This is a genomic window from Dinoroseobacter sp. S124A (genome assembly GCF_049801015.1).
Classification (GTDB): domain Bacteria; phylum Pseudomonadota; class Alphaproteobacteria; order Rhodobacterales; family Rhodobacteraceae; genus Dinoroseobacter.
Window position 1 is genome coordinate 1 of sequence record NZ_JBNAGD010000004.1, and the last position, 109,544, is coordinate 109,544.

Consider the following 109,544-nt stretch of genomic DNA (forward strand, 5'->3'; position numbering starts at 1 on the left):
CGCCCCCGTGCTCCGTGCCCGGGCGGTCGGTTCAGGATGTGCAGACGGGACAGGCGCGTGGCCCATGGGCACGAAAAAGCGCGCGTCCCGGAGGACGCGCGCCATGATCGGTCTGTCGCGTGGTTTACTTGGACGCGTACTGCTTGGGCAGACGGAATGTCCAGACCATGCCACCCTGGTTCAGGTAGTTGACCTTCTTGGCCACTTCACCACCCCAGAGCGGAACCGCGCCACCCCAGCCGGAGACCACGGAGACGAACTGCTCGCCGTCCTGCTCCCAGGTGACGGGCTGGCCGACAATGCCGGACCCGGTCTGGAAGGACCAGAGCGTCTCTCCGGTCTCGTCATCCAGCGCGATGAACTCGCCTTCCGGGGTGCCGAAGAACACCAGGCCGCCGGCCGTGGTCATCACACCGCCCCAGAGCGGCGCGTCGTTCTTGTAGTTCCACTTGATCTCGCCGGTATCCGGGTCGATCGCCTTCAGAGAGCCAATATGGTCCTCGAAGAGCGGCTTGATGGTGAAGCCGGAGCCGAGATAGGCCGCGCCCTTCTTGTAGGTGATCGGCTCGTTCCAGATATCCATGCCCCATTCGTTGGAGGGCACATAGAAGTTGCCGGTGTTCTGGCTGAAGGACATCGGCATCCAGTTCTTGCCGCCGAGGAAGCCCGGAACCGCGAAGACGGTTTCGCCCTTCTTGCCATCGGCTGCCGCCGCCGGATCGCCCGGACGGTTTTCTTCAACGAAGATCGGACGGCCCGTATCGTCGATGCCGGAGGCCCAGCTGATCTGCTCGACAAAGGGAACCGCCGAGACATAGCCGCCATCGGCCGCGTCGAGCACGTAGAAGAACCCGTTCCGGTCGGCGGTCGCCAGACGCTCGTTTCCGTCGCGGTCGTTATAGGCGACCACTTCGTTCACACCGTCGAAATCCCAGCCTTCGCGCGGCGTGGTCTGAAAGTGCCACTTGATCTCGCCGGTGGCGGGATCGATGCCCAGACGGGAAGCTGCATAGAGGTTGTCGCCGGTATTGCCCTCGGTGGGCTCGCCCGCGCCACGCAGGTGGCTGTTCCAGGGGGCCGGGTTGCCCGTGCCGAAGATCAGCGTGTCGGTGCGTGCGTCATAGGACCCGCCGAGCCAGGTCGCCCCGCCGCCGGTCTTCCACATGTCGCCGGGCCAGGTGGCGTTCAGCGTGCCGGTCATGGTCGACGGCTCGCCGTTCAGCTCGCCCATGTGGCCTTCGATGACCGGACGCTTCCAGACCAGATCGCCGGTCTCTGCATCGCGGGCCTCGACGGCACCGACGATCCCGAACTCACCACCGGAATTGCCGGTGATCACCAGGCCGTTCACGATGAGTGGGGCCGCGGTGTAGGAGTAGCCCGCCTTGTAATCGGCGATCTTCTTGCGCCAGACCACATCACCGGTCTTCAGGTCGAGTGCCACGATGCGCGCGTCGAGTGTGCCGAAGAAGAACTTGTCGCCATGGATCGCGCCACCGCGGTTGATCACGTCGCAACAGGGCAGGATGCCTTCGGGCAGACGGGCATCATACTGCCACAGTTCCTTGCCGGTCTTGACGTCGATCGCGTAGACCCGGCTGTAGGAGCCGGTGATATACATCACGCCATCATAGATCAGCGGCTGGGTTTCCTGACCGCGCTGCTTTTCGCCGCCGAGGCTGAAGGCCCAGGCCGGAACCAGGTTCTCGACATTCTCCTTGTTCAAGGTGTCGAGCGGAGAGTACCGCTGCAGGTCGCGCCCCATCCCATTCGTCAGGATGCGACTGGTATCTGCCTGATCGTTGGCCAGGTCTTGTTCCGTGACGCCTTCTGCATAGGCCGCGCTGGTGGCGACGACTGCAGCTGTCACGGCGGCGATAAACCGGTTCATGCGGTTTTCCTCCATGGTGTTGCTGTCCCTAAGACTCCCGTTTTGCGGGAGCTCCTCTGGCATATGTGTCCCTCAGAATCCGGCGGCGGACCTATTGCACAATAGTCGTAAGCTGACTCAAAGACTTGTATTTATGGCCAAATCCCCTTTATTTGCGCGGTTCACAGGGGCGTGAGCGCGGCACGAAAGTCGCAGATATCCGACCGCGCGGGCGACGTATTCTGGGCCCAAGGAGGAGAGTTCATGCCGTTCAAGACCCCAGTCCCGATCCTGTTGACGCGCATTTGCCGGGCCGTTCTGGCCTGTGCGGGGGCCTGTTGCCTCGGGGGGATCATGGCGACCTCGGCCTCGGCCGACGTCGCGACCCGCGCCGTTTACCTCGAAGCGCAGGATGGCACGCGGTTCGCAATAGCCGATCTGCAAATCGAGGACGGCGCCTATGACTTGTCCCTGCGGGACGCGCCCTTCTCGGACCACTTCCTGTCCATGCGCCCGTTCAAATGCCTTGCCGGGGCAGAGAAGCACTGGTGCTATGTCCCCTATCCCTACGAGAACGCCCGCAACATCAGTACCGAGTTCACGGATCTGGAATACGACCTGCTGTTTTTGTGGAAAGGGGCAGGCGAGTATGGGATCAACATGTGGAACGGCGTCTACTACAAACTGGAGGCCGAGGGCGACCGGCTGGTGGGCGTCATGCATGAGATGGATATGGATATCCTCTCGGCCCCGCCCGAAGATGGCGATCTGCGCCCGGTGCGCGCTGCCGATCTGGAACCCGCAGAGCCGGACAGCCATTGGCTGCCGCGGCTGGTCATTGAATAGGCGCGGAGGGCAGGGGCAAGCTTTGCGATCACCCCGGCCGCTTTTGATCCGGCGCGGTTACTCGTCCAGCGCCTTGTTCATCTCTACATCCGAGATGCTTTCGAGATAGGCGAGGATGAAATCCTGCACCGTGCGATCCGTGATCCCCACATGGCGCATCTTAGTGCCCGGCATGAAGCCCTGGTTGTCTTCCATCCAGGCGCGCAGGGCAGCCGGGGTCCAGACGATGCCCGAGGCCTCGAGCGCGATGGAATAGTCGTAATCCTCGACCATGCCCGCAGCGCGGCCCACAATGTTCTGCAGCGTGGGGCCATAGCTTTCATGGTCGGAATCAGGCGCGTGGCAGCGGCGGCATTCGGAGTTGTACAGGGTCTCGCCCGCGGTCACCTTCACCGCGTCAAAGGTTTCGGCCGTGGCGGTCGGAGCATACAGGCTCAGACCAAGGGCTGCGGCGATCAGAATTCGGGTCATGTCGTCCTCCATTGAGTGCCTGCACGCTAGGCCAAGCGGGCGCTCGGGGACTTGAGCTAGGTCAACAGAGGCGCCCGCTTGCATGACGCTTTAGTCGTATTTGACGCGGCTCGCCCATAGGTAGAATATGCGACCATTGGGAGGGTTTCATGACCTGTATGTCACGTATTTTGACCGGCGCTGCGGCGCTGGTGATCTCGACCGTTACCGCCTTCGCCGACACGCCGGTGCTGCGCGCGCAAGTGCTGAAATTCGGCACGGTGAACTGGGAACTCGACACGATCAAGCATCACGGGCTGGACACCGCGAACGGGTTCGACCTGCAGGTGACGGGCGTGGCCGGGGGCGCGGCGGCCAAGGTCGCCTTCCAGGGCGGGGCGACGGATGTGATCGTGTCCGACTGGCTCTGGGTCGCGCGGCAGCGGGCGGCGGGCAAGGATTACGTGTTCATCCCCTATTCCAAGGCCGTGGGCGGCGTCATGGTGCCCGAGGGCAGCCCGGCCCAATCCCTCGCGGATCTCAAGGGTGACAAGATCGGGATCGCGGGCGGGCCGCTCGACAAGAGCTGGCTGATCCTGCAGGCCTATGCCCAGCAGCAATACGGGTTCGACCTTGCCGCCGAGACCGAGCAGGTTTTTGGCGCGCCGCCGCTGATCTTCAAGACCGCCCTGCAGGGCGATCTCGGCGGGGCGATCAATTTCTGGCATTTCATGGCCAAGATGGGTGCCTCGGGAATGCGCCAGCTGGTCTCGGTGGGCGATGCCGCCGAGGCGCTGGGGCTGGACAGTGAAACGCCGCTTCTGGGCTACGTGGTCACGGGCGAGATGCTGTCGGAGCATCCCGAGCTTGTGGCGGGCCTGTCGGCGGCCTCGCGCAGCGCCAAGGACATGCTGGCCGGGAATGACGCGGAATGGGACCGTCTGCGCGGGCGCATGAATGCCAAGACCGACGCGCAATTCGAGGCGCTCAAGGCCGGGTTCCGGGCGGGCATCCCCGCCGAAGGGCCCGTGGATGAAGAGGCCGCGGCCCGCATGCTCGCCCTGATGGTCGAGCTGGGCGGAGAGGATCTGCTGGGGGCGGCGACGGAGCTGCCCGAGGGTGTCTTTGTCAAGCCGGGAAGCTGAGCTGGTCCGGCTGCCCGTGGCGCGCGAGACCCAGGACCCCACGGGCGCGCCTCCTGCGCCCGGGACGGGCAAGCCGCTTGTTGCGCTGACCCTTGCGGAGATGCGCTATGATGATGGCACGCTGGTGCTGGGCGGGTTCGACCTGACCCTGCGCGCGGGCGAGACGCTGGCCATCACCGGGCCCTCCGGGGTCGGGAAATCCACCCTGCTACGCATTCTGGCCGGGCTCGAGACCCGCTATACCGGCACGCTGCAGATGCCCGATCGGGTGGCCATGGTGTTTCAGGAGCCGACCCTGCTGCCCTGGCGCTCGGCCCGGGACAACATCCGGCTGGCCACAGGGCTCTCGAGCGCGGGCGCGCTGGACGCCCTGGCCGAGGTCGGTCTCGCCGATCACGCCAGCCAGTACCCGACCCAGATGTCCCTCGGCCAGCAGCGGCGTCTGTCCCTCGCTCGGGCCTTTGGCAGCGCGCCGGATGTGCTCCTGCTTGATGAGCCTTTCGTCTCACTCGATCCCGAGTTGGCGGAGGAGATGATGGTGCTCTTTGCGCGTCTCCGCGCCGCCCGGGGGCTGGCCACGGTGCTCGTCACCCATGTGGAGGCGGAGGCCAAGATGCTGGCCTCGCGGATCGTCACCTTGTCGGGGAGCCCGGCCCGCCTCGGCGAGGAGCGTCAGAACAAGGGCGCGTATTTCCAGTTATCCGCATCCGGGGTGACCTCGTCCAAGTCATAGCCCGCGCCCTGCAGGCGGCGCGCGGCCTCGACGCCTTCGGCAGCGGCGGCATCGACCATCTGTCGCCCCTTGATCGGGTCCTTCGCGATCCCGCGTCCGCGCAGCAGGTCGATCCCGTGGTTGAACTTGCCCACCGCATCCCCGGCCTCCGCCGCGCGGCGGTTCCATTCGGCGGCGGCATCGGGATTCTCATCGGCACCTAGGCCATTATCGTCGAGCTGGCTCATCCAGGTCATCGCGCCGGTATAGCCCGCCTCGGCACAGGTCTCGAAGATCTGCCGCGCAGTGGCGTGATCGCCCGATTTCGTCAGCATGTAGCCCGAGGCGCACATCACCATGCCGGTCTCGCCCCGGTTGGCCTTGTCGAGCATGGAGCCCCAGGTCATCTCCTCGGGGTTCAGCGTGCCGCCCGGATCGTCCTCCGCCTCGTCCGCGAAGACCGGCAGGGCGAGCGCGGCGAGCAGGGCCGCAAGGGGGGCGCGCCAGCTCATCCCTTGCGCTTGATCATGCCGCGCGCCGGGTCATAACCCCAGAGCGCCAAGGCCATGAAGGCCACGGTCGCCAGCAGGGTCCAGCCCAGGGCGGCGAGGTTCAGACTGCCATAGAGTGCGAAGCGGATGAGCTCGACCCCATGGGTGAAGGGATTCACCGCGCATATGTCATGGAGGAGTTCCGAGCTCTCGGCCATTTTCCACAAGGGGTAGAGCGCGGAAGAGAGAAAGAACATCGGGAAGATCACGAAGTTCATGACCCCGGCGAAATTCTCCAGCTGCTTGATGAAACTGGACAGGGCCAGCCCCAGCGCGCCGAGCATGAGCCCCGCGATCAACAGGGCCGGAAAGGCCAGCAGATAGCCATGCCAGGGCATGTAGATGCCGAAGGCCGCCGCGATGGCGAGAAAGGCATAGGCCTGCGCGATCGAGATCAGGGTGCCCCCGGTCAGCTTGCAAAACAGCAGCCACCAGCGCGGCAGGGGCGAGGTCAGCAGGAGCCGCATGGACCCCATCTCGCGGTCATAGACGAGGCTGAGCGAGGATTGCATGCCGTTGAAGAGCAGGATCATCCCGCAGAGCCCCGGGACGATATAGACCTCGTAGGTGATATAGGTCTGGTAGGGCGGGATGATCGACAGGCCAAGGGCCGCGCGGAAGCCAGCGGCGAAAACCAGGAGCCAGACCAGGGGCCGGACCAGGGCCGCGATGAAGCGCTCGCGCTGCTGGATGAAGCGAAAGGCCTCGCGGGAGATGATGGCGCGCAGGGCGATGAGATAGGCATTCATGGCGCGGGCTCGGCCTGCGGGACCGCCTCCGGCGGGAGTATTTGGGGAACAATGAGGGGGGCGGTCATGCCTCGGCTCCGGTCAGGGCGAGGAAGTGGTCGGTCAGGCTGGTCGTGCCGCGGATGCGGGCCGTGGGGCCGTCGGCGCGGATCTTGCCCCGGTGCAGGATCAGGAGCTGGTCCGTATCGCGGATCTCGTCGGTCAGGTGGGTCGCCCAGAGCACCGTCAGGTTGCGCGCCGCGCAGAGGTCGTGGACATGGGCGGTGATCGCCGCGCGCGAGGCGGCGTCGAGCCCCACGGTCGGCTCATCGAGCAGAAGGACCGACGGGTCATGGATCAGGGCGCGGGCGATCTCGGTCCGGCGGCGGTGCCCGCCATTGAGGTTGCGCACGGTCTCGCGCCGCCGCTCGGTCATGTCCAGAAGGTCCAGAGCGGCATCGATCCGCCGCGCAGCCTCGGCCCCGGCGAGCCCGTGCAGGGCCGCGAAATAGCTCAGGTTGCGGTCCACGGATAGCGACATGTCCAGCGTGGTCTGCTGGAACACCACGCCGATCTCGGCGAGCGCCGCACGCGGGGTCTCGCGCAGAGCGTGCCCGGCCACGGTGATCGCGCCCTCGGCACTGGTGAAGAGCCGTGTCAGCAGGCCGAACAGTGTGGATTTCCCCGCGCCATTCGGCCCAAGCAAAGCGCAGAACGCGCCCTGGGGGATGTCAAAGCTGACCTCCGCAAGGGCGCGTTTGGAGCCGTAGGAAAAGCTCAGATCGCGGACGCTGAGGCCCGTCACGCGGTGTTACTCAATGGTGATGTCAATGCGCTGGGTCTCTCCTGTGGAGCCTGGGATGCGCAGGAAGTAATTGCCTGGCTTGATTGCCACGAAGCCTATTTCCATTTCGCCTGCGTCGTCAAACTCGATGGAGTTCACGCCGAGGGGGCGGATCTCCAGATCATTGACCACGATCTCGTCGATCCAGATGGCGCGGAAGAATTCCGAGCCTTCGAGGGCCAGCTCGGCAGAACCGTCGCCTTCGATCTCGAACTCGTAGTAGGTGCCCGAGGTCAGCACCCAGGGCGCCTCGGAGAGCGGGACGCCGGAGCTGAGCGTGATGGGGGGCAGATCGGCCTTGTTGGCCGAAGACAGGATGCCGGCGCGGCCCCATTCGTCACGCGGTGCGCCATCAGCGGCGGCAAGCCCGGGCAGGGCGAGCGCAAGGGCGGTGGCGGCGAGGGTCAGGGTTTTCATGGGTTCGGTCCTTTGGTGGAGGTCGTGGTCGCAACAGGTATGGAGGGCAGGGTTATTCCGTGGGGCGCAGGGCCGCGCCCCAAGGGAAGCGGCCCACCTTGATGGATTTGATCGCTTCGCGCTTGGCCACATCGATCACGGTGACATCGCCGGAGACGCCATTGGTGGTGAAGAGCAGGGATTTGTCCGGTGAGAAATCCATGTGCCAGACCCGGCGGCCCACAAGGATGTAATCCTCGACCTCGTAGGTTTCGGCATTGACCACGGCCACATGATTCGACGGCCCCAGCGCCACGAAGGCATGGGTGTCGCCCTCGGTGAATTCAAAGCCCACGGGCTGTACCCGGTCGGGGTGAATGCCGTCCACCTCGAAGCTGATCTTGGCGATCTCTGTCTGGTCGGCCACGTTGAAGATCGAGATGGTGCCGCCGATCTCGGCGCTCACCCAGAGCTGTTCACCATCCTTGATGAACTCCGCATGGCGCGGGCGGCTGTCCACGAGGGTATTGGCAAAGAGCTCCTGGGTCTCGGTATCGATCCAATGGGCCATGTTGGTGGTCTCGGATGTGGTGATGGCGATCTTGCCATCGGGGGAGACGGCCATGCCCTCGGGCTCGATCCCCACATCGATCTGGGCGATCACGGTGCGGGTTTCGGTATCGACCACCGTGGTGATCGCGTCATCCTCGTTGGCGATATAGAGGTGCCGGTCATTGGGGTGCAGCACGAACTGCTCGGGATCCTCGCCCGAGGGCAGATCATGGAGGATCTCGCCCGTGACCGGGTCCATCACCTGCACCGTGTCGCTGTCGGAGGCGCAGATATAGACGCGGGAATAATCCTTGGAAAAGGTGATGCCGCGCGGGCGCTCGCCAGTCTCGAGTGTGCGGACAACCTCGAGCGTGGCGATGTCGATCACGCTGATCGTGTCATCCTTCTCGTTGGTCACCCAAATCTCGCCCGAGGCATGGGCGGTGGTGGAGGCGAGAAGGAAGGCGAGGGTGGTCAGGGTCGGTTTCATGGTCAGGCTCCGGCTCTGGTGGAGGGGGCAGAGGATGTCTTCGCCCCCCTGTATCTGGGTGTGTCGTGGCCTGGGTCGGCCTCAGTTGAAGGCGGTGCAGGCGCTCTCGGGGGCGTCGAGACCGAGCGTGTCGAGCTCGGTCCGCGGATGCAGGAACCCCTCAAGCGGGGCCTGCGCCACCAGCGCCCGGGGATGCACGATGGGGATCGGCTGGCGCAACTGCCCGTTCCACTGGCGGAAGGTCAGGGGGCGGCCCTTGAACCCGGCAAGCTCGAACGTGTCGCCGAGGATATAGGCGCGCAAGGTCGGCAGATCGGCGGCAGAGGTGCGCACCACCGCCTCGCCAAGGGACCGCATGGCGGCCCAGGCGGCGTAATCCACGGGGGCCATGTCGCGCTCGGCAGCCTCGGTGAAGCGCGATTGCAGCTGGGCCGCGCCCCATTGCTCGACAACCGGGGACCAGGTGCGGGGGCTGAGCCCCTCGGATCCCGCGACCGGGCGCGGCTCCCACGTGTTGTAAAGGATGTAGCGCCCGAAATCATTGACCTCGTCAGCGATCAACAGCGCGTCGTAATCGCCGAATTCCTGCGTGAAGAGCGGGACTTCCTGCGCGGCGTTGCGGCGCATATCCGCGTCAAAGGCCCAGGTCTTCTCCGCTTCGAGGTCCAGCCCGAATTTCGTCAGCGAGGTCCGCAGCGCCTCGGCATAGGCGACGTCCACAGGATAGGTGCCCGAGATCATCACCAGATCGGTCCAGCGCTTTTTGACCAGCAGTTGGGCCAGCGCATCCGTGCGCATCGCGTCCGATGGCATCGTATGCAGCAGGTTGCCCCGGCATTCGGCATCGCGCAAAGCCATGTCCCCGGAGGCGACGTTGAAGATCAGTGCCTCGGCCGCCTCGGGCATATCGGCGATCGCCAGAAGATCCTCGGGAGCCGCATCCACCAGCAGATAAGGGGTCTCGGCAAGGGCCGCCCGCGCCGCCGAGAGCAGGTCGTCATCTTCGGCCACCTCGGTCACAGTCAGCATGTATTTATGCCCGAGAAACCGCCCGGTGGTGGTGTTGTCCTCCAGCCCGAGCGCGGCGCCGGCCAGCCCGAGATCCTCGGGCACAGGGTCCAGATTGGACAATGTGGGCGGCGGCGGGATGTCCTGACGCAGGTAGTGCACAGACAGCTCCACGGCACTCGCGGCGGTTGTCAGAATAGCAGTCGCACAAACGCTCAAGGCGAGTTGGTGCATGTGATCCTCCCGTTTGGAACCACGGTAGGCGGAGCGTCACCGGGTGTAAAATGCGACCAATGTCCAAGGCGTTCGGGGCCTATTTCCCGCCTTTGAGGGGGGCTGGCTGCGACCTCTTAAACCAAAGTCCAATTCTGCGGGCGCATCCTGTCGACTACAACGGCCTCGACATGAGAACACTGATGCGGGAGCCGAGGACCATGGACCTGACCAAGACCGCCCACCTTGTGGGGATCGCCCTTTTCACTGCCACGATGGCCGTTGCCCACGGCGATGTCGCCCCGCAGCCGGTCGATACCGATGCGCTGCCCGAAGTGGGCGAGGAGTGGCTGATCGAGAATCCCTACCGGGAGCTTGACCCGGCGCTTTGGAAAGCCGCGATCGACATCGGATCGTCCGGCTACAACCAGAACTGTGCGCGCTGCCACGGGCTGGGCGCGGTGTCGGGCGGGCTGGCGCCGGATCTGCGCTATCTCGAGGCCGAGGAATATGGCGACGAGTGGTATGTCGAGCGGTTCCAGTACGGCTACACCCAGAACGGCATCACCAAGATGCCCGCTTTCGGGGAGCTGCTGGGCCAGAAAGCCGCCTGGGCGATCCGTCTCTATATCGAGACCCGTCCCGGCGAGGGCGCGCTCGACGATCATCAGGCGCGGCTGAAAGAGATCCGCGACGAGTTGATGAGCGGCAGCGTGGCGGATGAAGCGGCCATGAAGGCCGAACTCGAGGCGATTGCCGCTGAGGTCTATACCGAGAGCGGCGCACCCCTCGCCGACAGCATCGCCTGGCGCGCGGCGGCCCAGCTGGCCGGTTCACCCCAAAGCTACAAGACGGCGGCGGAAACCTTGACGGTGGGTCTGTCTGCTGCGCAATAATCAAGGCTCGTGATCTCCGGCGCGCGCAAAAGATCAAAAAAAGCGCGCCGGACCAACAGCATGGGAGGAAGAATGGTCCGCGTTTCCAACTGGATTTCGGCTGCCATCTTGTCAATGATCACCTTGAGCGCTCCGGCCCATGCGGACAGGTGCGCCGATTGGGTCCCACAGCCCAAGCCCCAGAATGCCAGCCGGGATATCGTCGGCCAGGATCTCGACACGATCCAGGAGCGTGGCTTCATCACCATCGCGGTCTATGACGACTTCCCGCCCTATTCCTGGAAAGACGGCGCGACCCCGCGCGGCATCGATGTGGAGATCGGCAAGCTGATCGCCGCGGATATCGGCGTCGATGCGCGGTTCAATTTCGTCACCGCGGGCGAGACCCTGGATGCGGATCTGCGCAACAATGTCTGGAAAGGGCCGATCGTCGGTGGGGCCGTGTCGAACATCATGATGCGGGTGCCCTATGACAGTGCCTATACCTGCCGCGTCGAGCAGGTCGTGTTCACCGGGCAGTATTACAAGGAAAGCATCGCCATCGCCTATGACGCGGCGAGCTATCCCGAGGAAAAGCCGGTTCCGGCCTATTTCCGTTTCGACACGGTCGCGGTCGAGAACGACTCGATTGCGGATTTCTACCTGTCGAGCCTCGCGGGCGGGCAGCTTTTGAACAATATCCGTCGCTTCCCCACCATGGAGGAGGCGATGGCCGCCCTCGCGGCGGGCGAGGTGAAGGCGGCCATGGGCCCCTTGGCCCAGCTCGAACATGGCCAGACCGAGTCCATCGGTGTGCATCAGCCGCCCTTGCCCGGCTTCTCCCGCGGGAGCTGGACCATCGGTCTGGGCGTGCATTTCGCCTATCGCCCGCTCGCCTATTGGGTGGATGATGCCATTCGCTATGCGCTCGATGACGGCCGGATCGAGACGATCTTTGCGGATTATGGATTGAATTTCAGCGCTCCGGAGCGCTGAGCCTACAACTTTGGTACGAGTAGTCGCATGCGAACGGCGTGTTAGGCTCCCGTAGAACGTGAAAGGACGACCCCGATGCACCTCACTGACTCGCGCGATATCGCTGCGGACCCGCAGACGGTCTGGACCTCGCTGCTCGATGCGGAGGTCCTCAAGGCCTGCGTGCCCGGCTGCCAAGAGATGCATGGCTCCCCCGAAGAAGGCTTCGAGGCCGTTGTCGTCCAGAAGGTCGGGCCGGTGAAGGCCACCTTCAAGGGCGCGGTAGAGCTGCAGGACATGGTCGCCCCCGAAAGCGTCAAGATCGTCGGCGAAGGCAAGGGCGGCGCGGCTGGTTTTGCCAAGGGCGGGGCCAGTGTCCGGCTCGAGCCGATCGAGACCGGCACACGCTTGCATTACGATGTGGAGGCCAAGGTCGGCGGCAAGCTCGCCCAGCTCGGCAGCCGGATCATCGACGGGTTTGCCAAGAAAATGGCGGATCAGTTCTTTGCCAAGTTCCAGGAAACCGTCGAGGGGCCCGCCCCCGAGGGTGAGGATCCGTCGCCCGAGGGTGGCGAAGGCGAAAAGAAGAAAGGGTGGCTCAAGAAGCTCGTCAGCTGAGCACTTGAACCGCTGTCAGACATCAGGATTCAGGGAGGATCTGTATGACATCTGTGACTATGACCGTGAACGGCAAGGCCCGCTCCGGTGACGTGGAGGGCCGCACGCTTCTGTCGTCGTTCCTGCGCGATGAGTTGAACCTCACGGGGACCCATGTGGGCTGCGACACCAGCCAGTGCGGGGCCTGCGTGGTTCATGTGAACGGCGAGGCGGTCAAGGCCTGCTCGATGCTGGCGGCCGAGGCCGATGGCGCCGAGGTCAAGACGATCGAGGGCATGGCCAATCCGGACGGCTCGCTCTCGGTGATCCAGGCAGCCTTCCAGGAACACCATGGTCTGCAATGCGGGTTCTGCACGCCGGGCATGGTGATGTCGGCGGCCGCACTGCTCAAGGACAACCCCAAGCCCTCCGAGGCCGAGATCCGCGAATATCTCGAAGGCAATATCTGCCGCTGCACCGGGTACCACAACATCGTCAAAGCGATCATGGCCGCCTCCGGTCAGGACGTCGCGCCGCCGATGGCTGCGGAATAAGGCCAGCACGCGATTGCTTGGGCGCGACCCCGCGCCCCGGATCCATAGACCAAGGTTTTTCCCAGGGAGGAATGCATGCCCAAAGACGGTGGCATTGGCGCCAGCTCAAAGCGCCGCGAAGACGTCCGGTTTCTGACCGGCCGTGGACGCTACACGGACGACATCAACCTGCACAACCAGACCTACGCTTATTTCCTGCGGTCGGAAGTGGCCCATGGCACGATCAACGGGATCGACACCTCTGCCGCTGAAGGCATGGACGGTGTGGTCAAGATCTTCACGGCCAAGGATTTCGAAGGCGTGGGCGGTGTGCCCTGCGGCTGGCAGGTCACCGACCTGCATGGCAACCCGATGAAAGAGCCCAAGCACCCGGTGCTGGCCGAAGGCAAGGTGCGCCATGTGGGCGATCCGATTGCCGTGGTCGTCGCCGAAAGCCTTGAAGAGGCCCGCGACGCCGCCGAGGCGATCGAGGTCGATATCGACGAGCTGCCGGCGGTCATGGACATGCCCTCGGCCATCGCCGAAGGCGCAACCAAGGTGCATGACGATCTCGATGACAACCTCTGCTACGAATGGGGCTTTGTTGAAGAGAACCGCGCTGCGGTCGATGAGGCGATCAAGAACGCCCATCACGTCACCACGCTTGAGCTGACCAACAACCGTCTGGTCGCCAACCCGATGGAGCCCCGCGTCGCCGTGGGGGATTTCAACCCCGGGACCGAGGACTACACCCTCTACACCACCTCCCAGAACCCCCATGTGATCCGTCTTCTGATGGGCGCCTTCGTGCTGGGCATCCCCGAGCACAAGCTGCGCGTGGTGGCCCCGGATGTGGGCGGCGGGTTCGGCTCCAAGATCTATCACTACGCCGAAGAGGCTTTCGTGACCTTCGCGTCGGCGCAGATCCGGCGCCCGGTGAAGTGGACCTCCTCGCGCTCCGAGGCTTTTGTGTCCGATGCCCATGGCCGCGATCACGTGACCAAGATCGAGCTGGCGCTGGACGAGAACAACAAGTTCACCGCCCTGCGCTGCGATACCTACGCCAATATGGGGGCGTATCTGTCGACCTTCGCGCCGTCCATCCCGACATGGCTGCACGGCACGCTGCTGGCAGGCAACTACACGACGCCGCTGATCTACACCAACGTCAAGGCCGTCTTCACGACCACGACGCCGGTGGATGCCTATCGCGGGGCCGGTCGCCCCGAGGCCACGTTCCAGCTGGAGCGTGTGGTGGACAAGGCCGCGCGGGAGCTGGGCGTCGACCCGGCCGAGCTGCGCCGGATCAACTTCATCAAGCCCGATCAGTTCCCCTATGACACGCCCGTGGCGGTCACCTATGACACCGGGAACTACCACGCGACCCTTGAAAAGGGGCTCGAGATGGCCGGCGTCGATACGTTCGAGGCGCGTCGCGAAGAGAGCGCCAAGAACGGCAAGCTGCGCGGTCTGGGCATCGCCCACTTCATCGAGGCTTGCGGGATCGCACCGTCGAACCTTGTGGGTCAGCTCGGCGCGCGCGCCGGTCTTTACGAGAGCGCGACGGTCCGGGTGAATGCCACCGGGTCCATCAGCGTGATGACCGGTTCGCACAGCCACGGGCAGGGGCATGAAACCGCCTTCCCGCAGGTCGTGGCCGAGATGCTCGGTATCGATGAGAACATGATCGAGATCGTCCATGGCGACACCGCCAACACGCCGATGGGCATGGGCACTTACGGCTCACGCTCCATCGCGGTGGGTGGCTCGGCCATGGTGCGGGCGACCGAGAAGATCATCAACAAGGCCAAGAAGATCGCGGCCCATCTGCTCGAGGCCGCCGAAGGCGATATCGAGCTGAAGGACGGCGCCTTCTCGGTTGCGGGCACGGATAAATCCGTGGCCTGGGGCGATGTGACCCTCGCGGCCTATGTGCCGCATAACTATCCGCTCGAGGATATCGAACCCGGATTGGAGGAGACGGCGTTCTACGATCCGTCGAACTTCACCTACCCGTCGGGCGCCTATATCTGCGAGGTCGAGGTGGATGCAGAGACCGGCAAGGTCGAAGTGCTCGGCTTCACGGCAGCGGATGATTTCGGCAACGTCATCAACCCGATGATCGTCGAGGGTCAGGTCCATGGCGGCGTGGCGCAGGGGATCGGGCAGGCACTGCTCGAGAACTGCTCCTACGACGATGACGGGCAGCTCCTGTCGGGGTCCTACATGGATTACACTATGCCCCGCGCGGATGATGTCCCGATGTTCGAGGTCGACCATTCCTGCGTCACGCCCTGCACCCATAACCCGCTCGGGGTGAAGGGCTGCGGCGAGGCCGGGGCCATCGGCTCCCCGCCGGCGGTGGTGAACGCGGTGATCGATGCCCTGCACCGGGCGGGCCACACCCATGTGACCCATATCGACATGCCGCTGACACCGAGCCGTGTCTGGGCCGCGATCCACGACAAGTAAGCGACGGGTTCCGCCTCCGGGCGGAGCTCCCACAACTGGGAGAAAGAAATGCACAATTTCGACTTTGTGAAACCAAGCACTGTCGCGGATGCTGTCTCGGCCCTGTCCGGAGAAGAGGCACAGGCCCTGGGCGGTGGACAGACCTTGCTGCCGACGATGAAACAGCGGCTCGCAGCGCCCGAGACCCTCGTCAGCCTGTCCGGCATCGACGAGATGAAGGGTGTGTGCAGCAATGATGCAGGCGAAATCTGCGTCGGCGGCGGCACGGTCCATGCGGTAGTCTCGAAGGAGACCGCGTCGAGCTATCCGGGCCTCTCGGCCCTGGCGGGCAAGATCGGCGATCCGGCGGTCCGCAATCGCGGCACCATCGGGGGCAGCCTGGCCAATAACGACCCGGCGGCCTGCTATCCGGCAGCCGCACTTGGCTCGGGTGCGACCATCGTCACCAATGCGCGCGAGATCGCGGCGGATGACTTTTTTCAGGGGATGTTCACCACAGCCCTGGAGGAAGGTGAGATCATCACCGAGGTCCGCTTCCCCGTGCCGGAAAAGGCCGCCTGGCAGAAGTTCGTCCAGCCCGCCTCGCGCTTCAGCCTTGTGGGCGTCTATGTGGCGAAGTTCGCCGATGGCGTCCGCGTTGCCGTGACCGGAGCGTCCGAGGAAGGTGTCTTCCGTTGGAGCGAAGCCGAAGCTGCCCTGAGCAGCAACTTCTCGGCGGATGCCCTCGCGGATCTGTCCGTTTCCGCGGATGGCATGATCAATGACCTCCATGGTACGGGGGCCTATCGCGCCCATTTGGTCAAGGTTCTGACAGGACGCGCTGTCGCCGCCGCCTGAGCCTGAGCGCAAGAGACTGTAAAGCCCCGTCCGGTCCCCCGGGCGGGGCTTTTGTGTTCTGGCCCTTGTGACATGGGGTCTGTCCCGCGCCTGAGGGCTAGCCCAGGCCACGGGTCTTTCCTATGACAATGGGCAAATATGATTCGCGCGGCGGTTCGGGGCCGCGCCATGTGCGGGGGACGATGATGGGGCAAGTGCGAGGATGGGCCGGCGCGGTATGCGCAGCGGCGCTCTGTGTGGGGCCGGGCGTGGCCTCCGGGTTCGAGCTGGACCCCGCCTGGGAGCGGCATGTGACGGTGTTCGGCGCGTCGATGACCGAGAACACCTCCTTCGAGATCCTGCGCTTCGAGGTGGATTGGGCCGACAGCTATCTGGTCGGTCTGGCCTTCGGTGCCGAGCGGCAGATCGGCGCGAGCCGGTTCAGCTGGGGGGTTGAGGGACAGATCGTGCGCCATTTCGGGCAGATGGACCATTGGGAGGTCAACCTGCCCGTGGTTCTGCGCTATACCCCGCCGAACCCCTGGATCGACAGTTTCGAGAGCTTTGCCTATGGTCTCGGGTTGTCCCACGCGACCGAAGTGCCCAGCGTCGAGGTTGAACGCACGGGCGAGTCCCAGCGGAACTTCTTCTATTGGAAGGCGGAGCTGGAGTTCAATTTGCCGAGCCCGGACACCGCGCTTTTATTGGGGATGCACCATCGTTCGGACGGTTATGGCGTGTTTGATGCCGATAGCGGCTCGACGGCGTTGTCGGTCGGTTTCAAGCGGAGCTTCTGAGCGGCGCCACGCCACTGGCGTGACGACCGCTCATGCCTGCCGGACACCACGCGCCCCTCAGGCCTGTGGCCTGCCATGGTGCTGGCCCCCCCTCTCCATTGGAGCGGGAGCCCCTGCAAGGCCGTCAGCCCTGGATAGTGATCCGGGCCAATTCCAGTTTCTAGGTGCGTGCGGAGCCGCGGCCTTGCCGCCTCTGTCTTGGCTTCGCGGGGTTGGGACCGGTCGGAGCATCGTCGCGATGCCCGACCTGCCGTCCTAGTCTCGCGGGCTCAGGCTGCCATATCGTCCCGGATCTTGTCGCCGATGATCTCGGCGGTGGCTGCCGAGAGGGTCCAGCCCAGATGCCCGTGACCGGTGTTGTAATAGACGCCCGGGCGTTTGCCCGCATCCACCAGCGGCACCATGTTCGGCATCATCGGGCGTAGCCCGGCCCAGGGCACCGCATGTTCGGTCTCCACATCCGGGAAGTTCCGCTCGACCCATTTGACCAGCGGGCGGACCCGGTCATCCCGGATATCCCAGTTATAGCCGTTGAACTCGGCCGTGCCCGCGATCCGAAAGCGTGTCTTGCCCAGACGGCTGGTCACGACCTTGGCCTCATCATCCAGAAGGCTGATCCAGGGGGCTGCGGCCTGGCTGGTGTCGTCATCAAGGCTGACGGTGATCGAGTAGCCCTTGACCGGGTAGACATTGACCCGGTCGCCCAGCATCTGGCCGAACTTGCGGCTCGACACGCCCGCGCAGACCACAATCCCGTCGAAGCGGTCCTCGGTCTGGGTGCCGTCATCGTCGGACCAATGCACGATATGACCGCCTTCGACCATCCGGATGCCGGTGACGTCGGCGCGGAAGTGGAAATTCACCCCCTTCTTGCGGCAGGCGTCTGACAGGCCCCGGCTGTAGCGATGGATGTCCCCGGTCATGTCCGACGCGGTGTAATAGCCGCCGTAATAGTCCCCGACGATCGCAGGCTCGAGTGCCTTGATCTCGGACGGCGAGACGGCTTCGCGCACCAGCCCGCCTTCTTCCAGAAGGGCGTTGACCGCAGTGGCGTGGTCATACTCGTATTTGGTGTTGTAGATATGGAGGATGCCGCGCTCTTCAGCGTCAAAGGTAAAGCCCTCGGCCTTGGCCGTCTCCTTGAGATGCTCGCGCGCGGCGATGGCCATCCGCACGGTGTCGATGGTGTTCTGCCGGTAGCCCGGGATGTTGGCCACGAACTCGGCCATCCAGGAATACTTGTGCCAGCTCGGCTTGGGGTTCACCAGCAGCGGCGCGCCCCGCTTGAACATCCATTTCATGCCCTTGAACACCGTGGACCAGCGGTTCCAGACCTCGGCATTGGAGGCAGACAGCTGCCCGCCATTGGCAAAGGACGTGTCCATGGCCGCGTAGCGGTTCTGGTCGAACACGGTCACCTCGAAGCCCCGGTTCATGAGCGCATAGGCGGTGGTGACACCGGTCACACCGGCTCCGATAACAGCGATTTTCTTCAACGGGATTCCCCCCAGACAGATCAAGACCCAGCGCGGATCCCCGCGCCACTCATCCCCTCTGTCCACGAACCTGAGAGCTACGCGGTCCCCCGAGGGCGGCCCGCTTTCTCCGTCGGTGGGACCGGATCAGACCGGCCCGCTTTCCAGATTGTCGGCTTTTGTGCAGTCCATTTGCCTGAGAGTTTCCGGGGGGTTGCTCCTTCGGCGCCAGCGCGAGGCTGATCTCTCCAACACAAAGCCATGTGCGACATGGGTCGATTAGGACGGCGCTTGATTCGGAGCAAGGGGAAGTTGCGCCTGCCGCCAAGGTTACGGATTTGTAAGACGGGCTGCAGCGCGCTGTGAGGCAGCTTGCCTAGATCGGAGGCACCACAAAAGCGGAGTGCCCCCATGCCCAGAAAAACCCTCTTGCGCGTTGCCGGCCTGATCGCCGTCCATATCGCCCTCGTGGCCCCCTTCGTGCCCCTGTCCAGCATCCTGCCCGCCGGGCTCGGGGCGTTGTCCATGACCGCCATGGCCGCAAGCCTTGTTCTGGCGGCGCGCTGGCGTCTGGTGGATCGGCTGACGGGGGGGCCGGACAAGTCCTATGGCGCCCATCGCTGGCTGGGGATCTGCGCGCTGGGCGGCGCGCTGGGCCATTGGGCCTTGGCGGATTTCTCGGGGCCCGGGCTCGTGCCGTTTCTCGCCGATGGGGCCGAAGGGGCGGGAACGATTGCGGCGACGGGGCTGATCGTCATGACGGCCGCCGCCATGGTGCGGGCGATCCCCTATCATCTGTGGAAAGCGAGCCACATGGTGATGGGGCCGATCTTCGTGCTGGGGGCGTTCCATACGCTCTTTGTGGCGAGCCCACTGTCGCTTGGCACGCTGCCCTGGGCGGTGATGGCGCTGGCTTCGGTGCTGGGCTGCCTGGCCTGGGCACAGACCCTGTGGCGCAAGGCCACGCCGTCCCGTCTGGTGCGGGTCGCGTCGGTTGCGCGTTTCGAAGGCGGGGTCGATGTGACCCTGAGGGCCGAGGCACCGCTGCCGCGATTTCGGCCGGGTCAATTCTCGACCTTGGCCTGGAACGAGGCGCGGGCCGAGGCGCATCCCTTCACCATCGCCGGCGGTACCGAGACCGAGCGGCGGTTTGTGATCCGGGCCGCGGGGGACTGGACCGACGCCTTCATGCGCGACGTGACCGAGGGAGATCAGCTGCGCCTCGGGCGCGGGGTGGGGCGCTTCCTGCCGCAAACCGGGCGCGCGCGGTCCGAGCAGGTCTGGGTTGCGGGCGGTGTGGGCATCACGCCCTTCCTCGCCGCGCTGGAAAAGATGGAGCCCGATCAGGGCCCGCGCGTGACCCTGCTCTACTACATCCGGTCCCGGGAGAGCGCGGGGGTGTTGTGTGATGTGGAACGTCGGGTCCTGCAATTGCCTCAGGTCCACCTGCATGTGATCTGTGATGCGGATGTCGCCGGGCTGAACCCGGACCGTCTCGCCGATATTCTGCGCAAGACCGGGGATGGGACGCAGGTCTATCTCTGCGGGCCAGAGGGGCTCAAGAACATGATCGTGGCCACATGGGCGGCCGTCGGGAAGTCCGGGCGGATCCATAGCGAGCGCTTCGATTTCCGCGGGGCCTATGGGCTGTCCGAGCTGATCTATCTCGGCAAGCCCATGGTCACTGCGGCGAGCGACCTGATCGCGCGACAACGCACGCGTCTCGCCGGATCCTGACAGGGCTGGGCATGTCCCGGGGCGGTGGAGGCTACGCGGCGCCCAATGCGCGGATATCCTCCAGATCCACATCGCGCCCGAGAAGCCGCTTATAGGCGATGAGCTGTGCTGCGGGCATGACCGCGACCTCGCAGCCCAGCACGCAACGGATCACTGACCGGTCGAACGCGATTACCTGCCGCACCCAGGTTCCAGTGGCGTGGTCCAGGATCCGGGTGCGCTCCGCCGCGCCGATCTCGATCTTCTGGCGGCCATGGAGAAGCTTGAGATAGCTCAGATCCCATGGCCCCTCGACCACCTTCTCGGGGCCCCATGTCACATGCGGCCGGATCGCAGCCAGAAATCCGGGCCAGCGCGGGTGGTCGAAGGGCATGTAGAGGTCGATGTCATGGAGCGGGCGCGTACCCCCATGGGCAATCGCCGCAAGGCCGCCCACGATCTGATAGGGCAGGGCGTGATGCTGCGCCGTCCCTGTGATCTATCGGAGTGCGGCGCTCTGCTCGTCCGGGCTGGGCATGGCCAAAACTCCTGCGCGGGGGGGCGTCGGGTCAGCCTCTTTCCCGCGCCGGGGCATGTCAATGCAGCCAGCCGGGCGCAAATGAAAACCGCCCCGCCAGAGCACTGGCAGGGCGGGGGTCTTCCTGTGACGGGCGCTGGGCCCGAGGGGCCGGGTCAGGCGGCGACGAGGCCCATGGACTCGAGCTTCAACAGCACCTGCTGGGCGCAGTAATCGACCTCGGTGCCTTCGGTGTCGAGCACCAGCTCGGCGGATGTGGGCGCCTCATAGGGGTCGGAGATCCCGGTGAATTCCTTGATCTTGCCTTCGCGCGCGAGCTTGTAGAGGCCCTTGCGGTCCCGGCGCTCGCATTCCTCGAGGCTGGTGGCCACGTGGACTTCGACGAAGGCGCCGTAAGCTTCGATCATCTCGCGCACGGCCCGGCGGGTCGCGGTATAGGGCGCGATGGGCGCACAGATCGCGATGCCGCCATTCTTGGTGATCTCGGAAGCCACATAGCCGATCCGGCGGATGTTGATGTCGCGATGCTCTTTCGAGAAGCCCAGCTCGGACGAGAGGTGTTTGCGCACCACGTCCCCGTCGAGCAGGGTGACCGGACGGCCGCCCATCTCCATCAGCTTGACCATCAGGGCGTTGGCCACGGTGGATTTGCCCGAACCCGACAGGCCGGTCAGGAAGACGGTGAAACCCTGCTGGGCGCGCGGCGGCTTGGTCTTGCGCAGCTCTGCGACCACTTCGGGGAAGGAGAACCATTCGGGGATCTCGAGCCCTTCGGCAAGACGACGGCGCAGCTCGGTGCCCGAGATGTTCAGGATGGTGACGTCATCCTTGTCCTTGATTTCGTCCATGGGCTCGTATTGGGCGCGTTCCTGCACCCAGACCATGTGTTTGAAATCGACCATCTCGATGCCCATTTCCTCCTGATGCTCGCGGAAGAGGTCCTGCGCATCATAGGGGCCGTAGAAGTCGTCACCGGCGGAGTTCTTGCCGGGGCCGGCGTGGTCACGCCCGACGATGAAGTGGGTGCAGCCGTGATTGGCGCGGATCAGACCGTGCCAGACGGCTTCACGCGGGCCCGCCATGCGCATGGCGAGGTTCAGCAGGCTCATGGACGTGGTGGAGGCCGGGTATTTGTCGAGCACCGCCTCGTAGCAGCGGACGCGGGTGAAGTGGTCCACATCGCCCGGCTTGGTCATCCCCACGATCGGGTGGATCAGCAGGTTGGCTTGGGATTCCTTGGCGGCGCGGAAGGTCAGTTCCTGGTGCGCGCGGTGCAGCGGGTTGCGGGTCTGGAAGGCGACAACCTTGCGCCAGCCGAGCTTGCGGAAATAGGCGCGCAGCTCGTTCGGCGTGTCGCGGCGGGCGCGGAAATCGTAGTGGATCGGCTGCTGGATGCCGGTGATGGCGCCGCCCAGATAGACCGGACCGGCCACATGGTGCAGGTAGTTCACCGCCGGGTGCGCCAGATCATCGGCCCCGAAGACCATCTCGGCTTCGCGGGTCTTGTTGGGGATGTACTTGTCAGACACCGACAGGATGGCGAGGATCACGCCTTCCTGGTCGCGCAGGGCGATGTCCTGGCCCTCTTCGATGCTGTCGGCAAAATCCTGGCTGATATCCAGGGTGATCGGCATGGGCCAGAGGGCGCCATCGGCCAGGCGCATGTTCTCGACCACGCCTTCGTAATCGGCTTTGCCCATGAAGCCCTTGAGCGGGTTGAACCCGCCATTCATCAGCAGCTCGAGGTCGCAGATCTGGCGCGGGGTCAGGTCCCAGGAGGGAAGCGATGCGGCCTCGACCTTGAGCTTCTGGGCGCTGTCGGCGGAGACATAAAGCTCCGGAATGGGGGCAAGGTTGTTTTGCATCAGAGTGCTCCTGACATTTTGGGGAATGGGGTAGGCGGCCGAACCGGTCAGTTCGGCATGAAGGGCGGCGTATTCCGAAAACTTACGCGCGAGGAAACGGTCGGTGAGGCGGGCCTTTTCGGCTGCGCCCCGGGCGGTGAGCCCATAGGCAAAGCGTTTGCGCCGGTCGCTGTCATTGCGGTCGCTGACCTCGATCAGCCCGGCCTCGGTGGCTGCGCGCAGCTGGGCGTTGAGCCGACCCAGCGAGACCCCGATGGCCGCGGCTATAGCGCGCTGGGATGCGTCCGGCGCCAGATCGAGCTGGCGCAGCAGACGAAAGCGCAGGTCTTCGTCATTGTCAGCCGAGATCGGGGCAGGGTGGAGGGACATGGGGCGGCGCGACTCAATGTTTGTTCACGCGTGAACGCTTCGCACGATTTTGCACGCGCAGCAAATCCCATAAATGTCGCAGAGTTTAAGTATCGGGATCTGGGTCCGTGTGGCCACACCTCTGTGACCCTTGGTCCAGGACCGCGCCCAAGGGCGCGGTGGGCTGGGCGCAAGGGCGCGCCCGAACAGGTTTGGCGGATCGCTTGCCGTCTCGCGGGTCCGCCCCGTGCGTGTCGCACGGGGCCACGGTGTTCGGTGGCGCGGATCAATAGATCCGCGTCTGGCGCGCCGCTCTACTCGGCGGCGACCGAGTCCGCGCCTTCCTGCGCGGCGAGGAAGCGCTCGGCCTCCAGGGCGGCCATGCACCCCATCCCGGCGCTGGTCACGGCCTGGCGATACTCGTGATCCGTCAGGTCCCCGGCCGCGAACACCCCCGGGATCGAAGTTTCCGTGCTGTCAGGCTTGGTGACCACATAGCCGCCCATATGGGTGTCGAGCTGATCGATCACCAGCTCGGACGCTGGCGCATGGCCGATCGCCACGAAGAACCCGGCGCAGGGCACGGTGCGGCTCTCGCCGCTGGTCGCATGCTTGATCACCACGCCCTCGACGCCGCGCGGGTTGTCGGCCCCGACGACTTCTTCGACCGTATGGTCCCAAATCACCTCGATCTTGGGATTCTTGAACAGCCGGTCCTGCAGGATCTTTTCGGCGCGCAGGCTGTCCCGGCGATGCACCAGCGTAACCTTCGAGGCGAAATTCGTCAGGAACAGGGCTTCTTCCACGGCGGTGTTGCCGCCACCGATCACCACGACCTCCTTGCCGCGATAGAAGAACCCGTCGCAGGTCGCGCAGGCCGAGACCCCGAAGCCCTTGAAATGCTCTTCCGACGGCAGCCCAAGCCACTTGGCCTGCGCCCCGGTTGCCAGGATCAGGGCGTCCGCCTTGAACACCGTGCCGCTATCGGCATAGGCGGTGAAAGGGCGCGCGGACAGATCAAGCCGGTTGATATGGTCCGAGACGATCTCGGTCCCCATGGCGCGGGCATGCTCTTCCATCCGCACCATCAGGTCGGGACCCATCACCATGCTGTCGCCGGGCCAGTTCTCGACCTCGGTGGTGATGGTCAGCTGACCGCCCGGCTGGATCCCCTGAACCAGCACGGGGTCCAGCATCGCGCGGCTGGCATAAACGGCGGCGGTATACCCGGCAGGTCCGGACCCGATGATGAGGACCTTCAGGTTGCGGATGTTCTCGGTCGACATGGGGCAGCTTCCTCGGCAAATGATCCATGGCATATAAAACCCCGACGCCGCGAGGGGAAGGGGGCCGATACAGACCGGACCGGACATAAATTTATTGCTCAACGGTGAAATATTATTGCGCAGCCAGAGCGTGTCACGTAAGAAACCCCTATGGGAAGGGGCTGCTATGCATGCATCTAAATTAGATCCGATTGATCGCAAGATCCTGGCGGAGCTTCAGGCCGATGGTCGCATGACCAATGTGGAGCTGGCCAAGCGGGTCGGCATCTCGGCACCACCCTGTCTGCGCAGGGTCCGCGCGCTGGAGGATGCGGGCTTTATCCGTGGCTACCATGCGGATGTGGACAGTCGCGCGCTGGGCTTTGAAGTGCAGGTCTTTGCCATGGTCGGGCTGAACAGCCAGGCCGAATCGGATCTGAGCGCCTTCGAGGCGCGCTGCCGCGAATGGCCGCTGGTCCGGGAATGCCACATGCTCAATGGCGAGATCGATTTCATCCTGAAATGCGTGGCGCCGGACCTGTCCTCGTTCCAGAGCTTCCTCACCGGGCAACTCACCGCTGCCGAGAACGTGGCAAGCGTCAAAACCTCGCTGGTGATCCGCGGGGCGAAGGACGAGCCGGGTGTCCCCTTCGATGTCATGGAAGAGCGTCTGAGCCGCACCGCCTGAGCGGACGCCGCAGCGCCCGCCCGACGTCTTTAATTCCCGAGCCGCGCCTTGCGGAAAGGCGACGAGGTCACGAACCGCTCTCCCGGTGCGGCCGTGAGCCCACCCGGCATCAGCTTGGAAAATGCCGTCGTCACCAGCCCGCTTTGCCGCGAGAGAAAAGCGTCAGTGTCCAGTGTCCGCACGGGCAGGCCGTTGGCCGAGACCCAGCCCGGCGTCTCGCAGGCGATCTGGAACAGGCGCACCGGGGTCGGCGGCACGAGCGCCGTGATCATGTCATCATTCGGATAGCTGTCCAGTGGGCGCGAGCTCTCGGTGAAGGGGTCGAGCAGGATCTCGGCCCCGGCCCCCAGGATCACATCGCTGAGCGGGCGGGCAAAGCCGAACCGCTCGGGCTGCACCCGGCGCAGCCAGGGCGCGTCCAGGGCATCCGGGCGCAGGGTCACCTCGCCAATCCATGTGATGGTCATCGGGTTGCCATCGGCCCCTGTCACCTCGTCCTCAAGCGCAAGATCCTCGATAGAGACTGTGCCATCTGGCACGCGGATCTGTGCGCCCTGGGCAAAGATCCCGAAGGCCGGCAGAAGGCGCAGGGTGATCTCGGCATTGCGTGCGCAGAGGCTCCGCTCCCCCATATGGATGCAGCGGCTGGAAAACTTTGCCAGAATTGGCAATTGGGTGGTCGACGACGTTGGCGTGTCCGACCCAACATGGGCGGACGGAAAACGAACAGGAGCCATACTCGTTACTCTCGGGTTGCTGTACGGCCCCCACCGCTATCAGCCCCTCGACGCTCGTTCGTTTGAGTAAAATTGTCAAAGAATTTAAGTCGTAAACCTTAACATCCCGCCCGCATCGGGGCGGGAGCCAGGGTCATCCGACCCGGCGCACAAGCTCCTCAACCGGCTCGTTGGGCATCGCACGCAGGGACGCCGGGCGGCGGGTGCCGCGGGCATAGGGCATAGGCGGGATTTCGTCCTCCGTGGCGCGGATCATCGCGGTCAGCCAGCGTGGTGTCTTGGTCATCATGGGTGTCCCTCCGGACTTGTCACTCGTTTCCCAGCCAATACCCCGCATTGCGGCTGATTGTTCACACGGTCGCCGGGGAATGAGGCGCTTTCTAGGCCGATTTCAGACATTTTGAGTCAAATTGTTCGGATGGGGCCGTGCAGATTCTCGGCGGAAACACCTGATTTTTCGAGGGAAATCGCGAAAACCGCGGCGGATTTGCAACGCTGCGCCCGGCGGATGGGGCAGAAATGTGGCGGCAATGTGGTCTAGAGCCGGATGGTCGCGATCAGGCGGCCGTAATCGGCTTCGGACTGGTGCACGCTACGCCGATAGGAAAAGAACCGGCCCGGATCCGAATAGGTGCAATGACCGGTCCATTCCGCGTGGGCGATTCCGGCGGCCCGCAGGCGGGTCAGCCCGTAGGAGATCAGGTCGAACTGATACTTGTTGCCGAAGCCATTGATAAAGAAGCGGCCATTCTCCGGGTCGTCCTCCAGAAACCGTTCCAGAAATTCCGGGCCGACCTCATAGGCGGTCTGCGAGATCGAGGGGCCGATCACGGCAGCAATCCTGTCGCGCGTTGCCCCGGCCACCACCATCTCGTCAATCGTCGCCTCGAGCACCCCGTCCAGTGCCCCGCGCCAGCCTGCATGGGCGGCGGCAATCACACCGGCCTCGGCATCGGCAAAGAGGACCGGCTGGCAATCGGCGGTCAGGATCCCGAGGGCAAGCCCCGGCACCGTCGTGACCATGGCATCGGCCTTGGGTTTGGCCCCGTCGCCCATGGGCCCGTCCAGACGGACCACATCCGGGGAATGGACCTGATGCACCGTGGCGAGTTGCGGCAGGGCCACCTCCATCGCCGCGGCGACGCGGGCGCGGTTCATCTCCACCGCCTCGGACTGGTCCGACGAGCCCGGTCCGCAATTGAGCCCTTCGAACACCCCGGACGAGGCTCCGCCCTTGCGGGTGAAGAAGCCGTGGGTCACCGACAGGGCCGGCGAGGTCAGGATGTCGAGCGTCATGGATCGGCTCCGGTCGAGAGATCAGGGGCGCATCCCGGCGAGGGGCGGCGCGTCCTTGGGACTCACGCCGAGCACTTTGAACAGGGTTCCCATTTCATCCGGGTGGGTCAAGCGCCGATGTGCGGCGATGTGGCTGTCCAGAGCCGCACCGCTCAGGCGCGTGGCCAAAGCCTGTGCCCGTGCCGTGATGCCGAGCTGTTCGAGAAAGACCCCCTGTGGTGTCAGGGGGGCGGGATGCGCACCCGCCTCGGCGGCGGCCTGTGCCAGCGGCTCGAAATCCACATGGGCAGTCAGGTCCGCCTCACCCGGATGGGCGAGCACCGGGTCAGGCGCATGCGCGCGCACTGCCTGCAATGTGTCGCCCAGACTGTGCCAGCCGCCGTAATCGATGAGGTAGGCTGCACCGCCATGGGTGGCGATGCGCCGGGCTATCTCGGTCATGATCGGGCGCGCCGGGGCGCAGGTCTCAACGAGATCGCCCGGGGTCGTGTCGCCACGCCGATGATCCAGCTCGGGGCGCGGGTCCGACGGGCCAAGCCCGAGGGACAGCGCGCCGTCGCTCACCCCGACCATGCGTTCGGCCCAGCCCTCCTCCGTGCGCTGGAACTGGCGGATCGGGAGCGCATCGAAGAACTCGTTTCCCACCAAAAACAGTGGCGCTTCGGGCAGGTCGGCCACCGTGTCATGCCACTGGGCACCGGGCACGGCCTCGGCCTGCACGCGGCGCAGGGCCGGGCTGGCCTCCACCAGATGCGGGTGCAGACGCGGGCCACCGGGGATCTGACCAAAGACCCGCAGGATATCGGCCATCAGCGTGCCCCGCCCCGGACCGATCTCGGCAAGGCAGGCCTCGGCGGGGGCTCCCTGATCCATCCAGGCCTGTGCGAGGGCAAGGCCCAGCATCTCGCCGAACATCTGGCTGATCTCCGGGGCCGTGGTGAAATCGCCCTCCCGCCCGAACGGGGGCCGGGTGGTGTAATAACCATGCGCGGGATGGAGCAGGCACTCCGCCATGTACTCGGCCACGGTAATCGGGCCGGTCGCCGCGATCCGCGCGATCAGAAGCTCGGCCAGGGGCGTCATGCAGGGGCCGCCGGGCGCAGGTGCGCGCGCGCAATCAGCGCAATCCCCAGCGCGATCATCGGCAGGCTGAGGATCTGTCCCATGGTCAGCCCCCACTCGCCCAGTTGCAGGGCATAGCCCACCGGGTTGCCTGCGCTGACAAACTGCGCGTCGGGCTGGCGCACCAGCTCGACTATGAACCGGGCCGCGCCATAGCCAGCAAGGAATGTGCCAAAGATCGTGCCGGTGCGGGCCAGCGCCCCGCGCCGCAGCAGAACCCAGAGGACGAGCCCCAGCAGCAGCCCTTCGAGCCCGGCCTCGTAAAGCTGGGACGGGTGGCGGGCGCAGAGCTCGCCCACGGGCTGGCCGCAATCCTGGGCACTCAGCCCGGGAAAGATCACGCCCCAGGGCGCGTCGGTCGGGCGGCCCCAGAGCTCGGCATTCACGAAATTCGACATCCGCCCGAGGAACAGCCCCGGGGGCGTGGCCAGCGCCAGCGCGTCCGCCGTGCGCAGGGGCGGCACCCCTTCGCGCCAGCAAAACAGCGCGACGGCCAGAACCACCCCGACCAGACCGCCATGGAAGGCCATGCCGCCCTGCCAAACCATCAGGATCTCGACCGGGTTTCGCAGGTAGTAATCGGGCTGATAGAACAGGACAAAGCCGAGCCGCCCCCCAAGGATCACCCCCAGCACCACCCAGGTCAGCAATGCCTCGACCTGGGGCGGGGTCATGGGGGCGGGCTTGGCACCCCACAGGGCGGGCCGCTGCACAAGCCGCGTGACGATCCACCATCCCAGCCCGAGCCCCACGATATAGGCCAGTGCATACCAGCGCAGGGCAAAGGTGAAGGTCCCGATCTCGATGCTGAAGAGTTCAGGCGACAGGGGCGGGAAGGGAATGGCGAAGGGCATGGCGGGCTCCGGCGTCTGGGGCGATCTGTCCGGGCTGACCGCGCGGATGTCAACCTTGAGCTTTGGCAGGGGCGGGGCCATATACATCCCAACACGGTAGATCACGGAGCGCCCCATGCAGACGCGAAACAAACTGTTCGACGATATCGGCCAACTGATGACCAACGCCATGGGCGTGGCCCAGGGCGCCAAGGACGAGGCCGAAACCGCGATGAAGGGCGTGATGGACCGCTGGCTCGCGGATCGCGACTTTGTCACCCGCGAGGAATTCGACGCGGTGCGCACCATGGCCCAGAAGGCCCGCGAGGAGAACGAAGCGCTCAAGGCCCGGATCGAGGCGCTTGAAGCCAAGGGCTGAGGCCTGAACGACCGCTCGGGCCGGGAGATCTCCGGCCTGCGCGCCCGCTGCCTGAAATTTGGGCATTAACCTCTGAGTCGCTCAGATGGGTCCAATTCAGGGGCTGAGGCTGCAAAATCAGGGGGCTGCGCGGGTGCCTTTGGCGCGGCAGGCCCCGGGTTTCTTAAGACTTTCCCGAATTCTGTGGATAACTCCGGCGCAAACCGCCGCGCGACGCCGCGCTGTGAAAATACGTCTTTACAGGACGCCCCAAAGCCGGACACCATATCTTGTAAGACGCGGGCCGCCGCGGTCCGGGTCTTGTAATGACACCCAGCCTATAGTGGGGGTTCCCCTCGCGACCGGCAAACAAACGGGGCCGCGCATGTCACTCATCGAGCAGCATTACGAAACCGACGATCTGCATCCGATCGACATTGTCGAGACGATTGCCGAGCATAATGACTGGGATTTCGACCGGATCGCCGAGGATCAGATCGCCATGGCCGTCGAGGGCCAGTGGCGGACCTATTCGGCGACCCTGGCCTGGTCGGCCTATGACGAGACGCTGCGGCTGGTGATGACCTTTGACATGGAACCGCCCGAGCACCGGGTGGCCGCGCTCCATGAAGTGTTGAACGCCGTGAATGACCAATGCTGGACCGGCGCCTTCACCCATTGGGCCAAGCAGCAGCTCATGGTCTATCGCTACGGCCTCGTGTTGAGCGGCGGCGCGATTGCGGGGCCGGAACAGATCGACCGGATGATGACCACGGCCTTCCTGAACTGCGAGCGGTTCTACCCGGCGTTTCAGTTGGCGACATGGGGCGAGCAGGACCCGCAGGCGGCGATCGACGTGGCCATTGCAGAGGCGTACGGGCGCGCCTAACCTGCCCCCGTTGGACGCGGGGAGAACACATGAGTTTGGACGATGTAGGCCGCCGGGGGTTGTTCCTTCTGGGATGCGGAAAGATGGGCTCGGCCATGTTGCAGGGCTGGCTGGCGCAGGGGATCGCCCCGGCATCGGTCTGGGTGATGGACCCCAAGCCGTCGGACTGGCTGACGGGGCTGGCCGCAGAGGGGCTGCACCTGAACGAGGGTGTGCCCGGTGCGCCCGCCATTGCCCTTCTGGCGGTCAAGCCGCAGATGATGGGGGATGCGCTGGGGCCGGTGACGGCGCTGGGCGGAGGCGAGACGCTGATCCTGTCCATCGCGGCAGGCACCCCCATCCGGTATTTCGAAGAGGCGTTCGGTGCGAGCACGCCGATCATCCGCGCCATGCCCAATACGCCCGCAGCGATTGGCAAGGGGATCACGGCGATCACCGGCAATGCGGCTGCGGGCGAGGCCCATCTGGCCCTGGCCGAGGCGCTGCTGGCCGCAATCGGCCAGACCGTGCGGCTGGAGGGCGAGCATCAGATGGATGCGGTCACGGCGGTGTCGGGCTCGGGTCCGGCCTATGTTTTCCACCTGATTGAGACGATGGCCGCCGCGGGCGAGGCCGAGGGGTTGCCCCGGGCGCTCGCCCTGCATCTGGCCAAGGCCACGGTCGCGGGCGCGGGGGCGCTGGCGGAGGCCGCCAGCGCGGACCCGTCCCAATTGCGGGTGAACGTCACCAGCCCTGCGGGCACAACCGCGGCGGCGCTGGAGGTTCTCATGGATGAGACCGATGGGTTCCCGCCGCTGTTGCGGCGGGCGGTGGCAGCCGCGGCCCAACGGGGTCGCGAGCTGGCGGAGTAGCGCCATGGCCGAGATCACGTTTGACGACTTCCTGAAGCTCGATATACGCGTGGGCGAGATCGTGCAGGCCGAGCCCTATCCGGAGGCGCGCAAGCCCGCGATCAAGCTCTGGGTCGATTTCGGCGACCCGTTGGGCGTCAAGAAGAGCTCGGCCCAGATCACCCGGCATTACACGCCGGACGCGCTGATCGGGCGACAGGTGATGGCGGTGGTGAACTTTCCACCGCGCCAGATCGGCAAATTCATGTCCGAGATCCTCGTGCTGGGGGTGCCGGACACGGAGGGGGAGGTCGTGCTCTTGGCGCCGGACCTCAAGGTTCCGCTGGGGGGGCGGCTATATTGATGAAACTACTGATTTCCCGGCCCTTGCCGGAGGCTGTGCTGGCCAAGGCCCGCGCCACGTTTGACACGACGGTCCGCTCCGAGACGACGCCGATGGATGCGGGCGAGCTGCGCGCGGCCCTGCGCGACTATGATCTGGTCCTGCCGACCCTCGGGGATCTCTTCTCGGCCGAGGTCTTTGCCGATGTTCCCGCGCCGCGCGCTAGGTTGCTGGCGAATTTCGGGGTGGGCTACAATCATATCGATGCCGCCGCGGCCAAGGCTGCCGGGATCGCGGTGACCAACACCCCCGGCGCGGTGACGGATGCCACGGCAGACACGGCGATGACCCTGATCCTGATGGCGGCGCGTCGCGCTGGCGAGGGCGAGCGTCTGGTGCGCGCCGGAGCGTGGGAGGGTTGGCACCCGACCCAGATGCTGGGCCTGCATGTCACGGGCAAGACGCTGGGGGTGATCGGCATGGGCCGGATCGGCCAGGCCATCGCGGCACGGTGCCACCATGGGTTCGGAATGGATGTGGTGTTCAAGAACCGCTCTCCCAAGACGCTCGACCTGCCCGCGACCCAGTTGGGCTCGATCCCCGAGGTGATGGCGGCGGCGGATGTGGTTGTGGTCGCGGTCCCCGGCGGGGCCGAGACAAAGCACCTGATCGGGGCGGAGGCCTTTGCGGCCATGCGCCCCCACGGGGTCTTCGTGAATATCGCCCGGGGCGATGTGGTGGATGAAGCCGCCCTGATCGCCGCGCTCGAAGCCGGGCAGATGGGGGCAGCGGGGCTCGATGTCTACGAGTTCGAGCCCAAGGTCCCCGAGGCCCTGCGCGCCCGGGAGGATGTCGTCCTGCTGCCGCATCTGGGCACCGCGGCGCTCGAAGTGCGCGAGGCGATGGGGTTCATGGCGCTCGACAATGTCATTGCCTGCGCCGAGGGGACGCCATTGCCCAACCCGGTCTGAACGGGGGCGCCGGGCGCGACACCCGGCGACCGTCAGGTGAGGCGAACCCCGCGCCAGAAATGAAAACTTTCTTTTTGCGGCGCGCCACCCCTAAACTGGCGTCCGAGACTTACGTGGAAAGACTTTACGATGGACGGGATGACGGCCGCCTCGGTCTACGAGGATATGCACCTGCCGGTTTTGAGCATGGGAGGGATCGTGATCCTCCTGCTGGTGCTACTGCCGGCCGCGGCAGTGATCGGGCACGCGCTGGGACGGCGCCAGCGCCAGCGCACGCTGGCTGCGGGGCGTGAGGTGGACAAGGTGACCGGCGAGACCTCGCTGGGCGCGATCCTCGGGATCCTCGGGCTCTTGCTGGCATTCAGTTTCGGCAATGCCCTGACCCTTGCACAGACGCGCAAATCCACGGTGATCGACGAGGCCGCCGCGCTGGGCACGGTGTTCCTGCGGGCCGATTATCTGGCCGAGCCGGGCCGCACAGAGCTGCGCGAGGCCATCTATGCCTATACGCAGACCCGCGTGGTGCCCGATGCGAGCCAGATGAGCGATGCCCATGGCGTGCGCGACTTTCTGGAAACGACGCTGACGGCTCAGGCCGCGCTCTGGCCCGCAACGCTTGCGGCCACCGCCGCGCCCGTGCCGCCACCCACCGCGACCTTCGTGGCCTCGGCGATGAATGACGCGCTGGACGCCCATCTCTACCGGATGCAGACCTTCGCCGTGCCCGTGGCGGATATCACCCAGGGCATGGTGCTGGCGGCGGCGCTGGCCTCGCTTTTCTTGCTGGGGAACCGGTCGGGCATGCATGGGCGCGCGCTGTCATGGCGGACCTTCATGTTCTCCGGGTTTCTCTTCGTGGTGATGGTCACCATCGTCGATGTGCAGCGCAGCTCGGCGGGCCTCGTGAAGACCGATCAATCGCCATTGCTAGTGACGCTCTTCGATATGGAACAGGCCCTGCGCTAGTCCGGCTGGCGGTCGCCCATGGCCTCGCGCCAGTGGCGGCGGCACAGGGAAACATAGGTCTCGTTCCCGCCGATCTGAACCTGGTCGCCATCGCGCAGGGGCGTCCCGTCGGGGCCTTGCCGGATCACCATGGTCGCCTTGCGCCCGCAATGGCAGATCGTCCGAACCTCGCGCATCTCATCCGCTAGAGCCAGCAGGGTGGCTGAGCCCGGGAAAAGCTGCCCGCGGAAATCCACGCGCAGGCCGTAGCACATCACCGGCAGCCCGAGGTCATCCACGGCGCGGGCCAGTTGCCAGACCTGATCCTCTGTCAGGAACTGGGCTTCGTCTACGAAGACACAGGCGCATGGCCCGCCCTTGAGCCGCAGGCTCAGCGCGTCAAAGAGATTGGTCGTCGGGGCAAACGTGTCCGCCGGGGCCGAGAGGCCGATGCGGCTGCCGATCTGCCCCGTGCCTGCGCGATTGTCGAAGCGCGCGGTCATCAGATGGGTCTGCATTCCGCGTTCGATATAGTTGTGCGAGGCTTGCAGCAGCGCGGTGGATTTGCCCGCATTCATGGTCGAGTAGTGGAAGTAGAGCTTGGCCATGGGCTGCCATAGCAAGGGCTGGCGGGGGCGGGCAAGAGGCTGCGCCCCGAGCTTTTCTCCGAGCTGTTCCCCGTGGCGTTGTCTGCGCTGTACCCCACGGGTTGCGCGGCATGGGTATGGCCTTGGCGAGCCACCCGGGCATCCGCCTCGCGACCGGGTCGGGCAGGCGGATCGCGCCTAGCGCTCGCCCCGGCGCCGTCGTCCGGGACGCGTGAGCGGGGGGGCGGCGCGCGGCGGGCTCGCCAGGGCCGGGCGCGCCACCGGGGCGGTGTCGCGTGGGGGACGGGCGGGATCCGGCACCGCTTGGGGTCCGTGAAACGCGGGCATGTCCGTGGCGCCCTGAAGGGCCGGTTCGGCCTCGGGGATCAGGTCGAAGGCCGCATCGAGGCTGGCATGGATCTCGGCCTCGGTCGCGTCCGGCGCGAGATCCACGAGGGGCAGGGCGCCCTTGTGAAAAAGCTCCCGCAGAGTGGTCTCGCGCAGCAAGGTCTGCGTGCGAATGTCCTCGGGATCGGTCTGCATCAACCCGGCGACGGGCATGCCCCCGGGCTCGGCCAGAACATAATCGACCTTGTGCCCGCGCAGAACCTCGGCCCCCGCGCGCCCGGCATCACCGCTGGACGTCACCTCGAAGAGCGCGTTCAGATCGACTTGCGCCAAAACCCGCAGGTCCGGCGCGCCACGGGACATGGCCCAGGCCTGCAATGCGTCATGAACCTGCGCGGCACCGAGCATGGTGAGCGGGATAGGGGCAACCTCGAGCTGGTCCAGACGCTCGGTCTGGCGGGCAAAGCTCACGGCCTTGGAGGGGGCGCGGGTGCGGGCGCCTTGCGGGATGCGCGTATTGCGCCGCCGCCGTTTCGACCAGCCCAACTGCTCCGAGACCCTGGCCAGCACCCAGAGCGCGCCGACCATGAACAGCCCGAACAGGACGATCGCGATGAACAGGATCAGCATGGACAGGACGTCCGGTTCAGCTGGGGTAAGGGACATCCCGGGATTCATGGGGCCTCCGCACTCGGTACGCTGCGGGTCTGGCACGGCATTCTGACCGGTTTGTGGCGCTCTGCGGGCGAGTTTGGTGCGCTTGCGAAACCCCCTGATCCGTTAGCGGACCCGGTCGGGCGCGCTGACGTAGCCCTAACGGGGCTATCGTAGGACAGGGCAGATCTCATCAAACGGAGTTTTCCATGCCCATTTTGTCCCGTTCCCTGTTTCCCGCCGCCGCTGCATTTGTCCTGTGCCTGAGCGGTTTGCCCGGGGATGCCGCCGCGCAGGAATGTCAGCGCAAGTTGAATTTCCTCGGGGCCAATGCCTCGGACAGCCGCAAGCTCGAGGCGCTGCTGATCTGCGCCGAGGAGACGCGCACGGATCTGGATGCGCTGCAGATGCGCGTAAGCGCCGTGGAGCGGAGCATCACCGGGCTGGAGCGTGCGGATGGGCGTCTGCAGACGAGTTTGGACGGGGTGGATGACAAGATCTCCCGTGCTGTTCAGGCCAGCGAACGCCGGACGAGTTCGGCACTGGCCACCGAGGCGCGGACGCTGCGCTCCGAGATCCGCGAGGCCAGCGGGTCCGAGGCAGGCGAGCTGCGGAGCCTGAAGATGCAGGTCACGGCCGCGGAGCGCGCCCTTGGCCGGATCACCGGGCGCGGATGGGAGGAGTTCGGCGTTGCCAAGCGCAGCATCGGGCGCGCCCAGAACAACGACAAGGACTATCCCATCGTCGTGGCCGCTACGATCAATGTGGCGGATTCGAACCGCTGCCATGCGCGGATCAAGGTGAACGGACTGACCGTGGCCGAGACCAAGAACAATAACAGCCAGTGGGACAAGTCCTGCTTCGTCACGGCGACCGTGCCCCCGGGGGCGAATTATGTCCTGGAATCCGCGCCCCATGGCGGCGGGCGGCCCCGTGTGTCGAAATGGACCGAGCTGCGCTGAGCGGCGGCAGATCAATGATGGGCGCGGGATAAGACCGCGCCTTGTCCAGTCTGTCCCCCGGCCCGGTCGTGTCCAAAATCCGCAGAGCAGGCACGCCGGGCCAGCGTGTGGTGTCGAGACCCGCCCGCGTATCGGGTAGAAGCCGTCGCTGCATGCGCTGGGAAGCTGCGCGCGGTTGCGCAGGGCCCCGTCGCTGACCACGACGGGGCGGACCCGAGCCATATGCCCGTCGGTGCGGGGACCAGGACTTGTGCGAAAAGCGTATAGGTGGCGCCCCCCTGGCGGGAGGCGCTGGCGTCAGCCCTGCAGCGCGCGCACGCCGATGGCGTCTTCGCGGCGGGCTTTCATTGCCTGTGCGGCGGCATGGCTTGCGGCGAGCGTCGTGAAATAGGGGATCCGGTCATAGAGCGCGACCGAGCGGATCTCGCGGCTGTCATTGACCGCCTGCGCGCCCTCGGTGGTGTTCATCACCAGCGCGATCCGCCCGTCTTTCAGCATGTCGACCACATCCGGGCGACCCTCATAAACCTTGTTCACCACGACCGAGGCGATGCCGTGATCCTTGAGGAAGGACGCCGTGCCCCGGGTGGCCACGATGTCGAGGCCCAGCTCGACCAGCATCGCCGCCGTCTCGACCAGCATCTCGGTCTTGTCGGCCTCCTTGATCGACAGGAACACCGTGCCCTCGGTCGGCAGTTCAGTGCCCGCGCCCATCTGCGCCTTCAGGAACGCGCGGGGGAAGGAGCGGTCCCAGCCCATCACCTCGCCGGTGGAGCGCATTTCCGGCCCCAGGATCGTGTCGACGCCCGGGAAGCGGGCAAAGGGCAGCACGGCCTCCTTGACCGAGAACCACGGCGTATCGGGATGGGCCAGCGTCATCGGATCACCGATCGGCAGGTGCTGATCCTCGGGCGCGTCATGGGGCAGAGGATCGCGCAGCGGGAAGTTCGACATCGGCTCACCGGCCATCAGGCGCGCGGCGATCGAGGCGATTGCGGAATCCGTGGCCTTGGCGACGAAGGGCACCGTACGCGAGGCGCGCGGGTTCACCTCGATCAGGTAGATCTCGTTGTCCTTGATCGCGAATTGCACATTCATCAGCCCCTTCACGCGGAGGGCCTTGGCCAGCGCCTCGGTTTGGGTGCGGATCTCGGCGAGGATCTCGTCGGACAGGGAATAGGGCGGCAGGGAACAGGCACTGTCCCCGGAATGCACGCCGGCCTCTTCGATATGCTGCATGATGCCCGAGACATGAACGTTTTCGCCATCGCAGAGCGCGTCGACATCCAGCTCCACAGCACCCGCAAGATAGCTGTCGAGCAGCACCGGGCTGTCCCCGGAGACCACCACCGCCTCGGAGATGTAGCGCTCCAGCTGGGGCAGATCGCGGACGATCTCCATCGCGCGGCCCCCCAGCACGTAGGACGGCCGGATGACCAGCGGATAGCCGATCTCGCCCGCGGCGGCGAAGGCCTCGGCATCGGTGCTGGCAATGGCATTCTTGGGCTGCTTGAGGCCCAGATCATTGACCAGCGCCTGGAACCGCTCGCGGTCCTCGGCCAGATCGATGGCGTCGGGTGTGGTCCCGAGGATCGGGATGCCCTCGGCCTCCAGCGCATTGGCGAGCTTCAGGGGCGTCTGACCGCCGAACTGCACGATCACACCGTGGAGCGTGCCGTTTTCCTGCTCGGCGCGCAGGATCTCCATCACATGCTCGAAGGTCAGCGGCTCGAAATAGAGGCGATCCGAGGTGTCGTAATCGGTCGAGACGGTCTCGGGGTTGCAGTTGACCATGATCGTCTCATAGCCCGCATCCGTCAGCGCAAAGCACGCATGACAGCAGCAATAGTCAAACTCGATCCCCTGTCCGATCCGGTTGGGACCGCCGCCGAGGATGACGACTTTCTTCGCATCGGACGGGCGCGCCTCGCATTCAGGCTCGCCCATGACCGGCGTCTCATAGGTCGAGTACATGTAAGGCGTCTGAGCCTCGAATTCGGCCGCGCAGGTGTCGATCCGCTTGAATTGCGCGGTCACGCCCAGCCGGGTGCGGGCGCGGCGGACCTGCCCCTCTTCGCGCCCCGTGAGCTTGGCGAGGCGGGCATCGGTGAAGCCCATCATCTTGAGCTTGCGCAACCCATCCGCATCCAGCGGCAACCCGTCCTTGCGCACGGCAGCCTCGGTATCGGTGATCTCGCGGATCCGGTCGAGGAACCACGGATCGAAGGCCGTGGCGGCCTGGATCTCGTCATTGCTGAGCCCGTGGCGCATGGCCTGGGCGATGACGCGCATCCGGTCCGGGGTCTGCTTGGACAGGGCCTTGACCACGGCGGCCTTGTCGGGCGCGCCGTCGATCTCGATCTCGTCGAACCCGGTCAGGCCGGTCTCCATGGAGGCCAGCGCCTTCTGCACGCTTTCATGGAACGTCCGGCCAATGGACATGGCCTCGCCCACGGATTTCATCGCCGTGGTCAGGTTCGGCTCGGAGCCCGGGAATTTCTCAAACGCGAAGCGCGGGATCTTGGTGACCACGTAGTCGATGGTCGGCTCAAACGAGGCAGGCGTCACCTTGGTGATGTCATTGTCCAGCTCATCCAGCGTATAGCCCACGGCCAGCTTCGCCGCGATCTTGGCAATCGGGAAGCCGGTCGCCTTGGAGGCCAGCGCCGAGGAGCGCGACACGCGCGGGTTCATCTCGATCACGACCATGCGTCCGTCGGCGGGGTTCACCGCCCATTGCACGTTGGACCCGCCGGTCTCGACCCCGATCTCGCGCAGAACGGCAATCGAGCCGTTGCGCATGATCTGGTATTCCTTGTCCGTCAGGGTCAGCGCGGGTGCCACGGTGATGCTGTCGCCCGTATGGACGCCCATGGGATCGACGTTTTCGATGGCGCAGACGATGATCGCGTTATCCGCCTTGTCGCGGACAACCTCCATCTCGTATTCCTTCCAGCCCAGCAGGCTTTCATCGATCAGGATCTGGTTCACCGGCGAGGCATCGAGGCCGGATTTGCAGAAATGCTCGTAGTCGTCTCGGTTATAGGCCACACCGCCGCCGGTCCCGCCAAGGGTAAAGGCCGGGCGGATGATCGCGGGCAGGCCGATATCGTCGAGGGCGGCCATGCACTCATCCATATTGGTGGCGATCGTGGCGCGGGGGTTTTCGATGCCGAGCCGGTCCATCGCCTCGCGGAAGAGCTTGCGGTCCTCGGCCATCTCGATGGCGGCGCGCTTCGCGCCGATCATCTCGACGCCGAACTCGTCGAGCACGCCCATTTCCTCAAGCGCTAGCGAGGTGTTCAGGCCGGTCTGCCCGCCCATGGTCGGCAGCAATGCGTCGGGGCGCTCTTTCTCGATGATCTTGGCGACAACCTCTGGGGTGATCGGCTCGATATAGGTGGCATCCGCAAGCCCGGGATCGGTCATGATCGTCGCCGGGTTCGAGTTCACCAGAATGACCCGGTACCCTTCCTCGCGCAGCGCCTTGCAGGCCTGGGCCCCGGAATAGTCGAACTCGCAGGCCTGGCCAATGATAATGGGCCCCGCCCCGATGATCATGATCGATTTGATATCGGTTCTTTTGGGCATCGGGCAGACTCCAGTGGCGCAAATTGTCGGCGTTATACATGGGGGCTGTCCGGGCGCAAGAGCGTCCGGCGCGCCCTGCGACCTTGATGGCGACTTGCAGGCCACCGGACCACTGGCCCCACGAAAAAAGACGCGCTCCGCCGGGACCGCGTCTGATCTGGTGTTTCAGGGGGTGAGGGGGCTCAGCCCTTGCGGCGGCGTCGTCGGGCCAATCCGCCAAGACCCGCCACACCGGCCAGCATCATCAGGGCACTGGGCGGCAGTGGCACCGGGGCGGGGGTGGTGTCGACGCGCGAGACGTCAAACATGATGTTGTCCACGCCCGTGTTGAAGAACTCCGGCGCGATGGTGATGAGATAACCGCTGGTGCTCGGGCCAAAGGCCGACAGATCGACCTCTGTGGATTCGATGACGCTCAGCAGATCGACCGCCAGAGCCGTTTGCTCCACACCGCCGACTTCAGTGACCGTAACACCTGTGGTTTGGGGGGCGTCCGCATATGGCGCGATGTCCATCTTCACCAGCGACACTTCAAACCCGTCCAATGGCTCGATCAGGAGCGTGCCGCCCTGTGATCCGGAATTGCCATAGGCGGCGTCGACCAATTCTTCATAGCCGAGGTTCCAATAGATCCACGGTTGGAGCCCGTCCGACACCCGCGAGGCGTCGTAGGTCACCTCAACTTCGCCGTCGATATCTCCGTAGTCCTGACTGATCGCCTCTCTGTTGGAGTTGCAGAGGCCATCCGCGCAGGCATCGCCGTCGAATGTCAGGGTAACGCTGGTTGCATGGGCGGAGGAGGCCGCAAACAACAGGGTCGCACTGGTGATAAGAGCTTTGTACATAGCTGGGTCCTGATAAAACTGTCGTTCAATAATGGTTAATTTTAAGGCGGTTTTGGCGCTCGGTCAACTTGGCCGGGCCATGGGGATGAGGGCTTTGGCCTGTCCTTAATCTCGTCAGATTCCTGTGATTGGGTCTTTTTGAGGAGTGGCCGCCCGCGGCCAGTTTGCGCAAAAGAGGACCCCAGACCCATGGCTGACCGGATCATTGCCTTTTTTCGGGCCGAGGACGGCGCTGTCACCGTTGATTGGGTTGTCCTGACGGCGGCGCTGGTCGGGCTCGCCATTGCGGTGATCGCGGTGCTGGGCCCCGCCATGACCACCAATTCCGGATCCCTGAACCGACAGTTGGAAAATCACCAGATCTCGACGGATTTCGACGCGGTCACCCCGGCGGACTGACCCGTGCGGCACGTCGTGCTGTCAACCCAGAGGTGTTGATGTGCGTCAAGGAAAGTTGACACAATAAATGCCACCCTACGCCAAAGGCAGCGGAGGGTCTCATGCGCATTGTGTTCGTTCATCCCAACTACCATTCCGGCGGCGCCGAGATCGCCGGCAACTGGCCCCCGGCCTGGGTGGCCTATCTCGCCGGGTCGCTCAAGGCGGCGGGCTTTGACGATATCCACTTCCTGGACGCGATGACTAATGACATGCCGGAGGAGGCCCTGCGCGCCCGTCTGACCGAACTGCAACCCGATATCGTGGGCACCACGGCGATCACGCCAGCGATCTACGAGGCGGAAAAGGTTCTGAAAATCGCTTCCGAGGCCTGCCCGGATGCCCTGCGCGTCCTCGGCGGAATCCATGGCACCTTCATGTATAAACAGGTCCTTTCCGAGGCTCCGGAGGTCGAGGTGATCGTCCGCGGCGAGGGCGAAGAGATCATGACCGAACTGGCCCGCTGCGTTTCCGAGAGGCGCTGGCCGCAGGATCAGCGCAAGATCAAGGGGCTCGCCTTTCGCGAGGAGGACAAGATCGTCGCGACTCAGGCGGCGAGCACGGTCAAGGATCTGGATGGCATCGACCCGGACTGGTCGCTGCTGGAGTGGAACAAATACATCTATGTCCCCCTCGGCGTGAAAGTCGCGATCCCGAACATGGCGCGGGGCTGTCCGTTCACCTGCTCGTTCTGCTCTCAGTGGAAATTCTGGCGGGATTACCGCGTGCGCGACCCGCTGAAGGTGGTGGATGAGATCGAACGGCTGGTGAACGATCACGGTGTGGGCTTCTTCATCCTCGCGGACGAAGAGCCGACCATCAACCGGCGCAAATTCATCCAGTTCTGCGAGGAACTCATCGCGCGCGATCTGCCGGACCGGATCCAGTGGGGCATCAACACCCGCGTGACGGATATCATGCGGGACAAGGAGCTTTTGCCGCTCTACCGCAAGGCCGGGCTCGTCCATGTCAGCCTCGGCACCGAGGCGGCAGCCCAGCTCAAGCTCGATCAGTTCAACAAGGAGACCAAGGTCTCCGAGAACAAGGAGGCGATCCGCCTGCTGCGCGAGGCGGATATCTTTGTCGAGGCGCAGTTCATCGTCGGGCTCGACAATGAGACGCCCGAGACGCTGGAGGAAACCTACCGGATGGCCTGGGACTGGCAGCCGGATCTGGCCAATTGGGCGATGTATACCCCCTGGCCCTTCACACCGCTCTTCCAGGAACTGGGCGACAAGGTCGAGATCTTCGACTTCTCGAAATACAATTTCGTCACCCCGATCATGGCCCCGGACCAGATGACGCGCGGCGAGCTGCTGGATGGGGTGATGAAGAATTACCGGCGCTTCTACATGCAAAAGGCGCTCTTCCACTATCCCTGGCGCGGCACGGGCTATCGTCGGAAATATCTGCTTGGCTGCCTCAAGGCGTTTCTGAAGGCCGGGTTCGAGCGAAAATTCTACGACCTCGGCAAGGCCAATTACTGGGGGCCGCAATCGAAGGAGAAGGTGAATTTCAAATTCGACCGGACCCGCAAGATCGCCAAGGCCCAGACCGATGACTGGGAGGCCGCTGCGGATCGCGCCAGCCAGGCCCGGGCGCGTCGCAAGGCGCTCGACACCTCCTTCAAGCTGCCCGACCAGCCGGGCGCGGACAGGGAAGGTCGCACACCGATCAAGGCCTGCGGCGGGGGAACTCAGCAAATGGAAGATGTGTGATGCCGCTCGATACCCGCCTGACTTCGGACTGGTCACCGCCGGACACCACGGCGCGGATCGGCCCGAATGCGGTGCACCAGCTCCTCGCGGTGCTCGAGGAGGAAGGCGGGCCAAAGCTCGCGGCCCATGTGCTGGCGCTGGCGGGGCTGTTCGATCTGCCACCGGATACGGGCATGATCGACGAACGGCCCGTGGCCCGGCTCCATCAGGCCCTGCGCCGGGACCGACCCGCGGATGCCCCGCGTCTGGCCTGGGCCGCGGGGGAGGCGACCGCGAACTACATCATCGCGCGCCGCATCCCGACGCCGGTGGTCTGGCTGTTGAAATTGCTGCCCGCCCGCCCCGCGGCACATCTGCTCCTGCGCTCGATCGCCCGGCGTGCCTGGACCTTCGCGGGCTCGGGCCGTTTCCGGGTCGTCTCGACCCGACCGATCATGGTCGAGATCGCGGACAACCCCATCGTGCGCGGCGAGCAGGCCCGGCACCCGATCTGTTTCTGGCACGTGGCCGTGTTCGAAACCCTGTTCCGGCGCCTCGTTGCCCCGGACTACATGGCCCGCGAGACCACCTGCTGTGCCTGCGGTGACGGGGCCTGCCGGATCATGCTGACCCGCTCGGGCATCTGACCGTCATGGGGCAGCGCCCCCCATCTTAAGTCTCCAAATATCCCCGCCGGAGGCTCCCGCCCGCGCAGAAGCGCGTCCGCCGGATCCAAAGGGCGCGGCCCGTACCGCTTGACACCCAACCGCCCCTGATATGTATGGCCCCAGATCAGCCATCTGAGTTCCGGGGACCCCCATGCACGCCTTTCGTACCCATACCTGCGCCGCCCTCACCAAAGCCGATGTCGGCGCGACCGTGCGCCTGTCGGGCTGGGTCCACCGGGTGCGAGATCATGGCGGCGTGCTCTTCATCGATTTGCGCGACCATTACGGCATGACCCAGGTCCTCTGCGACCCGGACAGCCCGGTCTTTGCCGAGGTCGAAAAGGTCCGCTCCGAGTGGTGCATCCGGATCGACGGGACGGTGAAGGCGCGGGACGCAAGCCTGATCAATCCCAAGATCCCCACGGGCGAGGTCGAGGTTTTCGTGCGCGATCTCGAAGTGCTGGGCACCGCCGACGAGCTGCCCCTGCCGGTCTTCGGCGATCAGGACTACCCCGAGGAGACGCGCCTGAAATATCGCTTCCTCGACCTGCGCCGCGAGAGCCTGCATGAGAACATCATCCTGCGCTCCAACGTGGTGCGCTCGATCCGCAAGCGGATGTGGGATATCGACTTCAACGAGTTCCAGACGCCGATCATCACCGCCTCCAGCCCCGAAGGCGCGCGCGACTTTCTCGTGCCCTCGCGCCTGCATCCGGGCAAGTTCTACGCCCTGCCGCAGGCCCCGCAGCAGTTCAAGCAGCTCACAATGGTCGGTGGCTTCGACAAGTATTTTCAGATCGCGCCCTGTTTCCGCGACGAGGATCCGCGCGCGGACCGCTCGCCTACGGATTTCTACCAGCTCGATCTGGAGATGAGCTTTGTCGACCAGCAGGACGTGTTCGACACGATCCAGCCGGTGATCGCGGGGCTCTTCGAAGAGTTCGGCGGCGGCCGCAAGGTGGACACAGACTGGCCGCAGATTTCTTACCGCGACAGCGCCCTGTGGTATGGCACCGACAAGCCGGACCTGCGCAACCCGATCAAGATGCAGATCGTGTCCGAGCATTTCGCGGGCTCCGGCTTCGCGATCTTTGCCAAGCTGCTGGAACAGGACGGCACCGAGATCCGCGCGATCCCCGCCCCCACGGGCGGCTCGCGCAAGTTCTGCGACCGGATGAACAAGTTCGCGCAGGAACAGGGCCTGCCCGGCATGGGCTATATCTTCTGGCGTGATCAGGGCAACGGCATGGAAGCCGCCGGGCCGCTGGCCAAGAATATCGGCCCCGAGCGGACCGAGGCGATCCGCCAGCAGCTGGGGCTCGAGGTCGGCGATGCGGCCTTCTTCCTCGGCGGTAAGCCTGCCACATTCGAAGGGGTCGCGGGCCGCGCCCGGACCGTGATTGGCGAAGAGCTCGGACTGGTGGACAAGGACCGCTTCGCCTTTGCCTGGATCGTGGATTTCCCGATGTATGAGGCCGATGACGAGGGCCGGATCGACTTCTCGCATAACCCGTTCTCCATGCCGCAAGGCGGGATGGCGGCGCTGGATGGCGACCCGCTCGAGGTGCTCGGCTATCAATACGATCTGGCCTGCAACGGCTACGAGCTCGTCTCTGGTGCGATCCGGAACCACAAGCTCGAGATCATGTACAAGGCCTTCGAGATTGCGGGCTATGGCAGCGATGAGGTCGAAAAGCGGTTCGGCGGTATGGTCAATGCGTTCAAATACGGCGCGCCGCCTCACGGCGGTTGTGCGGCTGGGATCGACCGGATCGTGATGCTGTTGGCCGATGAGGCCAATATCCGCGAGGTGATCATGTTCCCCATGAACCAGCGCGCCGAAGATCTGATGATGGGTGCCCCCTCCGAACCCACGGGCGAGCAGTTGCGCGACCTGTCCCTGCGGGTCATCCCGCAGGACTGACGCCGGGCGCGGGGCGCCGTCAGGGGCCCCTTTGGGGGCTCAGTCGGCGCCGTGCGGCACAAGCGTGCCCTGAACGTCCTCGGTGGTGCCGAGATCGGACGTGATCGACCGGATTGAGAAATCAGACGTCCCGATCAGGATCGCGGCCAGCATGGCGAGTCCCAGGATGATATTCGCCCCGACAGTGGCCATGGGCCGATCTGTCCGGGACGCTGAACGGGCGGTGTTCCAGCGTTTGGGCATCGGGGTGTTCCCTTATTGACTGCTCGAGGTCGTTGCCTTCGAGTGTTCTGCTTACCGCGGACAGCTCGAAAAGCGACCCGTGAGGCAAGGATTGGGCCGTCTCGTGACACAGGTGTGTCGCAAGTGTGACAAGTTTGCGCTGTAAGCGCTTGATTGCGAGGCAGGTTCCTAGATCGCGACGCGTGTGGCGATTCGGTCTTCGAGCATGGCGCGCACGGCGCTCAGGCTGTCCCGATCCCCTTGCGCGGCCAGCGCCTTGGCGGCTTCGGCCAGCGGAGTATCCTTGGCCGCCACGGCCAGACCATGGAGAAACTGCGCCGAGTAGGCCCGCTGGATCGGGTCATCTTCATCCAGCAGCAGGTCCTGGGCATGGGCCAGATCATCCTGCAGGGCCAGCGTATCCGGGCAGATCTCGGTTTCGGTCATCGCGCGCGGGCCCTTGGGCTGTGCGTCCTTTGGAAGATGGGCGAGCACGGCGGCCTGAAATTCGGCGATGCGGGTCAGGGGCTTGGCGAGAAATCCGTCCGCGCCGGCGGCAATCGCGCAGTCTTCGCCCGACAACTCGCCACTGAAGCCGAGGATCGCGGGCAGGCGGGGCTGCGCCTGAGCCAGTTCCGCGATCAGGTCTTCGCCCGCACCATCGGGCAGGCCGAGATCGACGATCGCCACGGTCGGGCAGTACATGCGCAGGTGGCGGCGGGCCGAGGCCAGACAATCGGCACGGCGCAATCGCGCGCCGGAGCGCAGGCACAAGAGGCGCATCGCCTCGGATGCGTAGCGGCTGTCTTCGACCAGCAGGATGGTCACCCCCAACAGGGGACGCGCGGCTGTCGGTCTGGGCGCAGCGGAGAGCAGGGCAGCTGTATCGTCCATTGGGTCCTCCGAATCTCTCTTCAGACTGCGTCACCTTCCCTAATGAGAGGTAAACGCGACCCTCTGCGCCTTGCTCACAAGGGGGTGACAGGCCATAACCGCGCCAAACCAGTCACAGTTGGAGCCAGTTATGATCGGTCGCCTTAACCATGTTGCCATCGCCGTCCCGGATCTCGAAGCCGCCTCGGCGCAATACGCCAACACTTTGGGCGCTAAGGTCGGCGCGCCCCAGGACGAGCCCGATCACGGGGTGACGGTGGTGTTCATCGAACTGCCGAACACCAAGATCGAGCTGCTTTACCCGCTGGGCGAGGGCTCTCCGATCGCGGGCTTTCTCGAAAAGAACCCCTCGGGCGGGATTCACCATATCTGCTATGAGGTGGACGATATCCTCGCCGCCCGCGACAAGTTGAGCGCCGAGGGCGCGCGGGTGCTGGGCACCGGTGAGCCCAAGATCGGCGCCCATGGCAAGCCTGTACTTTTCCTGCACCCCAAGGATTTCAACGGCACCCTGGTCGAGCTCGAGCAGGTCTGAGCCCATGCAAATCACCTCGGCACTCGTCCTTCTGGCCGTCATCTGGTTCATGACCCTGTTCATCGTCCTGCCGATCCGGATGAAGACTCAGGGTGATGAGGGCAGGGTCACCATGGGCACGCCTGCGGGCGCTCCGGCGCGGATCGACATGCGGCGCAAGGTCAAGATCACCTCGATCGTCGCGGTCGTGATCTGGGTCCCTTTGGTCTATGTCATCGTCGCGGGCTATATCACGGTGGATGATTTCGACCTGTTCAACCGCTTCGGCGGCGGGTTGGAGCGGCTGGAGTAAACCAGACCTGCGGACATGCGACAGCCTCGGCGCCGCGATGGGCCGAGGCTTTTTTCATGCCGGGAGGGCAGGGGGGTCAGACCTCCTGCGCGGCCAGTCTGTGATAGAGATGGGTGAAGGCCGCCGCGCCGATCACCGGGATGATCAGGTTGATCAGTGGCAGGGACAGCACCATCGCCATGGGCACCCCCGCGATCCAGATCTTGAGCATATGGCGCTTGCGCATCTGTGCGGCCCCCTCGCGTCCGAGCCGCCGCATGGCTGTGACCTGAAAGTATTCCCGGCCGAGCAGGAACCCGTTCAGCCCCCAGAAGATCAGCGGTGCGAGCGGGATGAACATCAAATAGAGCACCAAGGCGGCCATGTTCGCCACCACCAGCACCCCGAGAAACCCGAACGTGTCGCGCAGGGCCTCCGCGAAGGGCACCTTGGGCGGCTGACCCAGTCCCGGATAGTGCCGCGCCTCCACCGCGTCGGCGATATCTTCGAGAAACAGACCGGTGAAGGCCGAGGCCACGGGCACCATCAGGAAGACCGACAGGCCGAGCATGCTCAGGATGCCAAGTCCTGAGGCCAGATCGTCGAGCCATGTCACCTCGCCCACAAAGGGCAGGGTCAGGGCATCGGGGACAAGCCAGCCCAGCAGCAGCGTGAAGAGCCAGGTGATGGCCACCAGAAGCCCGACGGTCGCCCCGATCCCGATCAGCAAGACGCGCCGAAAGGCCGGATCGGGCAGCTGGGCGATGGCCTTGGAATAGATCAGCGGGATCATGCGTCCACCCACTGGGTGAGGGCGGCGATATCCGGGCGCGGCCGTTCCGGGGGCACGACGGTTTCGGTCCCGAGATGGATGAAGCCCGCCACCCGCTCTGTGGGGGCAAGGCCCAGCCCTTCGATCCCGAAGCTGGCATCATGGGCGACAAACCCGGTGAGCCAATTGGCCCCCCAGCCCGATGCCAGCGCCGCATTCACCAGCGCGAGACAGGCCGCGCCCGCCGAGAGGTCCTGTTCATAGGCCGGGATCTTGTCCGAGGCTTTGGGGGCCGCGATCACAGCGACAACGCAGCCCGCATCCGCGAAGGCGGCTTTCGCCTTGGCAATCTTCTCGGGTGCCTGTCCCAGAGCCGTGCCGCGTGTCTCCGTCAGGGCGGCCATTCGTGCAAGAGCTGCCCCCTGCAGCACGACGAAGCGCCAGGGCTCGAGCTTGCCGTGATCCGGCGTGCGTGCGGCGGCGGTCAGAAAGCTCTCGATCGTCGCCCGGTCCGGATAGGGCGCGCGCAAGGTCTTGGCGGGGCGCGAGCGGCGCGTGAGCAGGAACTCCATCACCTCGGGGCGCGGGGTCAGCGGGGGCAGGGCGGAACTGGTCATAGGGGGCTTTCTCGGTCGGATTGTCGGTGTGAATTGGGCTTGGGCTGGGACGCTGGGGCGCGCTCACTCCCTCGTTACCTCGGGGTTTTCGCGCGCCGCTTCAAGGGGGGGGGGCGGAGCGCGGGGGCGAGAACCGCCACCAGCAGCCCGAGCGCGAGCAGCAGCAGGAACGCAGTGGGGTAGTCGCTGCGCGCGGCGATAAAGCCGATCAGGGGTGGACCCAGCAGAAGGCCACCATACCCGATCAGGGCGACCTGCGCGATGGCGGTCCCCGGCGCCACGCGGGTGTCCGCCGCCGCCCGGGCAAAGGCCAGCGGCATCACAAGGGCTGCGCCGCAGCCCAGCACCGCAAAGCCCGCGAGCACGGTCAGACTGCCTGCGCCGAAAACCACGAGCGTCGTCCCAAGGGCGAGGCAGATCCCCGAGAGACGTGTTGCCAGCACCGCGCCCAGCCGGGCAACAATCCAGCCACCGCTCAGGCGCACGATGACCATCGTCGTCGAGAAGGCCGCGAAGCCCAAGGCTGCCAGAGCCGGGGGCGCGTCGGTGACGATCCGCAGGTAGACCGCGCTCCAATCCGCGACAGCGGCTTCGCTGAGCCCGGTCGCCCCGGCAATCAACCCCACAAGCAGAAGTGTCCCGGTCGGCAGGATCGGCCCGCGCGCAGGCTTGGCCGCAGGCTCCGCCGGGGCAGCGGGCCGCGCACCGTCCGGACCCCGCAGGGCGAAAGGCACCGTCGCCAGCCCGAGGACCAACGCGACCAGCGCGAAATGCCCGAGCGGTCCCAACCCGGCGGCCACGGCCAGAGCGCCCCCCGCCGCGCCAAGCCCCGCGCCGAGGCTGAACACGGCATGGAGCTGCGGCAGCAGCGGTTTGCCCCGCGCGCTCTCGACTTCGGCCCCCCAGGCGTTCATGGCAACATCCATTGCACCGAAACAGGCCCCGAAGATCAGCAGCGCCGCAGCCAGCGTGATCGGGTCCGGGGCCACCGCCAGCAGGGGCAAGGCAAGGCAGTAGGCCACCGCGAGGATCTTGCTCAGCCGCGCGGGCCCCTGCCGGTCGATCACGCGCCCGGCGGCGGGGAAGGCAAGGATCGCGCCCCCCGCCAGACAAAGCAGGAGCAGACCCAGCGCGTCGGGGCTGAGGGCGAAGTGTTCCTTGAAGGCGGGAATCCGTGCCGCCCAGCTCCCGAAGAGGGCGCCGTTCAGCAAAAACAGGGCGAGGACGGCATGGAGGGCGGGGCGCATCGGGAAACTCCGGATTGGGCAGGCGGACTGTAGGCCGCGCGCGGCCGGCCTTGTCAATTCAGCGCATCACGCCGCTGAAACCTTGCGTCACATCCGGGGTTTCGCGCAGGCAGGGGGCATGTCCGAGCCTGATCTATCTCATCTTGCGCAACCCGGCGCGCGCCTGACGGTCAAGGCCGTGCCCCGGTCCAGGCGCGCAGGGATAGACCCCGGAACCGACCCGATCCGTGTTCGGGTGACCGCCGCGCCGGAAAAGGGGCGGGCGAACGCGGCCGTGGCGCGGCTTCTGGCCAAGGCGCTGGGGATCGCGCCGGGACGGCTCCGGCTCGTGCAGGGCCAGTCCCATCGCATCAAGGTTTTTGAAATTCAGGCGGAGTAGCGCGCGCGTCAGGCGTTCTGGCGCTTGGTCTCACTGCGCTTGAGCCGGTAGACCCCTTCGGGCAGATCCAGCGCCGCGCCAAGGTCGTTCAGCTGCGAGATCGACAGGGTGATGCGCAGGGTCTCTTCGGTCCGGGGGTCGTATTGTTCAATCGTGACGCATTCTTCGAACGCATGGACGACGACGTCTTCGGTCAGGGGCGCGTTGCCCTCATCCACCAGGGTCACGATCGTCGAATCAAAGTCGTGTTCGATTGTAAACATATCTCAACCCTACTGCCGCCCCGGTTCATTTCCAGATTTTTCTGCACCTGCATAACGATGGCGTTGGCGGTGATACAAAATTGGCGCAAGCACGTGATCATAAATCAAGCAGGCGGCCTGACGGATCCCGGGCAAGCCGACGAGCCGCGCGAGCCAGCGATACCGGGGCATGTCAGCCCACAAGACCAGAAAGGCGGGGACGCCGCTGAGCAGGACGCCATCCTTGCGCAGATAGAGCCTCCGCGCCGCTTGATCCTGGGTCAGGCCCCAGGGATTGAGGTCCGTCTGGTTCAGATCCTCGAACCCAATGGTCAGTTCCTTATCCTCAGAGTAGCGCTCATACTGCGTGATTTCGAACCGGCATACGGCGCATTCCTTGTTATAGAGCACCGCCGTCTCGGAAGAGGAGGGCGGGGTTTGCGGCGCGGTGTCTGGCATCTGGGGATCTCCGTTCTCCGCAGGATCTAGGGCGCGTAGGCAGGGGGCCAAGGTCGCCCCGTACCAGGCAATCGGGGCGGTGTAGCGCGTCACGACCTATCTGCGCGCGAGCGTGCAAAATCGACGAGATCTCGCAGAATTGTCGCCGAATCCCCCCGTGGCCACGACATAATGCGGGGCGGAAACCGGCAAGAGACCGCGTGTCGTGCTGGCGTTGCGCGGTGAAATGCCTATCTAGGCAGACGAGTATACGAATGGGAGGCCAGTATGAGGCGTGTCTTCGGGATCCTGACGATTTTGGCTCTGGCGGGGTGCAGCGTGGCGCCGTCCTCGTCGCGGGCGCCTGCGCCACAGGCGGTGGATGCGCCCAGTCGTCTGTCCGTGGATCAGGCCGTGGCCAATTTCGATGCGGTGATGCGCCGGGTGGAGCCTGTGGCCGAAGCTCAGTGTCGCAGCCGGACCCGGAACACCAATTGCGATTTCCTGATCCAGGTGGATACGCGGCCCGGCCAACCGGTGAATGCCTTTCATACGCTTGATGACAAGGGCAATCCGCTGATTGTCTTCACCGTTGCGCTGATCGCCGAGGCGCGCAATCAGGACGAACTGGCCTTTGTCATGGGGCATGAGGCGGCCCACCACATCGCCGGGCATCTGGCCCAGACCCAGGCGAATGCGGGGCTTGGCGCGGTGGTGTTCGGGGCGCTGGCCTCTCTGGCCACATCGGGTGCCTCGGACTCGGTGCGGCAGGCCGCGGTGGAACAGGCCACCCAGGCCGGGGCCTTTGTCGGGGCGCGGACCTATAGCAAGCAAAATGAGCTTGAGGCCGATGCGCTGGGCACCGTGATCGCGGATGCGGCGGGCTATGATCCCTTGCGCGGTGCGATGTTCTTCACCCGCATTCCGGACCCGGGCGACCAGTTTCTGGGCAGTCACCCGCCCAATCAGGCCCGGATCGAGGTCGTTCGGCAGGTCGCTGCCACGCTTTAGGGCGCATCGGGGGCCAGTTTGATCTGGCTCAAGGCCCGGCGGGGCGCGAACGGTCAGACTTCGGTCAATGACAGGAGTCTGACAACATGCAAAACGACCGTGTTCTTCGCAAACATGCCAGCCTTGTGGACCGTATGGCGGACCGTGTGGGTGTCGATCTCGAGGAATCCGTGCTGCGCGGGGACATCCCGCCGGACCTGATCCCGGATCTCGTCTTGCGCTGCACCAACTGCACCAATCCGGAATCCTGCAAACGCCTTCTGGCGGCGACATCAACGCTGGAGACCGCGCCGAGCTACTGCGTGAACCGCGAGACTTTCGAGAAACTCCAGTAACGCACCCGCCACGCCGCACCGTATCAAGGCGCGCAGACGCCCGCCCGGGACAGCCCGGGCGATCCACCATGGGGATCCGCACATGACTGCCACGCTCACACTCGCTCATTCCACCCAGGAGTCGCCCTGTCCGCAAAAGCTTGGCGATACGACCGAGCATTTCTGGCTGATCCAGCGGATGGCCAAGACCTCGGGGCTGGATCTGGCCGAAGCGATGCATCAGGGCGTGCTCGACCAAGAGGACTGGGCCGCGATGGTCACGCGCTGCCGGGGCTGTGCCTGGGCCGAGGGGTGCCACCGCTGGCTTGACATCGTGGGTCAGACATCCGACAGCGCTCCGGACACGTGCCTCAATCAGGCACGGATGGCCGAGCTGAAGAAGAAGATCGCCTGACCGAGGCGGTCTTCGGGTCACCGGGAGGATCGATCATGGCATCCAACGCGTTCCTGTATCTGGGCGGTGCGGCTCTTTTGCTGGCGGCGTGCAGCACGCAACCGATCCCCGCGCCGGACACGGAGTTGCCGCTTTTTGGCGGTTATCGCAGCGCTGAGGACCCGTGCCAGCGCGTGGGCGAGACGGATCAGACCAATACCTATCTTTCTGATGCGGCGGATCTGGTCGGTTGCCCTGTGGGCAGTCCCGAGGCCGAGGCGTTTGCCGCCGAGACCGGCGGCTTCGTGGTTGCGACCCTTGGGGGCTACACGCTCTTCAGCGTGCCACGGCGCTAGGCGCTGGTCTCGCCTCGGATCCAGTCGGCCAGAGCCTCGGACATGCCCTCTTCGGTCCAGGTGATCGCGGGCAGGTCATAGGGATGGCCCTGGGTCAACAGCGCGACAAGGGCCGGGCGGTGCTGCTCCAGCGTCTTGAAGCTTAGCAATACCTCGCTGTCCTCGCAGAGCGTGCCTTGCCACCAGTAGAGGCTCGACAAGCCGGGCAGGATATTCGCGCAGGCCACCAGCCGCGCCGAGAGCGCGCGCCGCGCCAGCATGCGGGCGGTCTCTTCCTCCGGGCAGGTCACCGACAGATAGAGCGGCGTGTCGGCAGGTCTCTCGGTCTCGGGCATCTACGCCTCCGGTCAGGGTCGGGCCACGCGCCCGGGGCACGCAGCGGGTCAGTCGGGGCCGGGACGGGGGCCTAGATCGGGCGCCCCCAGAGATCGTATTCCGAGGCTTCCTCAACCTCGACCGTCAGGATGTCACCGGGGCTCAGGCTCTCGAAGCCTTCATCGATGAAGAGGTTCCCGTCGATCTCGGGCGCATCCGCCTTGGTCCGGCAGGTCGCGGCCTCGGCGTCCACCTCGTCCACGATCACCTCGAGCCGTTGACCCACCTTGGCGGCCAGCTTGGCTTCCGAGATCGCCTGGGCGGTTTGCATGAACCGCTCCCACCGCTCCTGCTTGACCTCGGCGGGGACGTGATCGGGCAGCGCGTTGGAGCGCGCGCCCTCCACATTCTCGTATTGAAAGCAGCCGACCCGGTCGAGCTGTGCCTCGCCCAGCCAATCGAGCAGGGTCTGGAACTCTGCCTCGGTCTCGCCGGGATAGCCGACGATGAAGGTCGAGCGCAGGGTGATGTCGGGGCAGATCTCGCGCCACGCGGTGATCTCGTCGAGGGTCCGGGCAGCGGCCGCCGGACGGGCCATCCGGCGCAGGGTATCGGGATGCGCATGCTGGAAGGGAATGTCCAGATAGGGCAGCACCAGCCCCTCGGCCATCAGCGGAATCAGGTCGCGCACATGGGGGTAGGGGTAGACATAGTGCAGCCGGACCCAGGCCCCGAGCGACCCCAGATCCCGGGCAAGATCGGTGATATGGGCGCGGTGCCCGCGATCCTCCGCATGGCGGATATCCACGCCGTAGGCCGAGGTGTCCTGGCTGATCACCAGAAGCTCGCGGACCCCCGCCTCGACCAGCTTCTCGGCCTCGCGCAGCACCGCATGGGCCGGGCGGCTCGCCAGCTTGCCGCGCATATCCGGGATGATGCAGAACTTGCACTTGTGATTGCAGCCTTCCGAGATCTTCAGATAGCTGAAATGGCGCGGTGTCAGGCTCACCCCCGAAGCCGGTAGCAGATCGACGAAAGGATCCGGGCTGGGCGGGACGGCCTTGTGCACAGCGTCCAGCACCTGCTCATATTGGTGAGGCCCCGTGACCGCCAGAACGCTGGGATGGTGCCCGGTGATGTAGTCGGGCTCGGCACCGAGACACCCCGTGACGATCACACGGCCATTCTCGTTGAGCGCTTCGCCAATCGCCTCGAGGCTCTCGGCCTTGGCGCTGTCCAGAAAGCCGCAGGTGTTCACGATCACCGCTTCGGCCCCGTTATAGTCCGGGCTGATCGCATAGCCCTCGGCCCGCAGACGCGTCAGGATCCGTTCGCTATCCACCAGCGCTTTGGGGCAGCCGAGGCTGACCATGCCGATGGTGGGTTGGCCCGGGCGCGCCGCAGCATCGAGCCGCATGGCAGGGGCGAGGTCCGGGCGGAGGTCTGGCGGGTTCTGGGTCATGCGGGGGATATATGCCGGTCGGCTCCGGTCGGGAAGGGCTTCCGCGGGCACAGGGGGCTCGGGGAGCCGCGAAAAACCGATTTGGGCTGCCGGGCCATGGTGGATCACCCCCCGAATTCGTGCGGGGATTCGGGCAATGCGCGGGAAGAATGGGATCGAGCGAACGGTTGTCTCGATCCGGTCCGATTGTCGTCCATTGCAGAAACCCTCGGTGGGGCGTTGCCGGAAAAGCAGGATTAACCAATTTTATCGGCGTCGTTTCAGAGGCTTGGCTCTGGCGGGGCGCAGGGCGCCAACGCCGAACTGCCCAAGGCGAAGGCAGGTTTTGTCCGGGTAACCAACCAACGAATATTTTATTTCGATTTCTCCGCAAATCTTCATAAAGACAGCAAGTGTAGTATGAGTGGAGACAGTAATGAAATTTCTCACAACCGCGATCGTCGGTGCCGTTCTTGCGGCCTCCGGCGCCCATGCCGCCGAAATCGGCTTCGAAGAGTTCAGCGCAGGTGACGTGCTCACCGGTCTGACGGATCTCGAAGTGGATGGCGTTGGCTATGACATCACCGTTGACAGCAACGGGTCCTTCGACGTGGCGATGATCTTCGATACGCGCAACTTCTCCGGCGATGACGGTGACCTTGCGGCGCCGTTCACCGACGGGATGGGGGGCGTCAGCAACCCAGGCAACGTGCTGATCATTTCCGAAGACGGCGACAGCTCCGATCCCGATGACGAGGGGGCTGGCGGCTCGATCACCTTTGCCTTCGATTCCGCTGTGAACCTGCTGGGGTTCGAGGCATATGACGATGTGACCCTGACCGTGTCCACAGACCAGGGCGACAGCGTGATGGTGAACGTTGCGGCGGACCGCCAGTTTGCCGAAGTGACGACGAGTTTCTTCAACGTCACCGAGATCACCTTTGACTTCGGCAACCAGTCCGGAGCCATCGACAACATCCAGGTCTCTGCCGTGCCGCTTCCGGCGCCGGCGCTGCTCCTGCTGGCCGGCATCGGTGGGCTGGGTGCGGCTGCGCGTCGCCGCAAGTCTGCCTGATCCGGACCAAAGGTGGCCCGCAAGGGCCACCGATGTCTGCAAAAGAAAAGGCGCCTCGCGGGGCGCCTTTTTTCATGACCTGATACAGATGCGCGTCCGCGCCGTCGTGTCAGCGACGGCGATCCCGGCGCGAGGACATGGGCTGGAACGCCACGCCCACATGGGCCTCGCAATAGGGCTTGCCCGCCTGCACCGGCAGGCCGCAGAACCAGAACTCTTCCGTGGCCGGATCCCCGATCGGCCATTTGCAGGTCCGCTCGGTCAGCTCCATCAGGTTCAGCTTCTTGGCTTTCTTCTCGACCTCGCGGACCGAGGCCAGAGCCTCCGGGCTGATCTCGTTGGCCGAAGGTTGCGGCGGCAGGGGCTGCCCCGCGGGCACAATGGTCCGGCGCGGCGGCACCGGGGCGGCAGGGGCCTCGGCCGCGGCGGGTCGTGCCGCAGGTTCCGCCTTGGGGGCGGCATTGGCAGGCTCCGGCGTGGGGGCCTTGGGCGCGGGCTTGGCAGGCTTGGGTGCGGCTTCCGCCGTCTCGCGCGGCGCGGGATCCGCGGGCTTGCTCGCGGCACTGCCGCCGCCGCCATTGCGGTTCGACAGGCCCAGACGGTGCACCTTGCCGATCACCGCATTGCGCGTCACACCGCCCAGCTCTTTTGCGATCTGGCTGGCGCTTTTGCCTTCGCCCCACATCGTCTTGAGAATTTCAACGCGCTCGTCAGTCCAGGACATAGCCACCTCGGGTATGCACAAAGGACGGGGTCGGGCCGAATGACCCAACCCCGCCCCTTGGAGTTTTCCAATCTCCCTCTATTTTAGCCACCGCATCCGAGGATACAAGGACCCGCGACCTGCAACCGCAACGCGACGTTGATCCGGCGCGCAGAAAGGACCCCGATGAAGACGACACCTGATATGGGCACCCGCCGATTTGGCCGTGTGAACTGGCTTGGCGTGGCCACCCTGGCCGAACGCGAGATGCGCCGATTCATGGCCGTCTGGACTCAGACCGTCGCGGGGCCGCTGGTCACGGCGGGGCTGTTCATCCTGATCTTCAACCTGGCGATCGGTCCCCGGCGCGGCGAGGTGATGGGCGTGCCCTTCATGCATTTCCTCGCACCGGGCATCCTGATGATGACGGTGATCCAGAACGCCTTTGCCAATACCTCCAGCTCGATCATGGTCGCCAAGGTGCAGGGCAATATCGTCGACACGCTGATGCCCCCCCTCTCGGCGGCAGAGCTCGTCGCGGGCTACATCATCGGCGGCATCGGGCGTGGGCTGCTGGTGGGCGTGGTGATCCTGCTGGCCATGGTGCTGATGCTGGGGATCAGCGTGGAGCACCCGCTCTGGGTGCTCGTCTTCGTGCTGCTCGGGGCGACGGTGCTGGGCGGGCTCGGGATGATCGCGGCGATCTATGCGAACAAATTCGACCAGATGGCCGCCATCACCAATTTCGTGATCACACCGCTCAGCTTCCTGTCGGGGACGTTCTATTCGCTGGAGGCGCTGCCACCCGTGATGCAGACCCTCAGCCATATCAACCCGATGTTCTACATGATCGACGGGGTCCGCTACGGCGTGCTCGGCGTGTCGGACAGCTCGCCCTGGCTTGGTCTTGCGGTCTGCGCCAGCGTTGCGGTTGCGATCCTGCTGACCTGCTGGGCCTTTTTCCGGTCGGGCTACCGGTTGAAACCGTGATCGCCAGACCGATTGAGATTTCCTGCAAATCAAGCTAATCTTAAGTTTCCGGGAGGTATCAGAACCCAAAGGTCGGCTCCCGGTGCGAGGCAGAGCAACATAATGGCAGGTGAGCAGAATGCGCACGGCACTACTTGGACTATGCATGACTTTGGCTCTGGGCAGCGTGACAGGTGTCACCGCACTGTCCCTGAGCAGCACAGCGGCACAGGCAGGCTCGATTGAGCGGGCATGCCTGTCTTCGGGACGACGCGCGGCCAATGGCGCGCTCTGCGGCTGTATTCAGAACATCGCGAACATGACGCTGAGCGGTTCGGACCAGCGCAAGGCGGCAAAGTTCTTTGCCGAACCTCACCGCGCACAGGAGATCCGGCAGTCGGACCGCACCTCGGATGAGAAGTTCTGGGATCGCTACCGCGAATTCGGCTCGGTCGCGCAGAACGCCTGCGGCTAGGCCAGACGCGCCAGCAATCCGCGCGACGCCTCCGAGAGCATGTCGAACACGTCCGCGAAGTTGTCTTCGTAATAGGGATCGGGCACCTCGTCCGGCCCCTGTCCGTGGCACTCGCTGAGAAACAAGGCGACCGGTGTCCCGTTCCCGGCTGGGCGCAGGGCCTCGAGCTTCGCGATATTGCTGCGATCCATCCCATAGATCAGGTCGAACCGGGTGAAGTCCTCTGGCGTGACCTGCCGCGCCCGCAGTCCGGTCAGATCAATGCCGCGACGGCGGGCCTCGGCCACCGCACGCCCGTCGGGCGGACCGCCCACATGCCAGTTCGACGTCCCGGCACTGTCGCAGGTGACATCGGCGCCAGCCTCTTCGGCCAGATGGCGAAACACCCCCTCCGCCGTGGGAGAGCGACAGATATTGCCAAGACAGACGAAGAGGATGGAAACACTCATGGACAATCGCGCGCCGCGCCCTTTTGCTGGTTCGCAGTCAGGGTAGCGAAGGGGGCGGCCATGCCCAAGCGGATTGTCATTCTCAGCGGCGCAGGGCTGTCGGCCGAGAGCGGGCTCGGCACATTCCGCGACACGGATGGGCTTTGGACCCAGTATGATCTGAGCGAGGTCGCCACCCCCGAGGGCTTCGCAGCGGACCCTGCCAAGGTGCATGGTTTCTGCAACGCGCGGCGCGCCAACTGCCTTGAGGCCCTGCCGAACGCCGCGCATCACGCGCTCGCCGCGTTGCAGGCGCGGGCAGGTCTGGAGGTGACGCTCGTCACCCAGAATGTCGATGACCTGCTGGAGAGGGCGGGCGCGCACGATGTGATCCACATGCATGGGCAGCTCACCCGGGCGCTGTGTGCGGGATGCGGGCATCGCTGGGACGCGCCCCGCACCATGGCGCCCGAGGATCCGTGCCCGGCCTGCAACCGCCCGGCCACGCGCCCGGATATCGTCTGGTTCGGCGAGATCCCCTATCACATGGACGCCATCGAGGATGCCCTGTTCCGCGCCGATCTCTTCGTCTCCATCGGCACCAGCGGGGAGGTCTACCCCGCCGCGGGATTGGTACAGGAGGCGCGCGTCGCCGGCATCCCCACACTCGAGCTCAATCTCGAGCCTTCATCTGGCAGCGCGCTCTTCTCGGACGCGCGGTATGGCCCTGCCACGGACATCGTCCCGGCCTGGGTCGCAGAGCTCTCGGGCGCCGACCCCGCGCCCTCTTAAGTCTTCAAATATCCTCGCCGAAGGCAGCGCGCCCTGCGCGCTAATCCGCGGTAGCGCCTGTGATCGCGATCCGCTGCCGCAACGCGCCGTCGCCACTGTCAAAGATCAGGATCTCATCTCCGGCCACCACTGCAGTCCATCCCCGGCCAAAGGTCACTGCCTCGGCCTCGATCCCGTCGGGCAGGGCGATCTCGCTGGGCAAAACCGGTCCGGAGGGCGCTTTCAGGCGGATGACAAGCAGGGTGATAACCGTTACCACCCCGGCAATCATCACGACCGTCAACACGGTCACCAACCGCCGCAGGAACCGCAGATTGGCCGGTTCCGGCAGGTCCGGGCCGGGTTCGGCCCCCAGATTGGACGGGTCATCGCGCATGTCAGGCACCTTTGAGGCCAGCGAGGAAATCACGGTAGAGGTCCGGGCCGACCCGCCGCCCAGACTTGATAAGGCGCTCGCGCGGGATGTGCCAGAGGGGCTCGGCCTGTCGCGCTCGCGCCTCGTCAAGCTGATCGAAGCGGGTGATGTGCGTCGCGGGGCCGAGGTGCTGACCAGCCCCAAGACGCGGGTCGCGGCGGGGGATCTGCTGACCCTGCGGCTGGGCGCGCCGGAGGAGGTCGCAGTTTTGCCCGAAGCGATCCCGCTGGAGGTGGTTCACGAAGATGCCGAACTCATCGTTGTGAACAAACCGGCAGGCATGGTAGTTCACCCGGCCCCGGGCAGCCCGTCGGGGACGCTGGTCAACGCCCTGCTGCACCATTGCGGCGATAGCCTGTCGGGGATTGGTGGCGAGCGGCGCCCGGGCATCGTGCACCGGATCGACAAGGAGACCTCGGGCCTGCTCGTCGTGGCAAAATCCGACCGCGCCCATCAAGGGCTCGCGGCGCAATTCGCGGCCCATAGCGTGGACCGGATCTATGACGCGCTGGTCTATGGGGTGCCCGAGGCTTCGGATCCGCGCCTGCGCGGTCTGTCCATGGTGCGGTTCGAGCCCGGCGGGGTGATGTGCCTGCGCGCAGCCATTGCGCGCCACCGCACAGATCGCCAGAAACAGGCGGTCGTGGCCGAGGGGCAGGGCCGTCACGCGGTCACAAGAGCCCGGGTCGAGACCCGGTTTGGCAGTCCCGCGGGCGCGGCCCATCTGGCTTGCTGGCTGGAAACCGGACGCACCCATCAGATCCGCGTGCATCTCTCCCATATCGGCCACAGCCTGATCGGAGACCCGGTTTATGGTGGCCGTAAGAAGCTGTCTGCAAAGAGTTTTTCAAAACCCGCACTGGATGCTGTCGGCCAATTTCCGCGTCAGGCGCTCCACGCGCGCACGCTTGGTTTCACCCATCCCGTCACGGGCGAGGCGCTGTCCTTCGCGGCTCCGATGCCGTCGGATATGGCCGCTCTCGTCCACGCGCTCAGCCTCTGACCGGCGATTGTTACAAGGCTGCACAACCCGGTGACATCCGGTTTCACAGGCTCGCCCTTGCCCTGCCGCCGGGTCATATTGCGTCTCGACACCAAGGCGTGCCCCTTGAATAATGTTCACGCCGTTAACATATCACCCTCTAGACGGGCATTACCCGCGCTGAGACGACACGGAGGCGACCATGGCATCATATACCAATCTTCCAGCCCCATCCCCGGAGCAGGGCCTGAACCGTTATTTGCAGGAAATCCGCAAATTTCCCATGCTGGAGCCCGAGCAGGAATACATGCTCGCCAAGCGCTGGGTGGATCACGAGGACACCGATGCGGCGCATCAGATGGTGACCTCGCATCTGCGTCTCGCGGCCAAGATCGCCATGGGCTATCGCGGCTACGGGTTGCCCCAGGCCGAGGTGATCTCGGAAGCGAATGTCGGCCTGATGCAGGCGGTCAAGCGGTTCGATCCCGAAAAGGGGTTCCGCCTTGCGACCTATGCCATGTGGTGGATCCGTGCCTCGATCCAGGAATACATCTTGCGGTCTTGGTCGCTGGTAAAGCTCGGCACGACCTCGGCCCAGAAAAAGCTCTTCTTCAACCTGCGCAAGGCCAAAAACCGGATCGGCGCGCTGGAGGACGGCGATCTGCGCCCGGAAAACGTGGCCCGTATCGCCAATGACCTCAACGTGACCGAGGACGAGGTGATCTCGATGAACCGGCGTCTGTCGGGGGGCGATGCCTCGCTGAACGCGATGATCGGCTCCGATGGCGAGGGCGCGACCGAGTGGCAGGACTGGCTCGAGGATGAGGACGCGGATCAGGCCGGAGATCTGGCCGAGAAGAACGAGCTGACCGTCCGCCGGGAACTGCTGGCCGAGGCGATGGAAGTTCTCAATGACCGCGAGAAGGACATCCTGATGAAGCGGCGGCTGGAGGACAAACCCTTCACCCTCGAAGAGCTCTCTGAGGTCTATTCGGTCAGCCGCGAGCGGATCCGCCAGATCGAGGTGCGCGCCTTCGAAAAGCTGCAGAAGGCCATGCGCGATCTCGCCCGTGACAAGGGTCTGATGGCGGGCGCCGACTGAGCCTTTCCCTCTTGCCGCGCCCCGGTTTAGGGTCGGGGCGGGAGGACGATACATGACGACACCACTCCGCTGGGGCATTCTCGGAGCCGCCAATTTCGCGCGCAACCAGATGGGCCCGGCCATCCACGCGGCCAAGGGGTCCACCCTGGCTGCGCTGGCCACCCGCGACCCGGCCAAGGCCGCGCCCTTTGCCGCCTTCGCGCCGGGCCTGCGCGTGCACAGCGATTACGACGCGCTGCTTGCGGATCCCGAGATCGACGCGGTCTACATTCCGCTGCCGCACCCGATGCATGTGCCTTGGTCCATGAAGGCGCTGGAGGCGGGCAAGCATGTCCTCGCGGAAAAGCCCATGGCGATGACCGCCGCCGAGATCGATCCGCTGATCGCGCTGCGGGACCGGACGGGGCTGCAGTGTGCCGAGGCCTACATGATCGTCCACCACCCCCAATGGCAGCGCGCCCGCGCCCTGCTGCGGGACGGGGCGATCGGCCAACTTGTTCATGTGGAGGGGATCTTCACCTATGACAATCGCGGCGATCCCGGCAACATCCGCAACACCGCCGGGCAGGGCGGCGGCGGCATCCCGGATATCGGCGTCTATACCTATGGCTGCACCCGCTGGATGACCGGGCAGGAGCCCGAAGAGATCACCCATGCGGATATCACCTGGGAAAACGGGGTGGATGTGATCGCCCGGGTCTCGGCGCGGTTTGCGGGCTTCACGGCCCATTGGGTGAACTCCATGCGCATGGCCCCGTTTCAGGACATGGTGTTTCACGGCGAGCAGGGCGTGCTGCGCCTGACGGCGCCGTTCAACGCACAGGTCTTTGGCGAGGCGCGGATCGAGCTGCACCGGATGAGCGCGGGCGGCGGCGCGGGCCACTCCGTCACGGTGGAGCGTTTCCCGGCGGCAGCCCAGTATGTCGAACAGGTCGAGGCCTTTGGGCGCACCGTGACCGAGGGTGCAGACTATCCCTGGACGCTGGAGGATGCGCGCGGCACCCAGGCGATGATCGATGCGGTCTATGCCGCGGCGGGCTGAGGCGGGGCCGGTGGCGGGGGGCGTTGACAGTCGCCCCCGGCCTGCGCTCCTCTAGAGCCAAGCAAGAGGGTGGATGATGGCCGAGAACAGCACACCGAATGACGAAGACAAGATTTCCGGGCGGCTCCACGGAGAGCAGCCAGACCCCGGTGCGCCGGACGGCCTGTTCCTGCGGCTGGTCCATACGGTTCTGATCGCCTTGATGCTGAGCCTGGCCTCGACCGTTCTGACCTTTGTGACGATCCTGCAATTCGTGATCCTGCTGGTGAACAACAAGCAGCCGAATGAGCGGATTGCCGAGTTCGGCACGGATCTTGGGATTTGGATCGCCAAGGCCGCGCGGTATCAGACGGCCGCATCCGAGGTGAAGCCCTGGCCCTGGACCGAGCTCGACTGAGGTCCGCCGCTGCTCCGACCCGCGAAATCCGGGGCAAGGTGCCGCGACAGGATGAGGGCTCTAACCGCGCACCAGATCGTCTCGTCACAAAAATGGTCACCCGGGCCGTCGTCCAATAGCGCCCGGCAAAGCGGAAGGGACGGCAGATGAGGTTTATCCCTCGTGTCCCCGCCGTTCTTGTTGCGCTGGCAATCGGTGTCGCCGCCAGCCCAAATCAGTCGCAGGTCTTCAGTCAGGGCCTCGCGGCGGCAGAAAGCGGTGAGTTTGCCACCGCTCCGCAAAAGGGGCGTCCTTTGGCGAAGCAGCTTGCGCGGGCGTGTGTGGCGAGAGACTACGAGGGCTGTTGAGCGGGCGGGGGTTCTGCTGGTGGACAACGTCGAGTTTGCGCGGTTCTGGCGGCGATTGCGCGCTGGGCTTGAGGGGCCCGCACGCTAGGTGTTGTTCAGCAAGCACAGGAGCCAGCCATGTCCGACACGCCGATCATCGCCCAGAAAGCGCCGTACCCCGTCGAAGTCACCGCCGGGAAGACCTATTTCTGGTGCACCTGCGGGCGCTCGGACAGTCAGCCTTTTTGCGACGGCTCCCATAAGGAGACTGGCTTTGCCCCGATGAAATACGAGGCTGAAGCGGACAAGACCCTGTTCTTTTGCGGCTGCAAGGCGACGGCCAACGCGCCGCTCTGTGATGGGGCGCATAACAAGCTCTAATGCCGGCAACCGGATGGGGGCTTGGGCCCGTTAACGCTTCCGAAAGTCGTTAACTTTCCTTAACGCCGTTTCTGCGCGATATTGCAGCATGGCGGATCCGTTTTTCTCTGAGATCAAATACCTCGGTGGTCGCAACCTTGATTTTATCGAGGTTGCGGTGGATCCGGGTGCGGATGTCTCGGATCTGGTGGTGACGATTTACCAGTCCGACGGAACCATTCGCTCAAGCAACCCGCTGCAGGGCCTCGTGCCGACCCAGAGCGGTGGGCGCGACATCTATGTGATCGACACGACCTCCACCGATACCTTTACGGGGCTTGCGCTGAATAACGGGCTGTCTCTTTCCGACAGCTCGGGTGTCTATGCCTTTTTCTCCTTCGACAATCGTCCGGACCCTGTCACGGCTGTCGACGGGCCTGCGGCGGGGCTGACCTCGACCCAGATCGGTCAGGCGGGGAGCGGTGCCTCGCTGGAAACCAATGACCAAGGCGCCAGCTACCAGGTTCAGACGGATCCGAACCCGGGCACCATCCCTTGTCTGACCCTCGGCACCCGCGTGCGGACACCGCAGGGGCCGGTCGCGGTCGAAGAGTTGAAGCCCGGGCAGCTGGTCTGCACCTATGATGGCGGGGCGCTGCCGCTGGTCTCTGTTCTGCGCCGGACCCTCAGCGCGGCCGAACTGGCGGCCAATCCTCGGCTCTGCCCGGTGAAGATCGACGCAGGAGCCTTTGGGCGGGACCGACCCACGCGCGATCTCTGGGTGTCGCGGCAGCACCGGATGCTCGTCGTCTCGCCAATCGTGAAACGCATGTTCGCAGTGCCTGAAGTGCTGATCGCGGCGATCCGGCTCGTGAGCCTGCCGGGGATTTCCGTCGACCGATCGGCACGCGAGGTGACCTATTTTCACCTGCTCTTTGACCGGCACGAGGTGATTTTTGCCGAAGACAGCCCGACCGAGAGCCTGTTCCTTGGGCCCGAGGCGCTGAAGTCCCTGTCCCCCGAGGACCGTGCCGAGATCTCCGCACTGTTCCCCGAGGCGCTGTCGGGCGGGGTCTGCCCGGGCCGGACGATCCCGCCCGGGGCACAGCAGAAACGTCTCGTTGCGCGGCACGCAGCGAACCGCAAACCGCTCCTGCAAGGAGAGGACGAGGGCGCTTAGTCGCGCCTCCTCTGGCTTTCGGTCCGCGTCAGCGGGCGCCGGCCACCGGGAAAACGCCGCACCGGCAATTGCAGACAGGCCGCCCGCCTGTCGCGGCCAACTGGCGGCGACGAGCTGCGCGCCTTTTGCCATCCATGCTGACCTGGCCGCACCCAACTGCGTGGGGCTAACCGATTATATCCGGTGCAAAAAAAGACCAGACCCGGACTTTGGACCAGTTCAGCCACCCGGTCTTGTCCGCTAGGGTCGGACAGCTTGCGCCTTGCCGGGACCCGAAGGTCCCTCGCCGGAGGCGGCTATTTCAACGGGTTGTTTTTGGACTTTGCATATGACTGGACGACTTCTCGCACGTAGCAAAACACTGAGCTGTGCCCCCGGCGTCTCTTTGCTTCTGGCGGCCCCGGGATGGGCCGCGCCACTGTCTTTCAACTTCTCCTTCTCGGAAATGGGCAACACGGTTACCGGTGTGGTGTCCGGCCTTGAGGATGGTATGCAAGGCGCCGCTGCCAGCGTGACGATCACCAGGTCGCCTTTTGGGTCCAAGGGCAACTTTGCGCCCTTCGCATCCCTGAACATGTTCACGGTTTCGGCGGGAATGGTCATAAGCGCATCGTTTCAGGGGTTTGACGACGACGTGAACACCGGTGCGCCCATGGTTTTGCTGTCGTTCGCAGGGCAAAACGGCGCCGTGGTCGCAGTCGGAGGTTCCCCCAGCGACGTGATCGGGTTTGGCACCCTTGTGTTTACACCACATGACGCTGTGGCTCCGATCTCACTTCCGGCGGGTGGGCTGCTGCTTCTGACGGGGCTGGCCGGGGTGGTCGGGCTCTCCCGCCGCAAATCCCGGGCCCAGCGGGGCTAGCCCCAAGGCACGACATCAGCGCGGTGTCTCCGGACTTTCCGCGTTTGATCCAAGGGACCGGCCGGCGTCTGCCGGTCCCTTTCTTTATGCACTGCGGAAGGGGCGTGGCGGGGGATCAGTCCTCCATCGCCTCCAGTTCGTCGATCATGCCCGAGATCATGCTCAGACCCTTGTCCCAGAAGGCCGGGTCCGACGCGTCGAGGCCGAAGGGCGCCAGAAGCTCCTTGTGGTGCTTGGACCCGCCTGCCTTCAGCATCTCGAAATACTTCGACTGGAACTCCGGGTCGCCCTCTTCATAGACAGCATAAAGTGCATTCACGAGCCCGTCGCCAAAGGCATAGGCGTAGACATAGAAGGGCGAGTGGACGAAATGGGGGATATAGGCCCAGAAGGTCTCGTACCCGTCCATGAACTCGAAAACCGGGCCGAGGCTCTCGCCCTGCACGCTCATCCAGAGCTCGCCGATCTCCTCCGGCGTCAGCTCGCCGTTCTTGCGCGCATCGTGGAGCTTGCACTCGAAATCATAAAACGCGATCTGGCGCACGACCGTGTTGATCATGTCCTCGACCTTGCCCGCCAGCAGCGTCTTGCGCGTGGCCTTGTCCGGCGCGGCGTCGAGCAGCTTGCGGAAGGTCAGCATCTCGCCAAAGACCGACGCGGTTTCGGCCAGTGTCAGGGGGGTCGAGCTCAGCAGCTCGCCCTGACCGGCGGCGAGCACCTGATGCACGCCGTGGCCCAGCTCATGGGCCAGCGTCATCACATCGCGCGGTTTGCCCAGATAGTTGAGCATCACGTATGGATGCACCTCGGCCACGGTCGGGTGCGCAAAGGCCCCGGGCGCCTTGCCCGGTTTCACGCCCGCATCGATCCAACCCTTGGTGAAGAACGGCTCGGCGATCCGTGCCATTTCCGGGTCGAACGCGCCATAGGCCTCAAGCACGGTCGATTTGGCCTCGTCCCAATCCACAAGCCGCGTGTCCTCTTGCGGCAGGGGGGCGTTGCGATCCCAGACCTGCATCGTCTCAAGCCCCATCCACTTGGCCTTCAGCGCGTAGTAGCGGTGGCTCAGCTTGGGATAGGCGGCGACGACGGCATTGCGCAGGGCCTCGACGACTTCGGGCTCCACATGGTTGCTCAGATGCCGCCCGGCCTGGGGGCTGGGCAATCCGCGCCAGCGGTCGTTGATCTCTTTTTCCTTGGCCAGAGTGTTATGCACCCGGGCGAAAAGCTTGATCTGCCCTGCAAACTGGCTGGCAAGCTCGCGGGCCGCCGCCTCGCGCTTGTCGCGGTCGGGCTCGGAAAGGAAGTTCAGCGTGCCCTCGATATTATAGGCCTCGCCATCGACCTCGAACATCATGCCCGCAATGGTTTCGTCAAAGAGCCGGTTCCACGCTGCCGCCCCCACGGTCGAGGTGTCGTGGAGGTATTTCTCCAGCTCGTCGCTGAGTTGATAGGGCTTCATGGCGCGCAGCCGGTCGAAGATCGGCTTGTAGCGCGCGAGCTCCGGATTCTTGTCGAACAGCCCGTCGAGCTGTGCATCGGGGATGCGGTTGATCTCGAGCGTGTAGAACACGAGCGGCGTGGTGAAGGTCGTGATCTTGTCCTGCGCATCGGCCATGAACTTGGCGCGCTCGGCGTCGGTGGTGTTCTGGTAATAGCGCAGACCGGCAAAGGACATGATGCGCCCGGCAATCGTGTCGATCCGCTCGTAGCGCTGCACGCAGGTGAGCAGCCCGCTCGCGTCGAGATCGGCAAGCTTGCCCTCGTAATCGGCGGCAAAGTCCCGGCAGGCGGCTTCGAGCCAGTCCATATCGCGTTTCAGCTCCGCCGCATCCTCGCCCGGATAGAGATCGCTTAGATCCCAATCCGGCAAATCCCCAAGGTTCTTGCCCCCGGTCTCGGCAGCGGCATCGCGCAGCGGGGTCGGGGCGGAGAAGGAAAGCGGCAGGCTCTGCATGGGACGTCCTCTTATCTGGTTGGACAAGAGGTAAGGCGGCAGGGGCGGAGGCTCAAGCAGCGAGGCGAAATTTGCGGTATTTCAAAAGCATTTTGGCCAGATGCGGATAGCCCGGGCGACCCTGTCGCGCATCCGGGCCCAGCGTCAGATCGACCAAAGGAGACCGCAGCGGGATCTATGAACGCGGAGGGTTCCCGGCATAGAGATTTCGCATTTGCAACAAAATGCCATTCCTTGGAAACGGCGTGAATTGGCTGGAGAAGCCATATTTCGCGAAATTTGGTCCAAACCCCGACAGCTTGGGGCCGACCTGCCAGTAGATGCTGGCGCTCGGAATTTGCTGGCTCGGGTCACATTGAAGTTTGTATTTCGCTGCGCAGTCCGGCGGGATGACAGTCTGCTGATCCCGTCGCGAGAGGATCACCTTTCCGTTGCAGCGTGCCTCCAGAAAGCCGTCTCCGGACTTTGACCATTTGATCCTGAGCTGAAACTTGTTCCACTGGGACAGCTTCGAGGGTGGCACGCAGACCTGGCGCTCGAATGTCAGCCCACGGACCGTATCCAGCTGCAGATCATAGATGTGGTTCTTGATGCCTTTCGTCCGGCCCCATTCCGCAACCTCCAACTTGGACCATGCGGGTGTCGGGCCTCCGTTATAGCGGAAATTGGGGGCGATCCGGATCTCCATGGAATACTCGACCAGTTGGCCCGGCTTTACGTTTTTGGGTGCGGCGATCCGCGATCTGATATTGCCATTCAGACAATCGCTCTCGCCGCGACCATCACCATACTTTCGGGAGCTGCATCCCTGCGGTTTCAGCTCGAACGACCAAATCCCGCCGCTGTAAACCGGCTTGGAGCCATTGAATTTATGCGGTTTGAACCGCTTCGAGTGATCTTGAGCATGCGCTGCGAATGCGGCGCATATGGAAACCAATGCTAGAACAAACCTGAGAAAATGCATGCTGCCCTCGTTGCGCTGGACGCTCTGACACTATCGTCACGGCCGCCATCTGGCAATTTTCCGCTATTTGTTCAGGGGCCATGGGGGCGGGGCCTTTCCGCGCGGGCGCAGGGATTTGCCACATCTGTAGGAAAGACGCAGTCTGCCCCGCCGCAGTGGGGCGTAAACGGGGCAGATCACCCGTATATCGCCAGCATCTCCTTCAGATCCTCAAGTGTGTTTGCCTCCTGCAAAGGCTTGTCCTTGCGCCAGCGGGACATGCGCGGAAACCTCAGGGCGACGCCGGATTTGTGGCGGGGGCTGGCTTGGATACCCTCGAATGCGATCTCGAAGACATGCTCGGGGGTAACACGCCGCACGGGGCCGAAGCGCTCCAGCGTGTTCTTGCGCACCCAGGCGGTGATCTGGCGGAACTCCGCATCGGTCAGCCCGGAATAGGCCTTGGTAAAGGGCACCAGCTCGTTCCCGTCCCATACCGCGAAGGTGTAGTCGGTAAAGAGGTTCGCGCGCCGCCCATGCCCGGCTTGGGCGTAGATCATCACGGCGTCGATCACCAGCGGATCGACCTTCCATTTCCACCAGTCCCCCTTCTTGCGCCCGGCCAGATAGGGCGAGGCGCGGCGTTTCAGCATCACGCCCTCGGCCCCGAGCGCGCGGGATCCGACGCGGATCTCGGCCAGCGCGTCCCAGCTGTCGAATGTCAGCGCGGGGGAGAGGCGCAGGGGCAGCCCCTCGGGCAGCTCCTCGAGCATCGCTTCCAGCAGCGCGCGGCGCTCGGCCAGTGGCGTATCGCGCAGATCCGTGCCCCCGGCTTCCAGCAGGTCATAGGCCCGCAGGATCACCGGCGCCTCGGTCAGCAGTTTCTTCGGCACCGTCTTGCGCCCGATCCGCTTTTGCAGCGCGTTGAAGGACAGAGGCGCCTCATCGCCCCAGGCCAGCAGCTCGCCATCGAGCACGGTGCCCTCGGGCAGGAAATCGCGCAGGCTGGCCAGTTCGGGGAAGCGGTCAGTCATCAGCTCTTCGCCGCGCGACCAGACGAAATGCTGCCCGCCGCGCAGGATAAGCTGGCCCCGGATGCCATCCCATTTGTGCTCGGCCTGCCAGCCCTCGGGGGGGCCGAGCGTCTCGGGCGCGTCCTCCAACCCGTACGCCAGATAGAACGGATAAGGCTTGGACAGGTCGGCTTCGGGATCCCGGGTCAGCACGAGCGCTTCGAAGCTGGTGGTTTCCGGCGTCCAGTCGCCCATCAGGCGATGTGCGAGCTCGGCCTCGGGGATCTCGGTGGCCTGGGACAGGGCCCGCGTCATCAGCTTGGTCGAGACCCCCATGCGGAAGCCCCCGGTGATCAGCTTGTTGAACACGAAGGCCTCGGTGGGCGGCAGGCTGTCCCAGGCCGACAGGATGAAGGCGCGCCGCTCCGGTTCTTCCAGCGCGGCGAGGCCGCGGATCTCGGTGATCCACTCGCTCAGGCTGCGGGTGCTGGTCTGGCCGGGGGGCGGCAGGACAAGGGCGATCGTCTCGGCCAGATCGCCCACGATCGGATAGGCCTCCTCAAAAAGCCAGAGGGGAATGCCTGCGCGCTCCGCCGCCCACTCCCGCAGGCGCGTCGTGGTGACCGTGCGCTTGGGCCGCCGCCCGGACAAGAGCGCGATGGTCCAGAGTTTGTCAGCCTCGGGGGCCGTGCGGAAATAGGCTGCGAGGGCGGCGACCTTTGGCGTGATCTTGGTGGTCTGATCCAGTGCGGTGAAAAGCTCGGCAAACCGGTTCACGAGGGGCCTCCATGGGCACGCAGAAAGGCCCCGAGGCTGGCCACGGCGCGGTCGGCGCTGCGCGAGCGGCCCGCGTGGATCTGCCAGACATGGGGCATGCCGGGATAGGTCTCGATCGCAACATCGGCCCCGGCGGCACGCAGGGCTTCGGCAGAGGCCAGCGCGTCCCGGGCCAGCGCCTCGCCCTCGGCATATTGGATCAGCGTGGGCGGTGCCGCAGGCAGCGGGGAGGCGAGGGGGGAGGCATAGGGATCCCGCGGGTCATGCCCGCAGAGATAAGCCGCGACCGTATTGCGGCCCCAGCGTTCGGGGATCAGGATCTCGGTCTCGAGCCGGGTCTGAAATCCGCCCGCCTCCAGATCCAGATGGCCGATCGGGGACAACAGCGCCAGCGCAGCGGGCGGGGGCAGACCGGCCCGCGCCGCCCAGTGGAGCAAACCGAGCGCGAGGCAACCGCCCGCGCTGTCACCGGCCACCATGACCGGACCCTCGGCGCTCAGCGCGCCATAGGCCGCAAGCACGTCCTCGGGGGCGGCCGGAAACGGGTGTTGCGGGGCCAGGCGGTAATCCGGCAGCCAGGCGGTGCAGCCCGCTGCCCGGGCGATATGGCTGACCATATGCTGATGACTGCGCGCACTGCCGATGGTGAAGCCGCCCCCATGCAGATAGAGAAGCCGTCCGCCTGTCGCACCTTCGGGGTGCAGGGTCATCGTGGGCACGCTGCCCAGATCCGTCCGTCCCTGCGCCACGCCCTTGCATCGTTTCTCACCCAGAAACACGGTGGCGTCGAAGATCGCACGGAGCAGGGTCTGGGACGGGGTGTAGGCGAGGGTCGGGCGCTGGACATAGCGGGCAAAGAGCGGCCAGAGCCGGTCGCCCATTCCCTCGGGCCCCTGTTGCCGGGTCATTGCGCGTCTCCCGTCGGGCCGGGTTCGGGCGCGTCGCTGTCGCTGTCGGTTTCGACGCTTTCGCCTTCGAACTGGGTTTCGACGATCTGCGCATCGTAGCCCTGATCCTCCAGCCATTTGCGAAAGACCGAGGTGTAGCCATGGGTGACGAATATGCGTTCGGCCCCGGTTTCAGCGATGGCGCTGTTCAGTCCGGGCCAATCCGCATGGTCCGACATGACAAAACCGCGATCCGCCCCGCGCCGCCGTCGCACGCCGCGCATTCGCATCCAGCCCGAGGCAAAGCCGGTCTCGGTCGCGCCGAACCGCTTCATCCAGGGGGTGCCGAGGGCCGAGGGCGTGGCCATGACCAGCGCGCCGGGATGGGTCTTGGCGGTGATCTCGGCGGTGACTTGCACGGTCGGGGGCAGGATCAGGCCCTGATCGCGCAGAACGCGGTTCGTGGCCTCGACCGCGCCATGGGTCAGGATCGGCCCCTGCTCGGGGTCGAGCTGGGCGAGGATCCGTTGCGCCTTGCCCAGAGCATAGGCGCCGAGCACGGCGGTTTTGCCCGCCGCCGCGCAGGCGGCCCACCAGTCGCGGATCGCGGCGACCACATCCGGTTGTGGGTCCCAGCGAAAGACCGGCAGCCCAAAGGTGCATTCGGTGATGAAAGCGTGGCAGGGCACGGGCTCGAACGGTTCGGACAGGCCGTCCTCCTCGATCTTGTAATCGCCCGAAACCACCCAGACCTGACCGCGATGGGCCAGCCGGATCTGGGCCGAGCCCGGCACATGGCCCGCAGGATGAAAGCTCACCTCGACCCCGCCGATCTGGCGCGTTTCGCCATAGCGGATCGTGTCGAGCCGGATCTCGCCCAGCCGGTGGCGCATCACCGGGGCGGCAGCCTCGGTGGCGAGGTAGCGTGCATGGCCGGGGCGGGCGTGATCCGCATGGCCATGGGTGATCAGGGCACGGTCCACCGGGCGCCAGGGGTCGATATGGAAATCGCCCACCGGGCAGTAGATCCCGTGCTCGGTAAAGGTCAGAAGGTCTGCGGCCATGCCCGAGACCTAGCGCCCGCCCCGCGCGCCGCCAAGGGTTGCAGCGCCTGCCCGGCTCTGGTCCAGTGCGGCCATTGCGAACCGGGGGAGGGGACATGACGGAGTTCAGAACAAAGATGGAGGCGGGCGCGCTCTTGGCGGGGACCTTCCTCAAGACACCCGCGATCGAGATGGTCGAGGTGATGGCGCTCTCGGGGCTGGATTTCGTCTGCCTTGATGCAGAACATGCGCCTTTCGACCGGGGACGGATCGATGCCTGCCTCGCCGTGGGGCGGGCGCTGGGCTTTCCCTGCCTCGTGCGGGTGCCGGATGCGGCCCCGGCCACGCTGATGCAGGCGCTGGATGCGGGTGCGGCCGGGGTGGTCGTGCCCCATGTGGACAGCGCCGAGAAGGCCGCATCCATCGCCAAGGCCTGCCGCTATGGCGGCGGGGGGCGGGGCTATGCGGGCTCGACGCGCTCGGCGGGGTACGGCACCCAAACCATGGCGGCGGTGCTGGGCAGCAGCGACGCACCGATCGTCATTGCCCAGATCGAGGATGCCGAAGGGGTCGAGGCCTGCGAGGGGATCGCGGCGACCCCGGGCATTGACGGGGTCTTTCTCGGCCCCGCGGATCTGTCGGTGTCCTATGGCAAGACGGATCAGAGCTCGGACGAGCTGATGGCGGCCATCGCCCGCGTCGGAGAGGCCTGTGCGGCCACGGGCAAGCCCTATATGACCTTCGCCGCCAATGTGGAGAAAGCCGCGGCCTGGCGGCGCTACGGCTTCACGGTGTTCTTCGTGGCCTCCGAGCATGCCTGGATGATGCAAGGGGCCCGGGCCACCGCCGAGGGGATCGGCGCGCTCGACTGACGGCGCGCCAACCCCGGTGGACCGGCTGGGTCAGTGCTTGTGCCCGCTATGGCCGCCATGGCCGTGCTGGTGGTCATGCCCGCCATGCTCGGCGGCCCGTTCGAGATCCACAGGGATCTCCAGCGTGACCTCACCGGCCTTCTCGAAGACGAGGGTGACCGGCACCATATCGCCCTGGGACCAGCTCTCTTTGAGGCCCATGAACATCACGTGGTCACCGCCGCGCTTGAGCATGTAGGTCTCGCCTGCGGGGATCGTGAAGCCATCCTCGACCTCGCGCATGAGCATCACGCCGTTGCCGTCATCGATATGGGTGTGCAGCTCGACCCGAGCAGAGGCGGGCGAGCTGGCCGAGACGAGGCGGTCGTCCTCGGCGCCGTGGTTCATGATTTCCATGAAGGCGGCCCCGGATTTGGCAACCGGCGAGGCGGCGCGCGCATAAGGGTCCATCACCATGATGGATGTGTCCATGGCGATCGCGGGCAGTGCAGCGAGGCCGAGGCCCGCCGCGAGGATGAGAGATTTCAAAGACATGTCTGAGGTCCTGAGAAAAGAGATCTGAAAGGTGAAGCGTGTTCAGATCACCACAGGCGGTGCGCGCGGCGCGCCTCCGGGTTCGGGCGGTTGCGCCCAGAGACAGGGGCTCTGACGCGGCCGGAAGCTGGTCGCGCCAAAGGCCGGATCGGTCGCAAGTTCCGCGCGCAGCGTCACGGCAGCCAGTCCGATCAGAGCGCAATCAGGGCAGGTATGGCTGGCCTGAACCGGGTTGCCTTCGGCGTCGAGCCGCAGGGTTTCGGTTTCTGACCCGACGCAGATCACCGCGATCATGCCCGGGTCCGCCGCCATCTGGCCCCGGGCCACGGCCATCGCGCCGCTGGTCCCCACAAGGGTCAGCGCGAGGCAGATCGCGAGGAGGCGGCGAAGATGCGTCACACCCAGAGAGGTAGGCGGGGCGGCGCGCTTTGGAAAATGGTCGCTTTGTCGCATCCGGGGTCACACGCGCGCGCTGCCGAAGGCCGGCGGGTCGCCCAAAGCGCGGGCCTGTCGTAAGAGCCGCATCCGCGTCGCGGCCCTTACGACAGCAGAAAACGCAAAACGCCCCGCGCGGATCCACCGGCGGAGCGTCTTGTCGAAATCTCAGAGGGATCAGGCGGCGGCCTGAGCCTTTGCGATGTCTTTCTTGATCTTGAGCGCCTTCTCGGACAGCTCGGCATCCTTGGCTTTGGCCAGGAAGCTGTCCAGCCCACCGCGGTGGTCCACGGTGCGCAGAGCCGCTGCCGAGATGCGCAGCTTGAAGCCGCGGCCCAGAGTCTCGGACATCAGGGTCACATCGTTCAGGTTCGGCAGGAAGCGCCGCTTGGTCTTGTTGTTGGCGTGGCTGACATTGTTGCCAACCATTACGCCTTTTCCTGTCAGTTCGCAGCGGCGCGACATCGGCTCGCTCCTCGTTGTCTAGCGGTTCGGATCGAAAAGGGGCGCGCTCGAAGGGGCCCCGGAAACTTGAAGCTGCCGTCTAAGACGAATGCCTGCGGGCGTCAAGCGATTCATTCACGGCACGAGCACTGCGCGGACACGGCGTCGGTCCTGCGCGGGCGGGATCCGTGCCCGCGTCCGGGGATATCAGCCCTCGGACGGGCCAGCCCCGAGGCTGTCGAGGATGTCCGCGGCCGCCTGACTGGCCGATAGCTGCCCACCTGCGACCGCATCCGACAGCCGGTCCATGGCCGCGCGGGTCGCCTGATCCTCGGTCAGGCGCGCCAGCAGCCCGGCGCGCACCTCGGTCTCGAACCAGCCCCGCGCCTGCGCAGCGCGCCGTTGGTCCCAATGGGCGTTTTCCTTGCGCCATGTGGCCAGGGTCTGCATCTCGTGCCAGGCCTCGGGCAGGCCGGTGCCCGTGACCGCCGACACCATCAGCGCCTTGGGGAAGTCCTCTGGATCCTCGGGCCGCTTTCGCAGGAGCCGGAGCGCCCCGGCGTAATCCGCGCAGGTCCGCGTGGCCGTGGCCTTCAGATCGCCATCGGCCTTGTTGATCAGGATGACGTCGGCGGTCTCCATGATCCCGCGCTTGACCCCCTGCAATTCGTCCCCGCCCGCCGGGGCCAGAAGCAGCACGAAGAGGTCCGACATCTCGGCCACCATGGTCTCGGACTGTCCGACGCCGACGGTTTCGATCAGAACCACATCGAAGCCTGCCGCCTCGACCAGTGCCACGGCCTCGCGCGTGCGGCGCGACACGCCACCGAGATGCGACAGGGATGGCGAGGGGCGAATGAACGCCCCCGGCGCGCGGCTCAGCCGCTCCATCCGGGTCTTGTCGCCGAGGATCGAGCCGCCCGTGCGCGCCGAGCTCGGATCAACGGCCAGCACCGCGACCTTCAACCCGGCCTCGATCAGCATCATGCCAAAGGCTTCGATGAAGGTGGACTTGCCCACGCCCGGCGTGCCCGAAAGTCCGATGCGCAGCGCCTGTCGCCCGCTGCCGGCGAGCCGCTGCAGAAGGGCCGTTGCCGTGGCGCGGTCTGCGGGGCGGGTGCTCTCGATCAGGGTGATGGCCCGGGCAAGCGCCCGGCGCTCCCCGGCGGTGATCCGGGTGGCGAGCGTTTCCAGATCCGGCAGGCGGGCATTGATCCGGTCGGCGGGCGCGGGCGTGGTCTGGTCGGTGGGCACGTGGCGGTCTTTCGCTGGGTCGATCTGACATTCCCGTCAGGGCAATTGACGGCTTCGCGGTTTTCTTGCCTTGTCGTCCTATGTCTTGTCCAGACGACAGCGGCGCGCGCCCACGACGACAGGAGGCGAAAGTGACAGTAAAATTGCGAAATGCCCTGCGATCCGCGCTGATCGGGCTGGCTCTGGCGGCGGCACCGGCCATGGCGACAGAGCAGGGGGTGTTCGATGTCTCGCTCGGCGGCGTGCGCGCGGCGGTGGTGCAATACGCGGCCAACACCGATGGCAATCGCTATGCGGTGACCGGCAAGGTGCGGACCACGGGCCTGCTCGGCGCGGTGGTGAAAGCCTCCTACGAGGCGACGGCGCGCGGTCAGCAGACCGGCCCGAGCGCCTATCGCCCGAGTTCCTTCGTGGAGATTCGCGATGCCAGTGGCGAACGCTCGGAGGCCGAGATGCTCTACCGGGGTGGGCGGCCACAGGTGAAGGTCTATGACCCGCCGCGCGAGGCGGACCGTCACGCGGTCGATCCCGCCACCCAGACGGGGACGGTGGATCCGATGACGGTAATCTATGCCGCCCTGCGCGATCAGCCCGAGGCCCGGGTCTGTGATCTGACCTTGCAGGTTTTCGACGGCAAGCGGCGCAGCGAGGTGGTTCTGTCCAACCGCCGTGCCGGGGCGGGTGGCGAGATCACCTGCCAGGGGCTCTATCGTCGGATCGCCGGCTGGTCGCCCCGCAAGCTGGCCGAGAAGACGCGCTTCACCTTCGAGATGACCTATGCCCCGCGTGGCGATGGGATCTACGAGGTCGCGCGGGTGACCACGGACACCACCTTTGGCCGCGCGGTGCTGAAGCGACGCTGAGCCCGGTGGCGCGCGCCCCTTGACCCGGCCGCGGCCGAATGGTTCGGTCCCGCGCAACCCCGCCCGATGCCAGCAAGGACCGCGCGCCCCATGCCCGCAGCCGACGCCCTTCCCATTGACGAGGCCCTGCCTGATCTGCTCGCTGCCATGGCGCGGGGCGGGGCGGCCGTGTTGCAGGCACCACCGGGCGCGGGCAAGACCACGCGGGTCCCGCTCGCCCTGCTGGAGGCCGGGGCCGCAGGCCGGATCGTCATGCTGGAGCCGCGCCGTCTCGCGGCGCGTGCCGCGGCCGAGCGGATGGCCGCAACCCTTGGGGAGCCGGTGGGGCAGACCGTGGGCTACCGCATGCGCGGCGCCTCCAAGACCGGTCCGGACACCCGGATCGAAGTGGTCACCGAAGGCATCCTGACCCGATGGTTGCAGGCCGATCCGGAGCTGCCCGGGATCGGGACCGTGATCTTCGACGAGTTCCACGAACGCTCGCTGAACGCGGATCTGGGGCTGGCGCTCTGTCTCGAGGTGCGCGCCGCCCTGCGCGAGGATCTGCGCCTGCTGGTCATGTCGGCGACGCTCGATGCCGCGCCCGTGGCGGCGCTGATGGGGGATGTCCCGGTGGTCACAAGTGCGGGGCGCAGCTTTCCGGTGGAGGACCGTTACCTGCCGCGCCCCGTGCCGAAGACGACGCGCTTTCCCGCCGCGGTGGCCGCGCTCACCCGCCAGGCCCTGGCCGAGGCCGAGGGCAGCGCGCTTGTCTTTTTGCCGGGCGAGGGGGAGATCCGGCAGGTGGCCCGTCTGCTGGAACAGGATCTGCCCGCGGATACGGTGCTGCGCCCGCTTTACGGGGCCATGAAACTCGCCGAGCAGCGCGCGGCAATCGCGCCTGCGCCTGCGGGGCAGCGCAAGGTGGTGCTGGCCACGTCCATCGCCGAGACGTCCCTGACGATCGAGGATGTGCGCATCGTGGTGGATGGCGGGCGGGCGCGGCGTGCGCGGTTTGACCCGGCCTCGGGCATGTCCCGGCTGGTGACCGATCCAGTGAGCCGTGCCGAGGCGACCCAGCGCGCGGGCCGGGCCGGGCGGGTCGCGCCGGGCCTCTGCTACAAGCTCTGGACCAAGGGGGCGGAGGGGGCCTTTGCGGCCTTCGCACCACCCGAGATCGCGGTCGCGGACCTGAGCGCGCTGGCGCTGGATCTGGCGATCTGGGGCACGGGGCCTGCGGATCTGGCGCTGTTGACCCCGCCGCCCGATGGGGCCTGGGCCGAGGCGCAGGCGCTCTGCCAGTCGCTCGGGGCGTTGGACGCTGAGATGCGGATCACCGATCACGGGCATGCGCTGGCGCGCCTGCCCACGCATCCGCGCCTCGCGCATATGCTGCGCCGGGCCGGGGCGCAGGCCGCACCGTTGGCGGCCCTGCTCTCCGAGCGGGACCTGGATCGCAATGCGGGCGTTGATCTCGCGCGACGGCTGGCCATTTTGCGCGGTGATGCGCCCTGTCCGGATCCCGGTGCCCGCGCGCGGGTGCAGGCCGAGGCCAAGCGCCTCGCGCGGGATCTGCCGAAGGCAGAGACGCTGAGCCTTGGCGCACAGGCAGCGCTGGCCTATCCCGACCGGATCGGGCTGCGCCGTCCCGGCGATGATCCGCGCTACCTGTTGTCAGGGGGGAAGGGGGCGGTGATGGATCCTGCGGCGAGCCTTGCGGGCGCGCGGCTGCTCGTGGCCACCGATCTCGACGGCAACCCGCGGGAGGCTCGGATCCGGCAGGCAGCGGAGTTGAGCGAAGCAGAGTTGCGCGCGCTCTACGGGGATCAGATCCAGTGGCGCGATCACTGCCACTGGTCGCGCCGCCACCGCCGGGTCGAGGCCCGCCAGCAGGAGATGTTCGGCGCGCTTGTCCTGTCGGACCGGATCTGGCGCGATGTGCCAGAGGCCGCGCGCGCCGAGGCCGCTTTGGCGGGGCTGCGGGATCTGGGGCTGGAGGCGCTGGGCGGGAAGGCCAGCTTTGCCCGCCTTCGGGCACGGGTCGCGCTCTGCCGGGCCGGCGGGATGGAGCTGCCGGAAATGTCCGACGATGCCCTGCTCGCGGCGGCGGAGGGCTGGCTGCTCCCCTATCTCGGGCAGGTGCGCGGGGCAGAGGACCTGCGCGCGCTCGACCCGCTCGAGCCGCTGAGAACCTGGCTTGGCTGGGACGCGCTCCAGGCGATCGAGGCACAGGCGCCCGCCGCCATCACGACACCGCTCGGGCGCGAACTCCCGGTGGATTACAGCGGCGACGCGCCCGAAGTGTCCGCCCGGGTGCAGGAGTTTTTCGGCGTCACCCGGCATCCGACCGTGGGGCCGGGGCGGGTGCCCTTGCGGATCACGCTGCTGTCGCCGGGTCAAAAGCCCGTGGCGGTTACCTCGGACCTTCCCGGCTTCTGGGCGGGTGGCTACGCGGATCTGCGCAAGGACATGCGGGGCCGGTATCCGAAACATCCATGGCCCGAAGACCCGACCGAGGCCGACCCGACCGTGCGCGCCAAACCGCGCCGCAGGTGAGACGCGCGCCGCGTCGCGCGCCCCTTTGTCTTGAGTCTGGAAATATCCCCGCCGGAGGCAGCGTGCCTGCTGCGCCGACGGTCAGGCCGTTGGCGCGCTCAGCGCACCCGTTGCCATGTATTGCCCCGACAGATCGGTCCGACGCAGCCCGACACCTTCAGCAGATCCCCGTCGAGCGACATTTTCGAGCGATAGGTCTTGTCCGCCCCCGGATCCCAGATCTTGCCCTTGCCATAGGCACCATCGCCCTGGTTCTGCATGTCCCAGACGATGTTCTTGCCGATATTGTCGGACGCGATGGGTGTCCCGTTCGAGGTAAAGGAACGCAGGAGCTTGCCGCAGATCTTGCCGCTGCACTCGTAGAATTCCACATGGCCCACATTGCCCTCGTCATTCGGGGCGGTCTGGAACACGCCCTTGACCGCATCGGCGGCCGCGGGGCTGGCTAGGGCCGCGCAGGCGGCCAGGATCGCGAAGATCGATTTCACTTGGGTGTCCTCCTCCTTGGATGGCCGGACGCTCGCAAATCCTCTCTGCGCGCGGCAAGTGTGACGTAACGCCAGCCCGCAAAGTGCCGTTGCGTCTTTGCAATCGGACGCGTCGCCCGCTAGAGACCCGCTCAGACACAGACAGCCGGAGCCCGCGCGATGATCCTCTACCCCGCAATCGACCTCAAGGACGGCCAGGCCGTGCGGCTCTACAAGGGCGATATGGACAAGGCGACCGTGTTTCATGACAGCCCTGCCGAACAGGCAAAGGCGTTTCAGGAGGCGGGCTGCGAGTGGCTCCATCTGGTCGATCTGAACGGCGCCTTTGCCGGCACCCCGGTCAACGGGGCGGCGGTGGAGGCGATCCTGGCGGCGACCTCGGTGCCGGCGCAGCTGGGCGGTGGCATTCGCGACATGGCAACGATCGAGATGTGGCTCACGCGAGGGATTGCCCGGGTCATTCTCGGGACCGTGGCGGTCGAGGATCCGGATCTGGTGCGCGCCGCGGCCAAGGCCTTTCCGGGCAAGGTGGCCGTGGGGCTCGACGCGCGCAACGGGCGCGTGGCGACACGGGGCTGGGCCGAGGAGACCGACCTGATGGTCACGGATCTGGCGAAATCCTTCGAAGATGCGGGGGTTGCGGCGATCATCTATACGGATATTGACCGGGACGGCGCCATGCAGGGCCCAAATGTGACGGCGACGGCTGCGCTCGCCCATGCGACCTCGATCCCGGTGATCGCGTCGGGCGGGGTGTCCTCGCTGGAGGATCTGCGCGCGCTGAAGGCAACGGGCGCGCCGCTGAACGGGGCGATCTCGGGCCGTGCGCTCTATGATGGGGCGATTGATCTGGCAGAGGCTCTAGCGGTTCTGAAAGCCTGAGCGAGGGCGCGGCTGGTGTCCGTCGCGGGGGCCAGCCCCCGCACCCCCGGAGTATTTCGGGAACAATGAGAGGCAATCTCAGGGCAGGGGATCGGTGTGCCAGAGCGTGACCTTGAGCCCGCCCAGTGACACGGCGGGGCCGGAGGGCAGGAAGGGAAGGCCCGTTGCCTTGGCCAGCCCGCCATCGGAGGTGATGACCCCGACCCGCCAGCCGGAAAACCCGGTCGCAAGCACCTTCCCGAGACTTCCATAGAGGCCAAAGAGCAGCTTGCGATTGCCGATCCGCGCCCCATAGGGCGGGTTTACAAGCACGAGCCCTGGTCCCGGCACGGGCGGGATCAGATCGGAGATCGGTTGGCGTTCGAACCGGGTAACGGCGCTCAGCCCGGCGCGTTCGGCATTGCCGCGCGCCCCCCGGATCGCCCCGTCATCCCGGTCGAAGCCAAAGGCCAGCGGGGTTGAGCCAGGCGGGTCCGCCGCGCGGCGCGTGCGCTGCGCGGCCACGGCCTCTGGCACAGCGGATGCCAAGTTTTCGAATGCGAAAGACCGATCGCGCCCGGGGGCGAGGCCGAGGGCAAGTTCGGCGGCTTCCAGTACGAAGGTTCCCGAGCCGCACATTGGATCCACGAGAGGCTCTGTTCCGCTAAAGCCCATCTGTCGCAGAAAGAGCGCGGCCAGCGTTTCGCGCATGGGCGCTTTTCCGACAAACTCCTTATGTCCGCGCCGGTGCAGTGGGGCGCCGGAGGTATCCAGGCTGATCTGCACCAGATCGTCTTCGATCCGCACCAGCAGGCGCAGAGCGTCCTCTCCCTTGCCCTCGGGCGCGCCGAGGGTCTCGGTGATGGCCCGCATCACCCTCTGGGCGGCCGCGCGGTCGTGATAGATCTTGGAGCGGCGGCAGGTCGCCTCGACCCGCACAGGCACGTCCGGACGCAGCACATCGCCCCAGGGGAATTTGCGCGCGCGCTTGTCGAGCTGCGCCAGATGGAAAGCTCGGAAGCTGCCGAGCCGCACCAGCACCCTTGCCGCGCCTCGCAGGTGCAGGTTCGCGCGCCAGATGTCGGGCCAGTCGCCCGTGGTCTCGACCCCGCCGGGCACGGCGCGCGGGGCGGCAAAGCCCAACTCCGCCGCTTCGGCGGCGAGTATGGGTTCCAGCCCCGGAGGAGCCGCGAGAAAAATGTCGAAAGGCGGTGTCGTCATGGGGCGGGCTTACCCCGGATCGCCGTCCGGCGCGAGGGCCAAGACTTGTTCCGGGGGGCTTGGGCGGCTAAGAGGCCCTGTGCCCATCGCAGGACCGTGCCCATGCTGAAAACCCGTGTCATTCCCTGTCTCGACGTTGCCGATGGCCGGGTCGTCAAAGGTGTGAATTTCGTCGACCTCATCGATGCCGGAGATCCGGTCGAGAGCGCCAAGGCCTATGACGCGGCCGGGGCGGATGAGCTGTGCTTTCTCGACATCCACGCGACCCATGAGAACCGGGGCACGATGTATGATCTGGCCACGCGCACGGCGGAGCAGTGTTTCATGCCGCTGACCATCGGCGGGGGCGTGCGGACGAGCGAGGATGTGCGCAACCTCCTGCTGGCGGGCGCGGACAAGGTCTCGTTCAACTCGGCCGCCGTGGCGGATCCGGACGTGATCGCGCGGGCAGCGGACAAGTTCGGCAGCCAGTGCATTGTCTGCGCCATCGATGCGAAAACCGTTTCCCCGGGCAAATGGGAGATCTTTACCCATGGCGGGCGCAAGCCCACGGGGATCGATGCGGTCGCATTCGCCAAGACCGTGGTGGCCAAGGGGGCCGGAGAGATCCTGCTGACCTCCATGGATCGGGATGGCACGAAGCAGGGGTTCAACCTGCCGCTCACCCGGGCGATTTCCGATGCGGTCTCGGTTCCGGTCATCGCCTCGGGCGGGGTTGGCACGCTGGATCACCTTGTGGACGGGGTGACGGAGGGCGGCGCAAGCGCCGTGCTGGCCGCGTCGATCTTCCACTTCGGGGAGTACACCATCCGCGAAGCGAAGGAGCATATGGCGGAGGCGGGCATCCCCGTGCGCTTGTCATGAGCGTGCTGCATGAGCTCGAAGCGGTGATCGCAGCACGCAAGGGGGCCGATCCGGACAGTTCCTGGACGGCCAAGCTTCTGTCCAAGGGGCCAGAGAAATGCGCTGAGAAATTCGGCGAGGAGGCGATCGAGGCCATTATCGCCGTGGCCAAGGATGACCGTGAGAACCTGACCTACGAGGCGGCTGATGTGCTCTATCACCTGCTGGTGATGCTGGCGGCGCGGGATGTGGCGCTGGAGGATGTTCTGGCGGAGCTGGCGCGACGGCAGGGGATGTCCGGGCTGGCGGAGAAGGCATCGCGCTGAGCGGCCCGTTCAGGACGTGGTCCGGGCCGGGCCTTCGGCGAGGGTATTTGCAGACTTGAGAAGGCCGCGCGCGCGGGTCAGAGCTTGGAGCTGATCACGCCAGTGGCAAACCCGCCCATGCGCAGCTCGCCATAGAGCCGTTGGTATTCGATCTTGGGGCAGCGGTTCTGGATCACGGTCAGGCCGGCGGCTTCGGCCTTGGCGGCGGCCTCCGGATGGTTGACGCCGATTTGCATCCAGACTGTTCGCAAGCTCGGCAGTTCGGCCATGGCCGCGTCGACGATCGCGGGCACATGTTCCGGGCGGCGAAAGATATCGACCATGTCCACGGGCTCTTCGATCTCCGACAGGTCCGCGCGGATGGTCTCGCCCAGCAATGTCTTGCCGGCATGGACCGGATTGACCGGGATCACCCGCTTGCCGCGCAGCCCGAGATAGCGCGCCACGTAATAGGACGGACGCACCGGGTTCATGGACACGCCCACGCAGGCCACGACCCGGGTTCGGGTCAGGATTTCGCGCAGCAGGTCGTCGCTTGGATCTTGGGTCATGGGGCCAGCCTAGCGCCCGGTGAGACAGGCGGAAAGATCTCTTTGCCCGCGCGCCTCTCTCGGTTGATGCACGGGGGTGCCAAAAAAAACGCCCGTGCCGAAACGGCCGGGCGTGTAGTAACGGAACGAGGGACAGTGAAGTGAAGCGCAGGAGTTCCGAGCCCGGCTTCTATAAGTGTTACGTAGGGGCCATGATCTGGATTGAAAGGAGGAGATCACGATTCTGTGATCTCTTGTCAGATCCCCGCCAGTGCCGCGCGGATACTGGCCGATATGCCCGGCCAGAAGGCTGGTGTCAGCCGAGGACCTTGGGCCAGTTGCCATTGGCCCGTGTGATATTGCCGGGGATGTCCTTTTCCCAGCGGCGCTGCACCCGTCTGGAGAAATTCATGTAGAGCTTGCCATCGACGATCTTCCAGGCATCCGGATCCGTGGAGGCGGTATAGCCTTCGGCGACGGCCCAGGCGCAGTAGCCGCCATATTGCGGGGCATAGGCGTCGGGGGTCGCGGCAAAGGCCGCGCGATGGGCGTCAGAGGCGAAGCGCCATTCCGCGCCGTTCCAAGTGTGGGTGAAGGCGGCATCGCCGCTCACGGGTTTGCCGTCGTTGAAATAGGCCACGGGGTCATAGCCGCGAATGGCCAGGCCGCGCTTGCTGTAGATGGCCGGTTCGGCGGCCAGGGCCGGGGCGGCGAAGGGGGCAGCCGCGGTCAGAGCGCCGGTGCCGATCAGGAATGTGCGACGTGAAATCATGGGGTATCTCCTCAAGCGTTGGTCTGCTCAGGAGGTGGCGTTCGACGCCAAAACCAGCAAGAGAAGTGACACGCTTGTGAGGCAGATGTCAGTCGAAGATGTCCTCGATCAGGTCGACCGCCTCGCCCAAAGCCTTTTCCCACAAAGGTTTTTTGCGTTTCTTCTTTCGGTATCCGCCATGGGCCGCGCGCGATGCGGCGCCGCGCGAGACCGGTCCTGTTTCAGGTCCGTGCACGCCGGGGATATAGCCGGTCTCCTTGCGGCGCTTGCCTTTGCCCTTGGGTTTCTTGCCCGGTTCGGTCGGGGTCTTGAGCCATTTCATCTCATGCAACGGCGCGCCACAGGACCCGCAGGCCAGCTCATGCCCATCCCGGGCCGAGGGCACCAGCATGGTGCGCGCAGAGCAATAGGAACAGGTGGCGACTTTGGTGTGCTCGTGCATGAAAAACCTCTCTGACCCCTAGATAGGCGCGGGGCGGTGGGTTGTCATCTGCGCCGCGCGGCTTTGCCTAACCCTTGGGGGTTCGGCAGGCATAAAGCGCGACAGCCGCCGCGTTCGAGACATTGAGCGAGCCGAAGGCGCGGGCGAATGGGATCTTCACCAGCATGTCGCAGGTGGCCTTGGTCTTGTCGCGCAGGCCCGGGCCCTCGGCCCCCATGACCAGCGCGATAGGGCGGTCGCGGCGGGTCTCGAGCGCGGTATCGAGGGTCTCATCCGCCTCACCATCGAGCCCGAGCAGGGTGAAGCCCATGGCGCGCAGCTCCTCCATCGTATCGGCAAGATTCCGGACCCGCAGATAAGGCTGGCGCTCCAGTGCGCCCGAGGCGGTCTTGGCCAGCGCGCCGGTTTCCGGCGCAGCAGAGCGGGCGGTAGCAATGACGGCGGCCGCGCCGAACACCTCGGCAGAGCGTAGGACCGCGCCCACATTATGGGGATCCGTCACCCGGTCGAGCAGCACGACGAGGGGCGGCATCTCCGTGGGGCCACCGAGGCAAACCTCGGCCACGGGGCCCCAGCTCAGGGGTTTGACCTCGAGTGCCGCGCCCTGATGCACGGATCCGGGGTCGAGCGGCACCGGAAATTTTCGCGGATCGGCGATCTCTGGCTCCATCCCCGAGGCGGCGATGGCGTCGGCGAGCTTGTCGGCGGCGTTCCGCGTCACGACCAGCCGCGCCCGGTTGCGCGCCGGGTTCTGCAGGGCATCGCGCACCGCATGCAGCCCGAAGAGCCACAATGTCTGCGCCGCTGCGGCCCGTTTGGCGCGTTCCTTGTCGATCACCCATGTGGGCTTCTTGCCGGCCATGGCATGTCCTTTCGCGCGGCTCAGGGCGCGGGGATAGCCGAGGGGCCACGCCCGGTCAATGTTGTGCCGGGCAAGCGCCGCACAGGTCGATGATTTTCCCGGCTCCGCCCTCAAGTTTTGCGGTTGACGCCCCAGCCCGGCGCGCGTAATCACGCACCCGTTGGGCGACAGGCCGCAAGGTGTGGCAGGGGACTGTAACTCCCTCGCGGAGACGCACGCCTGGTTCGATTCCAGGGTCGCCCACCACTTTCCTCCTTACCTCAGACATGGCGCCAACGCGCAACCCGCGCCCGTGCGATTGTGATCCCGCCCTTTGCGCGTCGGGCGGATTATCCCTTGCGGTGTGTTCGGGGCGGCTTAGCATATCCCCATCCGAGACTGACGCCGGGGAGGGGCCGTGATGTCGAAGACGAGGCTGCCCGCAGGCCGGGGTCGCAGGTGAGCATCCGGTTCTTCTCGGACGCGACGCGGCCTGTGCATATGGGCCCCTATCCGCTGGAACGGCTGGCCCGGGGTGCGATGCCCGATCTCGCGCAGGTGCCCGAGGATCGCCCACTCAGCTTCGCGCGACCCGAGGTGCCGACCTCCATCGTCAATGCCATGGGCGAGTACCAGGCCATGATGGACGCGATCCGGGACGGGCTCGTGAACAAGGCGCGGGCGGAGTGTCCGAGCGATCCGGTGGCGCGGGCCAACCACCTCAAGGCCTTTGGCTATTTTTCCGATGCCGCCATGGTCGGGGCCTGCGCTCTGCCGTCTGAGGCGCTGCTTGCGCGCCCGCGCCGGAACCCGGATATCGACCGGCTGGCCCATGAGCTGCGCACGCGCCAGACCAAGACGCTGGCCTCGGGCATCGACATGATCATGGCCGATCTCAAGGAGAGTATGGAGGCGCCGCCCTCGACCATCATGGATCACACCTATGCCATGGTGTTTCTGTACGAGATGCCCCGGGACCCGCGTCCGGGCGAGCCGGGGACAGCGTGGATCGCTGATGCACAGGCCCATCGCGCTTGCCTGCGCGCCTCCGAGACGGCGGTGGTGCTGGCCAATTACATCCGGCTGCTGGGCTGGGATGCCAAGGCGCATACGGCGACCTCGACGGATGTGTCGCTCAACCGGCTCACGGTGGCGGCGGGGCTGGCGACGGTCGAGGACGGGGTTCTTACGAACCCTTATCTCGGGACCCGGTTCGGCGTGGCGGTTCTGACCACGACGATGGAGCTTGCGGTGGATGCGCCGCTCGCACCCGCGCAGCCCTGGTTGCGGACCAAGGGACCGGCCTGGTGGCTGGGCACGGCCTCGGCCAAATCGGCCCTGAACGGCGACCCGTTCAAATCCCGCGATTTCCGCGACGGGCCGCACCCGTTCGAGACACTCAAACGGGTCGAAAACCCGACCACCTATATCGATGCACCCAATGTGGCGCGGGTGCCCAAGCGCACGGATATGTTCGCGCGCGCCCAGTTCGGGGATATGGGTAAACCCCTGCAGGACGGGGCCAAGGGGGGGTATTACGCCCGCAAGGCGGCCCCATCCATGGCGCAGCGGCGGATGCTCGGGGCCTTTGTCCTCCTGCAGGATGGCGCGTCCGAGACGGAGCGCGCCGTCCCTGAGCCGCAGACCCATGCGGAGGCGATCAAGGCCGCGAGCTATTTCCTCGGCGTGGATGCGGTCGGGATCAGCGCCTGCCCGGATTGGACGTGGTATTCCCACGATGCGCGCGGCGAAGAGATCGACCCGCCCCATGACCAAGCCATCAGCATGATCATCGATCAGGGCTATGAGACGATGGAGGGCGCGTCCGGCGATGACTGGATCTCGGTGGCGCAATCCATGCGGGCCTATCTGCGGTTTTCGCTGCTCGGCGGAGTGATCGCCAAGCAGATCCGCAACCTCGGCTATTCGGCCAAGGCCCATACGGTGCTCGATGGCGAGGTGCTACAGCCGCCCTTGCTGCTCCTGTCCGGGCTGGGCGAGGTGAGCCGAATTGGCGAGGTGATCCTGAACCCGTTCCTCGGGCCGCGGCTGAAATCGGGGGTGGTGACCACGGATCTGCCGCTGGCCCATGACAAGCCGATCGATTTCGGTCTGCAGAGCTTCTGCGAGACCTGCAACAAATGTGCCCGTGAATGCCCCTCGGGGGCGATCACCGCCGGGCCGAAACTGATGTTCAACGGCTACGAGATCTGGAAGTCTGACAGCCAGAAATGCGCCAGCTACCGGATCACGACCCTGGGTGGGGCCATGTGCGGGCGCTGCATGAAGACCTGTCCGTGGAACCTCGAAGGGCTGTTCGCCGAGAAGCCCTTTCGCTGGGCGGCGATGAACATCCCCAAGGCCGCGCCGCTGTTGGCCCGGCTGGATGACGCTGTGGGCAATGGCGGGCTCAATCCGGTCAAGAAATGGTGGTGGGATCTGGAGCTCTATGAGGATGGCGGCTACCGGCCCACGCGGCACCCGGTGAATGCGCGGGATCTGCAGCGGGATCTCGACCTGCGTTACGAGGATCAGACCCTCGCGGTCTATCCGGCACCGCTTGCGCCGCATCCTTATCCATACCCGTTCCCCATGGATCGCGAGGCCGGGATCGAGGCCTATCAGGCGATGATCACCGCCGAAGAGTATCGCGACCGGCTGGCAAAGGGCGATGACGGCGTGATCCACCGGCGCGCCGAGGCTGGCGAGAGCCCAGTCCTGCAGGTCGTGGTGACCAAGGCCGAGGCGATGACGCCCGAGGTGACGAAATACGAGTTCCGACTGCCCTCGGGCGGGGACTTGCCGGAATGGACGGCGGGGGCGCATCTGGACATCGTGGTGGCCCCGGAATTCCTGCGCCAGTATTCCATGTCCGGCGATCCGGCGGATCGGTCGAAATACCAGATTGGCGTGCTGCGCGAAGAGGGCGGGCGCGGCGGATCCAAGCTCATGCACCGGATTTTTGCCGAGGGGCGGCGGGTCTTCATCTCGCGCCCCATCAACCATTTCCCCCTGACCGAGGATGCGCCCATGTCCTATCTCATGGGCGGCGGCATCGGGGTGACGCCAATGATCGCCATGGCGCACCGGCTGCACGCGCTGGCCCGGGATTTTGCGTTGCATTACTCCGTCAGCACCCGCGCCGCAGCTGGCTTTCTCGAGGATCTCGCGGCGATGCCCTGGGCCGATAAGCTGCATTTGCACATCTCGGAGGAGGGCACGCGCGCCGATCTCGATGCACTGTTTGCGGGCCATCCGGAGGGCGCGCATGTCTATACCTGCGGCCCGGAGCGGTACATGAGCGCTGTCATGGAGGCCGCCGCGCGACAGGGCGTGCCCGAGGAGGCGCAGCATCTGGAGTTCTTCTCGGTGCCCGAGACGCCCGACTACGAGAACCATCCTTTCACCCTGCGCCTCGTGCGGTCCGGGCAGGAGTTCGAGATCCCCGCAGACAAGACCGCCACGGATGTGCTGACCGAAGCCGGGATCAAGATCGATGTGAAATGCTCGGACGGGATCTGTGGGGTCTGCAAATGCGGGCTGGTGTCCGGCGATGTGGAGCATCGGGACTTCGTTCTGTCCAAGGCGCAGCGCGAGAGCGCGGTGATCCTGTGCCAGTCCCGCGCCGCCGAAAAGGACGGGGTGATCGAGGTCGACCTTTGAGCCGTACCTATTGCAGCTCGATTTCGCTGCGCTCGAAGCTTGCTGTCTGCGAGGAGCCGTCCTCGAAGGTCACGGTCACCTCGACGCTGGTCAGAGTGTCCAGCGGGAAGGCCACATAGGGCAGGTGGCTGTCGAGCTTGAAGGCATTGGGTGCAGGCGTACCCTCATAGCAGGGTTCCATGAACTTGAAGAGCTGCTCGGCATTGCCATTCACCCGGAAGGCAATCTGTTGCACGCCGCAGCGCCAGCTCTCGATCTGGGTGAAATACAGCAGGTCCTGACCGTTGAACTTGCGCACCGCGACCCAGCTCGACTGGGTGGCCATGAGGATCGGCTTGACCTCCTCGGCGGTGGTGAAACCGGTGGCCATGGCTGGTGTCGCCGCCAGCAGGCCAAGACAGAGCATCAGGGGACGCGGCATAGGGCACTCCGAAATCTCTGGACGGGAACGGGTTGTCCCGCCGCATGAACCCGGCATACTGCAAAAAACCGGGCAGGCCCAGAGATGACCGACTTCCTTCGAACTCCCGCGCATGGATGCGCATGATGCCTTGCCCGTAGCGGAGGGCGAAGCGCCGGGGCGCGACGTGCTGGCCGTGCTGCAGGGCGGGCGTCTGGCCTATGAGGCGTTGATCTTTGCGGCCTCGTTTCGGGCGGCGAACCCGGAATATGACGGGCGTCTGATCTTCGCCGAGCCGCAGCCCGGGCCGCTCTGGGGCGACACCGATCCGACGGCGCCTTCCGAGATCCGCCAGTTTCTGGGGACGGAATACGGGGCCGAGATCCGGCCCTTCGCCTCCGAGGCCTTCGGTGCGCGCTATCCCCATGGCAACAAGATCGAGGCGCTCAAGGTGCTCGACCGCGACCGGCCCTTCGTGTTCTTCGACACCGACACACTGTTTCTCGGCCCGCTTTCGGAGGTGCCCTTTGACGACGCCTATCCCGGGGCCTCCATGCGGCGGACGGGGACATGGCCGGTGATCGAGCTCTACGGGCCGGGCTACACCCAGACATGGAAGGCGCTCTATGACCGGTTCGGGCTGGATTTCGAAAGCTCCCTCGATCTGAGCCATCCGGATGAGTATTGGGAGCGTTACCTCTATTTCAACGCTGGCTGGTTCTTTGGCGGCTGTCCGCTGGCCTTCCATCGCCGCTATCTCGAGATCGCGCGCAGCATCTGGGATGACCCGCCGCCCGAACTGATCTGTCAGCCGCTGGAGCCGTGGCTCGACCAGATCGCGCTGCCCTTGGTTGTTCACGGGCTCGGCGGTGGGCGGGACGCGGTGCCGCCCGGATTGCTCGACGGGCGGATCACCTGCCACTACCGGCTTTTGCCTTTGCTGTACGCGCGAGAGGCGGATGTGGTGGTCGAGGTGCTGGAAAGGGTAACGGCCCCGAACCGGATCAAGAAGCTGCTCAAGGGGTCCGAGGCGGCCAAGCGGATGATTTATCAGGGCAAGGGGGCCAAGGCGCGCGCGCTCTTTGATCGGGCGGCTTTGCCCCCCAAGGAGCAGACCATCCGCAACACCTTGAAACGCAACAAGCTCTGGCTGCGCTAGTGCGCAACACCGCGTCCCCCGGGGTGGGGTAAATTCAATCATGTCTGGTCGGAGAACTTCAACTGGAGCGGGCGAGGCGATTCGAACGCCCGACCCTAACCTTGGCAAGGTTATGCTCTACCCCTGAGCTACGCCCGCATCAGTTGAGTGACGCTGATGTATCCAGCAGCCCCCTTGGCTGCAAGTGAAAAAAGCACGGATTTGCGATTTTTTGCTGCGCCCGCCGGTCGCAGGTCGGCAGGATCCGGACGGCGGCGGTTCGGACCGCTTGGACGCGCCGCCACGGGGAACGGGCGACGCGCCTGCGCGCTGTTTGCGGGGCCGCTAGGGGAGGAGCGTGATCTCTCCCGGGCGCCAAGTCTGGTCGAACCAGGGCTCGAGCGGTCCATAGAGCCGCATGATTGTGTTCCACCCTTTTCCCGGCACGGTCTGAAGCCAGTTGCTCTCGAATCCTTCCGGCGCCACGGGGCCGAAATAGATATCTGTCGAGCCATCCGCATTTTGCACCAGCCCGTCATCATTGCTGCCCAGGGCGGGAAACTGCTTGTCCGTCTGAAGCATCGAGCGGGTCTGGTTGTCATAGAGGGTGAAGGACCAGAAATCCTTGGCAGGCGGATCGGCGGGCACCGTGAGCTTGTAGGTCTTGCCACCGTCGAGCGCGTTGCCCTCCGCATCCCGGTAGGTGAAGGCGTATTGCGATCCCTTGCCCACCACTTTCAACGCCATCGCCGGCGTGACGCCCGTCGCATAGAAGTGAAAGGCACTGCGGAAATCGTGCAAAGTGGCCCCGTCCAGCACCCAGGTATAGGCCCCGCCGGGAAAGGCTGTCTGCCAATAGCTCTCGCCCGGATACCAGTAGACGCGCGGGTCGCGGGGCTTGGAGACCAGCGTCTTGACTGTCACGGCACCGGCGGCTGCCGCGCGTTTCAGAATGGCCTGCATCCTGTCATCGGGCGCAAAGGGCTGACCCTTCTGAATGCCGATTGCCGCCAGATGTCCCAAAAGCTCCGGCTCTTCGCCCTGCAGGGGTTCGGATTGCACCACGGTGTTGATCTCGTCGTACATCCGCTCGTCCATCACGTGGATCGTGTTGAACTCTTGGCCCGAGACGTTCACGAAGGTCATTTCCGGCGGCGCGTCCGCTGCCGAGAGTGGGTACATCCGGAACCTGTCCTGGGTGGCTTGCACCGCCTCCGCCGTAGAGCCGTCCTTGAGATAGCCCCGCCAGAGCACCCAGTGACCGTAGGTGTCCGAAGGCACGACATCGGTGTAGCCCTCGGTGGGCACCGGGCCCTCATATCCCGGGGGAAGTATCAGGAACTTCCCGCCTTTCCCCTCATCCGGGCCGAGATTGCCGAAATCCATGACGTATTTGAACCAGGCATTGTTCAGAAACCCGAGCACATTGGGCGGCGTTTCGATCACCATCGGCTCGTCGCCCAACTGAAGCCACGCGGTCTGATAGACGCTGGTCGTGTTCGGCGTCAGGAACAGCGCCTTCGAATCCATCAGATCCGCAAACTGCAAGACAGTGGTGTTGACCGGTCCAAAGGCCTCGATCCCGCGCCGCATGGCGTCCATCGAGGCGATCTTCACACCGTCCAGATAGGCTTGGTACGCATGGGTGAAGTCGAGCAGATTGTAGATCTTGTCTGCGGTCTCGGCGTCCGGCACCCCGTCAAAGAAATTGAGAGCGCCCAGCTGCGTCTCGATATTGTCGGGGGTGGTGATCCCGTCCGGGATCGTGGTGCTCATGGCCATCTGCGGCGGGTCCTGCGCGAGCGCGACGCCCCCCAGGACCAGCCCGATGGATACAACTCCTGGCGCTAATTTTGACATGCTTGTCCTCCCCCTCGTTGCGGGAAGCCTAGGCAGAAGTCGTGTTCAGAGCAAATTTGCGCCGGGTTGCATCCGGTGCGCGTCGGGACGTTTCGCCGTCGGGATGGCGCCGCTGCCTTGTAAGAAGAGGGCGCCAGACCCGCGTGTCAGGCTTGCGTGCCGCTGCGGCCTTCGGGATCGGTGTATTGGATCAGGTCCCAGCGATTGCCCCAGGGGTCGGCAAACACGGCGACCGTGCCGTAGGGTTCGTCGCGGGGCGGGCTCTCGAACGGGACGCCTGCGGCGCTCAGCCGTGCGAAATCCGCGTCGAAATCTTCGGTCTCGAGAAACAGCCAGACGCGCCCTCCGCCCTGCTGGCCGATAACGGCCACCTGGCTGGGTGTGGCGGCGCGCGCCAGCAGAAATTCGGTCTCTGCCCCGGGCGGGGCTACGCGCACCCAACGCTTGGTGTCCGACAGGCGCGTATCCTCGCGCAACTCGAACCCGAGCGTCTGGGTGAAAAAGGCGATCGCCCGGTCGTAGTCATCCACGACCAGGCTGAGGGCGGCGAGCCTGCGCGGCATCAGCTGAGCTCGATCAGCAGGTCCTTGGCGTCGATCTGTGCCGCCGGGCTCACATGCACTGCGGCGACCACCGCATCGCGCTCCGCATGAATGCCGGTTTCCATCTTCATGGCCTCGATGGTCAGCAGAAGATCACCCTCCTTGACCTTGGCCCCCGGCTGCACTGCGACCGAAGCCACGACACCGGGCATGGGCGCCCCGATATGGTTCGGGTTGCCCAGCTCGGCCTTGGGCATCTTCGCGACCGTGGCCGCTGCCTTGCGGTTCGGCACCCGCACGACGCGGGGCTGGCCGTTCAGCTCGAAGAAGACCTTCACCTCGCCATCCTCATTGGTCTCGGAGGCGGTCTGCATCCGGATCTCGAGGGTCTTGCCCGGATCGATCTCGGCCTCGATCTCGTCACCGGGCTGCATGCCGTAGAAGAAGGTGCGGGTGGGCAGGGTCCGGACCGGGCCATACTCGCTGTGGCGGGCCATGTAATCGGTGTAGACCTTGGGATACATCAGGTAGCCGTTGAGATCCTCGTCATCCGCAGTGGTGCCGGTCTGGGCTTCCAGGTCCTTGCGCGTCGCCTCGAGATCCACGGGCGGGAGGTGCTTGCCCGGGCGTTCCGTGCTCGGCTTCTCACCCTTGAGGATCTTGGACATGATCTTTTCCGGGAAGCCGCCCGCAGGCTGGCCTAGATTGCCGCGCATCATGTCGACGACCGAATCCGGGAAGGCCACGTCGCGATTGGGGTCCTCCACATCCGCACGGCTCAGGCCCTGGCTCACCATCAGGAGCGCCATGTCGCCCACGACCTTGGAGGAGGGCGTCACCTTCACGATGTCACCAAACATCTGGTTCACATCCGCATAGGTCTGGGCGACCTCGTGCCAACGCTCCTCAAGCCCGAGGGACCGGGCCTGCGCCTTGAGGTTGGTGAACTGGCCACCGGGCATTTCGTGAAGATACACCTCCGAGGAGGGGGCCTGCTGGCCGGTCTCGAAGGCGGCATATTCCTCGCGCACCGCTTCCCAGTAATCCGAGATCTCGCGCACGGCCTTGATGTCGAGCCCGGTGTCGCGATCCGTGTGACGCAGGGATTCCACGACCGTGCCGAGGGTCGCCTGGCTGGTATTGCCCGACAGCGCATCCATGGCGCAATCCACTGCGTCCACGCCGGATTCCGCCGCCGCGACGATCGTGGCGCAGGCGATGCCGGCGGTATCATGGGTGTGGAAGTGGATCGGCAGGCCGACCTCTTCTTTCAGGGCCTTGATCAGGATCCGGGCCGAGGCTGGCTTCAACAGGCCCGCCATATCCTTCAGGCCGAGCACATGGGCGCCCGCGGCCTTCAGCTCCAGCCCCATATCCACATAGTATTTGAGGTCATACTTCGCCCGCTCGGGGTTCAGGATGTCGCCTGTGTAGCAGACCGTCCCTTCGCAGACCTTGCCGCTCTCGAGCACCGCGTCCATGGCGACGCGCATGTTTTCGACCCAGTTCAGGCTGTCAAAGACGCGGAACACGTCGACACCCGAGGCGGCGGCCTGACGGGTGAATTCCTGCACCACGTTATCGGGGTAATTGGTGTAGCCGACCCCGTTCGAGCCGCGCAGCAGCATCTGCGTCATCACATTGGGCAGACCGGCACGGATGTCGCGCAGGCGCTGCCAGGGACATTCCTGCAAGAAGCGATAGGCCACGTCGAAGGTCGCACCGCCCCAGCATTCAACCGAAAAGAGCTGCGGCAGGTTCGCGGCATAGCTGGGCGCGACCCGGATCATGTCGATGGACCGCATCCGCGTGGCCAGCAGCGACTGGTGCCCGTCGCGCATGGTGGTGTCGGTGATCAGCAGCTGCTTCTGCTCCGACATCCAATCCGCAACCGCCTGCGGACCTTTTTCCTCCAGCAGGGTACGGGTGCCGGGGGCCGGTGCGGCCTTGGGGGCAGGGGCCTTGAGCGCGCGGGGCGTGGCGGGCGGCATGGCGCGGCCCTCGGTCTCGGGATGTCCGTTGACCGAGATATCCGCGATATAGCGCAGGATCCGCGTGGCCCGGTCGCGCCGCTTGGGGAACTCAAAAAGCTCTGCCGTCTCGTCGATGAATTTCGTGGTGTATTGGTTGTTCAGGAAGGTCGGGTGCTTCAGCAGGTTCTCGACAAAGGCGATATTCGTGCTGACACCGCGGATCCGGAACTCGCGCAGGGCACGGTCCATCCGCGCAATCGCGGCCTCGGGGGTCGGGGCCCAGGCGGTGACCTTCTCCAGCAGGCTGTCATAGTAGCGGGTGATGACCGCGCCGGAATAGGCCGTGCCGCCATCAAGGCGGATGCCCATGCCCGTGGCCCCGCGATAGGCGGTGATGCGGCCATAATCGGGGATGAAGTTGTTCTGCGGATCCTCGGTGGTGACCCGGCACTGGATCGCGTGACCGCTCAGGGGCACGTCATATTGGCTGGCCACGCCGGTGGCCTCGATCAGGGACTTGCCCTCGGCGATCAGGATCTGGGCGCGCACGATGTCGATGCCGGTGATCTCTTCGGTGACCGTATGCTCGACCTGAACGCGGGGGTTCACCTCGATGAAGTAGAAAGACCCGGTGTCCATATCCATCAGGAATTCGACCGTGCCCGCGCATTCGTAGTTCACATGGGCGCAGATTTTGCGACCTAGCTCGCAGATCTGCTCGCGCTGGGCGGAGGAGAGGTAGGGCGCGGGCGCGCGCTCCACGACCTTCTGGTTGCGACGCTGGACCGAGCAGTCGCGCTCCCACAGATGATAGATATTGCCCATCGTGTCGCCGAGGATCTGAACCTCCACATGGCGGGCGCGGGTGATCATCTTCTCGAGATAGCCTTCGCCATTGCCAAAGGCGGCTTCGGCTTCTCGGCGGCCTTCCCGGACCTTCTCGGCGACCTCATCGGCGCCGAAGATCGGGCGCATGCCGCGACCGCCGCCGCCCCAGGACGCTTTGAGCATCAGGGGATAGCCGATGGTTTCCGCCTCGGCCTTGATCGCCTCCATATCATCGCCGAGCACCTCGGTCGCTGGGATGACCGGCACGCCGGCGGCGATGGCCACCTTGCGCGCTGACGCCTTGTCACCAAGGGCGCGCATGGTTTCGGCCTTGGGCCCGATGAAGGTGATGCCGTTGGCAGCACAGGCATCCACGAAATCCGGGTTCTCCGACAGCAGGCCATAGCCCGGGTGGATCGCATCCGCACCGCAGAGCTTGGCGACCCGGATGATCTCGTCGATGCTCAGATAGGCGGCCACGGGGCCCATGCCCTCGCCGATCTTGTAGGCCTCATCCGCCTTGAAACGGTGCAGGCTGAGCTTGTCTTCCTCCGCATAGACCGCAACCGTCTTCTTGCCGAGCTCGTTGGCGGCCCGCATCACCCGGATGGCAATTTCGCCGCGATTGGCAATCAGGATCTTTTTGAAGTCAGTCATCGGGTCCTCATTGGTAAACTTTATTGTCCATGTACGGCAAACCGTTCCAAACCGGAAGCCCCTAGCGTCTCGGGGCCAATTCGTCGCGGAAATCGGCAAGGGTGGCAAGGCCGCACATTTGCATGTTCGTGATCAGGTCCTGGGTCAGCAGATGGATCAGGTGGCGCACGCCGCGCGGCCCCAGTCCAGCCAAGGCAAAATGCCAGGCGCGCCCCAGCATGACGAAATCCGCGCCCATCCCCACCGCGCGGAGAATGTCGAGCCCGCCTTCGATCCCGCTATCATAGATCAGCGGGTAGTCGGGGCCAACCGCGGCGCGGATCGCCGGCAGCTGCGTGATCGCGCCCGGCCCGCCCTCGAACTGGCGCGCGGAGTGATCCGACACCCAGATCCCGTCCACGCCAGCCGCTTGCAGCCGCGTCGCATCCTCGGGTCGCAGCACGCCCTTGACCACCAGAGGGCCGTCCCATCCAGCGCGCAGCGCGTCGAGATAGGCCCAGTCGGGCGCGCCCCGGATCGCCTTGCCTGCATGGGCCATGTAACTCGCCGCGCCGGATTTCTCGACATAGCTTTCGGCCAGCTTCAGAGAGGGGCGCCCATGCTGCGCCATGCCAAGCGCCCATCGCGGGTGCAGGGCCATCTGCGCGACCATGCGCGGTGTGATCTTGGGCGGGATGGTCAGGTTTGCGCGGCGTTGCCGCTCGCGGCGGCTGTCGGCGGGCACATCCACGGTCAGAACCAGCGTCTCGAACCCCGAGGCCTTGGCCCGGGCCATAATATCGTCGCGGATCACCGGGTCCGCCGGTGGGTAGAGCTGGAACCAGCCCATCCCCCCCGCCTTGGGGCCGACACGCTCAGGCACCTGGGTGGCGACGGTCGACAGACCATAGGGAATGCGCGCCGCTGCGGCCTCGGCGGCCAGCAGCCGTTCCGCATCTGGCCAGATCAGCCCGGACATGCCCACGGGGGCAATCCCGAAGGGGCGGGCATAGCTGCGGCCCAGCAAGGGAGTTTCGAGAACCGGGTCGATCTCGCCATGCAGAATGCTCGGCAGCAGGTGGATCGCATCGAGCGCGGCCCGGGTCGTGCCCACTCCCACCTCGCGATCGCCGGTCGCGCTGTCGAGATACTCGAAGACGAAGCCGGGAATGCGTCGGCGTGCAGCCCGCCGCAGGTCGGAAATCGCCGGATGGGTCGTGTCCAGATCCATGGGCCCTTGCTAAGCATTTCATCTGATTGCGCAATAGAGGAGTCGCGAACAGATGTGGAACATAGCTTTCCCCCCGTCCTGCTTCGCGCTATGTTTGCCCCATGAACAGTTTCGACGATACCGACGCCTTTGAGGCGGGCGCCAATCTTTCGCTCTCGGCACGTGCCATGGGGGCGCGCCCGACCCCCTATCTCGACACGTTGAACCCCGCGCAGCGCCAGGCGGTCGAGGCGTTGGAGGGGCCGGTCCTGATGCTCGCCGGGGCCGGGACGGGCAAGACCAAGGCGCTGACCTGTCGGATTGCGCATCTGCTGACCACCGGGACGGCGCGCCCGAACGAGATCCTGGCGGTGACCTTCACCAACAAGGCCGCGCGCGAGATGAAGGACCGGGTCGCCAACCTCATGGGGCAGGCGGTCGAGGGGATGCCGTGGCTCGGCACGTTCCACGCGATTGGCGTGAAGCTGCTGCGCCGCCATGCGGAGCTGGTCGGGCTGAAGTCGAACTTCACCATCCTGGATACGGATGACCAGATCCGGCTTCTGAAACAGGTGATCTCGGCCGCCAATATTGACGAGAAGCGCTGGCCCGCGCGCCAACTCGCCCATATCATCGACGGCTGGAAGAACCGCGCCTGGGCGCCGGATGCGGTGCCTGCCGCCGAGGCCTCGGCCTTCAACTCGCGCGGTGTCGAGCTCTATGCCGCGTATCAGGAGCGTTTGCGCACCCTGAATGCCACGGATTTCGGGGATCTCCTGCTGCACGTGGTCGGGATCTTTCAGAAGCATGAGGATGTGCTGGCCCAGTATCAACGCTGGTTCCGCTATATCCTCGTGGACGAATATCAGGACACGAATGTCGCCCAGTATCTCTGGCTGCGTCTGCTTGCGGGCGGGCACAAGAATATCTGCTGTGTCGGCGATGATGACCAGTCGATCTATGGCTGGCGCGGGGCCGAGGTGGGCAACATCCTGCGGTTCGAGAAGGATTTTCCGGGCGCGCTCGTGATCCGGCTGGAGCAGAATTACCGCTCCACCCCACATATCCTCGCCGCGGCCTCGGGCGTGATCGACGGTAATAAAGGGCGGCTTGGCAAGACCCTCTGGACCGAGGCGCAGGAGGGCGAGAAGGTCCGCCTGATCGGTCATTGGGACGGCGATGAAGAGGCGCGCTGGATCGGCGAAGAGATCGAATCGATGCAGGGCGGAACAAGGGGGATGCGCCCCTTTGAGCTGGACCAGATCGCGATTCTCGTCCGTGCCTCGCACCAGATGCGTGCCTTCGAGGACCGGTTCCTGACCATCGGGCTGCCTTACAAGGTCATCGGCGGCCCGCGCTTTTACGAGCGGATGGAGATCCGCGACGCCATGGCCTATTTCCGCGTCGTGACCAGCCCCGAGGATGATCTGGCCTTCGAGCGGATCGTGAACACGCCGAAACGGGGGCTGGGCGACAAGGCCCAACAAAAGATCCAGATGAGCGCGCGCGCCAATGGCGTGTCCCTCAAGGAAGGCGCGCGGATCCTGCTGGCGGCCAAGGGGCTGACCGGGAAGGGCGCCAAGGAGCTGGGGCTGCTGATCGACGGGCTGGACCGCTGGACCGCCACGGCGCGCGAGGACCGGACCTCCCACGTAGAGCTGTCGCAGGTCATTCTGGATGAAAGCGGCTACACAGCCCATTGGCAGAACGACAAGACGCCCGAGGCCCCGGGGCGGCTCGAAAACCTCAAGGAACTGGTCAAGGCGCTGGAGGGGTTCGAAAACCTGCAGGGCTTCCTTGAGCATGTCAGCCTCGTGATGGACAATGACACGGGCGCGTCAGGCCCGCAGGTGTCGATCATGACGCTCCACGCGGCCAAGGGGCTCGAGTTTCCGGCGGTCTTCCTGCCAGGCTGGGAGGATGGGCTGTTTCCGTCCCAACGCTCCATGGACGAGTCGGGTCTCAAAGGCCTCGAAGAGGAGCGCCGTCTGGCCTATGTGGGTATCACGCGGGCTGAAGAGCTCTGCACGATCTCATTCGTGGGCAATCGACGGATCTTTGGTCAATGGCAATCGGCCCTGCCGTCGCGCTTCATTGATGAGCTGCCCGAGGCCCATGTGGAGGTTCTCACGCCGCCGGGGCTTTATGGTGGGGGCTACGGGGCGGCGGCGCCGGGCGGCTTGCCGGACGGGGTGAGCTACGGCTCGAACCTTGAAGAGAAGGCGGCCGAGGCCAATGTCTATAACTCCCCGGGGTGGCGTCGGATGCAGGCGCGCAGCGCGTCGCGCGGAACGAGCCAGCCGCGCGAGAGCCGCAACATGGTGATCGACGCCACGGCGATCTCGAGTCACGCGCTGGGCGACCGGGTGTTCCACCAGAAGTTCGGCTATGGTGCCGTGACCGGGATCGAGGGCGACAAGCTCGAGGTTGCCTTCGAGAAGGCCGGGGTCAAGAAGCTCGTCGCGAAATTCGTGGTTGCCGCGGATCAGGCGGGGGATGATGTGCCCTTCTGAGGGCGCTATCCCAACAGGATCGGCACGAGCGAAGCCATGAGCAGCACCGCCATGGTCCAGTTGAAGGCGCGCAGCCGTCCCGGGCTCGACAGCCAGCGGGCCACTTGCGTGCCCATCCAGGCCCAGATCGACACGGACGGAAAGTTGGTCGCGCAGAACGCCGCCGCCACGAGCACGGCGCCGAGCGCCCCGGCGCCGGGCGCGGTGTAGACGGTGACCGCGGTCACGCCCATCACCCAAGCCTTGGGATTGACCCACTGAAAGGCGGCAGCTTGCAGAAAGGTAAAGGGCCGCCCCTCGGTCTCGGCGCCTTCGGGGGGTGCGGCATTGGCGATCTTCAAGGCAAGCCATCCCATATAGGCCACGCTCGCGATTTTCAGCACGGTGTGGAACATCGGCCACGTCACAAAGACCTGCCCGAGCCCCAGTCCTAGCAGCAGCACCATGAAGGCATGGCCAAGGCTGATCCCCAGCAGGTGGGGCACCGTCCGCCGAATCCCGAAATTCGCGCCGGAGGCCAGCACCATCAGGTTATTCGGCCCCGGCGTGATCGAGGAGACGAGAGCGAAGGTCATCAGGGCGAGGAGCGTTTCAAGTGTCATGGCGCAACCCTGCCGCATCCATAGCCGAATGAGATTGCAAAAAATGGGTAGATCGAACTACTTTTGCAACAAATGGCGAAGCTTGACCCAATCAACGAAAAGATATTGCAAGAGCTCAGCCGCGATGGGCGGCTCAGCAATCTTGATCTCGCCGAGCGGATCGGTCTCTCGCCCTCTGCCTGCCTGCGACGGGTGCAGGAGCTGGAACGCTCGGGCATCATTCAGGGCTATCGCGCTGTCCTGAACCGCACGGCGCTGGGGCAGGGCTTCACGGTTTATATGGCCGTGGGCCTGTCCGAGCACACCAAGGCAGACCAGCTCGGCTTCGAACGGGCGGTGGCCAATGCGCCGGAAGTCCGCGAATGCCACAACGTGACCGGGACGGTGGAATACCTCTTGCGGGTCGAGGTGGCCGATCTCGCGGCCTTCAAGACCTTTCACACGGATGTTCTGGGCACCCTGCCGCAGGTTTCCAGCCTGACATCCTATGTGGTGATGGGCAGCCCCAAGGACGAGCGGGCCTGATCAAGGCGGTCGCGGGGCGTGGTCACAGCGGTTTGGGCAAAAAAAAGCGGCGACGCTAGGGAGGAGGAAAGCGCCGCCGCATATTACAGAAAACCCAGGGAGGAGGAGGGGTCTTCTGATCTGGTGCGCGAGCTCGGCTTTGTGTAAACCTTGTCTCGCTGGGCGTCTGCAGTGCTGCGTCGCCCTCTGTTGAGATTGAATATAGGCGTATGCTGCGCTGCAACAAGAGCCGTCTTGTCAAAACAGTTATGCATTTCTTGCATTGCGCAAACTGCAAACGGATCGTTTTCGAAATGCAAGCGCTTTGAGGCCGGCCAAATCGTTGAAATCAGACCGTATCGCCGGGTTGGACCTTGTCATGGCCGACCCGACGCCCACTTAGAGGGCAGGTCGATTTAGGGGGTTCCATGACGCGCGACGACATTTTTGCTGCACTCGCGAAGGTTGAGGTGCCGGGCGGCGGGACGCTCAAGTCCCGGGATCTGGTGCGGGCGCTGGCCACCGATGGCGGGCAGGTTCGTTTCGTGATCGAGGCGGCGGATGCCGAAGAGGCGCGCAGCTTTGCCGGTTTGCGTGACGCGGCCGAAGCGGCCGTGCGCGCTTTGCCCGGGGTGACCGGTGTTCAGGCGGTGTTGACGGCCCATGGCCCGGCGGGCAAGGCGCCCGCGGCGGCCAAGGCCCCCGCCGGAGAGCCGCCTAGCCTCAAGATCGGGCGGCATCCGACCCCGGATCAGGGCAAGGGACCAGCCAAGATCGCAGGTGTGGACCGGATCCTCGCCATCGGGTCGGGCAAGGGCGGCGTGGGCAAATCCACGGTCTCGTCCAATCTTGCCGTTGCGCTGGCCAGGCAGGGGCGGCGCGTGGGTCTGCTCGATGCAGATATATACGGTCCCAGCCAGCCGCGCATGATGGGCGTGTCCAAGCGGCCCGCCTCCCCGGACGGCAAGACGATCCTGCCGCTGACGGCGCATGGTGTGACGGTGATGTCCATCGGCCTGATGCTGGATCCCGCCAAGGCGGTGGTCTGGCGGGGCCCGATGCTCATGGGCGCGCTGCAGCAAATGCTGGGGCAGGTGGCCTGGGGCGATCTGGATGTGCTGATCGTGGATCTTCCCCCGGGGACGGGCGATGTGCAGATGACGCTGTGTCAGCGCAGCGCGGTCACAGGGGCCATTGTCGTCTCCACGCCGCAGGATGTGGCGCTGCTGGACGCGCGCAAGGCGCTCGATATGTTCGCCACGCTCAAAACCCCGGTGCTCGGTCTGATCGAGAACATGTCGAGCTACCATTGTCCGGAATGCGGGCATGAGGCGCATCTCTTTGGCCATGGCGGCGTGCGCGACGAGGCGCAGAAGCTCGGGCTGCCCTTCCTCGGAGAGTTGCCGCTGAGCCTTGATGTGCGGGTCGCCGGGGATGGTGGTACGCCGATCGCGGCGGGGGACGGGCCCGAGGCGGCGGCCTATGCCCAGCTCGCCGCAGGTCTTGTCAAAGGCGGCATGGCCTAGGTCACTTCGTGAGGTGCGCCGAGGTCAGGCGCACCCACCCAGTCCCATGCTGCGTCACGGTCGTGGGATTGCATGGGACGATTGGGGGAATGGGGTCCGTGTGCCCCGTGAATCCGGCTGAATTTGTTAAAAATCAGTTAAAATCGGCGAATCGAAGCGCCGCGTGCCCGGTGGGATGCGGCGCGATTCGCGCGCTTTGACCTCCAGATCTCCATGAAACACCCGCTCTGACGAAAAAAATTTGGGCCCAAATGGGGCGTCATGGGACGGGATGGGCGCGACTATATCTAGGGGCGCGCCCCACAGATGTTGCAAAAATCCCGCGAAATGTGGTGGCCTTGGTGATCGCTGTCTTGCGTCGGACTCCGCCCTGTGAGAGCTTGGATGGGTCTTGGTCCCGTAATTTGGCATTGCTTCCCAAGCATTCCCATGACATAAAAATCCCATCGAAAGCGACGGACATCAGCGGCACCCAACGACCGCGACCGACAAAAAAGCAGGTTTCATACAGGCCGCGCATTTCGAAAGACGATTGACGCACCACGAGCAGACATCCCCCCAGATGGTGGACGCGTCGGTCATCCCAGTCTCTGGGTCGAGTGCGGCGGATCGGGCTATGGCAGCAGCACGATCCGCCGTTTTCACGTCCGGGCCATCGGCATCCGGACACAGGCAATCACGGGGGGGCAGGCAGAGGAGCGGCCCCCGTTGGCGCGCATGTTCCGAGGTGAAAGTGTCCACAAGGTGGACAGCAAGGGGCGGGTCTCGATCCCCGCCGGCTTTCGCCGCGTGCTCGAGGATAACGACCCGCGCTGGACCAAGGACCGCAACCCGGAACTGGTCATTGTCTATGGCGATCACCGCCAGAATTATCTCGAATGTTACACCATGGCCGCGATGGAAGAGGTCGATGCCAAGATCGCACGTCTGCCGCGCGGGTCGAAACCCCGGCGGATGCTCGAGACGCTCTTTACGGGGCAGGCCCATGAAACTTCGGTCGATGAGACCGGGCGGCTCGTGATCCCGGCCAAGCTGCGCAAGAAGATCGGCCTGTCCGGCGAGGCGCATTTCATTGCCACGGGCGATACGTTCCAGATCCTGTCGCCCGAGGGCTATGGCGCCAAGATGGGCGAGATGGCCGATTGGCTCGACGATCTGGACGAGGATGTGGACCCGCTCACCTTCCTCGATGCCGGTCCCAGCGGCGGCGAGGTCTGATCATGACCGCGTCGGCGCCAGATCCGTCGGATGCGCCCCATATTCCGGTCCTGCTCGGCCCGATCCTGTCCCAGTGCGCGCCGATTGCAGGCACATGGCTGGATGGCACCTTCGGGGCCGGTGGATATGGGCGCGCCCTGCTCGACGCCGGGGCGGAAACGCTGATCGGCGTCGATCAGGATCCCCTCGCGCTCGATATGGCGGCGGAATGGGCGGCGGAATACGGTCCGCGACTGCGCCTCGTGGCGGGCAATTTCGAACAGCTGGATACGCTGGCGGGCGCGCCGCTCGATGGGGTGGTGCTCGATCTTGGGGTGTCCTCCATGCAGCTCGATCTGGCCGAACGCGGATTTTCCTTTCTGCGCGACGGGCCGCTCGACATGCGCATGTCGCAGGAGGGGCCATCGGCGGCGGATCTGGTGGCGGAGGCCGAGGAAGGTGTTCTCGCCGACATCCTGTTCCACCTGGGCGAGGAGCGCGCGGCGCGTCGGATCGCCAAGGCCATCGTGGCGGCCCGTCAGGTCGCGCCGATCACCCGGACATCCGAGCTGGCCGAGATCGTCTCGGGCTGCCTGCCGCGCCCCAAGCCGGGGCAAAGCCATCCGGCCACGCGCAGTTTTCAGGCGCTTCGCATCGCGGTGAATGATGAGCTGGGCGCGCTGGTCCGGGGGCTGGAGGCCGCCGAGCGTGCGCTGCGCCCCGAGGGATGGCTCGCGGTCGTGACCTTTCATTCGATCGAGGACCGGATCGTCAAACGCTTTCTCACCCAGGCTTCGGGCGGTGGCGGTCGCGCCAATCGCTACGCCCCCGAGACCGCCGAGATCGCGCCGCGCTTCCGGCTCAGCCCGCGCAAGGCCATCGCGCCCGACGCCACGGAGCTGGCCGCCAATCCGCGCGCCCGGTCTGCCCGGTTGCGCCTTGCGCGCCGGACCGAGGTCGAAGCCCGCCCCGCAGATTACACAGGCCTAGGCCTGCCCCGTTTCTATTCGTTGACGGAGACACCATGAGGACGTTGCTCTACACCCTCGCCATTGGCTCGGTGGTCGGTCTGGCCTATTGGGCATACGAAGAAAACTTCGAGACACAGCAGGCGCTCAAACGTCTGCGCGCGGTGCAGGCCCAGATCGGCGACACCCGCGAGGCGCTGGCTGTGCAGCGCGCGGAATGGGCCTATCTGAACCGCCCGGACCGGCTCGACGATCTGGTGGAGATGAACTTCAAGGGGCTGGAGCTCTTGCCGCTGACCCCGGGCCATTTCGGCGCGCTGGATCAGGTGGCCTATCCGCCCAACCCCTCGCTGGAGGGTGAGCTGGCCGAGACCATCGAAGTCAGCGCCACCGCGGGAGGCCGGCCATGACCCGCACCCCCCTGCGCCCCTTGGCCCGGATCCTCCATGCCGGCGAGACCGGGGGCAATCCCGACCTGATCGAGCGCGAGAATATCCGCCGTCGCCATGAGGTGATGCGCGACGAGTGGCGCGTGATGGCCGAGCAGCGGCTGCTTCTGGCGGCGTTCTGCTGTCTGCTTGTCTTCGGCTTCGTCGGCGCGCGGATGTGGGCGATTGCCTCGACCCCCGTGGCCGAGCCGGTTGCCGCCGTCAGCGATGCGCGGATCGACGCGACGCGGGCGGATATCGTGGACCGGAACGGACGCGTGCTGGCGACCAATCTGGTGACCCATTCGCTCTATGCTCAGCCCCATCTGATGACCGATCCCGAGGGCTCGGCCGAGGCGCTGGCCGCGTTGTTTCCGGATATGGACAGTGCGCGCCTGCGCGGCTGGTTTACCGGTGATCGCAAGTTCATCTGGCTGAAGCGGCGGATCTCGCCCGAGCAGATGCAGGCGGTCCATGACATCGGCGATCCCGGGCTGCAATTCGGCCCGCGCGAGATGCGGCTCTATCCCAATGGCGCGCTGGCCGCGCATATCCTGGGGGGCACCGGGTTCGGGCGCGAGGGCGTGCAATCCGCAGAGCTTCTGGGCGTGGCCGGGGTCGAGAAGGCGATGAATGCCCGGCTCAGCGATCCGGCGACGGCGGGCACCCCGCTCGCGCTGTCGATTGACCTGACCATTCAGGCGGTGATCGAGGATGTGCTGGGCTCAGGCATGCGCCTGATGAATGCCAAGGGCGCGGCGGCGGTGCTGATGCATGCCCATACGGGCGAGATCCGCGCCATGGCCTCGTTGCCGGATTTCGATCCGAACACCCGCCCGCAACCGCTGGTCGAGGGGGAGGCCGGGGACAGCCCGCTCTTCAATCGCGCTGTGCAGGGGGTCTACGAGCTCGGCTCGTCCTTCAAGATTTTCACCGCAGCTCAGGCGCTTGAGCTGGGTCTCGCGAACCCGGACACGATGATCGACACGACCAGCCCCATGCGCTGGGGGCGTCACAAGATCGGTGATTTCCGGAATTACGGGTCCGAGCTGAGTCTGACGGATGTCATCGTCAAAAGCTCGAATGTGGGTACGGCCCGGCTCGCGCTGGAGATCGGTGGCAAGCGGCAGCGCGAATTCCTAGACGCGCTTGGCTTTCTCGCGCCAACGCCGGTGGAGATGATCGAAGCGCCCGGTGCGCGGCCACTCTGGCCCGAGAGCTGGGCGGATATCCACACCATGACCATCAGCTATGGCCATGGGATTTCGACCTCGCCGCTGCATCTGGCGGCGGGTTACGCGTCGCTTCTCAATGGCGGGACCAAGGTGACGCCCACGCTCTTGCGGCAGGGCGCGCCCGTGGTGGGGCCGCGCCTTGTGTCCGAGGAAACTTCTGCTGCAGCGCGGGACATGCTGCATCAGGTGGTCGAGCGGGGCACGGCCAGCTTCGGTCGCATCCCGGGCTATGCGATCGGCGGCAAGACCGGCACGGCGGACAAGCCTCGCGCCGCCGGGGGCGGGTATTACGAGGACAAGGTGATCGCTACCTTCGCCTCGGTCTTTCCGGCGGATGATCCGGAATACATCCTGATCGTGACGCTGGATGAGCCGGTGGAAACCTCGGGCACCGAGCCGCGCCGCACGGCCGGTTGGACGGCTGTGCCCGTTTCGGCAGAAATCACACGCCGGATCGTTCCGCTTCTGGGGCTGCGCCCAAGCGTTGAATATCTCGGAGATCCTGAGATAACGCTCGCACGCAACTAAGCAGGGGGTGCGGGTCATGGGGGACCGGCAAGACGGCGGACGCGACGCGGAGTACGGGCCGAAATCGCTGACCGAGCTGGGCTTTCCCGGAGGCGGCAAGCCGGTGACCGGGCTTGCGCTGGACAGCCGCGAGGTGCGCGATGGCTACCTCTTTGCCGCGCTGCCGGGCAGCCGTGTCCATGGCGGCGAGTTCATCCAATATGCCCTGCGCATGGGGGCGGGCGCGATCCTGACCGATGCGGAAGGGGCCGAGATCGCGAGGGAGGCGCTTGCGGCCTCGGAGGCGCGGCTGATCGTGGCCGAGGACCCGCGGCAGGCCTTTTCTGCCGCTGCCGCCCTGTGGTTCGGCGCGCAGCCCGGCATCATGGTCGGTGTCACGGGCACGAACGGCAAGACGTCGGTGTCCAGTTTTACCCGACAGCTCTGGCAGGGGCTGGGTCATGCTTCGGCCAATATCGGCACCACCGGGATCGAAGGAGATTTCGCAGCCGAGCTCGCCCATACCACGCCGGACCCGCTGACCCTGCATCGGGCGCTGGCCGAGATGGCCGCAGCCGGGATCACCCATGCGGCGATGGAGGCCTCGTCCCACGGCCTTGACCAGCGGCGGCTTGACGGGGTGCGGCTCTCGGCGGCGGGGTTCACGAATTTCACGCAGGATCATCTGGACTATCACGAGACCTTCGCGGCCTATTTTGCGGCCAAGGCCGGGCTCTTTACCCGGGTGCTCGGGGATACGGGCATGGCGGTGATCAATCTCGATGACCCGCGCGGGGCGGATATGATGGCGCTGGCCCATACCTCGGGGGCGGATCTTCTGACCGTGGGCCAGCACAAGGACGCCATGCTGCGCCTGACCGCGCAGCGCTACGATGCCGATGGGCAGGAAATGCGCTTTACCTGGAAAGGCAGCGCGCATCAGGCCCGGTTGGAGCTCGTGGGTGGGTTTCAGGCAGCGAATGTGCTCGTGGCCATGGGGCTGGTGATGGCAACGGGCGCACAGGTGAGCGACCTGGTGCCGCTGCTGCCGCAGTTGAAGACCGTGCGCGGGCGGATGCAGAAGGTGGCGCGCCGGGCCAATGGGGCGACGGTCTTTGTCGATTACGCCCATACGCCGGATGCCCTGAAGACGGCTTTGCGCGCGCTGCGGCCCCATGTATTGGGCCGTCTGGTCGTCGTCTTTGGCGCGGGCGGAGACCGGGATGCAGGCAAACGCCCCTTGATGGGGCAGGCGGCGGCGGATGAGGCGGATGTGATCTTCGTGACCGATGACAATCCCCGCTCCGAGGATCCGGCCCTGATCCGCGCGCAGGTCAAGGCAGGCTGTCCCGAGGCGACCGAGGTGGGCGACCGGGCCGAGGCGATCCTGCGCGGGGTCGATGCGCTTGGCCCCGGGGATGTCCTGCTGATTGCGGGCAAGGGGCATGAGACGGGCCAGACCGTCGGCGATACGGTCTATCCCTTTGATGATGCGGAACAAGCCAGCGTTGCGGTGGCTGCTCTTGAAGGTCGGCTCGCATGACCGCGCCGCTTTGGACCGCCGCCGAGGCCGCTGCCGCCACGGGGGGCACTGCCCATGGGGATTGGACCGTTTCGGGCGTCTCCATCGACACGCGCGAAATGGCGCAAGGGGATCTGTTCGTTGCGCTAAGGGCCGCGCGGGACGGGCATGACTTCGTTGCGGCGGCTCTCGAGGCTGGGGCAGGGGCGGCTTTGGTGTCGCGCATCCCAGATGGGGTTCCTTCGGACGCGCCGCTGCTGCTGGTTGCGGATGTTCAGGCCGCGCTTGAGGATCTGGGCCGCGTGGCGCGGTCCCGCACGCGGGCCCGCGTGGTCGCGATCACCGGCTCCGTGGGCAAGACATCGGCAAAGGAAATGCTCCGGGCCGCGCTGTCCTCGCAAGGCCGCGTGCACGCGGCCGTGCGCAGTTTCAACAATCACTGGGGCGTTCCGCTCACGCTCGCCCGGATGCCGGTGGAGACCGATTATGCGGTGATCGAGATCGGCATGAACCATCCCGGCGAGATCGCACCACTGGCGCGCATGGCCCGCCCCAATGCCGCGCTGATCACGACCATCGCCGCCGCCCATCTGGAGGCGTTGGGCTCGCTCGAAGGCATTGCCGATGAAAAGGCGACGATCTTTGAGGGGCTCACGGATTCAGGGCTCGCGATGATCCCCGGCGATCTGGCGCAAACACCGATCCTGCGCGCGGCGGCCGAAGCCGCCGGGGCGCGGATCGAAAGCTTTGGCGCCGGGACGGGGAATTCCCATATCCTTCAGGACCCGCAGGTGGCGGGCGATTGCGCCGTGGCGCGGGCGCAGCTGGCGGGGATGCCGCTTGCCCTGAAAATCGCGACACCGGGCACCCATTTTCTGGAGACCGCACTGGGGGTGCTGGCGATTGCCGCCGGGATCGGTGCTGACCCGGCCGAGGCACTGCTCGGATTGGCGCAATGGGCTCCACCGGCAGGGCGCGGCACGCGCGAGGCGCTGCAGCTCGACCCGGCGATCGAGACGCTGACGGCTGATCTCATCGATGACGCGTTCAAC

At 65.5% G+C, this 109,544-nt stretch carries 112 protein-coding genes, 2 tRNA genes and 1 riboswitch (1 of these 115 running past the window's edge); of the genes, 59 read left to right on the top strand and 55 right to left on the bottom strand.

Annotated features, from left to right (window positions below; translation table 11 throughout):
- Positions 1 to 124: 124 nt before the first annotated feature.
- Positions 125 to 1,891 carry a PQQ-dependent methanol/ethanol family dehydrogenase gene (locus tag ACP15I_RS10480; protein ID WP_424965629.1) on the bottom strand — a complete coding sequence of 589 codons (1,767 nt, stop codon included), beginning with the start codon at positions 1,889 to 1,891 and terminating at the stop codon, positions 125 to 127.
- A gap of 243 nt (positions 1,892 to 2,134) precedes the next feature.
- Here ACP15I_RS10480 and ACP15I_RS10485 point away from each other — a divergent pair, with 243 nt between their 5' ends.
- On the top strand, positions 2,135 to 2,716 hold the full coding sequence (locus ACP15I_RS10485) for a hypothetical protein (RefSeq protein WP_424975040.1): 582 nt from the start codon (positions 2,135 to 2,137) through the stop codon (positions 2,714 to 2,716).
- A gap of 57 nt (positions 2,717 to 2,773) precedes the next feature.
- On the opposite strand, the gene ACP15I_RS10490 is transcribed toward ACP15I_RS10485, so the two are convergent.
- A complete protein-coding gene (locus tag ACP15I_RS10490; protein ID WP_424965631.1) occupies positions 2,774 to 3,187 on the bottom strand; it encodes a c-type cytochrome in 414 nt (137 codons plus the stop codon).
- 158 nt (positions 3,188 to 3,345) lie between these two features.
- Here ACP15I_RS10490 and ACP15I_RS10495 point away from each other — a divergent pair, with 158 nt between their 5' ends.
- Positions 3,346 to 4,311 carry an ABC transporter substrate-binding protein gene (locus tag ACP15I_RS10495; protein WP_424975041.1) on the top strand — a complete coding sequence of 322 codons (966 nt, stop codon included), beginning with the start codon at positions 3,346 to 3,348 and terminating at the stop codon, positions 4,309 to 4,311.
- Positions 4,286 to 5,044, top strand: coding sequence for an ABC transporter ATP-binding protein (locus ACP15I_RS10500; RefSeq protein ID WP_424975042.1), 759 nt, complete (start codon positions 4,286 to 4,288; stop codon positions 5,042 to 5,044). The genes ACP15I_RS10495 and ACP15I_RS10500 overlap by 26 nt, the downstream gene beginning before the upstream one ends.
- Here the strand turns inward: ACP15I_RS10500 and ACP15I_RS10505 are convergent.
- The 6 genes from ACP15I_RS10505 to ACP15I_RS10530 all read right to left on the bottom strand — a co-directional run bounded on the left by ACP15I_RS10505 (position 4,984) and on the right by ACP15I_RS10530 (position 9,826).
- Positions 4,984 to 5,535: a tetratricopeptide repeat protein gene (locus ACP15I_RS10505; protein ID WP_424975043.1), complete on the bottom strand. Its 552-nt coding sequence runs from the start codon at positions 5,533 to 5,535 to the stop codon at positions 4,984 to 4,986. The genes ACP15I_RS10500 and ACP15I_RS10505 overlap by 61 nt on opposite strands.
- A complete protein-coding gene (locus tag ACP15I_RS10510; RefSeq protein ID WP_424975044.1) occupies positions 5,532 to 6,323 on the bottom strand; it encodes an ABC transporter permease in 792 nt (263 codons plus the stop codon). The genes ACP15I_RS10505 and ACP15I_RS10510 overlap by 4 nt, the downstream gene beginning before the upstream one ends.
- A gap of 64 nt (positions 6,324 to 6,387) precedes the next feature.
- Positions 6,388 to 7,107 (bottom strand): ABC transporter ATP-binding protein, encoded by a 720-nt coding sequence (locus ACP15I_RS10515; RefSeq protein WP_424975045.1) that lies wholly within the window; start codon positions 7,105 to 7,107, stop codon positions 6,388 to 6,390.
- Positions 7,108 to 7,113: 6 nt separating this feature from the next.
- Positions 7,114 to 7,563: a hypothetical protein gene (locus tag ACP15I_RS10520; protein WP_424975046.1), complete on the bottom strand. Its 450-nt coding sequence runs from the start codon at positions 7,561 to 7,563 to the stop codon at positions 7,114 to 7,116.
- 52 nt (positions 7,564 to 7,615) lie between these two features.
- Positions 7,616 to 8,584: a YVTN family beta-propeller repeat protein gene (locus ACP15I_RS10525; RefSeq protein WP_424975047.1), complete on the bottom strand. Its 969-nt coding sequence runs from the start codon at positions 8,582 to 8,584 to the stop codon at positions 7,616 to 7,618.
- 81 nt (positions 8,585 to 8,665) lie between these two features.
- On the bottom strand, positions 8,666 to 9,826 hold the full coding sequence (locus tag ACP15I_RS10530; RefSeq protein WP_424975048.1) for an ABC transporter substrate-binding protein: 1,161 nt from the start codon (positions 9,824 to 9,826) through the stop codon (positions 8,666 to 8,668).
- Between the two features lie 182 nt (positions 9,827 to 10,008).
- Here ACP15I_RS10530 and pedF point away from each other — a divergent pair, with 182 nt between their 5' ends.
- From pedF to ACP15I_RS10565, 7 genes are all read left to right on the top strand, one after another.
- The gene (pedF, locus tag ACP15I_RS10535) at positions 10,009 to 10,701 is read left to right on the top strand and encodes a cytochrome c-550 PedF (RefSeq protein WP_424975049.1); all 693 of its coding nucleotides are present in this window, start codon (positions 10,009 to 10,011) and stop codon (positions 10,699 to 10,701) included.
- Positions 10,702 to 10,815: 114 nt separating this feature from the next.
- The gene (locus ACP15I_RS10540) at positions 10,816 to 11,676 is read left to right on the top strand and encodes a substrate-binding periplasmic protein (RefSeq protein WP_424975050.1); all 861 of its coding nucleotides are present in this window, start codon (positions 10,816 to 10,818) and stop codon (positions 11,674 to 11,676) included.
- 75 nt (positions 11,677 to 11,751) lie between these two features.
- The gene (locus ACP15I_RS10545) at positions 11,752 to 12,273 is read left to right on the top strand and encodes a CoxG family protein (protein ID WP_424965641.1); all 522 of its coding nucleotides are present in this window, start codon (positions 11,752 to 11,754) and stop codon (positions 12,271 to 12,273) included.
- A gap of 44 nt (positions 12,274 to 12,317) precedes the next feature.
- Positions 12,318 to 12,806: a (2Fe-2S)-binding protein gene (locus ACP15I_RS10550; RefSeq protein ID WP_424965642.1), complete on the top strand. Its 489-nt coding sequence runs from the start codon at positions 12,318 to 12,320 to the stop codon at positions 12,804 to 12,806.
- Between the two features lie 75 nt (positions 12,807 to 12,881).
- Entirely contained in the window at positions 12,882 to 15,257 is a 2,376-nt protein-coding gene (locus ACP15I_RS10555; protein WP_424975051.1) for a xanthine dehydrogenase family protein molybdopterin-binding subunit, read from the top strand.
- Positions 15,258 to 15,305: 48 nt separating this feature from the next.
- On the top strand, positions 15,306 to 16,094 hold the full coding sequence (locus tag ACP15I_RS10560) for an FAD binding domain-containing protein (protein WP_424975052.1): 789 nt from the start codon (positions 15,306 to 15,308) through the stop codon (positions 16,092 to 16,094).
- Positions 16,095 to 16,222: 128 nt separating this feature from the next.
- On the top strand, positions 16,223 to 16,870 hold the full coding sequence (locus tag ACP15I_RS10565) for a hypothetical protein (protein ID WP_424975053.1): 648 nt from the start codon (positions 16,223 to 16,225) through the stop codon (positions 16,868 to 16,870).
- Between the two features lie 269 nt (positions 16,871 to 17,139).
- Here ACP15I_RS10565 and ACP15I_RS10570 read toward each other — a convergent pair whose 3' ends face one another.
- The gene (locus ACP15I_RS10570) at positions 17,140 to 18,366 is read right to left on the bottom strand and encodes a D-amino acid dehydrogenase (RefSeq protein WP_424975054.1); all 1,227 of its coding nucleotides are present in this window, start codon (positions 18,364 to 18,366) and stop codon (positions 17,140 to 17,142) included.
- 153 nt (positions 18,367 to 18,519) lie between these two features.
- Positions 18,520 to 18,607: riboswitch (glycine riboswitch) on the bottom strand.
- 149 nt (positions 18,608 to 18,756) lie between these two features.
- On the opposite strand from ACP15I_RS10570, the gene ACP15I_RS10575 reads away from it, so the two are divergent.
- A complete protein-coding gene (locus tag ACP15I_RS10575; RefSeq protein WP_424975055.1) occupies positions 18,757 to 20,082 on the top strand; it encodes a ferredoxin reductase family protein in 1,326 nt (441 codons plus the stop codon).
- Positions 20,083 to 20,113: 31 nt separating this feature from the next.
- Here the strand turns inward: ACP15I_RS10575 and ACP15I_RS10580 are convergent, their stop codons facing one another.
- From ACP15I_RS10580 to trxB, 3 genes are all read right to left on the bottom strand, one after another.
- The gene (locus ACP15I_RS10580) at positions 20,114 to 20,518 is read right to left on the bottom strand and encodes a hypothetical protein (protein WP_424975057.1); all 405 of its coding nucleotides are present in this window, start codon (positions 20,516 to 20,518) and stop codon (positions 20,114 to 20,116) included.
- Positions 20,519 to 20,754: 236 nt separating this feature from the next.
- Entirely contained in the window at positions 20,755 to 22,833 is a 2,079-nt protein-coding gene (locus tag ACP15I_RS10585; RefSeq protein ID WP_424975058.1) for a bifunctional sulfate adenylyltransferase/adenylylsulfate kinase, read from the bottom strand.
- 293 nt (positions 22,834 to 23,126) lie between these two features.
- On the bottom strand, positions 23,127 to 24,098 hold the full coding sequence (gene trxB, locus ACP15I_RS10590) for a thioredoxin-disulfide reductase (RefSeq protein WP_424965651.1): 972 nt from the start codon (positions 24,096 to 24,098) through the stop codon (positions 23,127 to 23,129).
- Between the two features lie 166 nt (positions 24,099 to 24,264).
- Between trxB and ACP15I_RS10595 the strand changes: the two genes are divergently transcribed.
- Positions 24,265 to 24,765: an Lrp/AsnC family transcriptional regulator gene (locus ACP15I_RS10595; protein WP_424965652.1), complete on the top strand. Its 501-nt coding sequence runs from the start codon at positions 24,265 to 24,267 to the stop codon at positions 24,763 to 24,765.
- A gap of 29 nt (positions 24,766 to 24,794) precedes the next feature.
- Here ACP15I_RS10595 and ACP15I_RS10600 read toward each other — a convergent pair whose 3' ends face one another.
- From ACP15I_RS10600 to lgt, 5 genes are all read right to left on the bottom strand, one after another.
- On the bottom strand, positions 24,795 to 25,397 hold the full coding sequence (locus ACP15I_RS10600) for a Hint domain-containing protein (RefSeq protein ID WP_424975059.1): 603 nt from the start codon (positions 25,395 to 25,397) through the stop codon (positions 24,795 to 24,797).
- Positions 25,398 to 25,635: 238 nt separating this feature from the next.
- Positions 25,636 to 25,791, bottom strand: coding sequence for a hypothetical protein (locus ACP15I_RS10605; protein WP_424975060.1), 156 nt, complete (start codon positions 25,789 to 25,791; stop codon positions 25,636 to 25,638).
- A 248-nt stretch (positions 25,792 to 26,039) separates the two neighbouring features.
- On the bottom strand, positions 26,040 to 26,798 hold the full coding sequence (pgeF, locus tag ACP15I_RS10610) for a peptidoglycan editing factor PgeF (protein WP_424975061.1): 759 nt from the start codon (positions 26,796 to 26,798) through the stop codon (positions 26,040 to 26,042).
- 21 nt (positions 26,799 to 26,819) lie between these two features.
- Positions 26,820 to 27,881: a class I SAM-dependent methyltransferase gene (locus ACP15I_RS10615; RefSeq protein ID WP_424965656.1), complete on the bottom strand. Its 1,062-nt coding sequence runs from the start codon at positions 27,879 to 27,881 to the stop codon at positions 26,820 to 26,822.
- A complete protein-coding gene (gene lgt / locus ACP15I_RS10620; protein ID WP_424975423.1) occupies positions 27,878 to 28,774 on the bottom strand; it encodes a prolipoprotein diacylglyceryl transferase in 897 nt (298 codons plus the stop codon). Before lgt ends, ACP15I_RS10615 begins: the two co-directional genes overlap by 4 nt.
- A gap of 115 nt (positions 28,775 to 28,889) precedes the next feature.
- Here lgt and ACP15I_RS10625 point away from each other — a divergent pair, with 115 nt between their 5' ends.
- From ACP15I_RS10625 to ACP15I_RS10650, 6 genes are all read left to right on the top strand, one after another.
- Positions 28,890 to 29,132, top strand: coding sequence for an accessory factor UbiK family protein (locus ACP15I_RS10625; protein WP_424965657.1), 243 nt, complete (start codon positions 28,890 to 28,892; stop codon positions 29,130 to 29,132).
- Positions 29,133 to 29,496: 364 nt separating this feature from the next.
- Positions 29,497 to 30,000, top strand: coding sequence for a YbjN domain-containing protein (locus ACP15I_RS10630; protein ID WP_424975062.1), 504 nt, complete (start codon positions 29,497 to 29,499; stop codon positions 29,998 to 30,000).
- Between the two features lie 29 nt (positions 30,001 to 30,029).
- Positions 30,030 to 30,851: a pyrroline-5-carboxylate reductase gene (gene proC, locus ACP15I_RS10635; RefSeq protein WP_424975063.1), complete on the top strand. Its 822-nt coding sequence runs from the start codon at positions 30,030 to 30,032 to the stop codon at positions 30,849 to 30,851.
- Between the two features lie 4 nt (positions 30,852 to 30,855).
- Complete coding sequence (locus ACP15I_RS10640) at positions 30,856 to 31,194, top strand: tRNA-binding protein (protein ID WP_424975064.1); 339 nt, start codon at positions 30,856 to 30,858, stop codon at positions 31,192 to 31,194.
- Positions 31,194 to 32,144, top strand: a complete 951-nt coding sequence (locus ACP15I_RS10645) for a 2-hydroxyacid dehydrogenase (protein ID WP_424975065.1) — start codon at positions 31,194 to 31,196, stop codon at positions 32,142 to 32,144. Before ACP15I_RS10640 ends, ACP15I_RS10645 begins: the two co-directional genes overlap by 1 nt.
- Before the next feature lie 129 nt (positions 32,145 to 32,273).
- Positions 32,274 to 33,110: a hypothetical protein gene (locus ACP15I_RS10650; RefSeq protein WP_424975066.1), complete on the top strand. Its 837-nt coding sequence runs from the start codon at positions 32,274 to 32,276 to the stop codon at positions 33,108 to 33,110.
- Here the strand turns inward: ACP15I_RS10650 and ACP15I_RS10655 are convergent.
- Together ACP15I_RS10655 and ACP15I_RS10660 are read right to left on the bottom strand one after the other, a co-directional pair.
- Entirely contained in the window at positions 33,107 to 33,697 is a 591-nt protein-coding gene (locus ACP15I_RS10655) for a thymidine kinase (RefSeq protein WP_424975067.1), read from the bottom strand. The two genes, ACP15I_RS10650 and ACP15I_RS10655, sit on opposite strands and share 4 nt — an antisense overlap.
- A gap of 177 nt (positions 33,698 to 33,874) precedes the next feature.
- Positions 33,875 to 34,690 (bottom strand): hypothetical protein, encoded by an 816-nt coding sequence (locus ACP15I_RS10660; protein WP_424975068.1) that lies wholly within the window; start codon positions 34,688 to 34,690, stop codon positions 33,875 to 33,877.
- A gap of 197 nt (positions 34,691 to 34,887) precedes the next feature.
- Here ACP15I_RS10660 and ACP15I_RS10665 point away from each other — a divergent pair, with 197 nt between their 5' ends.
- Positions 34,888 to 35,640 (top strand): hypothetical protein, encoded by a 753-nt coding sequence (locus ACP15I_RS10665; protein WP_424975069.1) that lies wholly within the window; start codon positions 34,888 to 34,890, stop codon positions 35,638 to 35,640.
- 297 nt (positions 35,641 to 35,937) lie between these two features.
- On the opposite strand, the gene carB is transcribed toward ACP15I_RS10665, so the two are convergent.
- Together carB and ACP15I_RS10675 are read right to left on the bottom strand one after the other, a co-directional pair.
- On the bottom strand, positions 35,938 to 39,231 hold the full coding sequence (gene carB / locus ACP15I_RS10670) for a carbamoyl-phosphate synthase large subunit (RefSeq protein WP_424975070.1): 3,294 nt from the start codon (positions 39,229 to 39,231) through the stop codon (positions 35,938 to 35,940).
- Between the two features lie 182 nt (positions 39,232 to 39,413).
- The gene (locus tag ACP15I_RS10675) at positions 39,414 to 40,076 is read right to left on the bottom strand and encodes a hypothetical protein (protein WP_424975071.1); all 663 of its coding nucleotides are present in this window, start codon (positions 40,074 to 40,076) and stop codon (positions 39,414 to 39,416) included.
- A gap of 189 nt (positions 40,077 to 40,265) precedes the next feature.
- On the opposite strand from ACP15I_RS10675, the gene ACP15I_RS10680 reads away from it, so the two are divergent.
- The 4 genes from ACP15I_RS10680 (at position 40,266) to aspS (ending at position 44,803) form a co-directional block, all read left to right on the top strand.
- The gene (locus ACP15I_RS10680) at positions 40,266 to 40,475 is read left to right on the top strand and encodes a pilus assembly protein (protein ID WP_424965670.1); all 210 of its coding nucleotides are present in this window, start codon (positions 40,266 to 40,268) and stop codon (positions 40,473 to 40,475) included.
- 101 nt (positions 40,476 to 40,576) lie between these two features.
- The gene (gene bchE, locus ACP15I_RS10685) at positions 40,577 to 42,232 is read left to right on the top strand and encodes a magnesium-protoporphyrin IX monomethyl ester anaerobic oxidative cyclase (protein ID WP_424975072.1); all 1,656 of its coding nucleotides are present in this window, start codon (positions 40,577 to 40,579) and stop codon (positions 42,230 to 42,232) included.
- Complete coding sequence (bchJ, locus tag ACP15I_RS10690) at positions 42,232 to 42,858, top strand: bacteriochlorophyll 4-vinyl reductase (RefSeq protein ID WP_424975073.1); 627 nt, start codon at positions 42,232 to 42,234, stop codon at positions 42,856 to 42,858. Before bchE ends, bchJ begins: the two co-directional genes overlap by 1 nt.
- A 172-nt stretch (positions 42,859 to 43,030) precedes the next feature.
- Positions 43,031 to 44,803, top strand: coding sequence for an aspartate--tRNA ligase (gene aspS / locus ACP15I_RS10695; protein ID WP_424975075.1), 1,773 nt, complete (start codon positions 43,031 to 43,033; stop codon positions 44,801 to 44,803).
- 39 nt (positions 44,804 to 44,842) lie between these two features.
- Here aspS and ACP15I_RS10700 read toward each other — a convergent pair whose 3' ends face one another.
- Together ACP15I_RS10700 and ACP15I_RS10705 are read right to left on the bottom strand one after the other, a co-directional pair.
- On the bottom strand, positions 44,843 to 44,995 hold the full coding sequence (locus ACP15I_RS10700; RefSeq protein WP_424965674.1) for a hypothetical protein: 153 nt from the start codon (positions 44,993 to 44,995) through the stop codon (positions 44,843 to 44,845).
- A gap of 219 nt (positions 44,996 to 45,214) precedes the next feature.
- Positions 45,215 to 45,919 (bottom strand): response regulator, encoded by a 705-nt coding sequence (locus ACP15I_RS10705; protein ID WP_424965675.1) that lies wholly within the window; start codon positions 45,917 to 45,919, stop codon positions 45,215 to 45,217.
- Between the two features lie 130 nt (positions 45,920 to 46,049).
- Here ACP15I_RS10705 and mce point away from each other — a divergent pair, with 130 nt between their 5' ends.
- Together mce and ACP15I_RS10715 are read left to right on the top strand one after the other, a co-directional pair.
- The gene (gene mce / locus ACP15I_RS10710; protein WP_424965676.1) at positions 46,050 to 46,454 is read left to right on the top strand and encodes a methylmalonyl-CoA epimerase; all 405 of its coding nucleotides are present in this window, start codon (positions 46,050 to 46,052) and stop codon (positions 46,452 to 46,454) included.
- 4 nt (positions 46,455 to 46,458) lie between these two features.
- Positions 46,459 to 46,746, top strand: a complete 288-nt coding sequence (locus tag ACP15I_RS10715) for a DUF1467 family protein (RefSeq protein WP_424965677.1) — start codon at positions 46,459 to 46,461, stop codon at positions 46,744 to 46,746.
- A gap of 76 nt (positions 46,747 to 46,822) precedes the next feature.
- Here ACP15I_RS10715 and ACP15I_RS10720 read toward each other — a convergent pair whose 3' ends face one another.
- The 3 genes from ACP15I_RS10720 to ACP15I_RS10730 form a co-directional block, all read right to left on the bottom strand.
- On the bottom strand, positions 46,823 to 47,518 hold the full coding sequence (locus ACP15I_RS10720; protein WP_424965678.1) for an EI24 domain-containing protein: 696 nt from the start codon (positions 47,516 to 47,518) through the stop codon (positions 46,823 to 46,825).
- Entirely contained in the window at positions 47,515 to 48,114 is a 600-nt protein-coding gene (locus ACP15I_RS10725) for a nitroreductase family protein (RefSeq protein WP_424975076.1), read from the bottom strand. Before ACP15I_RS10725 ends, ACP15I_RS10720 begins: the two co-directional genes overlap by 4 nt.
- Positions 48,115 to 48,188: 74 nt before the next feature.
- Entirely contained in the window at positions 48,189 to 49,361 is a 1,173-nt protein-coding gene (locus ACP15I_RS10730; protein ID WP_424975078.1) for an MFS transporter, read from the bottom strand.
- A 118-nt stretch (positions 49,362 to 49,479) separates the two neighbouring features.
- Between ACP15I_RS10730 and ACP15I_RS10735 the strand changes: the two genes are divergently transcribed.
- On the top strand, positions 49,480 to 49,740 hold the full coding sequence (locus ACP15I_RS10735; RefSeq protein ID WP_424975079.1) for a DUF167 domain-containing protein: 261 nt from the start codon (positions 49,480 to 49,482) through the stop codon (positions 49,738 to 49,740).
- Positions 49,741 to 49,748: 8 nt separating this feature from the next.
- On the opposite strand, the gene ACP15I_RS10740 is transcribed toward ACP15I_RS10735, so the two are convergent.
- Together ACP15I_RS10740 and ACP15I_RS10745 are read right to left on the bottom strand one after the other, a co-directional pair.
- Positions 49,749 to 50,003 carry a hypothetical protein gene (locus tag ACP15I_RS10740; protein ID WP_424965682.1) on the bottom strand — a complete coding sequence of 85 codons (255 nt, stop codon included), beginning with the start codon at positions 50,001 to 50,003 and terminating at the stop codon, positions 49,749 to 49,751.
- A 9-nt stretch (positions 50,004 to 50,012) separates the two neighbouring features.
- Positions 50,013 to 50,441 carry a thiol-disulfide oxidoreductase DCC family protein gene (locus tag ACP15I_RS10745; RefSeq protein ID WP_424975080.1) on the bottom strand — a complete coding sequence of 143 codons (429 nt, stop codon included), beginning with the start codon at positions 50,439 to 50,441 and terminating at the stop codon, positions 50,013 to 50,015.
- A gap of 267 nt (positions 50,442 to 50,708) precedes the next feature.
- Here ACP15I_RS10745 and ACP15I_RS10750 point away from each other — a divergent pair, with 267 nt between their 5' ends.
- The 4 genes from ACP15I_RS10750 (at position 50,709) to ACP15I_RS10765 (ending at position 52,495) form a co-directional block, all read left to right on the top strand.
- The gene (locus ACP15I_RS10750; RefSeq protein WP_424975081.1) at positions 50,709 to 51,431 is read left to right on the top strand and encodes a M48 family metalloprotease; all 723 of its coding nucleotides are present in this window, start codon (positions 50,709 to 50,711) and stop codon (positions 51,429 to 51,431) included.
- An 86-nt stretch (positions 51,432 to 51,517) separates the two neighbouring features.
- A complete protein-coding gene (locus ACP15I_RS10755) occupies positions 51,518 to 51,766 on the top strand; it encodes a DUF6455 family protein (RefSeq protein WP_424965685.1) in 249 nt (82 codons plus the stop codon).
- Positions 51,767 to 51,848: 82 nt separating this feature from the next.
- Positions 51,849 to 52,160 carry a DUF6455 family protein gene (locus ACP15I_RS10760; RefSeq protein WP_424975082.1) on the top strand — a complete coding sequence of 104 codons (312 nt, stop codon included), beginning with the start codon at positions 51,849 to 51,851 and terminating at the stop codon, positions 52,158 to 52,160.
- A 35-nt stretch (positions 52,161 to 52,195) separates the two neighbouring features.
- Complete coding sequence (locus tag ACP15I_RS10765) at positions 52,196 to 52,495, top strand: hypothetical protein (protein ID WP_424975083.1); 300 nt, start codon at positions 52,196 to 52,198, stop codon at positions 52,493 to 52,495.
- Here ACP15I_RS10765 and cutA read toward each other — a convergent pair.
- Together cutA and rimO are read right to left on the bottom strand one after the other, a co-directional pair.
- Positions 52,492 to 52,830, bottom strand: a complete 339-nt coding sequence (gene cutA / locus ACP15I_RS10770) for a divalent-cation tolerance protein CutA (RefSeq protein WP_424965688.1) — start codon at positions 52,828 to 52,830, stop codon at positions 52,492 to 52,494. The two genes, ACP15I_RS10765 and cutA, sit on opposite strands and share 4 nt — an antisense overlap.
- A 71-nt stretch (positions 52,831 to 52,901) precedes the next feature.
- Complete coding sequence (gene rimO / locus ACP15I_RS10775; protein WP_424975084.1) at positions 52,902 to 54,272, bottom strand: 30S ribosomal protein S12 methylthiotransferase RimO; 1,371 nt, start codon at positions 54,270 to 54,272, stop codon at positions 52,902 to 52,904.
- A gap of 415 nt (positions 54,273 to 54,687) precedes the next feature.
- On the opposite strand from rimO, the gene ACP15I_RS10780 reads away from it, so the two are divergent.
- On the top strand, positions 54,688 to 55,326 hold the full coding sequence (locus ACP15I_RS10780) for a VPLPA-CTERM sorting domain-containing protein (RefSeq protein ID WP_424965690.1): 639 nt from the start codon (positions 54,688 to 54,690) through the stop codon (positions 55,324 to 55,326).
- A 109-nt stretch (positions 55,327 to 55,435) separates the two neighbouring features.
- Here the strand turns inward: ACP15I_RS10780 and ACP15I_RS10785 are convergent, their stop codons facing one another.
- Complete coding sequence (locus tag ACP15I_RS10785) at positions 55,436 to 56,050, bottom strand: GcrA family cell cycle regulator (RefSeq protein WP_424975085.1); 615 nt, start codon at positions 56,048 to 56,050, stop codon at positions 55,436 to 55,438.
- Positions 56,051 to 56,215: 165 nt separating this feature from the next.
- Here ACP15I_RS10785 and ACP15I_RS10790 point away from each other — a divergent pair, with 165 nt between their 5' ends.
- Complete coding sequence (locus ACP15I_RS10790) at positions 56,216 to 57,019, top strand: ABC transporter permease (protein WP_424975087.1); 804 nt, start codon at positions 56,216 to 56,218, stop codon at positions 57,017 to 57,019.
- A gap of 145 nt (positions 57,020 to 57,164) precedes the next feature.
- Positions 57,165 to 57,473: a hypothetical protein gene (locus tag ACP15I_RS10795; protein WP_424965693.1), complete on the top strand. Its 309-nt coding sequence runs from the start codon at positions 57,165 to 57,167 to the stop codon at positions 57,471 to 57,473.
- Here the strand turns inward: ACP15I_RS10795 and ACP15I_RS10800 are convergent.
- Entirely contained in the window at positions 57,470 to 57,922 is a 453-nt protein-coding gene (locus ACP15I_RS10800) for a low molecular weight protein-tyrosine-phosphatase (RefSeq protein WP_424975088.1), read from the bottom strand. The genes ACP15I_RS10795 and ACP15I_RS10800 overlap by 4 nt on opposite strands.
- Before the next feature lie 60 nt (positions 57,923 to 57,982).
- Between ACP15I_RS10800 and ACP15I_RS10805 the strand changes: the two genes are divergently transcribed.
- Positions 57,983 to 58,693 (top strand): NAD-dependent deacylase, encoded by a 711-nt coding sequence (locus tag ACP15I_RS10805; protein ID WP_424975089.1) that lies wholly within the window; start codon positions 57,983 to 57,985, stop codon positions 58,691 to 58,693.
- 40 nt (positions 58,694 to 58,733) lie between these two features.
- On the opposite strand, the gene ACP15I_RS10810 is transcribed toward ACP15I_RS10805, so the two are convergent.
- Positions 58,734 to 59,069 (bottom strand): DUF6476 family protein, encoded by a 336-nt coding sequence (locus ACP15I_RS10810; RefSeq protein WP_424975090.1) that lies wholly within the window; start codon positions 59,067 to 59,069, stop codon positions 58,734 to 58,736.
- Here ACP15I_RS10810 and ACP15I_RS10815 point away from each other — a divergent pair.
- The 7 genes from ACP15I_RS10815 to ACP15I_RS10845 all read left to right on the top strand — a co-directional run bounded on the left by ACP15I_RS10815 (position 59,068) and on the right by ACP15I_RS10845 (position 65,359).
- A complete protein-coding gene (locus ACP15I_RS10815) occupies positions 59,068 to 60,111 on the top strand; it encodes an RluA family pseudouridine synthase (RefSeq protein WP_424975091.1) in 1,044 nt (347 codons plus the stop codon). The two genes, ACP15I_RS10810 and ACP15I_RS10815, sit on opposite strands and share 2 nt — an antisense overlap.
- Before the next feature lie 181 nt (positions 60,112 to 60,292).
- On the top strand, positions 60,293 to 61,192 hold the full coding sequence (rpoH, locus tag ACP15I_RS10820; protein ID WP_424965698.1) for an RNA polymerase sigma factor RpoH: 900 nt from the start codon (positions 60,293 to 60,295) through the stop codon (positions 61,190 to 61,192).
- Between the two features lie 52 nt (positions 61,193 to 61,244).
- On the top strand, positions 61,245 to 62,234 hold the full coding sequence (locus tag ACP15I_RS10825) for a Gfo/Idh/MocA family protein (protein WP_424975092.1): 990 nt from the start codon (positions 61,245 to 61,247) through the stop codon (positions 62,232 to 62,234).
- Positions 62,235 to 62,310: 76 nt separating this feature from the next.
- Positions 62,311 to 62,631 (top strand): DUF4389 domain-containing protein, encoded by a 321-nt coding sequence (locus ACP15I_RS10830; RefSeq protein ID WP_424975093.1) that lies wholly within the window; start codon positions 62,311 to 62,313, stop codon positions 62,629 to 62,631.
- A 464-nt stretch (positions 62,632 to 63,095) separates the two neighbouring features.
- Positions 63,096 to 63,338, top strand: a complete 243-nt coding sequence (locus ACP15I_RS10835; RefSeq protein ID WP_424975094.1) for a CDGSH iron-sulfur domain-containing protein — start codon at positions 63,096 to 63,098, stop codon at positions 63,336 to 63,338.
- 88 nt (positions 63,339 to 63,426) lie between these two features.
- Positions 63,427 to 64,497 (top strand): Hint domain-containing protein, encoded by a 1,071-nt coding sequence (locus ACP15I_RS10840; RefSeq protein WP_424975095.1) that lies wholly within the window; start codon positions 63,427 to 63,429, stop codon positions 64,495 to 64,497.
- A 328-nt stretch (positions 64,498 to 64,825) separates the two neighbouring features.
- Positions 64,826 to 65,359 carry a hypothetical protein gene (locus ACP15I_RS10845; protein ID WP_424975096.1) on the top strand — a complete coding sequence of 178 codons (534 nt, stop codon included), beginning with the start codon at positions 64,826 to 64,828 and terminating at the stop codon, positions 65,357 to 65,359.
- 115 nt (positions 65,360 to 65,474) lie between these two features.
- On the opposite strand, the gene ACP15I_RS10850 is transcribed toward ACP15I_RS10845, so the two are convergent.
- The 5 genes from ACP15I_RS10850 to ACP15I_RS10870 form a co-directional block, all read right to left on the bottom strand.
- On the bottom strand, positions 65,475 to 67,316 hold the full coding sequence (locus ACP15I_RS10850; RefSeq protein WP_424975097.1) for a M3 family oligoendopeptidase: 1,842 nt from the start codon (positions 67,314 to 67,316) through the stop codon (positions 65,475 to 65,477).
- 175 nt (positions 67,317 to 67,491) lie between these two features.
- Positions 67,492 to 68,280, bottom strand: a complete 789-nt coding sequence (locus ACP15I_RS10855) for a hypothetical protein (RefSeq protein WP_424975098.1) — start codon at positions 68,278 to 68,280, stop codon at positions 67,492 to 67,494.
- Positions 68,281 to 68,456: 176 nt separating this feature from the next.
- Positions 68,457 to 70,049 (bottom strand): ATP-dependent DNA ligase, encoded by a 1,593-nt coding sequence (locus tag ACP15I_RS10860; protein WP_424975099.1) that lies wholly within the window; start codon positions 70,047 to 70,049, stop codon positions 68,457 to 68,459.
- Positions 70,046 to 70,957 carry an alpha/beta hydrolase fold domain-containing protein gene (locus ACP15I_RS10865; RefSeq protein WP_424975100.1) on the bottom strand — a complete coding sequence of 304 codons (912 nt, stop codon included), beginning with the start codon at positions 70,955 to 70,957 and terminating at the stop codon, positions 70,046 to 70,048. The genes ACP15I_RS10860 and ACP15I_RS10865 overlap by 4 nt, the downstream gene beginning before the upstream one ends.
- Positions 70,954 to 72,000, bottom strand: coding sequence for a ligase-associated DNA damage response exonuclease (locus ACP15I_RS10870; protein WP_424975101.1), 1,047 nt, complete (start codon positions 71,998 to 72,000; stop codon positions 70,954 to 70,956). The genes ACP15I_RS10865 and ACP15I_RS10870 overlap by 4 nt, the downstream gene beginning before the upstream one ends.
- Before the next feature lie 95 nt (positions 72,001 to 72,095).
- Here ACP15I_RS10870 and ACP15I_RS10875 point away from each other — a divergent pair, with 95 nt between their 5' ends.
- Positions 72,096 to 72,851, top strand: a complete 756-nt coding sequence (locus ACP15I_RS10875) for an HpcH/HpaI aldolase family protein (protein WP_424975102.1) — start codon at positions 72,096 to 72,098, stop codon at positions 72,849 to 72,851.
- A 30-nt stretch (positions 72,852 to 72,881) separates the two neighbouring features.
- Here ACP15I_RS10875 and ACP15I_RS10880 read toward each other — a convergent pair whose 3' ends face one another.
- The 4 genes from ACP15I_RS10880 to meaB all read right to left on the bottom strand — a co-directional run bounded on the left by ACP15I_RS10880 (position 72,882) and on the right by meaB (position 75,479).
- Positions 72,882 to 73,385 carry a copper chaperone PCu(A)C gene (locus ACP15I_RS10880; protein ID WP_424975103.1) on the bottom strand — a complete coding sequence of 168 codons (504 nt, stop codon included), beginning with the start codon at positions 73,383 to 73,385 and terminating at the stop codon, positions 72,882 to 72,884.
- A 42-nt stretch (positions 73,386 to 73,427) separates the two neighbouring features.
- Positions 73,428 to 73,784 (bottom strand): hypothetical protein, encoded by a 357-nt coding sequence (locus ACP15I_RS10885; RefSeq protein ID WP_424965711.1) that lies wholly within the window; start codon positions 73,782 to 73,784, stop codon positions 73,428 to 73,430.
- A 213-nt stretch (positions 73,785 to 73,997) separates the two neighbouring features.
- Entirely contained in the window at positions 73,998 to 74,285 is a 288-nt protein-coding gene (rpmB, locus tag ACP15I_RS10890; RefSeq protein ID WP_424965712.1) for a 50S ribosomal protein L28, read from the bottom strand.
- Between the two features lie 186 nt (positions 74,286 to 74,471).
- Entirely contained in the window at positions 74,472 to 75,479 is a 1,008-nt protein-coding gene (meaB, locus tag ACP15I_RS10895; RefSeq protein ID WP_424966024.1) for a methylmalonyl Co-A mutase-associated GTPase MeaB, read from the bottom strand.
- A gap of 170 nt (positions 75,480 to 75,649) precedes the next feature.
- On the opposite strand from meaB, the gene ACP15I_RS10900 reads away from it, so the two are divergent.
- On the top strand, positions 75,650 to 76,381 hold the full coding sequence (locus tag ACP15I_RS10900; protein WP_424975104.1) for a DUF3108 domain-containing protein: 732 nt from the start codon (positions 75,650 to 75,652) through the stop codon (positions 76,379 to 76,381).
- Positions 76,382 to 76,471: 90 nt separating this feature from the next.
- Complete coding sequence (hrpB, locus tag ACP15I_RS10905; protein WP_424975105.1) at positions 76,472 to 78,916, top strand: ATP-dependent helicase HrpB; 2,445 nt, start codon at positions 76,472 to 76,474, stop codon at positions 78,914 to 78,916.
- A 98-nt stretch (positions 78,917 to 79,014) separates the two neighbouring features.
- Here the strand turns inward: hrpB and ACP15I_RS10910 are convergent, their stop codons facing one another.
- Positions 79,015 to 79,404 carry a DUF2147 domain-containing protein gene (locus ACP15I_RS10910; protein WP_424975106.1) on the bottom strand — a complete coding sequence of 130 codons (390 nt, stop codon included), beginning with the start codon at positions 79,402 to 79,404 and terminating at the stop codon, positions 79,015 to 79,017.
- Positions 79,405 to 79,563: 159 nt separating this feature from the next.
- On the opposite strand from ACP15I_RS10910, the gene hisA reads away from it, so the two are divergent.
- Complete coding sequence (gene hisA / locus ACP15I_RS10915) at positions 79,564 to 80,286, top strand: 1-(5-phosphoribosyl)-5-[(5-phosphoribosylamino)methylideneamino]imidazole-4-carboxamide isomerase (protein WP_424965715.1); 723 nt, start codon at positions 79,564 to 79,566, stop codon at positions 80,284 to 80,286.
- A gap of 78 nt (positions 80,287 to 80,364) precedes the next feature.
- On the opposite strand, the gene ACP15I_RS10920 is transcribed toward hisA, so the two are convergent.
- Positions 80,365 to 81,486, bottom strand: a complete 1,122-nt coding sequence (locus tag ACP15I_RS10920; protein ID WP_424975107.1) for a THUMP domain-containing class I SAM-dependent RNA methyltransferase — start codon at positions 81,484 to 81,486, stop codon at positions 80,365 to 80,367.
- 102 nt (positions 81,487 to 81,588) lie between these two features.
- Between ACP15I_RS10920 and hisF the strand changes: the two genes are divergently transcribed.
- Together hisF and ACP15I_RS10930 are read left to right on the top strand one after the other, a co-directional pair.
- The gene (gene hisF, locus ACP15I_RS10925; RefSeq protein WP_424965717.1) at positions 81,589 to 82,350 is read left to right on the top strand and encodes an imidazole glycerol phosphate synthase subunit HisF; all 762 of its coding nucleotides are present in this window, start codon (positions 81,589 to 81,591) and stop codon (positions 82,348 to 82,350) included.
- On the top strand, positions 82,347 to 82,655 hold the full coding sequence (locus ACP15I_RS10930; RefSeq protein ID WP_424975108.1) for a phosphoribosyl-ATP diphosphatase: 309 nt from the start codon (positions 82,347 to 82,349) through the stop codon (positions 82,653 to 82,655). Before hisF ends, ACP15I_RS10930 begins: the two co-directional genes overlap by 4 nt.
- A 77-nt stretch (positions 82,656 to 82,732) precedes the next feature.
- Here ACP15I_RS10930 and ACP15I_RS10935 read toward each other — a convergent pair whose 3' ends face one another.
- The 4 genes from ACP15I_RS10935 to rlmB all read right to left on the bottom strand — a co-directional run bounded on the left by ACP15I_RS10935 (position 82,733) and on the right by rlmB (position 85,261).
- Positions 82,733 to 83,206 (bottom strand): CoA-binding protein, encoded by a 474-nt coding sequence (locus ACP15I_RS10935; RefSeq protein ID WP_424975109.1) that lies wholly within the window; start codon positions 83,204 to 83,206, stop codon positions 82,733 to 82,735.
- Between the two features lie 295 nt (positions 83,207 to 83,501).
- Complete coding sequence (locus tag ACP15I_RS10940) at positions 83,502 to 83,957, bottom strand: YHS domain-containing (seleno)protein (RefSeq protein ID WP_424975110.1); 456 nt, start codon at positions 83,955 to 83,957, stop codon at positions 83,502 to 83,504.
- A gap of 88 nt (positions 83,958 to 84,045) precedes the next feature.
- On the bottom strand, positions 84,046 to 84,399 hold the full coding sequence (locus tag ACP15I_RS10945; RefSeq protein WP_424975111.1) for a hypothetical protein: 354 nt from the start codon (positions 84,397 to 84,399) through the stop codon (positions 84,046 to 84,048).
- Positions 84,400 to 84,466: 67 nt separating this feature from the next.
- Positions 84,467 to 85,261, bottom strand: coding sequence for a 23S rRNA (guanosine(2251)-2'-O)-methyltransferase RlmB (gene rlmB / locus ACP15I_RS10950; protein ID WP_424975112.1), 795 nt, complete (start codon positions 85,259 to 85,261; stop codon positions 84,467 to 84,469).
- A 162-nt stretch (positions 85,262 to 85,423) separates the two neighbouring features.
- Here rlmB and ACP15I_RS10955 point away from each other — a divergent pair.
- Together ACP15I_RS10955 and ACP15I_RS10960 are read left to right on the top strand one after the other, a co-directional pair.
- Positions 85,424 to 85,507 (top strand) — tRNA-Tyr (locus tag ACP15I_RS10955).
- 192 nt (positions 85,508 to 85,699) lie between these two features.
- Positions 85,700 to 88,903, top strand: coding sequence for a reductive dehalogenase (locus ACP15I_RS10960; RefSeq protein ID WP_424975113.1), 3,204 nt, complete (start codon positions 85,700 to 85,702; stop codon positions 88,901 to 88,903).
- A 7-nt stretch (positions 88,904 to 88,910) separates the two neighbouring features.
- On the opposite strand, the gene ACP15I_RS10965 is transcribed toward ACP15I_RS10960, so the two are convergent.
- Complete coding sequence (locus tag ACP15I_RS10965) at positions 88,911 to 89,324, bottom strand: hypothetical protein (RefSeq protein ID WP_424965724.1); 414 nt, start codon at positions 89,322 to 89,324, stop codon at positions 88,911 to 88,913.
- Positions 89,325 to 89,436: 112 nt separating this feature from the next.
- Here ACP15I_RS10965 and ACP15I_RS10970 point away from each other — a divergent pair, with 112 nt between their 5' ends.
- On the top strand, positions 89,437 to 90,462 hold the full coding sequence (locus ACP15I_RS10970; RefSeq protein WP_424975114.1) for a hypothetical protein: 1,026 nt from the start codon (positions 89,437 to 89,439) through the stop codon (positions 90,460 to 90,462).
- A gap of 63 nt (positions 90,463 to 90,525) precedes the next feature.
- Here the strand turns inward: ACP15I_RS10970 and ACP15I_RS10975 are convergent.
- The 5 genes from ACP15I_RS10975 to ACP15I_RS10995 form a co-directional block, all read right to left on the bottom strand.
- Positions 90,526 to 90,600 (bottom strand) — tRNA-Gly (locus tag ACP15I_RS10975).
- Positions 90,601 to 90,786: 186 nt separating this feature from the next.
- A complete protein-coding gene (locus ACP15I_RS10980; protein ID WP_424975115.1) occupies positions 90,787 to 92,223 on the bottom strand; it encodes a DUF1254 domain-containing protein in 1,437 nt (478 codons plus the stop codon).
- A gap of 224 nt (positions 92,224 to 92,447) precedes the next feature.
- The gene (locus ACP15I_RS10985) at positions 92,448 to 92,864 is read right to left on the bottom strand and encodes a VOC family protein (RefSeq protein WP_424975116.1); all 417 of its coding nucleotides are present in this window, start codon (positions 92,862 to 92,864) and stop codon (positions 92,448 to 92,450) included.
- Complete coding sequence (locus ACP15I_RS10990) at positions 92,864 to 96,301, bottom strand: pyruvate carboxylase (RefSeq protein ID WP_424975117.1); 3,438 nt, start codon at positions 96,299 to 96,301, stop codon at positions 92,864 to 92,866. The genes ACP15I_RS10985 and ACP15I_RS10990 overlap by 1 nt, the downstream gene beginning before the upstream one ends.
- 61 nt (positions 96,302 to 96,362) lie before the next feature.
- Positions 96,363 to 97,511, bottom strand: a complete 1,149-nt coding sequence (locus ACP15I_RS10995) for an alpha-hydroxy acid oxidase (protein ID WP_424975118.1) — start codon at positions 97,509 to 97,511, stop codon at positions 96,363 to 96,365.
- Positions 97,512 to 97,612: 101 nt separating this feature from the next.
- On the opposite strand from ACP15I_RS10995, the gene ACP15I_RS11000 reads away from it, so the two are divergent.
- Entirely contained in the window at positions 97,613 to 100,003 is a 2,391-nt protein-coding gene (locus ACP15I_RS11000) for an ATP-dependent helicase (protein WP_424975119.1), read from the top strand.
- Between the two features lie 5 nt (positions 100,004 to 100,008).
- Here the strand turns inward: ACP15I_RS11000 and ACP15I_RS11005 are convergent, their stop codons facing one another.
- The gene (locus ACP15I_RS11005; protein WP_424975120.1) at positions 100,009 to 100,605 is read right to left on the bottom strand and encodes a LysE family translocator; all 597 of its coding nucleotides are present in this window, start codon (positions 100,603 to 100,605) and stop codon (positions 100,009 to 100,011) included.
- Between the two features lie 72 nt (positions 100,606 to 100,677).
- On the opposite strand from ACP15I_RS11005, the gene ACP15I_RS11010 reads away from it, so the two are divergent.
- The 8 genes from ACP15I_RS11010 to ACP15I_RS11045 all read left to right on the top strand — a co-directional run.
- On the top strand, positions 100,678 to 101,130 hold the full coding sequence (locus tag ACP15I_RS11010) for an Lrp/AsnC family transcriptional regulator (RefSeq protein ID WP_424965732.1): 453 nt from the start codon (positions 100,678 to 100,680) through the stop codon (positions 101,128 to 101,130).
- A gap of 407 nt (positions 101,131 to 101,537) precedes the next feature.
- A complete protein-coding gene (locus ACP15I_RS11015) occupies positions 101,538 to 102,635 on the top strand; it encodes an Mrp/NBP35 family ATP-binding protein (RefSeq protein ID WP_424975121.1) in 1,098 nt (365 codons plus the stop codon).
- 708 nt (positions 102,636 to 103,343) lie between these two features.
- A complete protein-coding gene (gene mraZ, locus ACP15I_RS11020; RefSeq protein WP_424965734.1) occupies positions 103,344 to 103,853 on the top strand; it encodes a division/cell wall cluster transcriptional repressor MraZ in 510 nt (169 codons plus the stop codon).
- Positions 103,854 to 103,855: 2 nt separating this feature from the next.
- Positions 103,856 to 104,860 carry a 16S rRNA (cytosine(1402)-N(4))-methyltransferase RsmH gene (gene rsmH, locus ACP15I_RS11025; protein WP_424975122.1) on the top strand — a complete coding sequence of 335 codons (1,005 nt, stop codon included), beginning with the start codon at positions 103,856 to 103,858 and terminating at the stop codon, positions 104,858 to 104,860.
- Positions 104,857 to 105,210 (top strand): cell division protein FtsL, encoded by a 354-nt coding sequence (gene ftsL / locus ACP15I_RS11030; protein WP_424965736.1) that lies wholly within the window; start codon positions 104,857 to 104,859, stop codon positions 105,208 to 105,210. The genes rsmH and ftsL overlap by 4 nt, the downstream gene beginning before the upstream one ends.
- Complete coding sequence (locus tag ACP15I_RS11035) at positions 105,207 to 106,991, top strand: peptidoglycan D,D-transpeptidase FtsI family protein (protein WP_424975123.1); 1,785 nt, start codon at positions 105,207 to 105,209, stop codon at positions 106,989 to 106,991. The genes ftsL and ACP15I_RS11035 overlap by 4 nt, the downstream gene beginning before the upstream one ends.
- Before the next feature lie 16 nt (positions 106,992 to 107,007).
- Positions 107,008 to 108,513: a UDP-N-acetylmuramoyl-L-alanyl-D-glutamate--2,6-diaminopimelate ligase gene (locus ACP15I_RS11040; protein WP_424975124.1), complete on the top strand. Its 1,506-nt coding sequence runs from the start codon at positions 107,008 to 107,010 to the stop codon at positions 108,511 to 108,513.
- Positions 108,510 to 109,544: the 5' portion of a UDP-N-acetylmuramoyl-tripeptide--D-alanyl-D-alanine ligase gene (locus ACP15I_RS11045; RefSeq protein ID WP_424975125.1), read on the top strand. The gene runs 420 nt beyond the window's last position; 1,035 of the gene's 1,455 nt are visible here — the first part of the coding sequence; its start codon is at positions 108,510 to 108,512; its stop codon lies beyond the right edge, outside the window. Before ACP15I_RS11040 ends, ACP15I_RS11045 begins: the two co-directional genes overlap by 4 nt.

Bases quoted from the DNA above. Each gene is read 5' to 3' on its own strand.
- ACP15I_RS10480 (WP_424965629.1), bottom strand. From the start codon at position 1,891: ATGAACCGGTTTATCGCCGCCGTGACAGCTGCAGTCGTCGCCACCAGC.
- ACP15I_RS10485 (WP_424975040.1), top strand. From the start codon at position 2,135: ATGCCGTTCAAGACCCCAGTCCCGATCCTGTTGACGCGCATTTGCCGG.
- ACP15I_RS10490 (WP_424965631.1), bottom strand. From the start codon at position 3,187: ATGACCCGAATTCTGATCGCCGCAGCCCTTGGTCTGAGCCTGTATGCT.
- ACP15I_RS10495 (WP_424975041.1), top strand. From the start codon at position 3,346: ATGTCACGTATTTTGACCGGCGCTGCGGCGCTGGTGATCTCGACCGTT.
- ACP15I_RS10505 (WP_424975043.1), bottom strand. From the start codon at position 5,535: ATGAGCTGGCGCGCCCCCCTTGCGGCCCTGCTCGCCGCGCTCGCCCTG.
- ACP15I_RS10510 (WP_424975044.1), bottom strand. From the start codon at position 6,323: ATGAATGCCTATCTCATCGCCCTGCGCGCCATCATCTCCCGCGAGGCC.
- ACP15I_RS10520 (WP_424975046.1), bottom strand. From the start codon at position 7,563: ATGAAAACCCTGACCCTCGCCGCCACCGCCCTTGCGCTCGCCCTGCCC.
- ACP15I_RS10525 (WP_424975047.1), bottom strand. From the start codon at position 8,584: ATGAAACCGACCCTGACCACCCTCGCCTTCCTTCTCGCCTCCACCACC.
- ACP15I_RS10530 (WP_424975048.1), bottom strand. From the start codon at position 9,826: ATGCACCAACTCGCCTTGAGCGTTTGTGCGACTGCTATTCTGACAACC.
- pedF (WP_424975049.1), top strand. From the start codon at position 10,009: ATGCGGGAGCCGAGGACCATGGACCTGACCAAGACCGCCCACCTTGTG.
- ACP15I_RS10540 (WP_424975050.1), top strand. From the start codon at position 10,816: ATGATCACCTTGAGCGCTCCGGCCCATGCGGACAGGTGCGCCGATTGG.
- ACP15I_RS10545 (WP_424965641.1), top strand. From the start codon at position 11,752: ATGCACCTCACTGACTCGCGCGATATCGCTGCGGACCCGCAGACGGTC.
- ACP15I_RS10550 (WP_424965642.1), top strand. From the start codon at position 12,318: ATGACATCTGTGACTATGACCGTGAACGGCAAGGCCCGCTCCGGTGAC.
- ACP15I_RS10555 (WP_424975051.1), top strand. From the start codon at position 12,882: ATGCCCAAAGACGGTGGCATTGGCGCCAGCTCAAAGCGCCGCGAAGAC.
- ACP15I_RS10560 (WP_424975052.1), top strand. From the start codon at position 15,306: ATGCACAATTTCGACTTTGTGAAACCAAGCACTGTCGCGGATGCTGTC.
- ACP15I_RS10565 (WP_424975053.1), top strand. From the start codon at position 16,223: ATGGGCAAATATGATTCGCGCGGCGGTTCGGGGCCGCGCCATGTGCGG.
- ACP15I_RS10575 (WP_424975055.1), top strand. From the start codon at position 18,757: ATGCCCAGAAAAACCCTCTTGCGCGTTGCCGGCCTGATCGCCGTCCAT.
- ACP15I_RS10585 (WP_424975058.1), bottom strand. From the start codon at position 22,833: ATGTCCCTCCACCCTGCCCCGATCTCGGCTGACAATGACGAAGACCTG.
- trxB (WP_424965651.1), bottom strand. From the start codon at position 24,098: ATGTCGACCGAGAACATCCGCAACCTGAAGGTCCTCATCATCGGGTCC.
- ACP15I_RS10595 (WP_424965652.1), top strand. From the start codon at position 24,265: ATGCATGCATCTAAATTAGATCCGATTGATCGCAAGATCCTGGCGGAG.
- ACP15I_RS10600 (WP_424975059.1), bottom strand. From the start codon at position 25,397: ATGGGGGAGCGGAGCCTCTGCGCACGCAATGCCGAGATCACCCTGCGC.
- ACP15I_RS10605 (WP_424975060.1), bottom strand. From the start codon at position 25,791: ATGATGACCAAGACACCACGCTGGCTGACCGCGATGATCCGCGCCACG.
- pgeF (WP_424975061.1), bottom strand. From the start codon at position 26,798: ATGACGCTCGACATCCTGACCTCGCCGGCCCTGTCGGTGACCCACGGC.
- ACP15I_RS10615 (WP_424965656.1), bottom strand. From the start codon at position 27,881: ATGACGCCCCTGGCCGAGCTTCTGATCGCGCGGATCGCGGCGACCGGC.
- lgt (WP_424975423.1), bottom strand. From the start codon at position 28,774: ATGCCCTTCGCCATTCCCTTCCCGCCCCTGTCGCCTGAACTCTTCAGC.
- ACP15I_RS10625 (WP_424965657.1), top strand. From the start codon at position 28,890: ATGCAGACGCGAAACAAACTGTTCGACGATATCGGCCAACTGATGACC.
- ACP15I_RS10630 (WP_424975062.1), top strand. From the start codon at position 29,497: ATGTCACTCATCGAGCAGCATTACGAAACCGACGATCTGCATCCGATC.
- proC (WP_424975063.1), top strand. From the start codon at position 30,030: ATGAGTTTGGACGATGTAGGCCGCCGGGGGTTGTTCCTTCTGGGATGC.
- ACP15I_RS10640 (WP_424975064.1), top strand. From the start codon at position 30,856: ATGGCCGAGATCACGTTTGACGACTTCCTGAAGCTCGATATACGCGTG.
- ACP15I_RS10645 (WP_424975065.1), top strand. From the start codon at position 31,194: ATGAAACTACTGATTTCCCGGCCCTTGCCGGAGGCTGTGCTGGCCAAG.
- ACP15I_RS10650 (WP_424975066.1), top strand. From the start codon at position 32,274: ATGGACGGGATGACGGCCGCCTCGGTCTACGAGGATATGCACCTGCCG.
- ACP15I_RS10655 (WP_424975067.1), bottom strand. From the start codon at position 33,697: ATGGCCAAGCTCTACTTCCACTACTCGACCATGAATGCGGGCAAATCC.
- ACP15I_RS10660 (WP_424975068.1), bottom strand. From the start codon at position 34,690: ATGTCCCTTACCCCAGCTGAACCGGACGTCCTGTCCATGCTGATCCTG.
- ACP15I_RS10665 (WP_424975069.1), top strand. From the start codon at position 34,888: ATGCCCATTTTGTCCCGTTCCCTGTTTCCCGCCGCCGCTGCATTTGTC.
- carB (WP_424975070.1), bottom strand. From the start codon at position 39,231: ATGCCCAAAAGAACCGATATCAAATCGATCATGATCATCGGGGCGGGG.
- ACP15I_RS10675 (WP_424975071.1), bottom strand. From the start codon at position 40,076: ATGTACAAAGCTCTTATCACCAGTGCGACCCTGTTGTTTGCGGCCTCC.
- ACP15I_RS10680 (WP_424965670.1), top strand. From the start codon at position 40,266: ATGGCTGACCGGATCATTGCCTTTTTTCGGGCCGAGGACGGCGCTGTC.
- bchE (WP_424975072.1), top strand. From the start codon at position 40,577: ATGCGCATTGTGTTCGTTCATCCCAACTACCATTCCGGCGGCGCCGAG.
- bchJ (WP_424975073.1), top strand. From the start codon at position 42,232: ATGCCGCTCGATACCCGCCTGACTTCGGACTGGTCACCGCCGGACACC.
- aspS (WP_424975075.1), top strand. From the start codon at position 43,031: ATGCACGCCTTTCGTACCCATACCTGCGCCGCCCTCACCAAAGCCGAT.
- ACP15I_RS10700 (WP_424965674.1), bottom strand. From the start codon at position 44,995: ATGGCCACTGTCGGGGCGAATATCATCCTGGGACTCGCCATGCTGGCC.
- ACP15I_RS10705 (WP_424965675.1), bottom strand. From the start codon at position 45,919: ATGGACGATACAGCTGCCCTGCTCTCCGCTGCGCCCAGACCGACAGCC.
- mce (WP_424965676.1), top strand. From the start codon at position 46,050: ATGATCGGTCGCCTTAACCATGTTGCCATCGCCGTCCCGGATCTCGAA.
- ACP15I_RS10715 (WP_424965677.1), top strand. From the start codon at position 46,459: ATGCAAATCACCTCGGCACTCGTCCTTCTGGCCGTCATCTGGTTCATG.
- ACP15I_RS10720 (WP_424965678.1), bottom strand. From the start codon at position 47,518: ATGATCCCGCTGATCTATTCCAAGGCCATCGCCCAGCTGCCCGATCCG.
- ACP15I_RS10725 (WP_424975076.1), bottom strand. From the start codon at position 48,114: ATGACCAGTTCCGCCCTGCCCCCGCTGACCCCGCGCCCCGAGGTGATG.
- ACP15I_RS10730 (WP_424975078.1), bottom strand. From the start codon at position 49,361: ATGCGCCCCGCCCTCCATGCCGTCCTCGCCCTGTTTTTGCTGAACGGC.
- ACP15I_RS10735 (WP_424975079.1), top strand. From the start codon at position 49,480: ATGTCCGAGCCTGATCTATCTCATCTTGCGCAACCCGGCGCGCGCCTG.
- ACP15I_RS10740 (WP_424965682.1), bottom strand. From the start codon at position 50,003: ATGTTTACAATCGAACACGACTTTGATTCGACGATCGTGACCCTGGTG.
- ACP15I_RS10745 (WP_424975080.1), bottom strand. From the start codon at position 50,441: ATGCCAGACACCGCGCCGCAAACCCCGCCCTCCTCTTCCGAGACGGCG.
- ACP15I_RS10750 (WP_424975081.1), top strand. From the start codon at position 50,709: ATGAGGCGTGTCTTCGGGATCCTGACGATTTTGGCTCTGGCGGGGTGC.
- ACP15I_RS10755 (WP_424965685.1), top strand. From the start codon at position 51,518: ATGCAAAACGACCGTGTTCTTCGCAAACATGCCAGCCTTGTGGACCGT.
- ACP15I_RS10760 (WP_424975082.1), top strand. From the start codon at position 51,849: ATGACTGCCACGCTCACACTCGCTCATTCCACCCAGGAGTCGCCCTGT.
- ACP15I_RS10765 (WP_424975083.1), top strand. From the start codon at position 52,196: ATGGCATCCAACGCGTTCCTGTATCTGGGCGGTGCGGCTCTTTTGCTG.
- cutA (WP_424965688.1), bottom strand. From the start codon at position 52,830: ATGCCCGAGACCGAGAGACCTGCCGACACGCCGCTCTATCTGTCGGTG.
- rimO (WP_424975084.1), bottom strand. From the start codon at position 54,272: ATGACCCAGAACCCGCCAGACCTCCGCCCGGACCTCGCCCCTGCCATG.
- ACP15I_RS10780 (WP_424965690.1), top strand. From the start codon at position 54,688: ATGAAATTTCTCACAACCGCGATCGTCGGTGCCGTTCTTGCGGCCTCC.
- ACP15I_RS10785 (WP_424975085.1), bottom strand. From the start codon at position 56,050: ATGTCCTGGACTGACGAGCGCGTTGAAATTCTCAAGACGATGTGGGGC.
- ACP15I_RS10790 (WP_424975087.1), top strand. From the start codon at position 56,216: ATGAAGACGACACCTGATATGGGCACCCGCCGATTTGGCCGTGTGAAC.
- ACP15I_RS10795 (WP_424965693.1), top strand. From the start codon at position 57,165: ATGACTTTGGCTCTGGGCAGCGTGACAGGTGTCACCGCACTGTCCCTG.
- ACP15I_RS10800 (WP_424975088.1), bottom strand. From the start codon at position 57,922: ATGAGTGTTTCCATCCTCTTCGTCTGTCTTGGCAATATCTGTCGCTCT.
- ACP15I_RS10805 (WP_424975089.1), top strand. From the start codon at position 57,983: ATGCCCAAGCGGATTGTCATTCTCAGCGGCGCAGGGCTGTCGGCCGAG.
- ACP15I_RS10815 (WP_424975091.1), top strand. From the start codon at position 59,068: ATGTCAGGCACCTTTGAGGCCAGCGAGGAAATCACGGTAGAGGTCCGG.
- ACP15I_RS10810 (WP_424975090.1), bottom strand. From the start codon at position 59,069: ATGCGCGATGACCCGTCCAATCTGGGGGCCGAACCCGGCCCGGACCTG.
- rpoH (WP_424965698.1), top strand. From the start codon at position 60,293: ATGGCATCATATACCAATCTTCCAGCCCCATCCCCGGAGCAGGGCCTG.
- ACP15I_RS10825 (WP_424975092.1), top strand. From the start codon at position 61,245: ATGACGACACCACTCCGCTGGGGCATTCTCGGAGCCGCCAATTTCGCG.
- ACP15I_RS10830 (WP_424975093.1), top strand. From the start codon at position 62,311: ATGGCCGAGAACAGCACACCGAATGACGAAGACAAGATTTCCGGGCGG.
- ACP15I_RS10835 (WP_424975094.1), top strand. From the start codon at position 63,096: ATGTCCGACACGCCGATCATCGCCCAGAAAGCGCCGTACCCCGTCGAA.
- ACP15I_RS10840 (WP_424975095.1), top strand. From the start codon at position 63,427: ATGGCGGATCCGTTTTTCTCTGAGATCAAATACCTCGGTGGTCGCAAC.
- ACP15I_RS10845 (WP_424975096.1), top strand. From the start codon at position 64,826: ATGACTGGACGACTTCTCGCACGTAGCAAAACACTGAGCTGTGCCCCC.
- ACP15I_RS10850 (WP_424975097.1), bottom strand. From the start codon at position 67,316: ATGCAGAGCCTGCCGCTTTCCTTCTCCGCCCCGACCCCGCTGCGCGAT.
- ACP15I_RS10855 (WP_424975098.1), bottom strand. From the start codon at position 68,280: ATGCATTTTCTCAGGTTTGTTCTAGCATTGGTTTCCATATGCGCCGCA.
- ACP15I_RS10865 (WP_424975100.1), bottom strand. From the start codon at position 70,957: ATGACCCGGCAACAGGGGCCCGAGGGAATGGGCGACCGGCTCTGGCCG.
- ACP15I_RS10870 (WP_424975101.1), bottom strand. From the start codon at position 72,000: ATGGCCGCAGACCTTCTGACCTTTACCGAGCACGGGATCTACTGCCCG.
- ACP15I_RS10875 (WP_424975102.1), top strand. From the start codon at position 72,096: ATGACGGAGTTCAGAACAAAGATGGAGGCGGGCGCGCTCTTGGCGGGG.
- ACP15I_RS10880 (WP_424975103.1), bottom strand. From the start codon at position 73,385: ATGTCTTTGAAATCTCTCATCCTCGCGGCGGGCCTCGGCCTCGCTGCA.
- rpmB (WP_424965712.1), bottom strand. From the start codon at position 74,285: ATGTCGCGCCGCTGCGAACTGACAGGAAAAGGCGTAATGGTTGGCAAC.
- hrpB (WP_424975105.1), top strand. From the start codon at position 76,472: ATGCCCGCAGCCGACGCCCTTCCCATTGACGAGGCCCTGCCTGATCTG.
- hisA (WP_424965715.1), top strand. From the start codon at position 79,564: ATGATCCTCTACCCCGCAATCGACCTCAAGGACGGCCAGGCCGTGCGG.
- ACP15I_RS10920 (WP_424975107.1), bottom strand. From the start codon at position 81,486: ATGACGACACCGCCTTTCGACATTTTTCTCGCGGCTCCTCCGGGGCTG.
- hisF (WP_424965717.1), top strand. From the start codon at position 81,589: ATGCTGAAAACCCGTGTCATTCCCTGTCTCGACGTTGCCGATGGCCGG.
- ACP15I_RS10930 (WP_424975108.1), top strand. From the start codon at position 82,347: ATGAGCGTGCTGCATGAGCTCGAAGCGGTGATCGCAGCACGCAAGGGG.
- ACP15I_RS10935 (WP_424975109.1), bottom strand. From the start codon at position 83,206: ATGACCCAAGATCCAAGCGACGACCTGCTGCGCGAAATCCTGACCCGA.
- ACP15I_RS10940 (WP_424975110.1), bottom strand. From the start codon at position 83,957: ATGATTTCACGTCGCACATTCCTGATCGGCACCGGCGCTCTGACCGCG.
- ACP15I_RS10945 (WP_424975111.1), bottom strand. From the start codon at position 84,399: ATGCACGAGCACACCAAAGTCGCCACCTGTTCCTATTGCTCTGCGCGC.
- rlmB (WP_424975112.1), bottom strand. From the start codon at position 85,261: ATGGCCGGCAAGAAGCCCACATGGGTGATCGACAAGGAACGCGCCAAA.
- ACP15I_RS10965 (WP_424965724.1), bottom strand. From the start codon at position 89,324: ATGCCGCGTCCCCTGATGCTCTGTCTTGGCCTGCTGGCGGCGACACCA.
- ACP15I_RS10970 (WP_424975114.1), top strand. From the start codon at position 89,437: ATGGATGCGCATGATGCCTTGCCCGTAGCGGAGGGCGAAGCGCCGGGG.
- ACP15I_RS10980 (WP_424975115.1), bottom strand. From the start codon at position 92,223: ATGGCCATGAGCACCACGATCCCGGACGGGATCACCACCCCCGACAAT.
- ACP15I_RS10985 (WP_424975116.1), bottom strand. From the start codon at position 92,864: ATGCCGCGCAGGCTCGCCGCCCTCAGCCTGGTCGTGGATGACTACGAC.
- ACP15I_RS10990 (WP_424975117.1), bottom strand. From the start codon at position 96,301: ATGACTGACTTCAAAAAGATCCTGATTGCCAATCGCGGCGAAATTGCC.
- ACP15I_RS10995 (WP_424975118.1), bottom strand. From the start codon at position 97,511: ATGGATCTGGACACGACCCATCCGGCGATTTCCGACCTGCGGCGGGCT.
- ACP15I_RS11000 (WP_424975119.1), top strand. From the start codon at position 97,613: ATGAACAGTTTCGACGATACCGACGCCTTTGAGGCGGGCGCCAATCTT.
- ACP15I_RS11005 (WP_424975120.1), bottom strand. From the start codon at position 100,605: ATGACACTTGAAACGCTCCTCGCCCTGATGACCTTCGCTCTCGTCTCC.
- ACP15I_RS11010 (WP_424965732.1), top strand. From the start codon at position 100,678: ATGGCGAAGCTTGACCCAATCAACGAAAAGATATTGCAAGAGCTCAGC.
- ACP15I_RS11015 (WP_424975121.1), top strand. From the start codon at position 101,538: ATGACGCGCGACGACATTTTTGCTGCACTCGCGAAGGTTGAGGTGCCG.
- rsmH (WP_424975122.1), top strand. From the start codon at position 103,856: ATGACCGCGTCGGCGCCAGATCCGTCGGATGCGCCCCATATTCCGGTC.
- ftsL (WP_424965736.1), top strand. From the start codon at position 104,857: ATGAGGACGTTGCTCTACACCCTCGCCATTGGCTCGGTGGTCGGTCTG.
- ACP15I_RS11035 (WP_424975123.1), top strand. From the start codon at position 105,207: ATGACCCGCACCCCCCTGCGCCCCTTGGCCCGGATCCTCCATGCCGGC.
- ACP15I_RS11040 (WP_424975124.1), top strand. From the start codon at position 107,008: ATGGGGGACCGGCAAGACGGCGGACGCGACGCGGAGTACGGGCCGAAA.